This is a genomic window from Klebsiella sp. P1927, from assembly GCF_018204675.1.
GTDB lineage: Bacteria > Pseudomonadota > Gammaproteobacteria > Enterobacterales > Enterobacteriaceae > Klebsiella > Klebsiella pneumoniae.
In genome coordinates, this window is record NZ_CP073377.1 from 2,925,476 (window position 1) to 3,037,929 (window position 112,454).

121 protein-coding genes and 3 pseudogenes (1 of these 124 cut by a window edge) are annotated in these 112,454 nt (G+C 54.3%); 43 read left to right on the forward strand and 81 right to left on the reverse strand.

Annotated features, from left to right (window positions below):
- Positions 1-203 carry the 3' portion of an asparaginase gene (gene ansA, locus KB892_RS14880; RefSeq protein WP_002901285.1) on the forward strand. It extends 817 nt beyond the left edge of the window, so the window shows 203 of its 1,020 coding nt (coding positions 818-1,020); the start codon falls outside the window, past its left edge; the stop codon is at positions 201-203.
- A gap of 9 nt (positions 204-212) precedes the next feature.
- Complete coding sequence (gene pncA, locus KB892_RS14885; RefSeq protein WP_002901282.1) at positions 213-854, forward strand: bifunctional nicotinamidase/pyrazinamidase; 642 nt, start codon at positions 213-215, stop codon at positions 852-854.
- 37 nt (positions 855-891) lie between these two features.
- Here pncA and KB892_RS14890 read toward each other — a convergent pair whose 3' ends face one another.
- The 8 genes from KB892_RS14890 to KB892_RS14925 all read right to left on the reverse strand — a co-directional run bounded on the left by KB892_RS14890 (position 892) and on the right by KB892_RS14925 (position 9,638).
- Positions 892-2,250 carry an MFS transporter gene (locus KB892_RS14890; RefSeq protein ID WP_002901278.1) on the reverse strand — a complete coding sequence of 453 codons (1,359 nt, stop codon included), beginning with the start codon at positions 2,248-2,250 and terminating at the stop codon, positions 892-894.
- A 141-nt stretch (positions 2,251-2,391) separates the two neighbouring features.
- Positions 2,392-3,150, reverse strand: coding sequence for a DeoR/GlpR family DNA-binding transcription regulator (locus tag KB892_RS14895; RefSeq protein WP_002901274.1), 759 nt, complete (start codon positions 3,148-3,150; stop codon positions 2,392-2,394).
- Positions 3,151-3,287: 137 nt separating this feature from the next.
- A complete protein-coding gene (locus KB892_RS14900) occupies positions 3,288-4,271 on the reverse strand; it encodes an NADH-dependent methylglyoxal reductase (protein ID WP_002901272.1) in 984 nt (327 codons plus the stop codon).
- A gap of 9 nt (positions 4,272-4,280) precedes the next feature.
- Positions 4,281-5,228: a sugar kinase gene (locus KB892_RS14905; protein WP_002901268.1), complete on the reverse strand. Its 948-nt coding sequence runs from the start codon at positions 5,226-5,228 to the stop codon at positions 4,281-4,283.
- A 4-nt stretch (positions 5,229-5,232) separates the two neighbouring features.
- Positions 5,233-6,069 (reverse strand): ketose-bisphosphate aldolase, encoded by an 837-nt coding sequence (locus KB892_RS14910; RefSeq protein WP_002901265.1) that lies wholly within the window; start codon positions 6,067-6,069, stop codon positions 5,233-5,235.
- Positions 6,070-6,093: 24 nt separating this feature from the next.
- Positions 6,094-7,137, reverse strand: coding sequence for an NAD(P)-dependent alcohol dehydrogenase (locus KB892_RS14915; RefSeq protein WP_002901263.1), 1,044 nt, complete (start codon positions 7,135-7,137; stop codon positions 6,094-6,096).
- Between the two features lie 17 nt (positions 7,138-7,154).
- Positions 7,155-8,534 carry an MFS transporter gene (locus tag KB892_RS14920; protein WP_002901260.1) on the reverse strand — a complete coding sequence of 460 codons (1,380 nt, stop codon included), beginning with the start codon at positions 8,532-8,534 and terminating at the stop codon, positions 7,155-7,157.
- Positions 8,535-8,561: 27 nt separating this feature from the next.
- Positions 8,562-9,638 carry a zinc-binding dehydrogenase gene (locus KB892_RS14925; RefSeq protein ID WP_002901258.1) on the reverse strand — a complete coding sequence of 359 codons (1,077 nt, stop codon included), beginning with the start codon at positions 9,636-9,638 and terminating at the stop codon, positions 8,562-8,564.
- A 325-nt stretch (positions 9,639-9,963) separates the two neighbouring features.
- Here KB892_RS14925 and KB892_RS14930 point away from each other — a divergent pair, with 325 nt between their 5' ends.
- Together KB892_RS14930 and yajD are read left to right on the forward strand one after the other, a co-directional pair.
- Complete coding sequence (locus tag KB892_RS14930; RefSeq protein WP_002901255.1) at positions 9,964-11,217, forward strand: chitinase ChiD; 1,254 nt, start codon at positions 9,964-9,966, stop codon at positions 11,215-11,217.
- Positions 11,218-11,377: 160 nt separating this feature from the next.
- Complete coding sequence (gene yajD, locus KB892_RS14935; RefSeq protein ID WP_002901254.1) at positions 11,378-11,722, forward strand: HNH nuclease YajD; 345 nt, start codon at positions 11,378-11,380, stop codon at positions 11,720-11,722.
- A gap of 94 nt (positions 11,723-11,816) precedes the next feature.
- Here yajD and KB892_RS14940 read toward each other — a convergent pair whose 3' ends face one another.
- Together KB892_RS14940 and msrB are read right to left on the reverse strand one after the other, a co-directional pair.
- Positions 11,817-12,095: a YeaC family protein gene (locus tag KB892_RS14940; RefSeq protein WP_002901249.1), complete on the reverse strand. Its 279-nt coding sequence runs from the start codon at positions 12,093-12,095 to the stop codon at positions 11,817-11,819.
- A gap of 43 nt (positions 12,096-12,138) precedes the next feature.
- The gene (gene msrB, locus KB892_RS14945; protein ID WP_002901246.1) at positions 12,139-12,552 is read right to left on the reverse strand and encodes a peptide-methionine (R)-S-oxide reductase MsrB; all 414 of its coding nucleotides are present in this window, start codon (positions 12,550-12,552) and stop codon (positions 12,139-12,141) included.
- A gap of 338 nt (positions 12,553-12,890) precedes the next feature.
- Between msrB and gapA the strand changes: the two genes are divergently transcribed.
- Both gapA and KB892_RS14955 read left to right on the forward strand, forming a co-directional pair.
- Positions 12,891-13,886: a glyceraldehyde-3-phosphate dehydrogenase gene (gapA, locus tag KB892_RS14950; RefSeq protein ID WP_002901243.1), complete on the forward strand. Its 996-nt coding sequence runs from the start codon at positions 12,891-12,893 to the stop codon at positions 13,884-13,886.
- Positions 13,887-13,960: 74 nt separating this feature from the next.
- Positions 13,961-14,845 (forward strand): D-hexose-6-phosphate mutarotase, encoded by an 885-nt coding sequence (locus KB892_RS14955; protein WP_002901240.1) that lies wholly within the window; start codon positions 13,961-13,963, stop codon positions 14,843-14,845.
- A gap of 56 nt (positions 14,846-14,901) precedes the next feature.
- On the opposite strand, the pseudogene KB892_RS14960 reads toward KB892_RS14955, so the two are convergent.
- Positions 14,902-15,756 (reverse strand): annotated as a pseudogene (locus KB892_RS14960) (aldo/keto reductase).
- A 91-nt stretch (positions 15,757-15,847) separates the two neighbouring features.
- Positions 15,848-16,594: a MipA/OmpV family protein gene (locus KB892_RS14965; protein WP_002901236.1), complete on the reverse strand. Its 747-nt coding sequence runs from the start codon at positions 16,592-16,594 to the stop codon at positions 15,848-15,850.
- 416 nt (positions 16,595-17,010) lie between these two features.
- Between KB892_RS14965 and yeaG the strand changes: the two genes are divergently transcribed.
- Entirely contained in the window at positions 17,011-18,945 is a 1,935-nt protein-coding gene (gene yeaG / locus KB892_RS14970; RefSeq protein WP_002901234.1) for a protein kinase YeaG, read from the forward strand.
- Between the two features lie 85 nt (positions 18,946-19,030).
- Entirely contained in the window at positions 19,031-20,314 is a 1,284-nt protein-coding gene (locus tag KB892_RS14975; RefSeq protein ID WP_004152363.1) for a YeaH/YhbH family protein, read from the forward strand.
- 45 nt (positions 20,315-20,359) lie between these two features.
- Here the strand turns inward: KB892_RS14975 and KB892_RS14980 are convergent, their stop codons facing one another.
- Positions 20,360-20,923, reverse strand: coding sequence for a hypothetical protein (locus KB892_RS14980; protein WP_002901231.1), 564 nt, complete (start codon positions 20,921-20,923; stop codon positions 20,360-20,362).
- Between the two features lie 158 nt (positions 20,924-21,081).
- On the opposite strand from KB892_RS14980, the gene KB892_RS14985 reads away from it, so the two are divergent.
- Entirely contained in the window at positions 21,082-21,564 is a 483-nt protein-coding gene (locus KB892_RS14985; RefSeq protein WP_002901230.1) for a glutathione peroxidase, read from the forward strand.
- 121 nt (positions 21,565-21,685) lie between these two features.
- Here KB892_RS14985 and KB892_RS14990 read toward each other — a convergent pair whose 3' ends face one another.
- Positions 21,686-21,997, reverse strand: coding sequence for a hypothetical protein (locus KB892_RS14990; RefSeq protein ID WP_002901229.1), 312 nt, complete (start codon positions 21,995-21,997; stop codon positions 21,686-21,688).
- A 67-nt stretch (positions 21,998-22,064) separates the two neighbouring features.
- Here KB892_RS14990 and KB892_RS14995 point away from each other — a divergent pair, with 67 nt between their 5' ends.
- A complete protein-coding gene (locus tag KB892_RS14995) occupies positions 22,065-22,184 on the forward strand; it encodes a hypothetical protein (protein ID WP_004220356.1) in 120 nt (39 codons plus the stop codon).
- Between the two features lie 70 nt (positions 22,185-22,254).
- Here the strand turns inward: KB892_RS14995 and KB892_RS15000 are convergent, their stop codons facing one another.
- Positions 22,255-23,136 carry a LysR family transcriptional regulator gene (locus KB892_RS15000; RefSeq protein ID WP_004152362.1) on the reverse strand — a complete coding sequence of 294 codons (882 nt, stop codon included), beginning with the start codon at positions 23,134-23,136 and terminating at the stop codon, positions 22,255-22,257.
- Positions 23,137-23,311: 175 nt separating this feature from the next.
- Here KB892_RS15000 and KB892_RS15005 point away from each other — a divergent pair, with 175 nt between their 5' ends.
- The gene (locus tag KB892_RS15005) at positions 23,312-24,529 is read left to right on the forward strand and encodes an MFS transporter (RefSeq protein ID WP_004152361.1); all 1,218 of its coding nucleotides are present in this window, start codon (positions 23,312-23,314) and stop codon (positions 24,527-24,529) included.
- Here the strand turns inward: KB892_RS15005 and KB892_RS15010 are convergent.
- On the reverse strand, positions 24,526-25,275 hold the full coding sequence (locus KB892_RS15010; protein ID WP_002901225.1) for an SDR family oxidoreductase: 750 nt from the start codon (positions 25,273-25,275) through the stop codon (positions 24,526-24,528). The genes KB892_RS15005 and KB892_RS15010 overlap by 4 nt on opposite strands.
- A gap of 166 nt (positions 25,276-25,441) precedes the next feature.
- On the opposite strand from KB892_RS15010, the gene KB892_RS15015 reads away from it, so the two are divergent.
- Entirely contained in the window at positions 25,442-26,347 is a 906-nt protein-coding gene (locus tag KB892_RS15015; RefSeq protein WP_004140447.1) for a LysR family transcriptional regulator, read from the forward strand.
- A gap of 6 nt (positions 26,348-26,353) precedes the next feature.
- Here KB892_RS15015 and KB892_RS15020 read toward each other — a convergent pair whose 3' ends face one another.
- The 3 genes from KB892_RS15020 to ltrA (KB892_RS15030) form a co-directional block, all read right to left on the reverse strand.
- A complete protein-coding gene (locus KB892_RS15020; RefSeq protein ID WP_004152360.1) occupies positions 26,354-27,619 on the reverse strand; it encodes a Y-family DNA polymerase in 1,266 nt (421 codons plus the stop codon).
- Positions 27,620-27,621: 2 nt separating this feature from the next.
- Entirely contained in the window at positions 27,622-28,041 is a 420-nt protein-coding gene (locus KB892_RS15025) for a translesion error-prone DNA polymerase V autoproteolytic subunit (RefSeq protein WP_002901192.1), read from the reverse strand.
- 78 nt (positions 28,042-28,119) lie between these two features.
- Positions 28,120-29,607 (reverse strand): group II intron reverse transcriptase/maturase, encoded by a 1,488-nt coding sequence (ltrA, locus tag KB892_RS15030; RefSeq protein WP_004178082.1) that lies wholly within the window; start codon positions 29,605-29,607, stop codon positions 28,120-28,122.
- Positions 29,608-30,221: 614 nt separating this feature from the next.
- Here ltrA (KB892_RS15030) and KB892_RS15035 point away from each other — a divergent pair.
- Positions 30,222-30,464, forward strand: a complete 243-nt coding sequence (locus KB892_RS15035; protein WP_002901096.1) for a DinI family protein — start codon at positions 30,222-30,224, stop codon at positions 30,462-30,464.
- A 170-nt stretch (positions 30,465-30,634) separates the two neighbouring features.
- Here KB892_RS15035 and KB892_RS15040 read toward each other — a convergent pair whose 3' ends face one another.
- Positions 30,635-31,771: a glycosyltransferase family 9 protein gene (locus tag KB892_RS15040; protein WP_004198512.1), complete on the reverse strand. Its 1,137-nt coding sequence runs from the start codon at positions 31,769-31,771 to the stop codon at positions 30,635-30,637.
- Between KB892_RS15040 and KB892_RS31170 the strand changes: the two are divergent.
- From KB892_RS31170 to KB892_RS15050, 3 genes and pseudogenes are all read left to right on the forward strand, one after another.
- A pseudogene (locus KB892_RS31170) lies at positions 31,766-31,922 on the forward strand (hypothetical protein). The gene KB892_RS15040 and the pseudogene KB892_RS31170 overlap by 6 nt on opposite strands.
- Positions 31,923-32,017: 95 nt before the next feature.
- Positions 32,018-32,518 carry a YbaK/prolyl-tRNA synthetase associated domain-containing protein gene (locus KB892_RS15045; protein ID WP_002901088.1) on the forward strand — a complete coding sequence of 167 codons (501 nt, stop codon included), beginning with the start codon at positions 32,018-32,020 and terminating at the stop codon, positions 32,516-32,518.
- Positions 32,519-32,634: 116 nt separating this feature from the next.
- Positions 32,635-33,081: a DUF441 domain-containing protein gene (locus tag KB892_RS15050; RefSeq protein WP_002901080.1), complete on the forward strand. Its 447-nt coding sequence runs from the start codon at positions 32,635-32,637 to the stop codon at positions 33,079-33,081.
- On the opposite strand, the gene KB892_RS15055 is transcribed toward KB892_RS15050, so the two are convergent.
- Positions 33,065-33,859: an AraC family transcriptional regulator gene (locus KB892_RS15055; RefSeq protein ID WP_004140469.1), complete on the reverse strand. Its 795-nt coding sequence runs from the start codon at positions 33,857-33,859 to the stop codon at positions 33,065-33,067. The genes KB892_RS15050 and KB892_RS15055 overlap by 17 nt on opposite strands.
- Positions 33,860-33,966: 107 nt before the next feature.
- Between KB892_RS15055 and KB892_RS15060 the strand changes: the two genes are divergently transcribed.
- Positions 33,967-35,142, forward strand: coding sequence for a CynX/NimT family MFS transporter (locus KB892_RS15060; RefSeq protein ID WP_014343001.1), 1,176 nt, complete (start codon positions 33,967-33,969; stop codon positions 35,140-35,142).
- A 31-nt stretch (positions 35,143-35,173) separates the two neighbouring features.
- Here KB892_RS15060 and KB892_RS15065 read toward each other — a convergent pair whose 3' ends face one another.
- Complete coding sequence (locus KB892_RS15065) at positions 35,174-35,866, reverse strand: CTP synthase C-terminal region-related (seleno)protein (RefSeq protein WP_004140471.1); 693 nt, start codon at positions 35,864-35,866, stop codon at positions 35,174-35,176.
- A gap of 145 nt (positions 35,867-36,011) precedes the next feature.
- Here KB892_RS15065 and KB892_RS15070 point away from each other — a divergent pair, with 145 nt between their 5' ends.
- Positions 36,012-36,521 carry a 2-thiouracil desulfurase family protein gene (locus tag KB892_RS15070; protein ID WP_004150778.1) on the forward strand — a complete coding sequence of 170 codons (510 nt, stop codon included), beginning with the start codon at positions 36,012-36,014 and terminating at the stop codon, positions 36,519-36,521.
- A 4-nt stretch (positions 36,522-36,525) separates the two neighbouring features.
- Positions 36,526-36,864, forward strand: coding sequence for a DUF488 domain-containing protein (locus KB892_RS15075; protein ID WP_014343000.1), 339 nt, complete (start codon positions 36,526-36,528; stop codon positions 36,862-36,864).
- On the opposite strand, the gene KB892_RS15080 is transcribed toward KB892_RS15075, so the two are convergent.
- Positions 36,854-37,093, reverse strand: coding sequence for a putative hemolysin (locus tag KB892_RS15080; RefSeq protein WP_004150780.1), 240 nt, complete (start codon positions 37,091-37,093; stop codon positions 36,854-36,856). The genes KB892_RS15075 and KB892_RS15080 overlap by 11 nt on opposite strands.
- A 300-nt stretch (positions 37,094-37,393) precedes the next feature.
- On the opposite strand from KB892_RS15080, the gene KB892_RS15085 reads away from it, so the two are divergent.
- The 4 genes from KB892_RS15085 (at position 37,394) to KB892_RS15100 (ending at position 38,883) form a co-directional block, all read left to right on the forward strand.
- Positions 37,394-38,407: a sensor domain-containing diguanylate cyclase gene (locus KB892_RS15085; RefSeq protein WP_004150781.1), complete on the forward strand. Its 1,014-nt coding sequence runs from the start codon at positions 37,394-37,396 to the stop codon at positions 38,405-38,407.
- 57 nt (positions 38,408-38,464) lie between these two features.
- Entirely contained in the window at positions 38,465-38,566 is a 102-nt protein-coding gene (locus tag KB892_RS15090) for a YoaK family small membrane protein (protein ID WP_004150782.1), read from the forward strand.
- A 20-nt stretch (positions 38,567-38,586) separates the two neighbouring features.
- Positions 38,587-38,640: a hypothetical protein gene (locus KB892_RS31680; RefSeq protein WP_151382667.1), complete on the forward strand. Its 54-nt coding sequence runs from the start codon at positions 38,587-38,589 to the stop codon at positions 38,638-38,640.
- Between the two features lie 117 nt (positions 38,641-38,757).
- On the forward strand, positions 38,758-38,883 hold the full coding sequence (locus KB892_RS15100) for a hypothetical protein (protein WP_004140488.1): 126 nt from the start codon (positions 38,758-38,760) through the stop codon (positions 38,881-38,883).
- Positions 38,884-38,942: 59 nt separating this feature from the next.
- Here the strand turns inward: KB892_RS15100 and KB892_RS15105 are convergent, their stop codons facing one another.
- From KB892_RS15105 to fraE, 4 genes are all read right to left on the reverse strand, one after another.
- Complete coding sequence (locus tag KB892_RS15105; RefSeq protein ID WP_004140489.1) at positions 38,943-39,206, reverse strand: DUF2534 family protein; 264 nt, start codon at positions 39,204-39,206, stop codon at positions 38,943-38,945.
- A gap of 130 nt (positions 39,207-39,336) precedes the next feature.
- Entirely contained in the window at positions 39,337-39,975 is a 639-nt protein-coding gene (leuE, locus tag KB892_RS15110; protein ID WP_004150783.1) for a leucine efflux protein LeuE, read from the reverse strand.
- Between the two features lie 89 nt (positions 39,976-40,064).
- The gene (gene lpxP, locus KB892_RS15115; RefSeq protein WP_004148038.1) at positions 40,065-40,979 is read right to left on the reverse strand and encodes a kdo(2)-lipid IV(A) palmitoleoyltransferase; all 915 of its coding nucleotides are present in this window, start codon (positions 40,977-40,979) and stop codon (positions 40,065-40,067) included.
- 661 nt (positions 40,980-41,640) lie between these two features.
- Positions 41,641-42,684 (reverse strand): fructose-asparagine asparaginase, encoded by a 1,044-nt coding sequence (fraE, locus tag KB892_RS15120; RefSeq protein ID WP_004150784.1) that lies wholly within the window; start codon positions 42,682-42,684, stop codon positions 41,641-41,643.
- A 302-nt stretch (positions 42,685-42,986) separates the two neighbouring features.
- Between fraE and KB892_RS15125 the strand changes: the two genes are divergently transcribed.
- Both KB892_RS15125 and KB892_RS15130 read left to right on the forward strand, forming a co-directional pair.
- Entirely contained in the window at positions 42,987-44,195 is a 1,209-nt protein-coding gene (locus KB892_RS15125) for an HD-GYP domain-containing protein (protein ID WP_004150785.1), read from the forward strand.
- A gap of 73 nt (positions 44,196-44,268) precedes the next feature.
- Positions 44,269-46,053, forward strand: coding sequence for a sensor domain-containing diguanylate cyclase (locus tag KB892_RS15130; protein ID WP_004150787.1), 1,785 nt, complete (start codon positions 44,269-44,271; stop codon positions 46,051-46,053).
- A gap of 6 nt (positions 46,054-46,059) precedes the next feature.
- Here KB892_RS15130 and KB892_RS15135 read toward each other — a convergent pair whose 3' ends face one another.
- A complete protein-coding gene (locus KB892_RS15135) occupies positions 46,060-46,950 on the reverse strand; it encodes a LysR substrate-binding domain-containing protein (protein ID WP_004150788.1) in 891 nt (296 codons plus the stop codon).
- A gap of 120 nt (positions 46,951-47,070) precedes the next feature.
- On the opposite strand from KB892_RS15135, the gene KB892_RS15140 reads away from it, so the two are divergent.
- Entirely contained in the window at positions 47,071-48,579 is a 1,509-nt protein-coding gene (locus KB892_RS15140; RefSeq protein ID WP_004140497.1) for a UbiD family decarboxylase, read from the forward strand.
- A 33-nt stretch (positions 48,580-48,612) separates the two neighbouring features.
- Positions 48,613-48,777, forward strand: coding sequence for a hypothetical protein (locus tag KB892_RS15145; protein WP_004150789.1), 165 nt, complete (start codon positions 48,613-48,615; stop codon positions 48,775-48,777).
- 112 nt (positions 48,778-48,889) lie between these two features.
- Here KB892_RS15145 and KB892_RS15150 read toward each other — a convergent pair whose 3' ends face one another.
- The 3 genes from KB892_RS15150 to KB892_RS15160 all read right to left on the reverse strand — a co-directional run bounded on the left by KB892_RS15150 (position 48,890) and on the right by KB892_RS15160 (position 50,825).
- Positions 48,890-49,576, reverse strand: coding sequence for a KPN_01159 family EAL domain c-di-GMP phosphodiesterase (locus KB892_RS15150; RefSeq protein ID WP_004150790.1), 687 nt, complete (start codon positions 49,574-49,576; stop codon positions 48,890-48,892).
- A 397-nt stretch (positions 49,577-49,973) separates the two neighbouring features.
- A complete protein-coding gene (locus KB892_RS15155; RefSeq protein WP_004140501.1) occupies positions 49,974-50,153 on the reverse strand; it encodes a hypothetical protein in 180 nt (59 codons plus the stop codon).
- Positions 50,154-50,192: 39 nt separating this feature from the next.
- Positions 50,193-50,825 carry an ECs1377 family protein gene (locus KB892_RS15160; RefSeq protein ID WP_004150791.1) on the reverse strand — a complete coding sequence of 211 codons (633 nt, stop codon included), beginning with the start codon at positions 50,823-50,825 and terminating at the stop codon, positions 50,193-50,195.
- Positions 50,826-51,391: 566 nt separating this feature from the next.
- Here KB892_RS15160 and KB892_RS15165 point away from each other — a divergent pair.
- Positions 51,392-51,589 carry a hypothetical protein gene (locus KB892_RS15165; protein ID WP_004140506.1) on the forward strand — a complete coding sequence of 66 codons (198 nt, stop codon included), beginning with the start codon at positions 51,392-51,394 and terminating at the stop codon, positions 51,587-51,589.
- Positions 51,590-51,704: 115 nt separating this feature from the next.
- On the opposite strand, the gene cydB is transcribed toward KB892_RS15165, so the two are convergent.
- The 6 genes from cydB to KB892_RS15195 form a co-directional block, all read right to left on the reverse strand.
- The gene (gene cydB, locus KB892_RS15170) at positions 51,705-52,715 is read right to left on the reverse strand and encodes a cytochrome d ubiquinol oxidase subunit II (protein ID WP_004140509.1); all 1,011 of its coding nucleotides are present in this window, start codon (positions 52,713-52,715) and stop codon (positions 51,705-51,707) included.
- A complete protein-coding gene (locus KB892_RS15175; protein ID WP_004150793.1) occupies positions 52,712-54,118 on the reverse strand; it encodes a cytochrome ubiquinol oxidase subunit I in 1,407 nt (468 codons plus the stop codon). Before KB892_RS15175 ends, cydB begins: the two co-directional genes overlap by 4 nt.
- 55 nt (positions 54,119-54,173) lie before the next feature.
- The gene (locus tag KB892_RS15180) at positions 54,174-55,061 is read right to left on the reverse strand and encodes a manganese catalase family protein (RefSeq protein ID WP_004140512.1); all 888 of its coding nucleotides are present in this window, start codon (positions 55,059-55,061) and stop codon (positions 54,174-54,176) included.
- A gap of 16 nt (positions 55,062-55,077) precedes the next feature.
- A complete protein-coding gene (locus KB892_RS15185) occupies positions 55,078-55,584 on the reverse strand; it encodes a ferritin-like domain-containing protein (protein ID WP_004140514.1) in 507 nt (168 codons plus the stop codon).
- Positions 55,585-55,610: 26 nt separating this feature from the next.
- On the reverse strand, positions 55,611-56,105 hold the full coding sequence (locus KB892_RS15190; RefSeq protein ID WP_004150794.1) for a YciE/YciF ferroxidase family protein: 495 nt from the start codon (positions 56,103-56,105) through the stop codon (positions 55,611-55,613).
- A 90-nt stretch (positions 56,106-56,195) separates the two neighbouring features.
- Positions 56,196-56,381, reverse strand: coding sequence for a con-10 family general stress protein (locus KB892_RS15195; RefSeq protein ID WP_004150795.1), 186 nt, complete (start codon positions 56,379-56,381; stop codon positions 56,196-56,198).
- 621 nt (positions 56,382-57,002) lie between these two features.
- On the opposite strand from KB892_RS15195, the gene KB892_RS15200 reads away from it, so the two are divergent.
- The 6 genes from KB892_RS15200 (at position 57,003) to KB892_RS15225 (ending at position 60,391) form a co-directional block, all read left to right on the forward strand.
- Positions 57,003-58,196 (forward strand): zinc-dependent alcohol dehydrogenase, encoded by a 1,194-nt coding sequence (locus KB892_RS15200; protein ID WP_004140529.1) that lies wholly within the window; start codon positions 57,003-57,005, stop codon positions 58,194-58,196.
- A 112-nt stretch (positions 58,197-58,308) separates the two neighbouring features.
- Entirely contained in the window at positions 58,309-58,536 is a 228-nt protein-coding gene (locus KB892_RS15205) for a DUF1272 domain-containing protein (protein ID WP_004140530.1), read from the forward strand.
- A gap of 141 nt (positions 58,537-58,677) precedes the next feature.
- Positions 58,678-58,854, forward strand: a complete 177-nt coding sequence (locus KB892_RS15210; RefSeq protein WP_004225560.1) for a hypothetical protein — start codon at positions 58,678-58,680, stop codon at positions 58,852-58,854.
- Between the two features lie 118 nt (positions 58,855-58,972).
- Positions 58,973-59,296, forward strand: coding sequence for an antibiotic biosynthesis monooxygenase family protein (locus tag KB892_RS15215; protein ID WP_004150797.1), 324 nt, complete (start codon positions 58,973-58,975; stop codon positions 59,294-59,296).
- Positions 59,289-59,681 (forward strand): amino acid-binding protein, encoded by a 393-nt coding sequence (locus KB892_RS15220; protein ID WP_004150798.1) that lies wholly within the window; start codon positions 59,289-59,291, stop codon positions 59,679-59,681. Before KB892_RS15215 ends, KB892_RS15220 begins: the two co-directional genes overlap by 8 nt.
- Positions 59,678-60,391 (forward strand): ArsR/SmtB family transcription factor, encoded by a 714-nt coding sequence (locus KB892_RS15225; protein ID WP_004150799.1) that lies wholly within the window; start codon positions 59,678-59,680, stop codon positions 60,389-60,391. The genes KB892_RS15220 and KB892_RS15225 overlap by 4 nt, the downstream gene beginning before the upstream one ends.
- A gap of 272 nt (positions 60,392-60,663) precedes the next feature.
- Here the strand turns inward: KB892_RS15225 and KB892_RS15230 are convergent.
- The 26 genes and pseudogenes from KB892_RS15230 to KB892_RS15355 form a co-directional block, all read right to left on the reverse strand.
- Positions 60,664-60,834: pseudogene (locus KB892_RS15230) on the reverse strand (isocitrate/isopropylmalate family dehydrogenase); the annotation flags it as partial.
- A gap of 136 nt (positions 60,835-60,970) precedes the next feature.
- Positions 60,971-62,467: a tail fiber domain-containing protein gene (locus KB892_RS15235; protein ID WP_023328083.1), complete on the reverse strand. Its 1,497-nt coding sequence runs from the start codon at positions 62,465-62,467 to the stop codon at positions 60,971-60,973.
- 68 nt (positions 62,468-62,535) lie between these two features.
- The gene (locus tag KB892_RS15240; protein WP_062955111.1) at positions 62,536-75,240 is read right to left on the reverse strand and encodes a TipJ family phage tail tip protein; all 12,705 of its coding nucleotides are present in this window, start codon (positions 75,238-75,240) and stop codon (positions 62,536-62,538) included.
- A 62-nt stretch (positions 75,241-75,302) separates the two neighbouring features.
- Positions 75,303-75,896, reverse strand: coding sequence for a tail assembly protein (locus KB892_RS15245; protein ID WP_023328085.1), 594 nt, complete (start codon positions 75,894-75,896; stop codon positions 75,303-75,305).
- Between the two features lie 26 nt (positions 75,897-75,922).
- Positions 75,923-76,345, reverse strand: coding sequence for a hypothetical protein (locus KB892_RS15250; RefSeq protein ID WP_047666390.1), 423 nt, complete (start codon positions 76,343-76,345; stop codon positions 75,923-75,925).
- Positions 76,346-76,386: 41 nt separating this feature from the next.
- Positions 76,387-77,097, reverse strand: a complete 711-nt coding sequence (locus tag KB892_RS15255; protein WP_047666389.1) for a C40 family peptidase — start codon at positions 77,095-77,097, stop codon at positions 76,387-76,389.
- A gap of 1 nt (position 77,098) precedes the next feature.
- Positions 77,099-77,854, reverse strand: coding sequence for a phage minor tail protein L (locus tag KB892_RS15260; RefSeq protein WP_023328087.1), 756 nt, complete (start codon positions 77,852-77,854; stop codon positions 77,099-77,101).
- The gene (locus KB892_RS15265) at positions 77,851-78,189 is read right to left on the reverse strand and encodes a phage tail protein (protein WP_023328088.1); all 339 of its coding nucleotides are present in this window, start codon (positions 78,187-78,189) and stop codon (positions 77,851-77,853) included. Before KB892_RS15265 ends, KB892_RS15260 begins: the two co-directional genes overlap by 4 nt.
- Positions 78,189-81,524, reverse strand: coding sequence for a phage tail tape measure protein (locus KB892_RS15270; protein ID WP_023328089.1), 3,336 nt, complete (start codon positions 81,522-81,524; stop codon positions 78,189-78,191). Before KB892_RS15270 ends, KB892_RS15265 begins: the two co-directional genes overlap by 1 nt.
- A 232-nt stretch (positions 81,525-81,756) precedes the next feature.
- Positions 81,757-82,122 (reverse strand): phage tail protein, encoded by a 366-nt coding sequence (locus KB892_RS15275; RefSeq protein WP_014228914.1) that lies wholly within the window; start codon positions 82,120-82,122, stop codon positions 81,757-81,759.
- 57 nt (positions 82,123-82,179) lie between these two features.
- Positions 82,180-82,641, reverse strand: coding sequence for a hypothetical protein (locus KB892_RS15280; RefSeq protein ID WP_023328090.1), 462 nt, complete (start codon positions 82,639-82,641; stop codon positions 82,180-82,182).
- Positions 82,642-82,672: 31 nt separating this feature from the next.
- Positions 82,673-83,065 carry an HK97-gp10 family putative phage morphogenesis protein gene (locus KB892_RS15285; protein ID WP_168895379.1) on the reverse strand — a complete coding sequence of 131 codons (393 nt, stop codon included), beginning with the start codon at positions 83,063-83,065 and terminating at the stop codon, positions 82,673-82,675.
- Between the two features lie 5 nt (positions 83,066-83,070).
- Positions 83,071-83,460 carry a hypothetical protein gene (locus KB892_RS15290; RefSeq protein ID WP_017880258.1) on the reverse strand — a complete coding sequence of 130 codons (390 nt, stop codon included), beginning with the start codon at positions 83,458-83,460 and terminating at the stop codon, positions 83,071-83,073.
- Positions 83,441-83,779, reverse strand: coding sequence for a phage head completion protein (locus KB892_RS15295; protein ID WP_023328092.1), 339 nt, complete (start codon positions 83,777-83,779; stop codon positions 83,441-83,443). The genes KB892_RS15290 and KB892_RS15295 overlap by 20 nt, the downstream gene beginning before the upstream one ends.
- Positions 83,776-84,093, reverse strand: coding sequence for a head-tail connector protein (locus KB892_RS15300; protein WP_020317538.1), 318 nt, complete (start codon positions 84,091-84,093; stop codon positions 83,776-83,778). The genes KB892_RS15295 and KB892_RS15300 overlap by 4 nt, the downstream gene beginning before the upstream one ends.
- Positions 84,074-84,334 carry a hypothetical protein gene (locus KB892_RS15305; protein WP_049010370.1) on the reverse strand — a complete coding sequence of 87 codons (261 nt, stop codon included), beginning with the start codon at positions 84,332-84,334 and terminating at the stop codon, positions 84,074-84,076. Before KB892_RS15305 ends, KB892_RS15300 begins: the two co-directional genes overlap by 20 nt.
- Before the next feature lie 58 nt (positions 84,335-84,392).
- Positions 84,393-85,679 carry a phage major capsid protein gene (locus KB892_RS15310; RefSeq protein WP_023328094.1) on the reverse strand — a complete coding sequence of 429 codons (1,287 nt, stop codon included), beginning with the start codon at positions 85,677-85,679 and terminating at the stop codon, positions 84,393-84,395.
- A 77-nt stretch (positions 85,680-85,756) separates the two neighbouring features.
- Positions 85,757-86,677, reverse strand: coding sequence for a S49 family peptidase (locus KB892_RS15315; RefSeq protein ID WP_014907815.1), 921 nt, complete (start codon positions 86,675-86,677; stop codon positions 85,757-85,759).
- Between the two features lie 36 nt (positions 86,678-86,713).
- Positions 86,714-87,973: a phage portal protein gene (locus KB892_RS15320; RefSeq protein ID WP_023279520.1), complete on the reverse strand. Its 1,260-nt coding sequence runs from the start codon at positions 87,971-87,973 to the stop codon at positions 86,714-86,716.
- Positions 87,973-88,152, reverse strand: a complete 180-nt coding sequence (locus KB892_RS15325; RefSeq protein WP_017898992.1) for a hypothetical protein — start codon at positions 88,150-88,152, stop codon at positions 87,973-87,975. Before KB892_RS15325 ends, KB892_RS15320 begins: the two co-directional genes overlap by 1 nt.
- The gene (locus tag KB892_RS15330; RefSeq protein ID WP_021462603.1) at positions 88,146-89,867 is read right to left on the reverse strand and encodes a terminase large subunit; all 1,722 of its coding nucleotides are present in this window, start codon (positions 89,865-89,867) and stop codon (positions 88,146-88,148) included. Before KB892_RS15330 ends, KB892_RS15325 begins: the two co-directional genes overlap by 7 nt.
- Entirely contained in the window at positions 89,867-90,301 is a 435-nt protein-coding gene (locus KB892_RS15335; RefSeq protein WP_012542168.1) for a phage terminase small subunit P27 family, read from the reverse strand. The genes KB892_RS15330 and KB892_RS15335 overlap by 1 nt, the downstream gene beginning before the upstream one ends.
- A 248-nt stretch (positions 90,302-90,549) precedes the next feature.
- On the reverse strand, positions 90,550-90,981 hold the full coding sequence (locus KB892_RS15340; protein WP_014907818.1) for a hypothetical protein: 432 nt from the start codon (positions 90,979-90,981) through the stop codon (positions 90,550-90,552).
- Positions 90,978-91,301 (reverse strand): hypothetical protein, encoded by a 324-nt coding sequence (locus tag KB892_RS15345; RefSeq protein ID WP_023297386.1) that lies wholly within the window; start codon positions 91,299-91,301, stop codon positions 90,978-90,980. Before KB892_RS15345 ends, KB892_RS15340 begins: the two co-directional genes overlap by 4 nt.
- The gene (locus KB892_RS15350) at positions 91,253-91,615 is read right to left on the reverse strand and encodes an HNH endonuclease (RefSeq protein ID WP_032428746.1); all 363 of its coding nucleotides are present in this window, start codon (positions 91,613-91,615) and stop codon (positions 91,253-91,255) included. The genes KB892_RS15345 and KB892_RS15350 overlap by 49 nt, the downstream gene beginning before the upstream one ends.
- Positions 91,599-91,763 (reverse strand): hypothetical protein, encoded by a 165-nt coding sequence (locus KB892_RS15355; RefSeq protein ID WP_162838183.1) that lies wholly within the window; start codon positions 91,761-91,763, stop codon positions 91,599-91,601. The genes KB892_RS15350 and KB892_RS15355 overlap by 17 nt, the downstream gene beginning before the upstream one ends.
- A 178-nt stretch (positions 91,764-91,941) precedes the next feature.
- On the opposite strand from KB892_RS15355, the gene KB892_RS15360 reads away from it, so the two are divergent.
- Positions 91,942-92,166, forward strand: coding sequence for a hypothetical protein (locus KB892_RS15360; RefSeq protein WP_032749552.1), 225 nt, complete (start codon positions 91,942-91,944; stop codon positions 92,164-92,166).
- A gap of 38 nt (positions 92,167-92,204) precedes the next feature.
- On the opposite strand, the gene KB892_RS15365 is transcribed toward KB892_RS15360, so the two are convergent.
- From KB892_RS15365 to KB892_RS15380, 4 genes are all read right to left on the reverse strand, one after another.
- Positions 92,205-92,642, reverse strand: coding sequence for a hypothetical protein (locus tag KB892_RS15365; protein WP_049115059.1), 438 nt, complete (start codon positions 92,640-92,642; stop codon positions 92,205-92,207).
- A gap of 949 nt (positions 92,643-93,591) precedes the next feature.
- The gene (locus tag KB892_RS15370) at positions 93,592-93,942 is read right to left on the reverse strand and encodes a hypothetical protein (protein WP_016160650.1); all 351 of its coding nucleotides are present in this window, start codon (positions 93,940-93,942) and stop codon (positions 93,592-93,594) included.
- Positions 93,939-94,436 (reverse strand): lysozyme, encoded by a 498-nt coding sequence (locus KB892_RS15375; protein ID WP_032432826.1) that lies wholly within the window; start codon positions 94,434-94,436, stop codon positions 93,939-93,941. The genes KB892_RS15370 and KB892_RS15375 overlap by 4 nt, the downstream gene beginning before the upstream one ends.
- Positions 94,436-94,651: a class II holin family protein gene (locus KB892_RS15380; protein ID WP_016160648.1), complete on the reverse strand. Its 216-nt coding sequence runs from the start codon at positions 94,649-94,651 to the stop codon at positions 94,436-94,438. Before KB892_RS15380 ends, KB892_RS15375 begins: the two co-directional genes overlap by 1 nt.
- 192 nt (positions 94,652-94,843) lie before the next feature.
- Here KB892_RS15380 and KB892_RS31175 point away from each other — a divergent pair, with 192 nt between their 5' ends.
- The 3 genes from KB892_RS31175 to KB892_RS15390 all read left to right on the forward strand — a co-directional run bounded on the left by KB892_RS31175 (position 94,844) and on the right by KB892_RS15390 (position 96,659).
- Complete coding sequence (locus KB892_RS31175) at positions 94,844-95,014, forward strand: YnfU family zinc-binding protein (RefSeq protein WP_004148000.1); 171 nt, start codon at positions 94,844-94,846, stop codon at positions 95,012-95,014.
- Positions 95,015-95,568: 554 nt separating this feature from the next.
- On the forward strand, positions 95,569-95,718 hold the full coding sequence (locus tag KB892_RS15385; RefSeq protein ID WP_004147999.1) for a small membrane protein: 150 nt from the start codon (positions 95,569-95,571) through the stop codon (positions 95,716-95,718).
- Between the two features lie 737 nt (positions 95,719-96,455).
- Positions 96,456-96,659, forward strand: coding sequence for a hypothetical protein (locus tag KB892_RS15390; protein WP_004147997.1), 204 nt, complete (start codon positions 96,456-96,458; stop codon positions 96,657-96,659).
- A 243-nt stretch (positions 96,660-96,902) separates the two neighbouring features.
- Here the strand turns inward: KB892_RS15390 and KB892_RS15395 are convergent, their stop codons facing one another.
- The 8 genes from KB892_RS15395 to KB892_RS15430 all read right to left on the reverse strand — a co-directional run bounded on the left by KB892_RS15395 (position 96,903) and on the right by KB892_RS15430 (position 104,373).
- Complete coding sequence (locus KB892_RS15395) at positions 96,903-97,505, reverse strand: hypothetical protein (protein WP_025861432.1); 603 nt, start codon at positions 97,503-97,505, stop codon at positions 96,903-96,905.
- Positions 97,506-97,521: 16 nt separating this feature from the next.
- Positions 97,522-98,553: a DUF968 domain-containing protein gene (locus KB892_RS15400; protein WP_062955112.1), complete on the reverse strand. Its 1,032-nt coding sequence runs from the start codon at positions 98,551-98,553 to the stop codon at positions 97,522-97,524.
- A 199-nt stretch (positions 98,554-98,752) separates the two neighbouring features.
- Entirely contained in the window at positions 98,753-99,145 is a 393-nt protein-coding gene (locus KB892_RS15405; protein ID WP_025861428.1) for a LexA family protein, read from the reverse strand.
- Positions 99,146-99,185: 40 nt separating this feature from the next.
- Positions 99,186-99,425, reverse strand: a complete 240-nt coding sequence (locus KB892_RS15410; RefSeq protein ID WP_071531363.1) for a hypothetical protein — start codon at positions 99,423-99,425, stop codon at positions 99,186-99,188.
- Between the two features lie 62 nt (positions 99,426-99,487).
- Positions 99,488-99,721, reverse strand: coding sequence for a DinI family protein (locus KB892_RS15415; RefSeq protein WP_025368263.1), 234 nt, complete (start codon positions 99,719-99,721; stop codon positions 99,488-99,490).
- Positions 99,722-99,799: 78 nt separating this feature from the next.
- Positions 99,800-101,287, reverse strand: coding sequence for a group II intron reverse transcriptase/maturase (gene ltrA / locus KB892_RS15420; RefSeq protein WP_004178082.1), 1,488 nt, complete (start codon positions 101,285-101,287; stop codon positions 99,800-99,802).
- Positions 101,288-102,124: 837 nt separating this feature from the next.
- Positions 102,125-103,486 carry an anti-phage deoxyguanosine triphosphatase gene (locus tag KB892_RS15425; RefSeq protein WP_062954975.1) on the reverse strand — a complete coding sequence of 454 codons (1,362 nt, stop codon included), beginning with the start codon at positions 103,484-103,486 and terminating at the stop codon, positions 102,125-102,127.
- Between the two features lie 173 nt (positions 103,487-103,659).
- Positions 103,660-104,373 (reverse strand): hypothetical protein, encoded by a 714-nt coding sequence (locus tag KB892_RS15430; RefSeq protein WP_062954976.1) that lies wholly within the window; start codon positions 104,371-104,373, stop codon positions 103,660-103,662.
- Between the two features lie 249 nt (positions 104,374-104,622).
- Between KB892_RS15430 and KB892_RS15435 the strand changes: the two genes are divergently transcribed.
- Both KB892_RS15435 and KB892_RS15440 read left to right on the forward strand, forming a co-directional pair.
- Positions 104,623-105,594, forward strand: coding sequence for a bacteriophage abortive infection AbiH family protein (locus KB892_RS15435; RefSeq protein ID WP_223178619.1), 972 nt, complete (start codon positions 104,623-104,625; stop codon positions 105,592-105,594).
- Positions 105,595-105,682: 88 nt separating this feature from the next.
- Entirely contained in the window at positions 105,683-107,074 is a 1,392-nt protein-coding gene (locus KB892_RS15440) for a hypothetical protein (RefSeq protein ID WP_062954977.1), read from the forward strand.
- A 348-nt stretch (positions 107,075-107,422) separates the two neighbouring features.
- On the opposite strand, the gene KB892_RS15445 is transcribed toward KB892_RS15440, so the two are convergent.
- The 5 genes from KB892_RS15445 to KB892_RS15460 are packed head-to-tail and all read right to left on the reverse strand — an operon-like array spanning position 107,423 to position 110,179.
- A complete protein-coding gene (locus KB892_RS15445; protein ID WP_032443841.1) occupies positions 107,423-107,863 on the reverse strand; it encodes a hypothetical protein in 441 nt (146 codons plus the stop codon).
- Positions 107,864-107,876: 13 nt separating this feature from the next.
- Positions 107,877-108,422 carry a replication protein P gene (locus KB892_RS15450; RefSeq protein WP_223172883.1) on the reverse strand — a complete coding sequence of 182 codons (546 nt, stop codon included), beginning with the start codon at positions 108,420-108,422 and terminating at the stop codon, positions 107,877-107,879.
- Positions 108,334-109,353: a DnaT-like ssDNA-binding domain-containing protein gene (locus tag KB892_RS31180; RefSeq protein ID WP_072353967.1), complete on the reverse strand. Its 1,020-nt coding sequence runs from the start codon at positions 109,351-109,353 to the stop codon at positions 108,334-108,336. The genes KB892_RS15450 and KB892_RS31180 overlap by 89 nt, the downstream gene beginning before the upstream one ends.
- Before the next feature lie 44 nt (positions 109,354-109,397).
- Positions 109,398-109,952, reverse strand: coding sequence for a toxin YdaT family protein (locus KB892_RS15455; RefSeq protein WP_046622349.1), 555 nt, complete (start codon positions 109,950-109,952; stop codon positions 109,398-109,400).
- Between the two features lie 2 nt (positions 109,953-109,954).
- Positions 109,955-110,179, reverse strand: coding sequence for a transcriptional regulator (locus tag KB892_RS15460; protein WP_071561166.1), 225 nt, complete (start codon positions 110,177-110,179; stop codon positions 109,955-109,957).
- Positions 110,180-110,267: 88 nt separating this feature from the next.
- On the opposite strand from KB892_RS15460, the gene KB892_RS15465 reads away from it, so the two are divergent.
- Positions 110,268-110,705: a helix-turn-helix domain-containing protein gene (locus tag KB892_RS15465; RefSeq protein ID WP_077257742.1), complete on the forward strand. Its 438-nt coding sequence runs from the start codon at positions 110,268-110,270 to the stop codon at positions 110,703-110,705.
- Positions 110,706-111,026: 321 nt separating this feature from the next.
- Here the strand turns inward: KB892_RS15465 and KB892_RS15470 are convergent, their stop codons facing one another.
- Entirely contained in the window at positions 111,027-111,485 is a 459-nt protein-coding gene (locus KB892_RS15470) for a hypothetical protein (protein ID WP_223178620.1), read from the reverse strand.
- A gap of 246 nt (positions 111,486-111,731) precedes the next feature.
- Between KB892_RS15470 and KB892_RS15475 the strand changes: the two genes are divergently transcribed.
- Together KB892_RS15475 and KB892_RS15480 are read left to right on the forward strand one after the other, a co-directional pair.
- Complete coding sequence (locus tag KB892_RS15475; RefSeq protein WP_023279538.1) at positions 111,732-111,926, forward strand: DUF1482 family protein; 195 nt, start codon at positions 111,732-111,734, stop codon at positions 111,924-111,926.
- 42 nt (positions 111,927-111,968) lie between these two features.
- Positions 111,969-112,313, forward strand: a complete 345-nt coding sequence (locus KB892_RS15480) for an Rrf2 family transcriptional regulator (protein WP_014228879.1) — start codon at positions 111,969-111,971, stop codon at positions 112,311-112,313.
- Positions 112,314-112,454 lie beyond the last annotated feature (141 nt).

A 112,454-nucleotide genomic window follows, 5' to 3' on the forward strand; every position in this document is an offset into this window, starting at 1 on the left:
GCATGTCCGGAAAGGTGAACATGGGCGGCTATGCCACCGGCAACGCCCTCGCCCAGGCGGGGGTCATCAGTGGTTTCGATATGACGGTGGAAGCGACGCTGACCAAGCTACACTATCTGCTTAGCCAGCAGCTGGACGTTGACGCCATTCGCGCGGCGATGCAGCAAAATCTGCGTGGCGAACTCACCCCCGACGAGGCTTAAGGAGGACGTATGGCACATCGAGCGCTGTTACTGGTTGATTTGCAGAACGACTTTTGCGCCGGCGGCGCGCTGGCGGTTCCTGAAGGCGACAGTACCGTCGACGTAGCCAATGCGCTTATCGACTGGAGCCTGGCGCGCGGCGAGCCCATCGTCGCCAGCCAGGACTGGCATCCGGCGGATCACGGCAGTTTCGCCAGCCAGCACCAGGTGGAACCCTACACCGAGGGCGAGCTGGACGGCCTGGCGCAAACTTTCTGGCCGGATCACTGCGTGCAGCACAGCGAAGGCGCGGCGCTGCATCCTCTGCTCAAGCAGCAGGCGATCGCCGCTGTGTTCCACAAAGGGCAAAACCGGAGCATCGACAGCTATAGCGCTTTCTTTGACAACGGTCACCGGCAGAAAACCGAACTGGACGGCTGGCTGCGTGGTCAGGGGATCGTGGAGCTGACCGTTCTCGGCCTCGCCACCGATTACTGCGTTAAGTTCACCGTGCTGGATGCCCTGGCGCTGGGCTACGCGGTCAACGTCATCACCGACGGCTGTCGCGGCGTAAATCTGCAGCCGCAGGACAGCAGCCAGGCGTTTATGGAGATGGCCGCCGCGGGCGCCACGCTCTATACCCTCGACGACTGGCGGGAAACCCACGCGTAACCTGTGCCGACAGGCATTCTTCCTGTCGGCGCTTTTCTCAGGCCAGCGTTGAAATCTCCTCCAACGAGATCTTGCGCGTTTCGATGCCAAAGCAGAACAGGATTAGCGCGCAGAGCACCAGCATTACCCCGAGCACCATAAAAACCGTAATCGCCCCGGAGCGGGTCAACAGGACCGCGACACCGTAGGGGGTAAAGACGGCAACAATCCGCCCTACCGCGTTGACAAAGCCTGAACCGCGCAACCGGAGATGCGTTGGCCACAACTCAGGCACGTACACCGCCGAGGCAAAGCAGACGTACATGTACAGGAAAAAAATCATCACCAGGCCATAGCTTAAGATGGCCCACTCTGCGGTTTGAATCGAATAGAAGTAGCCGAGAAGCGCAATAATAATCAGCAACGATGAGCCAAACAATCGCCGCGGAAAACGGTCGATAATCAGCGCGGCTATAAATATACCCACCGGCGCGCCAATCATAATAATCGCGGTCATCAAGATTGACTTTGTCACGTCGATCCCCGAATTAACAAAAATTGTCGGGATCCACACCGTAATAGTATAGAGCGAAATGTTCATCGCGATGAGCACCGTAATTGCCACCAGCGTTCGCCGCAGCATGTGGCCTTTAAACAACAACCAGAAAGAGCCGCTTTCCACACCCACCTCCGCCCTATGTTCCGCGCTTTGCCAGGCCGGTAAGATAATGTTTTTCTCTTTCTCGATTTGCGACTCTACCTGCTGGAGGTGCTTTTCAGCCGCGCTTCGCTGCCCTTTACCCGCCAGCCAGCGCGGAGACTCAATAAAATATCTTCCCGACAGATACCAGGCAAGCAGCATAGCCGCGCCGCCGAGCAGAAACATTATCCGCCAGCTTAAAAAAGCAATCACCACTATGCCAATAGCCGCCGATAGCATGGGCGACCAGTTACCGACAAAAGAGAGCCGGGCGGACCATTTTCCGCGCACTGCGGGTGGAATAAACTCGGTAAATGAAGCATAACCTATCATTATTAACGCCCCCATTCCGCAGCCCATCAGACAGCGGCAAAAGATAAGCCAGTACATGTTAGGCACAAAGGTTGCCACACAAGCCGAAATCCCGACGATCAGCAAATTCAGGCGAAATGCCTTACGTCGCCCGAGATAATCGCCTATAAAACCGCCGGTTAGCGAACCTATAAAATAGCCAAACATCAGCGCTGAGGTAAATGCCGCATTGAGGTAATTATTTGACCAGCCGTTGCTGACTAACTTTGCCAGCACCACGTTGCCAGAATAGCTGAGAAAACCGGTGATTAATAAACTAAAACTGATGATACCAAAAATACGAAAATGAAATCGCGATAAAGGTAAGCGGTCTAATCTTGCGCCGATAGGGTCACATTGTTCCATCAGGATGCCTCAATTTCAGCTAAAATATAAAATATGGCGACAGCGGCAGAGTCACTTTTGCCGCGCCATCCATCATCATTAAATTTTTATGGCATTACCCAAGCGCAAACTAAAATAATATTAATCGGAATAGCAATAAAGCTAATAAACGAGTTGAATATTATTCTCTTTACAAAATGCTATCCATTCCGCACCTGGTGCCTTATTGGTTATAAGGTAATTAATATGGCTAAAATCTACCAACTGGACAAAAGCTTTACGATCGAACTTAGAGTGATCGACCAACAGCGCCACTTCCGTCGCCTGGCGAATCATCGTTTTCTTGATTTCCGCTTCTGCTTCGTTGGAGTCAAGCGCTCCGTTCTTCATATCCAGCCCTTTACAGCTCATTACCATAATATCAACGTGATAACGACTGATAATTTCCTTAGTGATTCTTCCCTGCAGCGACAGCGTATTTTTATTCAGTTCACCGCCGGTAGAAACAACGTTAATTTCCGACTGCGCCAGTTCGTGAAAAGCTTCCGCCGAGTTGGTTAACAGCGTGAGATCGTTTCTTTCCTTCAGCAGTTTTAATAACTCCATCGCCGTACTGCTGGAATCAGCAGCCATAGTGGTTTTATTCTTAATAAATGGTAATGCATTACGGGCAATGGTCTGTTTCTCTTCAAAGAAAGACTTTGCGCGTTTATAAAAATGAATGTTATCGGATAATGCGGTGGTGTTTAATACCGCACCGCCATACGTACGGGTCAGAAAACCCTCATCTTCGAGCTTTTCAAGATCGCGGCGAATAGTTTCCTCCGTGACCTGAAAAATTGAGCTTAAATGAGAAACCACCACTTTCTTATCATTAGCCACCATTTGCTTGATGGCCTGAATCCTGTCTTTTGCCGCCACGATAACACCTCTGTTTCCTGCAACGTAATAATAAGACCGTAGTATCTCACAGGCTATGTTTATTTTCAAAAGAACCTGTCTGAATCACAGATTTTAATACTCTATTACACAGAAACAGAGGCCAGGCCGTTCTCCCGTTACTTCGTATCCAGCGCTACTGCCATTTCACGCATTAATAGTGAATCCTCATCAGTCAAGGCGATAGTTAATGCATCAGTATTCTCGCGAACTTGCTCTGGTGACGTTGCGCCACTCAGCAAGGTGATTAAGTCGCTCTGTTTTAAAATCCACGCCAGCGCCAGCGCGGGGATCGTGCAGTGGTATTTTGCACACAGCGGCCGCCACTCCTCGAGCATATCCATTACCCGCAGCATATTTTCCCGCTGGAACCAGACTTTGTTAGCCCGCGCGCCGCCGGGAACATAATCCCGGCCGATAGTCCCGGTCAACAGCCCCTGCTCAAGCGGTGAATAGACCTGCACAATGATGCCATTCTGCCGGCATAACGGCAGCAGTTCACCTTCCAGCGCCCGGTCAAGGATGCTGTACTTGGCCTGGATGATATCCAGCTCACCGTGTTTGAGATACTCCCTGATATGCCCGGCATCGACGTTCGCCGCACCGATAGAACGAATTTTCCCCTCTTTTTTCAGTGCGTTCAGCGTATCTACAGTTTCCGCAATCGGCGTAAAACAGGGCTCTACGGACTGCCAGTGGGTCATATAGATATCAATGGTGTCGATACCCAGCCTTTGCAGGCTGGCTTCCACCTCTTCGCGAATCGACTCAGGCGTGAGATTTTTGTACAGCTGACGATCGCCAACTTTGTTAAACAGGCTGCCCGTCCGCTCCCAGACGATGCCACATTTGGTTTCGACAACGATATCGTTACGCGGCAGCTTTTTCAGCGCCTGCCCGACAATCACTTCACTGTTGCCAAAATTGTATCCCGGCGCGGTATCAATCAGATTAATGCCGCAGCGATGCGCCTCGACAATGGTATCGATGCAAACCTGCAAATCGAGATCGCCGTTCCATGCCGGACCGCCGCCAATAGCCCATGTCCCTAATCCCATGCGGGAAAGTTTAATATCCGTACTGCCTAAAGGAATCATTTTCATCTGCCGCTATTACCCTTCGTATTCGTCGAGAAGTTGTTCAACCAGCTTTCTGTTTTTCACGCCCGTTGTGGCACCCACGCTCAGTACCGATATTGCGGCCGTTGCGTTAGCAAACAACGCGCACTCGCGCAGCGGCTTGCCTTCAAGCAGCGCGGAGATAAATCCCGAGGCAAAATTATCCCCCGCGCCGATGGTGTCGATGGCGGTAATTCCCGACACCGCAGGGACCTCCATTTTCATATCGGCACGCTTGATAAAGCAGCCTCTCTTGCCGGTCTTGATCACTACCGTTTTCACGCCGCAGTCGAGGAAGCTGTCGGCAATTTCATCCAGCGTCTCTTTCCCGGTGAGAAGTCTCGCCTCTTCAAAGTTGGGAAACAGATAATCCACGTAGCTCAGCGCATGGCGAATATCTTCCAGCGTTTCGTTAAGGCGGGGCTTAATCATATCGGCGCAAATAATTAACCGATACGCTTTCGCCTGCGTAAAAATCTCCGTTAACGCTTTACCATCGAGCAGCGGGCTATTAAAAATACTCGCCAGCGACAGCACCTTTGCCTGCGAGAAGCGGTCTAAATCAACATCGTTAATATTTAGTTTCCACAGGCTGCCGTTGCGATTGGTGACAAAAGTACGTTCACCATCGGCGGTGACTAAACCCACATTAATGGAAGTATCAATATCGGCATCCTGCTTCAGGCTCTGAATATCAATATTCTCCCGCCGACAGTGATCGACAATAAAATGTCCTGGCGCGTCATCGCCCACGCGGCTAATTAACGCCGTGCGATGACCGAGACGAGAAATAATTGTCGCTTCATTAATCGCATCCCCTCCCGTGGTCATGGCAATGCGTTCTAATGGGTAAGAGTCAACATCAAAGATATTTTTACTCACCGGTTGAAGGGGAATATCAACAATAGCTGCCCCGATACAAATAACCTCGATATTCTCCATATTGTCATTCCGCTTTACCGTCAGAGCCAAACAGTTTGATTTTCTCCATAGCGCGCACTTTAACCGCTTTGCGGACCTCGCGCTCAACGTGCAGGAAAGGCTGATTCTGATTCTCCTGCACCGCCGCCATTGCCGCCTGACACAGTTCGGTATGGATATTGATTTTCGAAATGCCTAATGAAATAGCTTTTTTGATATCCGCATCGCTAATACCGGACGCGCCGTGCAGCACCAGCGGAACGGATACCGCCTCGCGTACGCGTTTAACCACCTCAAAATTCAGTTTGGGTTCTGAGGTATAAACCCCATGCTGGTTACCAATTGCCACCGCCAAAGAGTCGCAGCCGGTACGTTCGACGAACTCCGCCGCCTGGCTCGGGTCAGTATAGTGGTAGCCCGCCAACGCTTCTTCATAAACCGTTTCATTCCCCACGTGGCCTAACTCCGCTTCAACCGGAATGCCCAGAGGGTGGAAGAAGTCCACCGCCTCTTTAGTCAGGCGAATATTTTCTTCGAAATCAAAGGCGGAGGCATCGCGCATCAGCGAATTCATACCATGGACCCAGGCGTTGTGGATAATCTCCATGCTACGCCCGTGATCCCAATGGGTAATAACCGGCACCGAGGCTTTTTTAGCCATCGATACCATCATATGCGAAAAATCTTCAAACGAGGTATTACCCACAAAACCGGTACCGAAAGAGATAATTACCGGCGATTTAGACTCTTCTGCCGCATCAATGACCCCCATTAACATTTCCGCATTCCAAACATTAAAGTGGGCAATCGCGTAATGTTTATTCTGGGCATCGCTTTCCCAATATTTAATATCGGCCAGCATGGTTGCTTCTCCCTTTTCAATAAATTAATGGTTAACTTTAATAACGCCTTTGATAATTTCGCGTTTGTTGTTAACGGACTCGTCAAACGCGCGCTGAACATCTTCATAATCATAAATATGCGTCACCATCGACTTGACATCGAAACGCCCGGAGGAAATGGCTTCAATGGTGACCGGATAGCGGTTGGCATAGCGGAAAACGGTCTGAATTGAGACTTCACGGTTAATTTTGAGAAAATTAATCGCCGAATCTCCGGGAACCGTACCAACGATCATGATTTTCCCGCCGCGCATCACCAGATACGGAGCCTGCTTCACGGTGATCGCCGAGCCGGCCGTTTCAAAAACAATGTCTGCCCCGATATCGCCGGAGAATTGCTGACAGCGGGCGACGGTGTCCTCTTTCGCACCGTTGATGACGGTCGTCGCCCCAAGCTTCCCGGCCATGGCCAGACGCTTTTCCAGAACATCGACAACGGCGATGTCGGTTGCCCCTAAACACTTACAGGCTTGCAGGGTCATTAAGCCAATACAGCCGGCCCCCAGGATGACGATTTTCTTGCCAGGCTTCACGTCAGCCAGCATTGCGGCATGCATCCCTACCGCCGCAGGCTCTACCAGCGCGCCTTCCATGGTGCCCATGTTATCGGGTAGCTTGTAAGTGAAGCTTTCCGGATGGCATAGATAGTGGGTTAGCGCGCCGCGATAGTTAGGCTGCGTGGCCATAAAGTCGACATCAGGGCAGATGTTGTATTTCCCCTCCAGACAGTAGCGGCAGTGGCCGCACGGCACGCCGGGTTCAATGTTCACCCGGTCGCCCGGTTTAAATTTACTGACGCGACTTCCCACCGCCACCACCGTACCGGCACATTCATGCCCGAGACCAATTTCCTGGTTTGGGTCTTTCGGCGGAATAAAAGGGCCCGATTCAAACCCGTGAACATCTGAACCGCAAATACCAACGTATTCAACTTTGATCAGCACTTCATGCTCTTTGGGTACCGGGATATCGGCGGCAATAATTTTCATCGTACCCGGGGTTTTTAATATCGCTTTTGAATTTTTCATTTTATTTCCCGTCAATATTATTTGCTGGTAACTGCATCAATACCGAGACTTTCGACAGAGACGCCTTTGGTTTCAATTCCGATGGTCGCAATGGCAATGGCGACAATAATGGAGACGGTTCCCAGCAGAACAAATACCCCCGTCACGCCATAACCGTTAAGCAATACCGCGACCGCATAAGGAGCGGCGATACCGCTGATACGCCCAACCGCATTCGCCAGACCGGAACCGCGAAGCTTCGCTTCTGTCGGCCATATTTCCGGAACATAGACTGCCGAGGCGTAGCAAACGTACATATACACAAACGTAATCAGAAAGAAGCCAATTAACGTAATTAATAGCATGCTGGTTTGCAGAGAATAGATATATCCCAGCCCGGCAATTAATACCAACAGCCCCACCCCCATAGTTTTTCTGGGTATTTTATCCATGACCAGCATGGCGATAAAAATCCCAAACGGCGCGCCAAACATACTCATCGTGTTTAAGACAATCGAGTCTTTAAGATTAATGCCCTGGGTCATAAATATCGTCGGCAGCCAGTTAATTAAGGTATACTGGACAACGTTCATGGCGATCAGGACAAAGGAACCTAAAATAACGCGTTTCAGCAACACACCTGTTAATAAGGCCGAATAAGGAACTGCGCGCGGGGCTTTGCCGTCATCTTCAATTACCACAGGCGGTAGCGGCTTGCCGGTCTGCAGAACAACCCCTTCTTCAATGGCACGCATTACCTTTTCAGCTTCGGCGTAGCGCCCGCGGGACTCAAGCCAACGAGGCGACTCCGGGAAACGACGCCAGGCAATAATAGTCGCCATTAGCGACAGTACGGCCGGGATCAATAACTGTACTCGCCAGTTCCATTCTGCGCTAATTAACGGCGTCAATCCCATGGCGATGAGCGAACAGAGCGGATAAGACCAGTTGCCGATAAACGAGACCCGGCTTGACCAGGTGCCGCGATTTCTGCCAGGCATATATTCGGTGAACCCGGCAAACAGGGTCACCAGGAGCGCCCCTAATCCAACCCCCATGACAAAACGGCAGGCGATCAGGAAGGTCATATTCGGTGAAAACGCCCCAACGACCATGGCAATAATATGAATCGCTTCATACAGAATAAATGCGTTTTTACGCCCGATTTTATCGCCAATGATCCCACCACCGAGCGCGCCGAGAAACATTCCCGCAGTCGTAATGGCGGAAAACGTAGCGGTGGTGGAATTATCGGTCCAGCCAAGTTCTTTTAACTGCGCGAGAATTAATCCGCCTACGGCATTACTCCAGCAGACCAGTAATCCGAAGGCGACTATGGCAAACATTGACGAATGCCAGCGACAATCTGGCAGTCGATCCAGCCTCGCGCCACAATGCGGTTTTGCTATATGTTCCATCCGGGAACCTTCCTTTAATAAATGGGCTTATTCATCAAAGTCGTAGGTCATGATGACCTTAATCGCGGTTTTATCGACCATAGCGTCAAACCCTTCGCGCCATTGCGACAGGCCGATACGGTGAGTGATCATCGGTTTGACTTTGATCGCACCGCTGGCCAGCAAGCGGATAGCATTACGCCAGGAGGTGGAGTCGTAGGCCATATGACCAATGATGCTTTTGTTCCACGCGGTAATGTCGTTGATGGAGAAATCGAGAGGTTTGAAACCCATGCCCACGCGAACCACTTCCCCGTTGGGGCGCAGCATTTCGATAGATTGTTTGAGGGCAATATTAGCGCCGGAGCATTCGATAACCAGGCCCAGGTTGTCTTTACCGCAGATTTCCTGGCAACGCGTGACCACATCTTCGGTCGAACCGTTGACGACCGCTGTCGCCCCCAGCTCTTTGGCAATAGGGAAGCGTACCGCGACATCCTCTTCCAGTCCGACCATGACAATGTTCACTGCCCCCATGATGCGCGCCATTTGCACGGAAAAGAGCCCTAATGGACCGGTACCAAAAACCACGACGTCCTGGCCAGGTAGAAATTTGGATTGTTGAGCAATAGATTTGTAAGCGTTACAGATAGGATCCAGCACCGCGGCTTCTTCATAATCAACGCCCTGCGGGATCTCCCACAGTGCATGGCGGTGAATTTTGAGAATCTCACCTGGCACCAGGCAATATTTCGAAAATCCGCCCCCCCAGGTGTTGTTATCAAGTCCTAAATTAACTTTTTCTGTACAACACAGAAAATCACCTTGTTCGCAGGCCGGACATACACCGCACACGTGCCCACTGTTGTCAGAAACCACCCGCTGACCGACTTTCCAGTCCTTGACTTTGTCGCCGATGCGGACAATTTGTCCGGCAAATTCATGGCCGCGGATGGAGTTAAATTGATCCGATCCGCTATCAACATTGTAATGCTTCATGTCAGCGCCGCAGATAGCCGCCGCTTTGATTTCAATCACGATGTCATCCGGGCCGCAAATCGGCTCCGGTACATCAATCATCTTATAGCCGCCAAAGGCCTTACCAAATCTTGCCAGTGCTTTCATTGCGTCTTCCTTTGTTGATTTGTGGTTTTGCTTCAATGGTCGTCATACTTAACCACACAATCTTCAAGGTCAACATTAAATCTTTAAAACGCAGATATAGATCTGCATTTCACAACTCAGATCACAAATACAGCAAATTTCATTATGAGAAAATGAAGGAATGACAATGACTGACCACTAAAGGATGCCTTCTGCCGCCTCGCTATCGTCCATAAATTGAACTCTCTCGCAGTTTCAACAGGTTATTGCTGCTAGTCTGGCAAGGCTGTTTTTTCGCCACGCCCTTTCCGTGGCGTGGTTATTTTTATGTCAAAGAGGAACCACTATGAAACGTTTGCCCTTGCTGGCAGCTTTGCCCTTGCTTTGCGCTTCCGCGCTCTCTGCCCAACCGCTGATGTCCGTCGGCTATTTTAACGGCGGCGGCGATGTCACCGCCGGGCCGGGCGGTGATATCGATAAGCTGGACGTCCGGCAGATCACCCATCTCAACTACTCGTTTGGCCTTATCTATAACGATGAAAAAGACGAGACCAATGCGGCCCTGAAGGATCCTGCTCATCTGCACGAGATCTGGCTGTCGCCGAAGGTGCAGGCGGATCTGCAAAAGCTCCCCGCCCTGCGTAAACAGAATCCGGACCTCAAAGTCCTGCTGTCGGTCGGCGGCTGGGGCGCGCGTGGTTTCTCCGGCGCGGCGGCGACCGCAGAAAGTCGCGCCGTCTTTATTCGTTCCGCGCAGAAAATCATCCAGCAATATGGTCTGGACGGCATTGACCTCGACTGGGAGTTTCCGGTCAACGGCGCCTGGGGACTGGTGGCCAGCCAGCCGGCTGACCGCGACAACTTCACTGCCCTGCTGAAATCGCTGCGTGAGGCAGTCGGTGAGCAAAAGCTGGTGACTATCGCCGTAGGCGCCAATGCCGAGAGCCCGAAAAGCTGGGTGGACGTCAAAGCGGTGGCCCCGGTGCTGAACTACATCAACCTGATGACCTACGACATGGCCTACGGCACGCAGTACTTCAACTCGAATCTGTATGACTCCAGCCACTGGCCGACGGTCGCCGCAGCGGATAAATACAGCGCCGATTTTGTGGTCAACAATTACCTGGCCGCCGGGCTTAAACCCAGCCAGATGAACCTCGGGATTGGTTTTTATGGCCGGGTACCGAAACGGGCGGTCGAGCCGGGGATTGACTGGACGAAAGCGGATGCGCAAAACAATCCGGTCACCCAGCCCTATTTTGGGCCGCAACAGATCGCGCTGTTTGCCTCGCTGGGCTATGACCTGAGCAAAGACACCTACGTGAAATACAATGATATCGTGGGCAAACTGCTCAACGATCCGCAAAAGCGTTTTACCGAGCACTGGGACGATGAGGCGAAGGTTCCGTGGCTGTCGGTGCAGTCCGCGGAGGGCAAGCCGCTGTTCGCCCTCTCCTATGAGAACCCGCGCTCGGTAGCCATTAAGGCGGACTATATCAAGGCGAAGGGCCTCGCCGGGGCCATGTTCTGGGAATATGGCGCCGATGACCAGAATCAGCTGGCCCGTCAGCTGGCGGAATCGCTGGGGATCAAACACTAATCATGGCTGTTCCGCCGCATCGTCGGCACCGAGAGGCGTGACGCAGGCAGCATCGCCTGCAATGCAGGTATATCGCGCCGCCCGGGATAGGTTATGATGCCTGTTATCCGCTGCGCCAGGGGTTGGCGCAGCTTAACCGTTTGACAGGAGGCAGGGGGCCATGGCCTATATCCCCAAAAATTACGCACGTCTGGAAGTGGGTTACCGCGAAAAGGCGCTCAAGCTTTTTCCCTGGGTGTGCGGACGCTGCTCACGGGAGTTTGTCTACTCCAATCTGCGCGAGCTGACGGTGCACCACATCGATCACGACCACTCCAATAACCCGGAAGATGGCAGCAACTGGGAGATGTTGTGCCTGTACTGTCACGATCACGAACATTCCAAGTACACCGAAGCCGATCAGTATGGCTCCACGGTGGTGGCAGGGGAAGATGCGCAAAAGAGCGTCGGCGAGGCCACCTACAACCCGTTTGCCGATCTGAAAGCGATGATGAACAAAAAGTAAGCGAAGCGGCTGACCGCCGGACGCGGTCATTCGACATGACGCCATCCGGCGCGCGGTTACCCGACGCCGGAACGTCTCACCGCCGGCCGGCGGTTTATTGCAGTTTAACGGTGGCGATCGGCTTCGGCACGATGCCAAAATCCTCTTTCAGCTGCTGTTTGCTCTTCATTACCATCTGCCCGCTGGTGTCGATGGTCATGTGCTGGGCGTCGGTGTTATACCGGGCCTGCCAGAGCATCACCAGCTGCAGGCTATTTTCCTTCTGCTCCGGCGTCAGCGCGACGCCATCCGGCCATTTTCCCAGCTCTACCGCCGTCGCCAGACGCTGATACACTTCCGGCGTCATACTGTCGATAATTTGCTCAATATCCATCTTCCGCTCACCTCCGCCTGGAATAATTTGCTGAATCGTTTCTTCAACCCTTGATTTGCTCGCCATTTTGCTCATCGGTGAAGCTCAGCGATGCCGAGTTGACACAATAGCGCTCGCCGGTCGGCTGCGGACCATCCGGAAACACGTGGCCGAGATGGGCATCACAGTTTCCGCAACGGATCTCAATGCGCTGCATGCCGTGCGAATTGTCGGTCAGATAGCGAATGGCCTCCGCGCTTACCGGCTCGTAGAAGCTCGGCCAGCCGCAGCCGGAGTCGTATTTAGTCTGGGAGTTAAACAGCGGCGCATCGCACACCAGGCAGTGGTACACGCCATTTTTCTTGTTGTGCAACAGCCGTCCGGTGAAAGGCGGTTCGGTGCCATGATGCTGCGTCACGTAAAACTGCATTTCGCTCAAGCCATTTTTCAGCTCTTCCGGGGTGGGTTTATTCGCCATGGGCTTACATCTCGCTTTGCAATGGACTACTTTCGCTCCAATTCTAACAAAACATTAACAATGAAGCGTACACTTTTGTTCTAAACTTATCCGGTGCCCACAGGCAGCCAGATAATTGTGACTTAAATCACGTTTTTATCTTAAATGCCCTTTAAAATTCCGCGCGCAGCCCCCATATGGAATTGGGCTCAAAGGGAAAGTGAGGCAAATCAATCGCGCAAAGGTCTGCTCAGGATTGATTTGTCGCAATGATTGACACGATTCCGCTTGACGCTGCGTAAGGTTTTTGTAATTTTACAGGCAACCTTTTATTCACTAACAAATAGCTGGTGGAATATATGACTATCAAAGTAGGTATCAACGGTTTTGGCCGTATCGGTCGCATTGTTTTCCGTGCTGCTCAGAAACGTTCTGACATCGAGATCGTTGCAATCAACGACCTGTTAGACGCAGAGTACATGGCTTACATGCTGAAGTATGATTCCACTCACGGTCGTTTCGACGGTACCGTTGAAGTGAAAGACGGTCATCTGGTCGTTAACGGTAAAAAAATCCGTGTTACCGCTGAACGTGACCCGGCTAACCTGAAGTGGGACGAAGTTGGTGTTGACGTTGTTGCTGAAGCAACCGGTATCTTCCTGACCGACGAAACCGCTCGTAAACACATCACCGCTGGCGCGAAAAAAGTCGTTCTGACTGGCCCGTCCAAAGACAACACTCCGATGTTCGTTCGCGGCGCTAACTTCGACGCTTACGCTGGCCAGGACATCGTTTCCAACGCTTCCTGCACCACTAACTGCCTGGCGCCGCTGGCTAAAGTTATCAACGACAACTTCGGTATCGTTGAAGGCCTGATGACCACCGTCCACGCTACCACCGCTACTCAGAAAACCGTTGATGGCCCGTCTCACAAAGACTGGCGCGGCGGCCGCGGCGCAGCTCAGAACATCATCCCGTCCTCTACCGGCGCTGCTAAAGCAGTAGGTAAAGTACTGCCAGAACTGAACGGCAAACTGACCGGTATGGCGTTCCGCGTTCCAACTCCGAACGTATCTGTTGTTGACCTGACCGTTCGTCTGGAAAAAGCAGCGTCCTACGAAGAAATCAAGAAAGCCATCAAAGCCGCTTCTGAAGGCGCTATGAAAGGCGTTCTGGGTTACACCGAAGACGACGTTGTTTCTACCGACTTCAACGGCGAAGTTTGCACTTCCGTGTTCGATGCTAAAGCGGGTATCGCACTGAACGACAACTTCGTGAAACTGGTTTCCTGGTACGACAACGAAACCGGCTACTCCAACAAAGTTCTGGATCTGATTGCCCACATCTCCAAATAAGTTGAGATGAAAAAGTAATCTGTAAGAGCGACTTCGGTCGCTCTTTTTTTTGTCTGCAGAGATAGGATTGCACAATGATAAATAAAATTTTTGCTCTCCCGGTGAATGAAACCATTTCTCCCGTGATCTCCCGTCGCCAGCTGGATGACCTGGAGCTGATTGTCATCGACCATCCGCAGGTGAAAGCCTCTGTGGCGCTGCAGGGGGCGCACCTGCTCTCCTGGAAACCCGCCGGTGAAGAAGAAGTTCTGTGGCTGAGCAACAACACCCCGTTTAAACAGGGCGTCGCCCTGCGCGGCGGCGTGCCGATTTGCTGGCCCTGGTTTGGTCCTTCTGCGCAGCAAGGTCTGCCGTCGCACGGCTTTGCCCGCAATCTGCCATGGACCCTGGAAGGTCATGACGAAGACGACAGCGGCGTAATGTTGACCTTTGCGCTCCAGCACAGCGCTGAAACCATGAAGCTCTGGCCGCACGAGTTCACCCTCTATGCCCGCTTTAAGCTGGGCAAGACCTGTGAAATCGAGCTGGAAGCCCACGGTGAATTCGAGACCACCTCTGCCCTGCACAGCTATTTCAACGTCGGCGATATCGCGGCGGTGAAGGTGAGCGGTCTTGGCGAGCGCTATATCGATAAAGTGAACAATGCCGAAGAAGGCGTTCTGAGCAACGGCGTGCAGACCTTCCCTGACCGCACCGATCGCGTCTATCTCAACGCCGACAGCTGCAGCGTGATCCATGACGACGCGCTAAACCGCACTATCGACGTGGTGCATCATCATCAGCACAATGTGGTGGCCTGGAACCCGGGCCCGGCGCTGTCCGTCAGCATGGGCGATATGCCGGACGATGGCTACAAAACCTTCGTTTGCGTCGAAACCTGCTGCGTAACCCAGCCGCAGAAAGCCAGCGAAGAGACGCCCTCTCGCCTGGCGCAAACCATCAGCGTGAAAAAACGCTAATAGCAAAAGCCCCGTTGGTAACGGGGCTTTTGTTTTTCTTTGCCGTGAACGATGGGTTAAACCATATCCAGCCGGGTTTTTCGCTGCGGCGGCGGATAGAGGCGGTCCAGCTGCGCGAGTTCTTCCCCACTGAGGACGACGTCGAGCGCTGCGGCATTCTGCACCACATGCTCAATACTGGCCGCTTTCGGGATCGCCAGCACTCCCGGATGACGAATCACCCAGGCGAGCAGCAGTTACGCTACCGTAATCCCCCGCGCGTTAGCCATATTAATGATATCGCTATGCTGAAAAAGTCCATCGCGTAAGCGCCCCGCCTGCGCCAGCGGGCAGTAGGCCATCACCGGCAGACTGTGCTGCTGGCACCAGGGCAGGAGATCGTATTCAATGCCCCGCGATGCGAGATGGTAGAGCACCTGGTTGGTTGCACAGTGCTCGCCATCCGCCGTCCGCCACAGCGCCTGCATATCCTCGGTGTCCAGATTAGAGACGCCCCAGCGGCGGATCTTGCCCTCAGCCACCAGCTTCTCCATCGCCTCAACCGTCTCCTGCAGCGGGATATCCCCGCGCCAGTGCAGGAGATACATATCGAGATAGTCGGTCTGCAGCCGGCGCAGGCTGTTTTCACAGGCGCGGTGCATCGCCGCTTTGCCGGCATGCCAGGGATAGACTTTGGAGACCAGCACTACCCGGTCGCGCAGACCGCGGATCGCCTGGCCCACCACTTCCTCCGCCCCGCCGTCGGCGTACATTTCCGCCGTATCGATCACCGTCAGTCCATGGTCGATGCCCGCACGCAGTGCAGCCACTTCCTGCTGACGCTGCGCCGCATGTTCGCCCATATACCAGGTGCCCAGCCCGATGGCCGGCACTGCCGCCTGCTCGCCGAAGCGTACTGTTTTTTTCACCATGTTCTCCTCCTTAACCGTATGCACCACCATAAAGCAAAACAGGGCGCAAGGCCCTGTTTTGATGCATGAAGCGCACTGTAAGAATGCACAATCAGAAGGTGTAGGTGATCCCGGTGGAGATCAGACCGCTCCAGGATTTATCCACCATCGGACTGTCGGTAATTTCATCCGACAGACGCGTGTAGCGCGCCACGCCGTAAACGCTCCAGTCACCGAGGAAGCGATAGTTAGCCGACAGTTCCAGATACGGGTTCCAGCTACTGTCCGGGTCATAGCTGCGCATGCCGCTGCGGCGCGACTCGTGCCGGGAGACACCATAGTAATATTCGTTCTGATTGTCGCTGTTCCACTCCACGCCAATACCCGGCGTCAGCGTCAGGTTACCGTTGGTGTAACGGTACAGCCAGGCGAGATCCCAGTTAATACCGTTGCTGTTATCCAGCGTATCGCCGGCAATCGTCGTGCGCAGGAAGCCATAGGGCGTGTTGTGGACATAAGAAAGACCGGCCATCACGGTCGATTTACGTTTATCCAGTCGACGCATCTGCTCGCTGTCGCTGTCGCCCGGCTTGAAGTACATTGGCGACCAGTAGGCCGTAATCGACAGTTTATCGTTGGTGTCATTCCACAGGTAGTAACCCCCGCCCAGACCGTGGAACCAGAAGTTTTCGCTCTCATAACTAATGACCGGCACCGGATAGACATCCGCATCATATTGCTTATACGGATGCTCAACGACCCCTACGCCAGCCCCAAGAGTGAACTTCCCGTCGGCATGCGCCGCGCTGGCGGACGTCGCTATCAGCACGCCGAGTGCCAGAAGTTTGATTTTAGTCACAATCCATATTCCCGTTGTCAAATAATCAGCCCGTGCAGTGTACCGTCGTAGGTCTCATGCCTCAAATTCTTTACCCGATATGACACAAATCGTTCACTTTGCCACCCTTCTCTTACCATCCGGTGACAGCCCGATGACAACTTTACGTCCCAACGAATCAAAAAGCGTCATGTTCAGGATGAGTTATTGATATGTCATTGAAATTGATTTTCTGCGCCATGCAAGATTTCTAAATGCATCTACGCTTAAATTTAGAAGGTGTAATTGCCGGGCACATTCACGCTACCCCACCCGCAACCTGGCATAAGGGTTGCTGGATACCAGGAGAGCGATGTTCAGCTTATGTCTTCCGGGGGCCCCCACTATTCATATGAACGGCTCTCAACCTGTGCTAAAAAACGAAAGGACGGCATGCCATGAATATATTCGATCACTATCGCCAGCGCTACGAAGCTGCCAAGGACGAAGAGTTCACACTGCAGGAGTTTCTTACCATCTGCCGGCAAGATCGCAGTGCCTATGCCAATGCGGCAGAACGTCTGTTGATGGCCATTGGTGAACCCGTCATGGTTGATACGGCTCTCGAGCCGCGGCTATCCCGTCTCTTTTCAAACCGGGTTATCGCACGCTATCCGGCATTTGAAGAGTTTTACGGTATGGAAGACGCCATTGAGCAGATCGTTTCCTACCTCAAGCATGCCGCCCAGGGGCTGGAAGAGAAGAAACAGATCCTCTATCTGCTGGGGCCGGTGGGCGGTGGTAAATCGTCGCTGGCTGAACGGCTGAAAGCGCTGATGCAGCGCGTGCCCATCTATGTGCTGAGCGCCAACGGCGAACGCAGTCCGGTCAACGATCACCCGCTGTGCCTGTTCAATCCACAGGAAGATGCGCAGATCCTCCAGAAAGAGTACGGCATCCCGACCCGCTATCTCGGCACCATTATGTCGCCGTGGGCGGCCAAGCGCCTGCACGAGTTTGGCGGCGATATCACGAAATTCCGCGTGGTTAAAGTCTGGCCATCGATTCTCGAGCAGGTTGCCATCGCCAAAACCGAACCGGGTGATGAAAACAACCAGGATATTTCAGCGCTGGTCGGTAAGGTGGATATCCGTAAGCTGGAACACTATGCGCAGAACGACCCGGACGCCTACGGCTACTCCGGTGCGCTGTGCCGCGCCAACCAGGGGATTATGGAGTTCGTCGAGATGTTTAAAGCGCCGATTAAGGTGCTGCATCCGCTGCTGACCGCCACCCAGGAAGGTAACTATAACGGCACCGAAGGGATCTCCGCCCTGCCGTTTAACGGGATCATCCTTGCTCACTCCAACGAATCGGAATGGGTGACCTTCCGTAATAACAAGAACAATGAGGCCTTCCTCGACCGCGTCTATATCGTCAAGGTGCCTTATTGCCTGCGTATCTCCGAAGAGATCCGCATCTATGAAAAACTGCTCAACAACAGTGAGCTGACCCATGCGCCCTGCGCCCCGGGCACCCTGGAAACCCTGGCGCGCTTTTCGATTCTGTCGCGCCTGAAAGAGCCGGAGAACTCGAGCATCTACTCGAAGATGCGGGTCTATGACGGCGAAAGTCTGAAAGATACCGACCCGAAAGCGAAGTCCTATCAGGAGTATCGCGATTACGCCGGGGTTGATGAAGGGATGAACGGGCTCTCCACCCGCTTTGCCTTTAAGATCCTGTCTCGGGTATTTAACTTCGACCACGTCGAGGTGGCCGCTAACCCGGTGCATCTGTTCTATGTGCTGGAGCAGCAGATTGAGCGCGAACAGTTCCCACAGGAGCAGGCCGAGCGCTATCTGGAATTCCTCAAAGGCTATCTGATCCCGAAATACGCCGAGTTTATCGGCAAAGAGATCCAGACCGCTTATCTGGAATCCTACTCCGAGTATGGACAGAACATTTTCGATCGCTATGTCACCTACGCTGACTTCTGGATCCAGGATCAGGAATACCGCGATCCGGACACCGGGCAGCTGTTTGACCGTGAATCGTTGAATGCCGAGCTGGAGAAAATTGAGAAGCCAGCCGGGATTAGCAACCCGAAAGACTTCCGTAACGAAATCGTCAACTTTGTGCTGCGTGCCAGAGCCAACAACAGCGGACGTAATCCGAACTGGACCAGCTATGAGAAACTGCGCACGGTTATTGAGAAGAAAATGTTCTCCAATACCGAAGAGCTGTTGCCGGTCATTTCGTTTAATGCCAAAACCTCAACCGATGAGCAGAAAAAACATGACGACTTTGTCGACCGCATGATGGAGAAAGGCTACACCCGCAAACAGGTTCGCCTGCTGTGCGAGTGGTACCTGCGGGTTCGTAAATCGTCCTGATGCGTCCAACCCGGCGGCACGCCGCCGGGTCAACTGCAGCTGAATGATGATAAGTAAAGTTGGCTAATGCAGTACAGGAGGGCATATGACCTGGTTCATAGACCGACGCCTGAACGGGAAAAACAAAAGCGCCGTCAACCGCCAGCGCTTTTTGCGCCGTTATAAGGCGCAGATTAAACAGTCGATCTCCGAGGCCATCAACAAGCGCTCGGTGACCGATATTGAGAGCGGAGAATCCGTCTCGATCCCGACGGACGATATCAACGAGCCGATGTTTCATCAGGGTCGCGGCGGCCTGCGCAACCGCGTCCACCCGGGCAACGACCATTTTGTGCAAAACGACCGCATTGAGCGCCCGCAAGGCGGTGGTGGCGGCGGCGGTAGCGGTCAGGGGCAAGCCAGCGCCGATGGTGAAGGAAAGGATGAGTTTGTCTTCCAGATCTCGAAAGATGAATACCTGGATCTGTTATTTGAAGATCTGGCCCTGCCGAACCTGAAGAAAAACCAGCACCGGCAGCTGAATGAGTTTAAAACCCATCGCGCGGGTTTTACCTCCAATGGGGTGCCAGCCAACATCAGCGTGGTACGTTCACTGCAGAACTCGCTGGCCCGCCGTACGGCGATGACCGCCGGCAAGCGTCGTGAACTGCGCGCCCTGGAGGAGGATCTGGAAGCCATCAGCCGCAGCGAACCGGTGCAACTGCTGGAGGAGGAGCGCCTGCGCAAAGAGATTGCCGAACTGCGGGCTAAAATAGAGCGGGTGCCGTTTATCGACACCTTTGATTTACGCTACAAAAATTACGAAAAACGGCCGGAGCCTTCCAGCCAGGCGGTGATGTTCTGTCTGATGGACGTCTCAGGCTCGATGGACCAGGCCACCAAAGACATGGCCAAGCGCTTTTATATCCTGCTGTATCTGTTCCTCAGCCGGACTTATAAAAATGTCGACGTGGTCTATATCCGCCACCATACCCAGGCAAAAGAGGTGGATGAGCACGAATTCTTCTATTCTCAGGAAACCGGCGGCACCATTGTCTCCAGCGCCCTGAAGCTGATGGATGAAGTAGTGCAGGCCCGCTATGACCCGGCGCAGTGGAACATCTACGCCGCCCAGGCGTCGGATGGCGACAACTGGGCCGATGACTCCCCGCTGTGCCACGAACTGCTGGCGAAGAAAATTCTGCCGGTGGTGCGTTATTACAGCTATATCGAAATTACCCGCCGGGCGCATCAGACCCTGTGGCGCGAGTATGAACACCTGCAGGCGACCTTTGATAATTTCGCCATGCAGCATATTCGCGACCAGGAGGATATCTACCCGGTATTCCGCGAACTGTTTCATAAGCAGTCATCTAAAAGTGAAGCTTAATTAAATACTCAGCCAGTGAGTCGAGTGACTTGCTGGCTGTTTTCCTCAGACACAAGGCCCGGTGGCACATCCATACATCATGTAAAACGGAAACAACGGGGCCAGGGCAACGGCGCCAAGCGAGCTAATCGTTTTGGTCTTATCATTGATTGATACCACAACGGGGTGCGCTAACTGGTAGGCGGCGGCCAGATCTGACGCGTCCGATGCAGTCCAAAATCCTGTCGCTTTAAACAACACCCCGAGGCGATCGTTATCAATTTGCACCGCATGATACTGATTCACCAGCTCGCTATGCTGCCCGGCATCCAGTTTGCGCTGATCCATCACCACCAGATATTCCGCCGTCACCTCATGTTGTTCCACGACAAAGTTAACCCGCACGCCGGAAGCCTGTTGGTGAAAGCGTTCATAAAAGGTCTTATAACGCTGATATTCCTGAGGCACACCGTCACGGACAAAGCGGTAACTGTATTTCGCTGAGCTGGCGACAATACCGGACTCTGTGGGTTTCATCGCCACAATGGTATCCCGAGGCGGCAAGTTTGGCGTGCTGGTACATCCTGCGAGTATCGCCACCACCACCAGCGATAAGACATATTTCATCATTTTCAGCCGTTCCTGTTCGCGATTTTCTCTATGACATCTGGCGTTTTTTTAACACTCCAGGTACAAATCCCTAACCCTGTGTATCATAACTGCCTAATCTGCTTCAAACATTCGCGCGATCGTCAGCGTTGAACTGTTTCTACTCTCAGGAGCCTGCTATGACCCCTTTTTATCAATTGACGGCTACCCGCCTGCGCGGCCAGCCCCTCTCCATGGCTGACTATGCTGGCAAGGTGGTTCTGGTGGTGAATACGGCCAGCCATTGTGGCTTCACACCGCAATACGCTGGCCTGGAAGCGCTCTACAAAAAGTACGCGGCTCAGGGGCTGGTAGTGCTTGGTTTCCCGTGCAACCAGTTTGGTAAGCAGGAACCCGGCGGTGCGGATGAAATCGAGCAGACTTGTCACGTTAACTACGGCGTGAGCTTCCCGATGTTTGAGAAAGTGGACGTCAACGGCCCCGCCGCACACCCGCTGTTTCGTTATCTGAAACAAGCGTTGCCCGGCGTGCTCGGCGGACGGATCAAGTGGAATTTCACCAAGTTCCTCATCGGTCGCGACGGCACACCCCTCACGCGTTTTGCGCCGTTCACGACGCCGGAGAAAATGGAAGCCTCCATTGTCGCGGCCCTCACGCGCTGAGTGTTCCCGTCATGCCACGTTCACCCAGCGGCGGCTGGCTGTCCATACAAGGTAGACGTCGCTCTCGCGCAGCCAGCAACCGCCTGCTGCTGGCCAATCTTCCACCTGCCCGGTCATCAGCCTACAGCGGCGACACGGCCTCGACTTCATGCTGAAACACATAGGGGTCGGAGAGGAGTTCGAATGCGTCGTCGTCCGGATAGGTGACCGCGACGTGATAGTCTTCGCCAGCGAAGGCTTTGACCGCCGCGAGATCCTGCCAGTAAGTGGCAAGAAAGAAATGCGCCCATTCGCCCTGGTTTTCCTGACGCACCAGCGCCCCCCGGTTGCCGGCGATGCTCTGAGCGTGTTCCACGCCGGTCCGCTCGAGGTGGCGGGCAAACCCCTCAGCATGTTGCAATGGCACACAGCCGTGCCAGGTCCTGACAATCATTTGCATTCTCCTGTGGTGATAAACGTCTCACCCTAACATCGACAGGCATTTCTGGGGGAGCGCAACAATGCCGCGCTGGCAACAACACAAAATTATTTTGCCGGACGGGGATATCCTCTCACTCTGCAGTATTTCCGACTGCGGGGCAGCATTGGGCCGAATATTGCGCGGCGAGTATCACTGTTAGCTGGCGCGGAAAAAATCGTGGCTCGTCAGCCTCGGGCAGTCTTATCGATACACGCCCAAGCCGCGCCCCTTCAGGGCATCGCCAGCCGATCTTGATGGTCCGCAAAGAGAGCGATGAGATGGTCGGCGAGAACCCGCACGCGTCTGGATCCGGCCAGGTCAGAATGCATCACCAGCCAGAGGGTCTGATCCGCGCCGATCTCCGGCTGCAGGCACTGCAGGCCGCTGGCCCGCGCCATAAAGTGCGGCAGGACGCCCAATCCGAGGCCCGCGGATATTGCGGAAACCTGGGCCACGAGCGTATTGGCTTCGACTTTACACGGCCGGCCGCGCAGGGTGCGCGTGATCCATTGGGCGGCCGGCAGGTGCTGGTGAGTTTCCGGCCAACCCACAAAGTCCGCCTCGCTCAGCGACAGGCCGTCCGCGCCGACCAGACAGTCGGCGGCGCCATAGACGCCAAACCCCACCGTCCCCAGCCGCTTTAACGTCAGATGCCCGGCCTCAGGCTTGACCATGCGGATCGCCAGATCGGCATCCCGACGGTGCAGGTTCACCGGCTGCACACCGCTCAGCACCTCCACCCGCAGCTCGGGATAATGGTCCAGGAGCCCTTTCAGGGAGGGCAGAATAAAATGCGTGGCCAGGTTATCCGAGGTGGCCAGACGGACAACCCCGGCGACATGCCCCTGCAGTTGCGCCGCTTCGCCGAACGCCAGGCCAGCGTATTCCAGCGCCTCCGCCCGCGCGAGCAGGGCTTCGCCATCGTCGGTCAGGCGGTAGCCGCTCTGATGGCGGCTGAAGAGCGGAACGTTCAACGCCTGCTCCAGCCGATCCAGCCGGCGGGACACGGTGGCAATTCCCATGTTCATCTTGTCGGCGGCGCCGCTCAGCGTTCCCGCCCGGGCGATGGCGAGGAAGATGCGCGCATCATCCCAATGAAATTCTGCTGTCATCTCTTTTCCATTTATGGAAAACGGCTCTCCGTTTTCTGCTCTTTTTTATCAATTTTGCAGGGATGATACTGCACGCCACTCGCGGAGACAACCAGGCCATCCGATCGCCTGCTCTCTCCTCACCTGAACGTCCGTGCACCGCGCGGAACGCTCCTTTCCTAAGGATACGCCTGATATGAAAGAGATTGCTTTACCCCTCCACCCGGCGCCGGCGCGCGTCTGGATTGCCGTCGTTGCGCTCGGGATCTGCGCCTTTTCGATCGTCACCAGCGAACTGGCGCCGGTGGGCATGCTCAGCGCCCTGGCGGCGGATTTTCACCAGACGGAATCCGGCGTGGGCCTCGCCGTCACCGCCTATGGCTGGGTAGGCGCCCTGGCGGCTCTGCTTTCCGGCGCAATGCCGGCGCGTATTTCCCGCAAGGCGCTGCTGGTCGGGCTGATGCTGATCCTCGCGTTTTCCTGCCTCGCCGCAACCCGGTCTTATTCGATGTTCGCCCTGATGAGCGCCCGCATGATTGGCGCCCTGGCGCATGGCGCCTTCTGGGCCTTAATTGGCATTGTCGCCGCGCAGCTGGTGCCGCCGCACCGGCTGGGGCTGGCCACGGCGATCATTTTTGGCGGCGTGTCAGCGGCAAGCGTAGTGGGGGTGCCGCTGGCGAGCTTTATCGCCACCCTGGCGGGCTGGCGACTCGCGTTTATGTCGATGGCCTTGCTGTCACTAGCCGCCGCTGCGGTGCTGTGCTCGACGCTGCCCCCGCTGGCCGCCCCAGCCCCCGTCAGGCTGCGTGTTTATCGCGATATCTTCCGCAATCCGCTGCTCGGTGGCCTGTATGGCGCCACGGCCTGCATCATTACCGCTCACTTTGCCGCCTTCACCTACATTGAATCGCTGCTGATAAATCTGCAGGGAGTCCCGGCGACCGCCCTCTCCGGCCTGCTGCTGCTGTCAGGGGTTTCCGGGCTGCTGGGTAACGTTATCGCGGGTAAGCTTATCGATCGTCATCTGAAGGGGCTGATTTTCGCTGCGCTGCTGCTGAGCGGGGGCGCGCTGGCGCTCCTTGGCGCCGCCCGTCTTGCGCCACTGCCGTTCTGTTTTAGCGGGCTACTGTTAGCCCTGTGGGGCGCCGGCATCGCGATTGTGTTCGTAGGCTTACAGACCTGGCTGCTGCGCAGCGCGGGCGCGGTCGCCCAGCCGGCGTCAGCCATTTATGTGGCCATTTTTAATGCCGCCATCGGCACCGGGGCGTTTGTCGGCGGCCAGTTGATCGCCTCAGCTGGCCTGTCGGGAATGGTGTGGCTGGCGGCGGGGATCATGGTGGGCAGTACGCTGCTGATCGCCCTGCTGAAAGCGCCTCTGCCCGGTCAGATCGGTGCGGCGACGGCAGGCGCTTAGATTTGCGCCAGCCCGCCGTCGACATAGATCTCCGCGGCGTTAATAAAGCTCGACTCATCCGACGCTAAAAATACCACCGTCCGGCCAATCTCCTCCGGCTCGCCCAGCCGCCCGAGCGGTACGCCGGCCGCCAGAGCATCGAACAAGCCCTGGCGGTCCGCCTCCGCCACCAGCCCTCCCAGACCCGGGGTACGTACCGGCCCCGGGCTGACCACATTGATGCGGATCCCGCGGTCGCTAACCTCCAGCGCCCAGGAGCGCGCCAGGCTGCGTACCGCGGCCTTACTGGCGCTATAGATGCTGAAGTTAGCCGTCCCTTTTACCGCCGCCGTAGAGCCGGTCAAAATCACCGAGGCGCCATCGGCGAGCAGCGGCAGCGCTTTTTGCACGGTGAACACCACCCCGCGCACGTTGGTGGCGAAAATCCGGTCGACGTGCGCTTCGGTGATGGCGCTCAGCGGCAGCATGTCTCCGCCGCCGGCATTGGCGAACAGCACATCCAGCCGGCCGGACTCTTCGGCAATGGTCGCAAATACCGCGTCAAGGTCGCTTAATACGGCGGCGTCGGCGCGGATCCCGCGGGCGGCGGGCCCGATGAATCTTACCGCCGCATCCAGCTCCTCCTGACGGCGGCCGGTGATGTACACCTTCGCGCCCTGCTCCGCCAGTGCTTTCGCCGACGCCAGGCCAATCCCGGCGCTGCCGCCGGTGACTAACGCCACTTTATCCGCAAGTTTTTTGCTCATGGTGCATTTCCTTGGTTAGAGTATAAACAGGCCAGGCTCGCGAACGCGCCCCGCCGGGTATGGAAAGCACTGTAATCGTCCCGGCGAGGCGGAAAAATGGCCTAATCTGAAAAACACTCTTCCCCTCGGTGGATAATGACCTCCAGTAACCAGGATAAAGCGAATAATGGACCGGTTTTCAGCTCTCAAAGCCTTCACTCGCGTTGTCGAAGCCGGCAGCTTTACCCGCGCCGCGGACTCGCTGAATATGCCCAACGCCACCCTCAGCAAAACCATTCAGCAACTGGAAGCGCATCTTGGGGTTTCCCTCCTGCAGCGCACCACGCGGCGTATTACCGTGACGCCGGAAGGACGGGAGTACTATGAAAAAGCCCGCTGTCTGCTGGAAGACCTGGAAGAGATCGACGCGTCTTTCAATACCGCCCGCAATAAGCCGAAGGGCCATCTACGGATCGCCATCGGCGGGTCGACCGCGTGCGATGTGCTGATCCCGCTGCTGGCGGACTTTATGACCTCCTGGCCGGATATCCGTATCGATTTGCAGGTGGCCGATAAGCCCGCGGACCTCATCAGCGGCAATATTGACTGCGCCATCCGCGGCGGTCCGATGGAAGACTCGACGCTGATCGCCCGTAAAATCGGCGAGGCGACGCTGGTCACCTGCGCCACCCCGGGCTATCTTCAGCGCTACGGCACCCCCGCCTCGCCGGATGAACTACATCATGGCCACCGGCTCATCAGCTATCTGTCGCCGGCCAGCGGCAGAGCGTTTCCGTTTCGCTTTACGCGTCACGGCGTCAGCACCGAGCTGAAGACAGAGCCCCATCTCGGCATCAATGAGAGCAACGCGCATATTGCCGCCGGCGAGGCGGGCTTAGGCATTGTGCAGACCTTTACCTATTCGCTGAAACCGGCGCTGGCGAGCGGCGAACTGGTGGAGATCCTCAGCGCCTGGCGCCCGGCCCCCTATCCTTTTCACGTTGTCTATGCCCGGCACCGGCACGTCCCGCCCCGGCTCCGCGTCTTTATTGACTGGCTGGCGGCGGTTTTTCCGGCCGCGGTGCAGGGATAGCGCGCGTTATCTGACGCGGAGCAGGTCGCCGTATCGCGTGGTGTAGCGCGGCGAGAGCATCTCTCGCTTCATCTGCCACTGCTGCTGGATCCCCTGGCCGGCAAAATAGAGCGCCCCCCTGCCGTTTTTCGCATTCAGCTGATCGAGAACCTGCATCAGTCTGGCGCTGTTGTGCCGCGGAGCAAGCTCGTCGAACAGATTCAGCTGGGCGACGCCCTGGCTGTAGAAATCGCCGAGCATCACGCCGGCCTTCTGATAGCGATGCCCCGCTTTCCAGATGGCATCCAGACAGCTCGTCGCCGCGGCGATAATATCCCGGGAGTCCTGGGTCGGCGTCAGCAGCTTTAGCGAGGCGCTGTTGCCGTAATAGGGTTCATTCAGCGCGAAGGGGCTGGTTTTGACAAAGGCGGAGACGAACCGGCAGTACTGATGCTCACCGCGCAGCTTTTCTGCTGCCCGCGCGGCATAGCTGCAGATCGCCTGGCGCATATCCTCATAGGCCGTAATCCGATCCCCGAACGAGCGGCTGCAGATAATTTCCTGCTTAGCGGGGGCAAACTCCTCCAGCGCCAGGCAAGGCTCGCCGCGCAGCTCCCGTACCGTTCGTTCGAGCACCACCGTGAAGTGCTTGCGGATAAAGCGGATATCGCTCTCCGCCAGCTGGAGTACCGTGCCGATCCCCATCGCTTCAAGCTTTTTGCCGATCCGCCGCCCGATGCCCCAGACCTCGCTCACCGGCAGCAGCGCCATCAGCTTTCGCTGCCGCTGCGGGCAGGACAAGTCCACTACCCCGCCCGTCTGCCGCGGCCACTGCTTCGCCGCGTGGTTGGCCAGCTTCGCCAGGGTTTTGGTCTGGGCGATGCCAACGCCCAGCGTCAGATGGGTACGCTGCAGTACCGTGGCGCGGATTTCGCGGCCAAAATCGGTCAGATCTCTGCAATGACGCACACCGCTGACATCGCAAAAGGCCTCATCGATACTGTAAATTTCGCAGCGCGGGGTGAGCTCTTCCAGGGTGGCCATCACCCGGCTGGACATGTCGGCATACAGCTCATAATTACTGCTAAACGCCACGACGCCGTGGCGAAGAAACGCAGCCTTCTGCTTAAAGTAGGGTTCGCCCATTTTCACAAACGGCTTCGCCTCCGCCGAGCGGGCGATCACGCAGCCGTCGTTATTCGACAGCACCACCACCGGCCGCCCCTTCAGGTCTGGCCGGAAGGCGGTCTGACAGCTGGCATAGAAGGCGTTCACATCACAATGCGCGAACATGATCAGCCCGCCGCCTTGATGATGTAGGTTACGACGCCGAAAATATCGAGCGTCTCCTCGCGGCCGACCACGATGGGCGAATAGGCCGGGTTCATCGGGTTAAGCTGCACCCGCGGCAGAAGCTGCAGCTTCTTTACCGTAAACTCGCCGCCGACGGCGGCAATCACGATATCGCCATGCTCCGCTTTACGCGCGCTGTCCACCACCAGCAAATCGCCTTCGTCAATGCCGGCATCGATCATGCTGTCGCCAGCGGCTTTGACAAAATAGGTCGCGCTGGGATGCTGCACCAGCAGCTCGTTGAGGTCGATTCGCTTCTCAACATAGTCCTGAGCCGGGCTGGGAAAGCCGCACTGCACCAGGTCGGCAAAAAAGGGAAAGGAGACAATCTGACGTAGCTCAACCGGCGTGTAAACGTTCATTTTTCAACCCACCACACAATGTCGCGGTAGGGATACCCGTTACCGGATACCCCCCGCACAGATCCCGGCGTGCGCGATTTACGCACCGGGCTCCTGCCTCGGGTGTCTGGCGGTGAACCGCTCCACAGGCCATGGATGAAGAACCCGAACCCTTGGTAGCCATGCGGCTGCCAGTTTGTTTGCTTTCGTCCAGGTCGTATCATCCTTCTGGCTCCTGCGCCTGAGCGCCCGGCGCCAGAGGTTTGTTACGTGTGTCCTGAACTTCTGCATGGTGGGGAAGTTGCCCGGTACCGAGTGATAGTTCAGGTATCCCTGAACCACTCTCCTGAGCCATTTTCCCTGTTCGGGGATTGAGTAATGCCAGCGCCTTCGCAGACCGTCTTTGATGGCTTTCAGAGTTGCCGTCATCCGATCCCGGCGGGTCTTTCGTATCAGCATGAACCTGCCGTTGCGATCTTTCCCGCTGATGTGCGTGAACCCGAGGAAGTTGAACGTTTCTGGTTTGCCTTTTCCCCTGATGGCACGGTTTTCGGCAGCGAAGCGGCCGAACTCCATCAGACGGGTTTTCTCCGGGTGAACCGTGAGTCCGAACTCCCTCAGTCTGCGCTGCATGGCTATACGGAAGCGCCGGGCATCGTATCGTTTGTCGAACCCGATGACGATGTCATCGGCGTATCTGACCATTACCACATTGCCTGTGGCATAGCGACGTCGCCACTGATGCGCCCACAGATCGAAGACGTAGTGGAGGTATATGTTTGCCAGCAGCGGTGAGATGACCGCACCCTGTGGGGTGCCTTCCTCCGTTGCTCGCCATTGACCCTCCTCCGACGTCCCGGCTGTGAGCCACTTACGTATGAGCCTGATTACCCTCCGGTCGCCGATCCGATGCTCTGTGAACCTGATCAGCCATTCGTGGCTCACCCTGTCGAAGAACTGACTGATGTCGGCATCCAGTACCCAGTTTACGTTAGTGCGTACCAGCCCTGTGGCCAGTGCGTCCAGTGCATCGTGCTGGCTTCGCCCGGGTCTGAACCCGTATGAGAACCCCATAAAGTCGTTTTCATAGACTGCGTTCAGGATTTTCACCAGCGCATACTGGACGATCTTGTCCTCCAGCGAGGCGATGCCGAGCGGGCGTTGTTTTCCATCCGCTTTTGGGATGTAGTGACGCCTGCCGGGCTGCGCCCTGTAGCTGCCCTGATGTAGCCTCCGGTGCAGATCTGTTATGTTGTTCTTCATGTTTCCGGCGTAGTCCATCCACCTGATGCCATCCACTCCGGCGGCCGCTTTCCTGCTCAGGGAGAGGAATGCGGCTTCCAGTGCTTCGACTGTCAGCAGGTGGAACAATGCTGTAAACCGTTCTTTCTTCCGCTGCTTCGCAGCTTCCCGCACGCGTGACAGCCTCTGTGACATGCTTTCCCGGCTCTGTGTCCGGCGCATGTGTGGCTGTTCCGCGTTCCCCTTGGCCCCGCTCCTTCGCTCCACTGACTCCGCTCCTTTCGGGTTGTTCGCCTGCTTCGCCGCTACTATGAGCGAGTCCGACTTCTCCTCTCCGTACATCACCGGCTATGACTCCTCGTCTTCCCGGTGCGGGCCATCTCCGACACTGGCAGATGGTCAGAGGGGAGATCTCCCGGTTCCCGCGTAGAGATCGTATTGACATGCCAGGGTCTCAGACCCCGCCGGGTCCATGTGGCACTCGCAGTATCGCACCCTATGATGTTGCCTTCCGTTAACAGTACAACGTCGGCACCCGGTAATTTAATATACATTTCGTGGCTCAATGGCTGGCCTGTCAACACCCCTGTCAACGCTTCGCCCCATACCTCGCGGTATGCAACGCATGACTCGGGGACCTTGTGGATTGCTGGTCCTTCAATGGTCGGGGACTTTCACCCCTTGATCTCTAACCGGTCTCCCGGCGCACACTGAATATATATACAGTAGTTTTGCCAATTTTACCGGTCAATATCGGCTCCAGCTATCAATCGCCAGCACTGAAATAACTCCTTGATGTCAATAGGGGTCTTCTTCAGCGCCAGCGAACCGTTTGCTGCTTTTGCGCGCAGTCCGCCCGCCGCGCGAGGTGGTAGATGCGCAGCGCCGCGGCATTCGCTTGACACTGTACATTAATACAGTAAAACTATCGCCCGCGATCAGCATACAGAGGACAGAAGATGTTTGTGGAACTGATTTATGACAAGCGCAATTTTGCCGGGCTGCCGGGCGCCAGAGAGGCCATTCTTAACGAGCTGACCAAACGCATGCAGCGCATTTTCCCGGAGGCGGAAGTGCGGGTGAAGCCGATGATGACGCTGCCGGCGATCAACACCGACGCCAGCAAGCATGAAAAAGAGCTGATCAGCCGCACGGTGCAGGAGATGTTTGAAGAGGCGGATATGTGGCTCACTGAAGAGTGATCCCGCCCGTCAGTCGCGGCGACCACCTCTTTAAGAGCTTTCCCGGATGTGGCAGAGCCGCGGGCAACAGTACAATAGCGGCGGTTGCAGACTGGCAATGCAACCTTCGCTCACCTGCTGGCTCTTGCATACGGCCAGCAGGTGAGCCCTACCTGTCTCCCCTCATCGCCTCACAGCGTCTCCGGTAGCGCCGCTATAATTCTATCCACTAGCCCGCGATGCTGATGGACCTTCCCGCATTTAACAATGATCTGCCTGGCGTTGTCATAGCCCGGGGCCCACAGCCGGTTATTAAGCAGAACGTCCTTATAGACCGCGATCAGCGGTTTGTTCCACGCCGCCGCCATGTGCACCACCGAGGTGTCCGGGGAGATAATCAGCTCCGCCTGGGCGATCAGCGCCATCGCATGGTGTAACGTGTTAAATGGGTTAATCACCACCTCCGGCGGCAGCGGGATGCGGATCTCGCGCCGGTGATCGAGCAGAATAGCCGCGCTCCCCGGATGGCGGGCCAGCAGTTTGTCGAGCAGTTCCGCCAGCTGCGTCTGCGAGAGACTGCGGTCGGCATGGCCGGCAAAAATATTAATCACCACCGCTTTTCCGCTTAGCGACGCCAGATACTGCGCCACCTCCTGCATAATCGGCCCGGGCACCGCCAGGTCGTAAGCGTCCAGCCCGCGGGTGTCCAGTTGGAGATAATCGGCGATCAGCTCGAACGTTTTCGTCACGTGCCAGCGCTGGCAGTCAAAATCAAAAGAGTGGGAGTAGTGCTTAATCGATGGCCATTTATTAAACCCGAGCACTGATTTGGCTTTTATTTGTCGGAAAAGCCGCAGGCGATGCACGGGAATATCGAACAGCGAAGGGTCAATAATAATATCGTACTTATTATTAGCCAGTTCATTAATAACGTCGCGAGGAACGTTATGATTAAATTTACGCAAAAAATCGGCGGACGTGACCGGGTCAGCTTCATAAATATGGCGGATCCGCGGGTTATAACGCATCACCTGGCTGTTAGAGGTCGTCAGCAAAAAATCAACGATATAGCCTGACTGATGCAGGCATTTCACCAGCGCGGAATCCACCACTACATCGCCGACCGCCCCCTCATTGCGCATCAACAGGACGGTTTTCGCAGACGACAAATCTACCGGCTGACGGCGTCGGCGATCCCAGAGCGCTTTCGCCACCCCCACCCGCAGGGCATTACGTACTTTCTTAGTAAAGTAATTCCGCCGTCTGTTGAGCTCCCTTATTTTATTAAATTTCTTGCGTGGGGAACCCTGCATGGTTGCATCGTGCATCATCCTAACCTCATTACGGCAATTATTAATATTCTGTGTCGTCCGATAGAGACTGAGCGAAATAAAAAAAGTTCGATTGAAAATGAAAATCATTCTTTTTTTTATTTACAAAACTCATCTGCGCCTGCGGGATTGCACCACAGCACTGTGAAGTAATAATGAGCGAATGGTGAATTTCCCGGCCCACCGTTGGCAGGCCGGCGCAACAGCGCTAAGCTGGCTGCTTTATGATGTCAGGAGGACGCTATGCTTGAAGCAGTAGAAGGTAATATCCACCAACGGCTGTGCGCGCTGCTCGACGAGCACCGGGCCCGCTACCGGGTGATGGCGCACGAGGCGGTCGGTCAGTGCGAAGCCGTCTCGGCAATCCGCGGCACCGCGCTTGGCCAGGGCGCGAAAGCGTTAGTCTGTAAAGTGAAAGGAAACGGCGTCAACCAGCATGTGCTGGCGATCCTCGCCGCCGATCGGCAGGCCGACCTCGCCAGCCTGGCCCGGCATATCGGCGGCAGCAAAGCCTCGCTGGCCAGCCCGGCGGAGGTGGAGGCCCTCACCGCCTGCGTGTTCGGCGCCATTCCCCCCTTCAGTTTCCATCCGGCGCTGCGGCTGGTGGCGGACCCGCTGCTGTTTGAACGCTTTCCACAAATCGCCTTTAACGCCGGGCGCCTGGACCGGTCGATCATTCTCGACACCGAAGACTATTTACATATCGCCCGACCAGAGATCGCGACCTTTCGCCGTCTTAGCTAACCGGGCATCCGCCCAGATTTCCGCCGCATGGCGTAAAAATCCTGTTTATTCACGCCACGATGCGTAGAGTAAGCGGGATATTTTTGGCATTCTTATTTTGGCAAGGACCTCTGTACATGTTTGATACCACCCTGTTGATCCTGCTGGGTCTGGCGGCGCTCGGCTTTATCAGTCATAACACCACCGTGGCGATCTCCATCCTCGTGCTGATTATCGTGCGCGTCACGCCGCTGAACGCCTTCTTTCCCTGGGTTGAGAAACAGGGACTGACCGTCGGGATCATTATTCTGACCATCGGCGTGATGGCGCCTATCGCCAGCGGCACGCTGCCGCCCTCGACGCTGATCCACTCCTTTATGAACTGGAAATCGCTGCTGGCGATTGCGGTCGGGGTGTTTGTTTCGTGGCTCGGCGGGCGCGGCGTCTCCCTGATGGGCTCCCAGCCGCATCTGGTGGCCGGGCTGCTGGTCGGTACAGTACTCGGCGTCGCCCTGTTTCGCGGCGTCCCGGTCGGGCCGCTGATTGCCGCCGGGATCATCTCATTGTTTATTGGGAAGTCGTAGCCAGGCTACCGTGATAGCGGCCCGGTGTCTGCCCGAGCCCTTTTTTAAACATGGTGATGAAGGCGGTGGTGGAATCGTAGCCCAGCGCCTGAGCCGTCTGCTGCACCGTCTGCCCGCGGATCAGCAGCTGCAGCGCGAGGATCAGCTGCAGCTGATGGCGCCAGCGGCGAAAGCTCAGCCCCGTTTCGCGCACGACCAGGCGGGCCAGATTCCGCTCGCTCATCGCAAACACCGCCGCCCACTGGCTCAGGGTCTGCCAGCGCGCCGGATCCTCAGCCATCATCGTCACCATTTGACGAATTTTCGGGTGGTTTGATACCGGCAGCTGCAGGTGCTCCTGCGGCTGGCGGGGCAGCTCATCAAACAGAACCTGCACCAGCCGGGCCGTGGCGGGGGCGGCCAGGGACTCTCCGCCGCGCTCCGCCAGAGTAAGGATCAGCTCTCGCACCAGCGGGGAAATCTTTAGCGTACAGCAGCGATCCGGCATCGGCGCGGCGCCCGGCTCGATGAACAGGAAGCATACCTGGGCGCCGGGGGTAGCGCGGTTACTGTGGGACAGCTGCCCCGGAACCCACACCGCATACTGCGGCGGCACCATCCACATTGCGTTCTCCACCTCGCAGGTCAAGGCGCCGTGCAGGGCAAGGATCAGCTGCCCCTTACGGTGGGAATGCGCCGGAATATACTGCTCCGCCTCCACCACCCGGATACGAAAGGCAATGGCCGATTCGTGGCCACTGTCCGGTTCATAGCCATCCAGCCCCAGTCCAATCATCATATTGTCCGATATTAGCGATAATCTGTCATTTTAGCTTGATTTAAACGAGGGACAAAGCCGCTATCGTAACCCCCCTCGTTAGTTACCTTGAGAATGATATGTCTTCTGTGATCTCCTCTACCGGCCGCCGCCCCGCGCTGCTGATTGCCGGTATCCTGCTCATCGCCACCACCCTGCGCGTGGTCTTTACCGGCGCGGCGCCGCTGCTGGACGCGATTCGTAGCGACTATGGCCTGACCACCGCGCAGACCGGGCTGCTCACTACCCTGCCGCTGCTGGCCTTTGGCCTTGTCTCGCCGCTGGCGGCAGGGGTTGCCCGCCGGTTCGGCATGGAACGCAGCCTGCTGCTGGCGATGCTGCTGATCTGCGCCGGCATTGCCCTGCGCTCCCTGCCCTCCGCTGCGCTGCTGTTTATCGGCACGGCGGTGATCGGCTGCGGCATTGCGCTGGGTAACGTGCTGCTGCCCGGGCTGATTAAACGGGATTTCTCGCAGCATGTCGCGCGGATGACCGGCGCCTATTCCCTGACGATGGGCGGCGCGGCGGCGCTTGGTTCGGCGCTGGTGGTCCCCGTGGCGATGGCCGGATTCGGCTGGCGCGGGGCGCTGCTGCTGCTGATGGTCTTCCCGCTACTGGCGCTCCTCAGCTGGCTGCCGCAGTCCCGGTGCCGGGCGGAGACGCCATTGACCGGCTCAGGCGCTATGCATAACCGGGGGATCTGGCGGTCGGCGCTGGCCTGGCAGGTGACGCTGTTCCTCGGCATCAACTCGCTGGTCTATTACGTGATTATCGGCTGGCTGCCGTCGATTCTGCAGAGTATGGGCTATAGCGAAGCGCAGGCCGGCTCGCTGCATGGCCTGCTGCAGCTGGCGACCGCCGCGCCCGGCCTGGCGATACCGCTGATCCTGCATCGGCTGCGCGACCAGCGCGGGATCGCGGTGCTGGTCGCCCTGATGTGCGCCATCAGCGCCGCCGGGCTGTGGCTGTTGCCTGAGCTGGCGATCGGCTGGACGCTGCTGTTCGGCTTTGGCTCCGGAGCCACTATGATCCTCGGCCTGACGTTTATCGGCCTGCGCGCCAGCTCGGCGCATCAGGCCGCGGCGCTGTCAGGGATGGCGCAGAGCGTCGGCTATCTGCTGGCCGCCTGCGGGCCGCCGCTGATGGGCAGGATCCATGATGCCAATGGCGACTGGCATATTCCGCTGCTGGCGGTGGCGCTGATTTCGCTGGTGATGGCGGTCTGCGGCGCGCTCGCCGGACGTGACCGGGAAATTCACCCCTGAAGATGACCGGCAGCGCCCGCTGCCGGTGGAATTATTGTGCCGCGGCGCGGAGAAACGCCTGCACCAGCGGCGCGGGACGCCCGTCCAGCGCGTGACGCTCATGCTGGAACAAGGTGGCGACAAAAAACGGGTGCGTCACCAGCTCGACGGCGCGGATCTCACCCTCTTCATCCCAGCCGGTGACGCGCAGATCGCCCTGCTCCAGCTCCGCCGCAAACGCGCTGCTCACGCCGTACCGGCAGTGGTAGCCCTCTTCAATGCTCTCCCGGCCATAGGCGCGGGCAATCAGCGTATTCGCCCGCAGCTCGACGACGGCAGAGGTCTCCACCAGCGAGCAGCTGAGGGGAGCAATCACCATCCGCCCTTCGCTGTCGGTTTCCGCATGTCCGGCGTCCTGCCAGCCGAGCACGTTGCGGGCGTATTCAATCACCGCGTGCTGAAAGCCGCCGCAGGTGCCGAGGAAAGGAATGCTGTTTTCCCGGGCATAGCGGATCGCGGTAAACGCGCCTTCCGGGTGACGATACGGGCTGCCGGGAACGACCCAGATGGCATCGTACTCCGCCAGCGCCTCGCCGGAGGCGATCGACGGGGTGGCGAGCCAGTCATATTTCACCGGCTGCTCCAGCACGGCGGCGGCATCGTCTATCGCCAGGGGAATGGCCTGATGGGCAACAATATCGGGGTGATAATCGCCGACAAGGGCGAGGCGTAAAGGAGTTTTCATAGCAGGTTCCTTATGTCTGGACGAGACGGACAGCACAAGGCACGTCAGAATAGCGATCCCGCCTGTGGAACACAATCCTTATTTTCACCCCACCGCCGTGGCCGACGGGTGAGGTATACTGGAAAAAGCGCGTAAGGGAGAGAGAATGAAAAATAAGCTTTTGGTCAGCGCCTGCCTGATGGGATTCCAGGTGCGGTATAACGGTAGCGAGAAGGCACAGCTGGCGGCGACGCTGTCCCGCTGGCAGCAGGCGGGGCGGCTGGTGATCCACTGCCCGGAGCTGGCGGCCGGTCTGCCTACGCCCCGACTGCCGGCGGAGATCCTCGGCGGTACCGGCGGCGATGTGCTTGCCGGACGGGCGCGGATCGTGGAAAGCGACGGCCGCGACGTCACCGAACATTATCAGCTGGCCGCCTGGCTGGCGCTCAGCGCCGCCCGGGAAGCGGGCTGTCAGGCAGCGTTACTCACCGACGGCAGCCCTACCTGCGGCAGCCAGTTTGTCTATGACGGTTCCTTTCGCGGACGGCGCAAAGCGGGCGCCGGCGTGGCCGCCGACCTACTCCGCGCCCACGGCATCACGGTATTTTCCGACGGGCAAATCCCGCAGTTGCTCGCCTGGATGGCACAGAAGGAGCAGGATGATGATTCAGTGTAAACGGGTGTATGACCCGCAGGAAAGCAGCGACGGCTATCGGGTGCTGGTCGACCGTCTCTGGCCGCGGGGGATTAAAAAAGAGGCGCTGGCCTGTGATGAGTGGTGTAAGGAGTTAACGCCTTCCGCTGAGCTGCGCAAAGCCTTTCACGGCGAGGCGATCGATTTCGCCCACTTCAGCCAGCGCTATCGTCAGGAGCTCGACGCCCATCGCGAAACGGGCCTGCGGCTGGCGGCGCTGGCGCAACGCCAGCCGCTGACGCTGCTGTACGCTGCGAAGAACACCGAGCAGAATCATGCCCGGGTGTTGGCCGCCTGGCTGGCGGCCCTGCCGGTTACGATTTAGCCGGATGATCCCGGCGCCACAGCGCCCACTCGTCGAGGGTTTCGCCGCTGGGTAGTTTGCACTGAGTGCTGACGCCCTGCGGCGTTTGCACCGGCACCCGGGTGCCGCCGGATTGCTGACAGTATACCGCCGCGGGGTTGGGCATGCCGATGGTTTTCGTCGGCGCAGTGGGCTGCGGCTGGGTACAGCCGGCCAGCGCCAGGGGCAAAATAGCCAGTAGCTTTTTCATTGTTCCTCCCTTTCCTGAATGCCCGGGGATTTTAGCCTGAATCTCCACGTTTTCTCCATCTTGCCTGCACTTTTCCCCCGTAGAGTAGCCCTGTTCTCGAACTGACCAGAGAACAGATCATTCCATAATCAATGAGTTTTTCCCCGTCGCCCCCGACGGGGCTTTTTTTCCCACCGCGTGGACAAGTATTCCCCAGACAGATGTGATAAATTTAAAAATATCACTGTTTATTTGACGCTGATGTCCGTTTGCAGCCCAATATGCTGGGGTGACGTTTGGCGTGCTGGAGCTGTATTATTCATGTCAGATTTTATTCTTGCCCGGGTGTCGCAAACCCTCGCTGCGGAACAATCCCTGGAAACCCTGGTGCGCCAGCTGCTGGAGATGCTGGAGGCGGTGACGCGAATGGAGTCCACCTACCTCACCCGCATTGATACCAACGCCCAGCGGCAGCAGATCATGTTCGCCCACAACAGCAGCGAAATGCAGATCCCGGAAGGATTTTCCGTCCCCTGGGATGAATCCCTGTGCAAACGCGCCCTTGAGGATCAGTGTACGTTTAGCAATGACGTTGCCAACCGCTGGCACTCCTGCATCGCCGCCCAGGAGCTGGGAATCGCTACTTTTTTAAGCATTCCCGTCCGCCTGGCCGACGGCTCTCTGTTCGGCACCCTCTGCGCCACCAGCCGGCAACAACAGCCTTATAACCTCGAAGGCGAACAGGTCATGGGCCTGTTTGCGAAGCTCATTTCCCACTACGTGGAAAAAGACACCCTGGTGCAACAGCTGCAGGCGGCAAACGTCGCGCTGGAGCTGCACTCGTCTACCGATGAGCTCACCCAGCTTCCCAATCGCCGCGCGCTGTTTAAGCAGCTGGCGTTACGCTTTGCCTCCGCCCGCGCCCAGCAGCAGCAGGTCTCGCTTATTTTTATCGATCTCGATGGTTTCAAAGCCATTAACGATCGGTTCGGCCATCCGTGCGGCGACAGCTTTCTGGTGCAGGTCGGCAAACGACTCACCGCTGTCGCGCGCCGGGAAGATATCGTTGGCCGCCTTGGCGGCGATGAGTTTTTGATCGTCGGTAGCGCCCAGCAGCCTGCCGCACAGCAGGCGTATGTCACGTCTCTGCGTCAGGCTCTGTGCGGCGTCTACTTCCTCGGCGAACAGCGTATCGACTATGAGGGCGCTAGCTTCGGGGTGGTCACCTGCGATCCGCAGAGTATCGATGTTGAAGCGGCCTTACGCACTGCCGATGAGGCGATGTACCAGGATAAGAAGTCCCGCCGCCAGGAGAATTTCATTCATATTGACTAAAGTACCGCGATATCCAGTATCATGCAGGGCATCATTCGTGGGCACAGGGACACAATCATGAAATTGGGTATTCTTTTCCCGGTGGCGATCTTTATCATCGCCGTCGTCTTTCTCGGCTGGTTTTTTGTCGGCGGCTATGCGGCGCCGGGTGGGGCATAATGAAAAAAAGCACCATTATCATGCTGGTTGTCGCCATCGTGGCGGTGGCCGGCACCCAGTTAGGCTGGTGGTGATCGCCGCGGCGATATTGCGGATTTATCCTATCCCATCAATAAGTTAACCCTTTACACTCACGTTATCCGCCGCGGCATTCTCGGCCCCGGGGAATAAGAATAGCGGGAGAAGTAAGGATGAAAAAACCGATCGTGTTACCGTTGATTATTGCGCTGTGCACGCTGTTATCGGGATGCATTATTGACGATGGATATCACCCCCATCGCCACCACCACCATCATCACTATCATGACGACGACTAATGCTTCACGCTGTTGATAAGCCGATAAGACCGGGCGAACCGCGGTTCGCCCGTTGACGCTTAATCCTGACGATCGGCGCCGAGGAAAATAAAGCCGAGGGGGATAGCGAAGAGCGCGGTAAAGACAATGCTGTAAACCGTCACCATCGCCCCCTGCAGGAAGAACATGGACGTCGTCCACTCTGAGTACGGCATATTGTACTCGCTCACCACGCCCCCGAAGGTCGCCCGCCCCACTACCGCCAGCGCGATAGCAAACACCACCGCGAGCGACAGACAGTATTTTTTGCAGTTTTTATTGCTGAGGAGTTTTTGCAGAATCATCGGGGCTTCCTTTTTGCTGAGCGATAAACGGCTGTATATGTAACACCAATGCAATAAAAAATGAAGGGTTTTTGTTACAGGGCAGAATAAGAGACGGCGGGCCGGTCAGCGGGTAACCGGCCCGTGGGGATCAGGACTGCAGGGTAGCCAGGCGCGCGGCGAACCCGACGAAAACCAGACCAATCAGGCTGTTGCCAAGTTTAGCCAGCTTCTTGCGGGTTTTGACGTAGCGGGTGACAAACGAGCCGGAGAGGATCAAAAAGCTCATATAGCAGAAGCTAATCACCTCGAGGGTCAGCGCCAGGATAAAGAACGCCACGCCGGGGGTTTTGGCGTTGACATCGATAAACTGCACGAAAAACGACACATAGAACAGAATCGCTTTCGGATTGGTCAGGCTCAGGGTCAGAGAGCGCTTGAGGATCGCGCTCGCCGGCTCCGCGCTGGCGTCGGACTGGCCGTCGCGCTGGGTCAGCACCGCATAGAGCATTTTGCCCCCGAGCCACAGCAGGTAAATTGCCCCGAGGTAGCGCACGACGTTAAACAACACCGGCGTGGTTTTAATCAGCGTCGCCACCCCGGCGAATGCCAGAAACATCAGCACTGCGTCGCCAATAAAGACGCCCGCCGCCGCCAGATAGCCTTTCTTCACCCCGTGGGCAATGCCCGTTTTCAGCACGAAAAACGTATTAGGGCCAGGAACGAGGATGATAAACACCGCCCCGACCAGATAGGTTAAATAATTCAGAACACCAAACTCAGCGAACACTCTGCACTCCTTCGCGCACGACTAAAACATGATCCGGCTCACGTTACCCCAACTGTCGGGATTTTGAAAGCGCAGCCTGTGCGGGAAGGTTAATAGACGGAAGGTTCGCCCAGCGGGCGGGTTTTAAAACGACGGTGTACCCACAGATACTGCTCGGGAGCGCGCAGGATCTCGCGCTCAATAACCTTGTTGATATAGCCGGCGGCGATCTGCTTATCCTCACCCGGATAGTCATTCATCACCTCGCTGATATGCAGGCTATAGCCCCGGCGATCCAGCTTACGTACCATGCTGATGCTCAACATTTTCGCGCCCGATAAGCGGGACAGGACATAGGTGCCGTTGGTGGTCGCCGCCTGCGGGACGGAGAAAAAAGGTGCAAAGACGCTGCCCTTGGGACCGTAATCCTGATCGGGCGCGAACCACACCGCTTCACCGGATTTTAAGGCATGCACCAGACCGGTCAGGTTGTTGCGATCGATCATCGCTTTGTTCGAACGCAGGCGACCGCGGGTTTGCACCCACTCCATCAGCGGGCTGTTGTGCGGCCGGTAGGTGGCCATCATTGGCCGACACAGCCCCATCGCGCGGCCGCCCAGCTCCAGCGACATAAAGTGCACGCCGACGACCATTACCCCTTTCCCACCGCTAAGCGCGTGATTAAGGTTGGCGAACCCCTCGACATCAAACCATTTTTTGACCCGCTCGTCGCTCCAGAACCAGGCCATGCCGGTTTCGATAAGCCCCATTCCCAGCGACATAAAGTTTTGATCGATCAGCGTCTCGCGCGCCGCTGGCGACATGTCCGGGAAGCAGAGTTCGATATTACGCCGGGCGATATGTTCGCGGCGTTTAAGAAAGCGACGGGAAAGGCGACCAGCGCTGGTGCCGATAAAATGCAGCAGCGGATAAGGCAGTTGCACGATTAACCAGAGGATGCCGAGCCCGAACCAGGTCAGCCAGTTACGCGGGTGTAAAAGTTGTTTATTAAATACGCAGGCCATGATTTTTCCTGTAAACATTAATTATGTGGTAACGCTTAAGGAAAACAGAATCCATTTATCATCATTAGGCGGTACGTACAGCAAGTTCGACAATACTAATCCGCTGAAATTCCCTCCGGCAAGTAAAAAACAGCAAGCTGACAAAAAAACATAATTGCGGCACATATGTTACTAAATGTAAACTTAAATCTTGAACCACGCTTAATATATTCATCATGCATATCATTTTCACGCTAATCATCAGCTTTACTAACGAAAACAACCGAAAGCTGCCGCAGTGCGGCCCTGGCCGCCGGTGGCAGGCGTCCGCTGAGCCGCGCGATCGGCGGCCTGACCGCGTTGGGATGCATCGTAGTCTGTCAAAGCGAGTATTAAACGCGTCCCACTGCGAAATGCATCTTTTTTAATCCGTCAGCATAAGAAAGATTAAAACGACTTTAAGACAACAATTAAGAATAGACTTATTTAAACCTGCTTTTAAAATAAGCGCGGTGCATTGAAATACTGTGCCCGCCGGACAATAAAAAATATTTCTTTACGCCTCGTGGGAAACACAGGTGGAGTGAATGATGGGTAATCATTCGCCATCGATTTGCATGGAAGCCAGGTCATTGAGAAGAAAGCACGGCGAGGGTGTGAACAACGCCCTCGCCGCAGAGGATCAGTAGGTATGGAAATATTGCTGAATCAGCTGCGGATCTTTAGTCTGCGTCAGCGCGGTCATCAGCAGTATACGCGCTTTTGCCGGGTTGAGGGAGTCGGCCACCAGCCCGGGCTGGCTGTCATCCGGCGGTACGACGCCGCTGCCGGTACGGGAGGCTCGCACCACCACGATGCCCGCCTGCTGCGCTTTTTTGATACCGGCGGCGCTACGTACCGACACCGACCCCGCCCCGGTTCCGGCGTAGATAATACCGTCGGCATGATGGGCGATCGCCGCATCGTACATATACTCCGGATCGTCCTGGTAACCATAAATAATCACCACCTTCGGCAGAACCTTCAGCTGACGCACATCGAACACCGAGCGCAGCGTGTGAATTTTATCCACCCGCGTCTCGAACTGGGGTTTTCCGCCCACCACGACACCAAGATAGCCCTCCTCGGGCGCCCGGAAGGTATCCAGCGAAGTGGCATTAGTTTTGGTGACAAAGCGCGCCGCGCCGATGCGGTCGTTAAGCACCACCATTACCCCGCGTCCCCGGGCATCAGGATCGGCAGCGACCGTGACCGCTTCCAGCAGGTTCATCGGCCCGTCGGCGCTGATCGCCGTCGCCGGGCGCATCGCCGCGGTAAAGACCACCGGCTTGTTGCTTTTCACCGTCAGATTGAGGAAATACGGGGTTTCATCCAGCGTGTCCGTACCATGGGTGATCACCACGCCATCGACATCGTCCCGGGCCAATAGCGCATTTACCCGCTTCGAGAGCTGGAGAATAATATCGCTGGTCATATTCTCACTGCCAATATTGGCCACCTGCTCGCCCTCGACGTGAGCGATTTTACTCATTTCCGGCACGGCGTTAATCAGCGTCTGCACCCCAATCGCCCCGGCTTTATAGCCGGTTGTTTGGGTATTGCTGGCCGCCGAACCAGCAATCGTTCCGCCGGTGGCTAAAATAACAATATGCGGAAGACGCGTCTCGCTAAACGCCAGGCTGCTCATCGTCAATAACGCAATGGCAAGTAATGCTCTAAAATTCATACAGGTCACTCCCTTCATAGACATTAATCAAACTTACGCTTGCTTAATGCAAAGGGCTTGCCAGAATTCATTTCTTTTCTGGGGGGGAAATGGTTAACTATCAGACAATAATAAGGTTCTTAGGACGATATCGCCCAACTCTGGTGCACCACTGGATCTGAAACGGGCAGAGCTATGAACCAAAACATTCTGAGGATTTACCTGTTCAGCAACACACAACACGCATTGCGATCAGATTATCGACACTTCCGTCACCGGCGAGAGCATTTTTGCCCGCCAGGTCACGCGAACGGAGAACAGAGATGCGTATTGCCCTGAAGTCGGCCCTGATGCTGACCACCAGAGTCATCCAGATCATTAACCCTGAAGTGCACCGGCATATGCAACGAACGGCCTTAATCGCCCTGACGCTGGCGCAAAGGCTGGAACTGCCTGACGAACGGCAGCAGACCATTTTTTGCGCCGCGCTGCTGCACGATATCGGCGTGCTGGGGGATAAACGCACCATTCATTCGCTGGATGCTATCGATAATATCCACGACCCGCATCAGCGCCAGGGTGTGGCGATGCTGGAGGGATTAGCGACCTTCCAGCCCATCGTTCCCTTTATTCGCGATCACCATTTTAGCCCGAACCACCGGGGCTCCCGCGAACAGCACATTGTCTATTTCGCTGATGCCTTTGAACGGCTGCTGCCGGCCGATAGCCACGTTGCCGCCTGGCCCACGCGGGCGGTGGTGGAACAGTTCGTCGCTTTGCATCGGGAGATCGATCCGCCGCTCTGCGATATCCTGTGCGAGGTCGCTGAAAATGCGAACTTCTGGCAGCACCTTCACCCCGGCCATATTCAGCGGCTGCTGGAGATTATTGGCCCCATCAACACGCGCTATCTGGATATTCACGGTCTGAAGGATGTCTGCCTGCTGATTGCCAAAATCGTCGACACCTACAGCAGCTTTACCGCCACCCATAGCATCATGGTGGGGGAAATCGCCCGCCAGCTTGCCCGCTGGATGCAGCTGCCGGAGCCCACCTGCCAGCAAATACAGATAGCCGGCTATCTACACGATATTGGCAAGGTCTATATCCCACTCTCCATTCTCGAAAAAGAGGGCGAGCTGGATGATGAGGAGCTGAGTCAGGTGCGGGAGCACAGCTACATGACCGGCGAACTTCTCAGCGACTATAGCGAGCTCGGCGACATCATTAACTGGGCCTCGAATCATCATGAAAAAATGGACGGCAGCGGCTACCCTCTGCATCTCGAAAAGGAGCACCTGACCCTCGCCGACCGGATTATCTCCATCGCCGATATTTTCACCGCGCTGACCGAAGATCGCCCTTATCGTAAAGGGATGGCCTGGCAGGAAGCCTTACAGATTATGGAAGCGGATGTTATAAATGGCGCTCTGGATAGCGATGTCTTCCTCGTTTTGCGCCACCATGCGGAAACGCTACACGCCATCATTCTTCAGACCCTTGCCCCTCTGCATAGCGAGCGCCGCCTCTGAAGCGGGCCGCCGTCGTGGCGGGGGCGGAGTTCTATAATCAAAACAGCTTCATCTGCATGCAAGGAAATTCACGGTGAGAATCGCCACCATCACTAACTGGGCTTACGGGATCACCGTTGGCCTGACGCTGGCTTCCGGGAGCGCTATGCTCATGGCCTCCAGCGCCGACCGCGTCGAACGCCAGGCGGTACAGCAGCGCCAGGTCTTTGATACCCTCTCCGACGAGGTGGAAAACGACGCCTGGGCGCTGTCTGACCTCGCCCGGCTGTACGTGATAAAGCCTTCACCGGAGACGCTTACGCAATATCAGCAGCTGCAGCAGACCGACAAGAGCATAGAGCAGCGGCTGGGCGGCCTGAAAGATAACGGCGCCAGCCGCGAGGAGCTGGCGCTGCTCCAGGATGGCCTGCGGATCGCCGATGAGCTACAGGATGAACAGCAGGCGGCCCTGGCGCATGTCGCTCGCGGCGATGCGCCAGCGGCCATCGCGGTGCTGTACGGCACCGCGTACGAGACTGAACTGGAGCGCATGCAGACGCAGATCGATCGCTTCCGCCAGATGCTTGAGCATCGCGCCGCCGTCGCTATCGACCAGGCCACCGAGCGCTCGCGGATCTGGCGTACGCTGTCGGAAATCATGGTCGGCCTGACCGCCCTGATGTTTTTGTTCGTCCTCGGCTTCATTCTCAAACGCCGGGTGCTCTACCCGGTGGTTCGCCTGAGCGACGTGGTCCAGCGTCTCGCCTCCCAGGATTATGCGGTGGAGACGCCGCACTTTACCCAGGTGGATGAGATTGGTGACATGGCTCAGGCGATCCGCATTTTTCGCGAGAACGGCCTGGCCCGTCAGCGGCTGGAGCAGCAGCGCGACGCCGACTGGGCGATCCGCGAGCTGCTGGCGCGTATGACTCAGCGGCTGCAGGGCTGTGAAACCATTGAGGATGTGATTAAGGTGGCGGAGCGGTTTGCGCCGAATATCGCCCCGACGATCCCCGGTAAACTGTATGTTCTGGATACCGACCCCTGGCAGATGCGCTGCGTAGCGCAGTGGCTGTCGCCCGCCGGTGAGACGACGCCCTTTTCTCCCGACGACTGCTGGGCGATACGGCGGGGACTCAGCCATCCGCCGGTGCAGGGCGAGCCCGATATCACCTGCTATCATTTGCCGGAGACGCACGCCGGCCAGTCGCTCTGCGTACCGCTCATCGCCCAGGGCGAAGCCATTGGCCTGCTGACTTTCCAGAACGTCACCGCCAGTGACGCTCCTTCCCGGGCCTATCTCGAGCTGATGGCGGAAGCGTTGGGCCTGGCGCTGGCCAATCAGCGTTTGCGCAGCGCCCTGCTGGAAAAAGCGCTGTTCGATTCCCTGACCGGCCTGCGTAACCGCCATCATCTTGACGAAGCGCTGCATTCGCAGATGGCGCTGGCGGTCCATACCCATACTCCGCTGAGCTGTCTGATGATCGACATCGATCATTTTAAAACCATCAATGATCGCTATGGCCATGAGGCTGGGGATCTGGTGATTAAGAGCGTTGCGACCATTGTGCAGCGCGCGGTGCGCGATATCGGCATGGCTTTCCGCTACGGGGGCGAGGAGTTTTTAGTGCTGCTCCCCGGGATTGACGAAGCCGGGGCGCACCAGTGCGCCAGCGAGATCTACACCCAGGTGCGCAATATGACGCTGCGCGATGGTCTGACCGAGATAGGCCAGGTGGATGTGTCGATTGGCATCGCCAGCTACCCGCAGCACACCCAAAGCGATAGTCTGCTGCGCGCGGCGGATGCCGCGCTGTACCGGGCGAAAGAGCTGGGCCGCTCAAGGATTGTCAGCTTTGGCCGCCTGAAGACCAGCTAACCGGGACTATCGCTCAGCGGTATTAAGCAGCGAGATAACTTTCCTTACCACCGCCGAACGAATATGGCGGTGGTAAACCATGCTCAGCTCACTCTCCGCCAGCCGATCCTGGAGATCGATATACACCACGTTATCAAGGCGTAAGGCCCGCGCCGAGAGCGGAACCAACGCCACTCCCACCCCGGCGGAGACCAGGCTAATCATCGAGGTAACGTCGTTAATCCGCTGCGCCACCTGCGGCGTAAAGCCCGCGACGCGACAGGCATCCATAAAAACCTGCTCCAGTCCGGTGCCCTGCGGATCGTCAAGCGAGATCCAGTTGTCAGTGCGCAATGAGGCCAGATTAAGCGCGCCCACGCCGGCCAGCGGATGCTGTTGATAGAGCGCCAGGCAGAGCTTTTCACGTACAAACGGCCTGACCACCAGCGCGTCCGGCGGCGAGGCCAGCGGCGCGCGGATGATGGCGATATCCAGACGCAGATCCAACAGCGCTTCGTAGAGCATTTGCACATCCCCCTGCACCAGCGACAGCTCAATCCCCGGCCAGTCGGCGCGCAGCCGGCGCAGGAGCCCCGGCAGTTTACTGTCGTACATCGCGCTGGAGACATACCCCAAATGCAGCCTCCCCTGCTCGCCCCGCGCGGTGCGCTGGGCGTCCAGCACCGCCTGATCGGCCATTTCCAGCGCCAGCCGCGTCTTGTGTAAAAAGGCCTCGCCCGCGGCGGTCAGAGTCAGACGGCGGTTAGCGCGGGAAAAGAGCACCACGCCCAGGCGCTGCTCAAGCTGCTTAATCTGCTGACTGAGGGCGGGCTGGGCGATATGTAACCGCTCCGCCGCCCGGTGCATATGCAACTCTTCGGCAACGACCACAAAATGGCGTAACGCTCGCAAGGACATGGTCGGACTCCTCCCTACAAATTGATAAGAAAAAGCTTATCAATAAAGCATAAATGATGCAATTGATAACCATTAGCCTGCGAAGCATACTGTGCGCATCGATACGCTAAGGAGAACATCATGACCGCACCGATTCAGGATCTGCGCGACGCCATCGCGCTGCTGCAACAGCATGACAATCAGTATCTCGAAACCGATCATCCGGTTGACCCTAACGCCGAGCTGGCCGGTGTTTATCGCCATATCGGCGCGGGCGGCACCGTGAAGCGCCCCACTCGCATCGGGCCGGCGATGATGTTTAACAATATTAAGGGTTATCCACACTCGCGCATTCTGGTGGGTATGCACGCCAGCCGCCAGCGGGCCGCGCTGCTGCTGGGCTGCGAAGCCTCGCAGCTGGCCCTTGAAGTGGGTAAGGCGGTGAAAAAACCGGTCGCGCCGGTGGTCGTCCCGGCCAGCAGCGCCCCCTGCCAGGAACAGATCTTTCTGGCCGACGATCCGGATTTTGATTTGCGCACCCTGCTTCCGGCGCCCACCAACACCCCTATCGACGCCGGCCCCTTCTTCTGCCTGGGCCTGGCGCTGGCCAGCGATCCCGACGACGCCTCGCTGACCGACGTCACCATCCACCGCTTGTGCGTTCAGGGCCGGGATGAGCTGTCGATGTTTCTTGCCGCCGGCCGCCATATCGAAGTGTTTCGCCAGAAGGCCGAGGCCGCCGGCAAACCACTGCCGATAACCATCAATATGGGTCTCGATCCGGCCATCTATATTGGCGCCTGCTTCGAAGCCCCTACCACGCCGTTCGGCTATAACGAGCTGGGCGTCGCCGGCGCGCTGCGTCAACGTCCGGTGGAGCTGGTTCAGGGCGTCAGCGTCCCGGAGAAAGCCATCGCCCGCGCCGAGATCGTTATCGAAGGTGAGCTGTTGCCTGGCGTGCGCGTCAGAGAGGATCAGCACACCAATAGCGGCCACGCGATGCCGGAATTTCCTGGCTACTGCGGCGGCGCTAATCCGTCGCTGCCGGTAATCAAAGTCAAAGCAGTGACCATGCGAAACAATGCGATTCTGCAGACCCTGGTGGGACCGGGGGAAGAGCATACCACCCTCGCCGGCCTGCCAACGGAAGCCAGTATCTGGAATGCCGTCGAGGCCGCCATTCCGGGCTTTTTACAAAATGTCTACGCCCACACCGCGGGTGGCGGTAAGTTCCTCGGGATCCTGCAGGTGAAAAAACGTCAACCCGCCGATGAAGGCCGGCAGGGGCAGGCCGCGCTGCTGGCGCTGGCGACCTATTCCGAGCTAAAAAATATTATTCTGGTTGATGAAGATGTCGACATCTTTGACAGCGACGATATCCTGTGGGCGATGACCACCCGCATGCAGGGGGACGTCAGCATTACGACAATCCCCGGCATTCGCGGTCACCAGCTGGATCCGTCCCAGACGCCGGAATACAGCCCGTCGATCCGTGGAAATGGCATCAGCTGCAAGACCATTTTTGACTGCACGGTCCCCTGGGCGCTGAAATCGCACTTTGAGCGCGCGCCGTTTGCCGACGTCGATCCGCGCCCGTTTGCACCGGAGTATTTCGCCCGGCTGGAAAAAAACCAGGGTAGCGCAAAATAAGCAATAGCCGCCGGTAAACGGCGGCATTTTTCCATGCCGCGCGATCCTGAGCGGATGGCGCAGGCAGGATTAATTGATCGCAGCGGCGAGATCTTTTTTCACCAGCTCGCGCAGCTCAGAGGTCAGCTCCTGGCTTACGTCGAAATGGCGATCGGGGCGTTACGCATGGGGGTATTTACAGGGAATGATCCTTCATAAAAAAGAGAGGCGCTTATCACTGCGCTAATAAAGACTATCTGTAGCAAAGGGGGTATTTAAAACTGGATAATAAAAGAATAGCAGGTAACCGAAACCAGCCCCCGGTCGACCCTCAACCGCAAAGAAAAATATATTCTTCCTTCCAGTAGCGGCCCTGACCTATGATGTCCCCGGCAGAAGTGATTAACCGTTTTTGCTTTTCGGTTTCGATACCCTCAACGATCACATGGCCGGTCAGGGTATGAATAGACTGCAACAGACCGGGCAAAGCGGGGTCGTTTTCTTTATCCCAGAAGTAATCCTTATCCACTTTGACGCAATCGAAGCGGAATCTCTCCAGCAGCGGGAAGGAGGTTCGCCCGCGACCAAAATCATCCAGCCAGACCGGACAAAGCGCCGCCAGCGTGCTTAGCGCCGTCAGCTCGCGGCCGGCGATAAACTCATGAAAATTCTCATTTATCTCCAAAGCAATATGCTTACACGAGCGCAGAAAATCGCAGAGATAGCGGTCCGTCAGAATAAAATGGCTTAATAAATCATCGATATTGAGCGAGATCGGCTTATTATCGACCAGGGAAAAATCAAATACGGAAAGCAACTCGATTTGTCGGGTAAATAGTGCAAGCTTATCGCTTTCGGTAAGCGTGGAGAAAGAAAACGCGGGCGCTGAGGCGTTATTTCGTGCGGGTGCTATAATATCTTTAGTGAGCAATTCCCACGAGTGGCAGCTGCCATCATCGCTAATAGCGGGCTCCAGTACGAAGCGATAGGAGGTATTTTTCGCGTTTTCTTCAACCATTTAAAAAATACCAAAAATAAGAAAGGGTTAAAGCATGTCATATATTTCCCGCCAACAAAAATAGTTTAAAATGATCGATAAGAAACATTCGATAGCTAAAAACTATCAACATATAATTTATTGATCGGTAAAGTGAATTAATATAAATTAGCCACCGCTGTCGCATGCGTTTAGACAACAATTAAAATATTGTTTCAAACCAGCCAGTTACATGACGAGCCGCATCCAGTCGTAGCCACATTACGCTTTTCCCCGGCGGCAAAAAAAAGCGTGGTGTAATAAAAATCAAAAATACAAGCCGCCAGTTTTCGTCCTCTCGTATGCCAAAAGATGAATAATCTCTGGCCCAACGCAACCGCTTGCCGATAATAAAAACGCTGCCCCGGTCAACGAAACGTCATACTTTACCGCTACCTTGCTGGCAGAACAGGCGCAGCGGATAAAGGGCAGTGAAAAGAAAATACATGGTTCCACTGGCGCTAATGCTCCTCATGCTCATCGCCAGCGCATGGCTGGAACCGGCCCCGCGGCCTGTCGCCAGAGGGCTGTGCGTCTGGTTCGACGGGGCAATGGTCAACTGTCTGCAGAGGCAACGGCTGGGCGAAAGGTTGCCGACTCACTCGCTGGCCAGGCGGTAAACGGGCACTCGTCGGGTGGTATTGAACAAATTGTCGCTGACCTCCACCTCCGTCGTGACAATCGCCATACCGGACCGGCGCAACTGCGCGATGTCCGCCGCCACTCGCTGACTGCCGAACCAGAACAGGGCGTCGAGAGCGGTGACCGGCAGGCCGGCGTTCAGCGCCTGGCGGAGCCGCTCCCGGGCCGGCTTTATCTCCCGGGCAATCTGCTGGTACGGGGCCGCCGTCAGCCCCGTTGCATCGACGCGACGAATGCGGTTTGCCAGGCGGTAATGAAAGGCTTCCGGGACAGCCTGTAAATCCTGTTTCAAACTATAGACGCAGCCGTAACGTTTGCCGTTGAAAACGGCGGCTTTACGGCTAAGCTGCAACGTCTCGCGAACATCGGCGATTAGCTGCGGCGCGCGCACCAGCAGCAGGCGAAAAGGCAGCTCGAAGCTGGTGACATAGTCGACGTTCAGTAACGCAATGCGCAGGCGCTCCTCTGCCCCGGCCCGCAGCTGACGACACTCCAGGTATACTTCGCGCCACTGCTCCCGGAGCCGTGGCGTCTCACCGGCTTCGGTAAACTGGTATTTTTCAATATCGTAATCAATTCTCCCGGCCACCGCGCATTCCTTTCTGAATCAGTCCGCGGGTTATATTATCATCCTCCGACGCCGTCCCCTATGCCCAACGCCGCTGTCGTTGTCGATTATTTACGATAAAGATAACGGGTGATGATCACATCAAGAACAAACAGCAGGAAGATAACGCTGCTTAACCATAATAAGCCTGCGAATAAATCAAGTAATTGCATCGTTGTTCCCTCGCCGTTGGCCCTAAAAAAGACGCTCCATCACCATAAAGTAGTTAACAACCACCTTAACAGCCACAGAATAAAATTATTTAGCACGATGCCATCCCGAGCCCGGACAGATTCATTTTATTGTCATTAATTTGTCATCAAAAAATGTCTATCATCAACCGGCGCCGCAGGGTCGTCTCTGCCGTCATGGTATGGCGGACAACGCGTCGCCACGCGGTTTAACAACACGGAATAACCTCGCCCTACCTCATTCTTACTGTCATTGCATAATTTTATATCAGGCACGTTTGTCATCCTGCTGAATAATCCGTAAAAGCGCCGTAAGCAATAAAACCCCTGCAGATTGGTTTACCATGGAGAAATAAGATGCCTAGCGAAAAAGCCCGCAGCCTTGACCATTTCTATGAATTACTGGCGACAGGACAACACCCGAAGATTGAGCTCGATTTTGATGTCGCCGCGGACGATTTTTTTAAAATCGCCACCGAGTTTGGCGATATTGGCGCGAGGATCACCCGGGTTAACGAACGATTTATTATTAAGATCAAGCCACCGAAGGCATAAACACCCGGCCCGAGTCGTTGCAGCAGATCACCGGTTTGTGCGCATCCCTCTCGGTCATCCCTGACCGGACGGCGCGACGCGCCGGCAAATCCTCACCTGCCGGCGCGAATCAGGCTCAGTGATAGCCCTCGCTGCCGGAGACTTTGCCGCGAAAGACGTAGTAGCTCCAGGCGGTATACATCAGGATCACCGGGATAATGAGCAGCGCGCCCGGCAGCATAAATACCTGGCTGGACGGCGGCGCAGCGGCATCCCACAGAGAGATATGCGGTGGGATAATGTTCGGCCAGACGCTGATCCCCAGCCCGCTGAAGCCGAGGAAAATCAGGCCCAGCGTCAGGATAAATGGGCGGGCATGGCTGGCGGGGCGCGCGCTCAGGCGCCAGATCCACAGGCTCAGAGCCAACACCAGAATCGGCACCGGCACGAACCAGAAGAAATTGGGCAGCGTAAACCAGCGTTCCGCCACGTAGCGCCAGCCCAACGGCGTCCAGACGCTGACCACCGCGATCACCGCCATCAGCGCCAGCAGTACCTTGCGGGTCAGCTCGCGCATCCGCTGCTGCAGCGCGCCTTCGCTTTTCATAATCAACCACGTGGTGCCCAGCAGCAGATAGGCCACCACCAGCCCCAGACCGCAGAACAGATTGAAAGGGGTAAGCCAGTCCAGCGTCGAACCGGCGAAGCGGCGGTCAGCCACCGCAAAGCCGTTGATAAACGCGCCGACGACAATCCCCTGGCTGAAGGTCGCCAACAGCGAGCCGCCGGCAAAGGCATAGTCCCAGAAGATGCGATGCGAGGGAACCGCTTTAAAACGAAATTCAAAGGCCACGCCGCGAAAAATCAGGCCGATGAGCATCGCCGTCAGCGGGATAACCAGCGCATCGGTGATCACCGCATAGGCCAGCGGAAAGGCGCCGAACAGCCCTGCCCCGCCGAGCACCAGCCAGGTTTCGTTACCATCCCAGACGGGGGCGACGCTGTTGACCATCACATCGCGCTCTTCGCCATCATGCACCACGCTGAACAGCATCCCAATACCTAAATCGAAACCATCCATCACGATATACATCAGCGTGGCGAAGACAATGATGACAAACCAAATCACCGAGATATCGATGCTCATGATGCGTTCTCCTCATCACGCACCGGCTCAGCCGCTGAGAGCGGACGCGCCGGGGTGCCTGCGGTTTGCGAGGTCAGCTCCGTCACCGGCTGCGGCCCTTTTTTGATAAGCCGGAAAATGTAGTAATACCCCACGCCAAACACGGCGCAGTAAACCACGATAAATACCAGCAGGCTGATGGCCATCTGCAGGGTGCTGTGCAACGACACCGCATCCCGCGTGCGCAACAACCCGTATATCACCCACGGCTGGCGGCCCATCTCGGTGGTCACCCACCCGGCGACCAGGGCAATAAGACCGGCGGGCCCCATACAGAGCGCAAACCACTGGAAGGGACGCGAGTGGTACAGCCGCCGCCGATAGCGCAGCCAGGCGCTGCAGATCCCTAAGGCGATCATCAACACGCCCATCCCGACCATGATGCGAAACGACCAGAAGACGGCGGGCGAATAGGGTCGGTCCTCTTTCGGGAAGTCTTTCAGGGCCGGCACCTGCTTATGCAGGCTGTGGGTAAGGATCAGGCTACCGAGAGCGGGGATCTCCAGACCATAGCGGGTCCGCTCCTGCTCCATGTCCGGCAGGCCAAACAGCAGCAGCGGCGTGGCCTCGCCGGGGCGATTTTCCCAGTGCCCTTCGATGGCCGCGATCTTCGCCGGCTGATGCTCAAGGGTGTTAAGACCATGCATATCCCCCACCACCGCCTGGATCGGCGCCACCAGCAGCGCCATCCACATCGCCATCGACAGCATTTTGCGGATGGCCGGCGAGTCGTTGCCGCGCAGAAGATGCCACGCGGCAGAGGCCCCGACGAACATGGCGCTGCTGAGAAACGCGGCTATCGCCATATGGAACAAGCGATACGGAAAAGAGGGGTTAAAGATAATCGCCAGCCAGTCCTGCGGGATGAGATGGCCATTTTCGATGATAAAACCCTGCGGCGTCTGCATCCAGCTATTGGAGGCAAGGATCCAGAAGGTAGAAACCAACGTGCCAAGCGCCACCATGCAGGTGGTAATAAAATGCAGCGCTGGCGGCACTTTATTCCAGCCAAACAGCATCACCCCGAGGAATCCCGCTTCAAGGAAGAAGGCGGTCAGCACTTCGTACAGCAGCAGCGGGCCGGTAATACTGCCAGCGAACTGGGAAAATCCGCTCCAGTTGGTGCCGAACTGATAGGACATGACTAATCCGGAGACTACGCCCATGCCAAAATTGACGGCAAAGATTTTCAGCCAGAAATTGTAGAGTGAACGCCAGACATTATCCCGGGTTCGCAGCCACATCCCCTCAAGCACCACAAGGTAGCTGGCAAGGCCGATGGTGATGGCCGGAAAGAGGATATGGAAGGATACGGTAAAGGCGAATTGCAATCGGGCCAGATGAAACGCGTCGAATTCAAACATATTCCACACCCATCATTGTGAATCGCCCCGGCCGCAGCCGGGGCTCATGCGAACATCACTTAGCTGATGATGAAGTGTTTTGCTTCCCGGCGCCGAGTTCGGCGCCGGTCAAAGGATCGCCCTGCGGGTCAGACTGCGTTCGCTTCAGCATCGCTTTGCACAGCGCTTCCTGCTCTGGCGTCAGGCCGACAGAAGCACTGCCATCTCCGCCATCTACGGCCGGCTGTGGATCCTTGACATAATCGAAGTGTTTGTCACTGTTCCAGCTGCCGCGTACTTCTCCACCTTCAGACATATTGTAGTAGGTGTTAGCGTACTCGCTAATGGGCGGCAGTTTGCCCGGTGGATAGTTGTTGCGAATCGACTGCAGGGCCTTCTCAAAAGAGAGCTGATGCGCCGCTTCGCGGGTCATCAGGAAGGCCAGCGCGTCTTTCACGCCAGGATCGTCGGTCACGTTGATCAGGCGTTCATAGACGATCTTCGCCCTCGCCTCCGCCGCGACATTCGACCGCAGGTCGGCGGTGGGTTCGCCGATAGTATCAATGTAGGCCGCCGTCCACGGCACGCCCGCCGAGTTGGTCAGCGGGGTACCGCCGCCGTACAGCAGGGATGTAATATGGCTGTCATTGCCGTTGGCGGTGAGCGAACGATAGAGTTCCGCCTCGCTCTCGGTGCCCTCCGCCAGGGCTCCTTTGGCGCCTTTATTCAGCATGCCGACCAAAGTGCCAATGATCTCCAGATGGCTCAACTCCTCTGTCGCGATATCCATCAGCATATCTTTGCGGCCGGGATCGTCATCGCTTAATCCCTGGGTGAAATAACGACACGCGGCGGCCAGCTCGCCCTGAGGGCCGCCAAACTGTTCGAGCAGTAAATTCGCGAGCCCCGGATTCGGTTCAGCAACGCGTACGGTATACTGCAGTTGTTTCACATGACGAAACATAGGCCTGCCTCCTGGGTTATTTTTTCGCTTCTACGCCGTCAGCATCTGAACGCAGGAGAAACTGCTCCGTGGTCTGAGGAATATGTTTAATCAGCCAGTCGGCCATTTCCCGCTCTTCCGCCAGGATGGCTTCAATGGCTGGGATGGAGGCGGTATCGCCCGCTTTTTCAGCGGCCGCCAGCAGAGAGGTATAGCAGGCGATTTCAAACTGCTCGAAAACGTACCCGCTGATCGAGCCTTTGACGATTTCATCGGAAGGAAACATCCCGCCGATGGACTGGCCGAGAGCCGCCATTTTACTCATCGAATCTTTAATCACCGAGCGCGAAATCTCATTGCGGTCGAGGATCTCTTCCAGCACGGTAATTTGCCGTTTGGTCTCGTTAACATGCTGTTCGATTCTGGCACGGAGATCCGGATAATTATCGATACGGCCAGCCATTGATTCCAGCATGGACTCTGCCTGTTTTTCCATGGCATGCGCATCTCGTAGCCAGTCATGGTAATGTTCAACGTGATTCATCGTGATTTCCTCGTGTCAGGGAGAGTTTATTTTTCCGCTTTCATATTAATATTACCTACCGCCAGATCGGTTAATTTCACATCGGTTTGTTTTTCTTCTTCCAGGGTTTCGGCAAGCAGTTTGGCTGCTTTTTTATAGCCCAACTGCTCTGCCAGGGTGACCAGAGTACCGTAACTGGCAATTTCGTAATGCTCGACCTTTTGCGCAGCGGCAATTAATGCAGCATCACGTACCTCATTTTTTTCCGTGCTCTCAACGACTTCATTAGCTTCTTCGATTAATCCTTCCATGGCCACGCATTTCATGCGTTTGATTTTCAGGTTGGATTCCTGTTCAATAATCTGGTCGATACGTTCGATCTGGCCCTGGGTTTCTTCAAGATGAGCATTGAACGCCGCGCTGAGTTTTTCACTGGACGCCGCTCTGGCTAGTTTAGCCAGCCCGCGGGTTAATTGTTTCTCTGCGCTGTAGGTATCTGAGAGCAGGTGAATAAATACATCTTCAATGCTTTTCATATTCATAGAAATACCTTCTGGAGTCAGAAAATAACTGCGAGTCTGTGACAGACTCGCAGGAGATACTTTCACTTCAGGGTGCAAGGAAAAGGATAATCAGGAATTATCGGACTTGCGGCCACCGCCGTGGCTATTCTGTCCGCCTTTTTTACCCGCTTCGGACGCACGCTGCGGATCATTTTTAAAGTTCCCGCCGCTGTGCTGACCACCTTTACGACCTGCTTCAGAAGCTTTTTCACGGTCTTCAGCAAAATTACCGGAACCACCACGATGCTCTGCCATATTTCACCTCATGTATATCGGTTATGTCAGTACGATACGAAAATATTCCGTATCACTCGTCGTTCGATATTTAAATCTAGCGGATAATGCTGGTTAGTCAAATTATTATTCCGTTTTTTCGACACCTTTTAGCAGTAATTCGGAATAATTCTACAAGACACCTCAAAAATAACCAGACGGCACCTTGCCGCTAACTCACTGTGTTCAGGGAAATAATGTATGCAGATCACCTCTGCGGCAAATAATTATCTATACCGGAGGATTACTACCGTTGGGTTATATAACGAAGCGGCAGCATTGCCCTTTGCCAGACGGAAATTCAGAATTTTTCCTGGTTTTACGGATAAAAAAAGCCGCTGGGGAAGCGGCTAGCAAACAAAATGGAGCGAATATCATGCCCGATTAATACTGGCACACATAAGGGCAATAGGCAAATAACTCGAACAGACCAGCCGGGAAATAAGCGAAGCGTGGAATATATTCAGCTCCTGGAATATCACGCAGTTCCATTATTAGTACTCTACGCTTTATTTTTTACGATGATTTATCGGTGACGATAGCAGCCGTTCACCAGGCCGAAGAACCGCATGCTGTCAACCTTTCTCTCGAGGAGAATATTCTATGAAAGCACTCACTTATCACGGCCCGCATCATGTCAGCGTCGACACCATGCCTGACCCGGCTCTTGAGGCAGCGGACGATATTATTCTGCGCGTCACCGCGACAGCGATTTGCGGTTCCGATCTGCATCTGTACCGCGGAAAGATCCCCGGCACGCACCATGGTGATATTTTCGGCCATGAATTTATGGGGGAAGTGGTGGAAGCCGGTTCCGAGGTCACCGCGGTCCGCAAAGGCGACCGGGTGGTTATCCCGTTTGTCATCGCCTGCGGAGACTGCTTCTTTTGTCGCTTGCAGCAGTATGCCGCCTGCGAAAGCACCAATAGCGGCCAGGGCGCGACGCTCAATCGAAAAGGCATTTCGCCACCGGCGGCGCTGTTTGGCTATAGCGATTTGTACGGCGGGATCCCGGGCGGCCAGGCGGAATATGTACGGGTCCCCAAAGCCAATACCGGACCGTTTAAAGTGCCAGACACCTTACCCGATGAAAAGGTGCTGTTTCTGTCAGATATTCTGCCCACCGCCTGGCAGGCGGTTAAAAACGCCGAGGTCAAACCCGGCAGTAGCGTGGCTATTTTTGGCGCCGGCCCGGTAGGCCTGCTCTGCGCCTCCTGCGCCAGGCTCAATGGCGCAGAACAGATATTTATCATCGATCATAACGATTACCGACTCGATTTCGCGCAACAACGCTATGGCGCGATCCCGATAAACTTTGACCACCATGACGATCCTGCGCAGTGGATTATCGATAACACGCCGGGCCATCGCGGCGTCGACGCGGTGATCGACGCCGTGGGCTTCGAGGCGAAAGGTAGCCTTACGGAAACCGTCCTCAGCACCCTGAAAATCGAGGGGAGCAGCGGAAAAGCCCTGCGCCAGTGCATCGCCGCCGTGCGCCGCGGCGGCATCGTCAGCGTACCCGGGGTTTACGCCGGTTTCATCCACGGCTTTATGTTTGGCGATGCCTTTGATAAAGGACTGACCTTCAGGATGGGACAAACCCACGTCCACGCCTGGTTGCCGGATCTGCTGGCGCTTATTGAGCAAGGGCTGCTTACCCCGGAGGAGATTGTCACTCACCATATGCCGCTGGAGGAGGCCGCGCGCGGCTATCAGATCTTTGAGAAACGTGAAGAGGCGTGCCGCAAAGTGATCCTCGTACCGGGAATGCAGCCCGGGAAAGCGACCCTCTGAGAAGGCGATTACCGCGCAAGGAAATTCTCGGCGGACCGATCGCGGCATGATATAAACATAGCGTGCTTTGGCCCGCCGTCGCTGATATAGCCGTTCACCAGAGGAGAAGTTGATGCTCGAGTTACGTCCGAATTGCGAATGCTGTGATAAAGATCTGCCGCCAGACTCACCCGAGGCGTTTATCTGTTCGTTCGAGTGCACCTTTTGCCGGGACTGCATGACGACGCGACTGAACGGACATTGCCCGAACTGCGGCGGCGAACTGGTGCGGCGCCCTGTGCGTCCCGAAGAGGCGCTGCGGCGCCACCCCGCCTCCACCCTGCGCCGCCATGCACAGTAGGCGAGACGCAGGTCTCCCGGCTAAGGCCCGAGGAGAGCACGGAGCCTGAAGGCGTGACCGGTGGCAGACAACGTGCTCTTTCGATTATCGCCCGGCGGCGCTTCGCTAGTCCGGGCGAGCGTTTCCGGGTTCATATTCTGCATGTCAGTAAAACGACTTTCCCGCCCGTACTGCCCGTCGGCGATCGCTTTCATCGATAGCCGCAGCCCTCAGGGTTTATCCCCCCACATCGCGATTTCACTAAAACTCAGCCAGCCCTGTGCGCTCAGGCTGCCGTATCGCATGGCTGGCGTTCTTTTTTATTCACCATCGCAATAACGCTGGAAGCATTTCCGTTGCAATCGTTGATCTCCTGCCAGGCATATTTCGCTGCACACCGAAGCTTCCTGCTCTGGCCGTCAGTAGACTGCCGGGAAATTCACCATGGAGCAGACTTATGATTGCGGTACTTTTTGAGGCCGACGCCTTACCACAAGCACAGGAAAGATATCTTCAGCTGGCGGCCGGGCTGACGCCTTTGCTTTCAGACACGCCGGGGTTTATTGCCATTGAGCGCTTTCAGAGCCTGAGTACGCCCGGCAAAATCCTCTCGCTATCCTGGTGGGAAGATGAAGCCTCGGTGGCCAACTGGCAGCAAAATGAGCGGCATCTGGCTGCCCAGCGCGAAGGCAAAGCATCGATTTTTTCATATTACAGAATACGCGTAGCCCGCGTGTTCCGGGATTACGCATCGGATCGGGGAGCACAGTCAGATGTATGACATTCACGTGATTCTCAGCAACTCGCCGGGCTCGCTTGGCGCAATGGGTATGGCGCTGGGTAACAACGGCGTGGGGCTCGAAGGCGGCGGCGTATTCACCACGCCTGATGCCGGACATGCGCATTTTCTGGTGGAAGACGGTGAGACAGCCCGCAGGGTGCTGACCGAGGCCGGCTTTACGGTCAGCAATGTATGCCGTCCTCTGATACGAAAGTTACCTCAGGAACGTCCTGGGGAACTGGGAGACATCGCAGACACCCTGGCCCATAATGGTATTAATATTCTGGTACAGTACAGCGACCACCGTAACCGGCTCATTCTCCTTACCGATGATGACGCCCGGGCAGCGGAAGTGACCAAAAAATGGGCCATACTTTCTGAATGAATCTCCTGAAACCGCAGCAAGACAGTGAGCCAGAGGAGGCGCTGGAAACCGCTATGGCGATGGTGGCCTCAGCCCTCTCTGACTCGTCAAGGGTCAGTATTCTCTGCGCGCTGATGGACGGGCGCGCATGGACGGCAACCGAACTCAGTACGGTCGCCGAGGTGTCCGCCTCCACCACCAGCGGCCATCTTGCCCGGCTGCTCAGCAACGGACTGGTGGTGTGTCTCGCGCAGGGGCGCCACCGCTATTACCGCCTGGCGGGCTCGCATATTGCCGGGCTGCTGGAAAACCTGATGGGCGTCTCTATGCAAGCGCATAAGACGCTTCTCCCCAGCACGCCGGTTAATCTTCGCTACGCCCGGACCTGCTACGATCATCTGGCGGGCGAGCTGGCGGTCAATATTTATGAATTTATGCTGAGGGAAAAATGGCTGGCGGCAGATGGCCTGGCCCTGACGTCAGCCGGTAAAACCCAGCTTGAACGCCTTGGCGCAGTGTTTAACGCCCGCCCACGGCGTAAGCCTTGCTGCCCCTGTCTCGACTGGAGCGAAAGACGTTTTCATCTGGGCGGCGACGCCGGCTCGGCGCTAATGACGCTGTTCCTGCAAAAAGGATGGATAACGCGCGCGCCGGGATATCGGGAAGTACAAGTGACGGATAGCGGCAGAGCGGCGCTGTCCCGGCTGTTTAATCTGAAAGTGCGCGGATAGCCTGAGTTTAGGCTACAGCACATTTTCGCCGAACGGCCCCGGTTTAAGCCGGTCGGGCCATCAGTATGACGCCTGGCGTGCAATCCGTTTTCATGCGAGCTCTTACGGCAAATGGATCTCTCCCTGTCATGAGGTATATAGCTTTGTTGAACGTTGCGCTGCGGGACATTCGCCATCGCCTAATGCTTCAAGCGTCCGGCAGAATAATTGCCTGAAGGCGAAAAAAAACGAGAGCCCATCGGCTCCCGCTTTTACTTAATCCACTAACGGGATTACATATTCGCGATAATCGCGTCGCCAAACTCGCTACATTTCAGCAGTTTAGCGCCTTCCATCAGACGTTCGAAGTCATAGGTCACGGTCTTGGCGGCGATAGCGCCTTCCATGCCTTTGACGATCAGGTCTGCGGCTTCGAACCACTGCATGTGGCGCAGCAGTAGTTCTCTGCATTGCTCTTAATACTTTGATTTTTAAAAAAAATATGTTTCTGAACACTTATCTAGAACCATTTTTATGTTAATTCTAACATGCTGATTACATGATAAATTATCCGAGTTTTGATAACCTATTTTCTCTCAATCAGTACTCTTTTGTTTGAACCTGCTTGTTCAAATCACGCACTTGTTTTGTTAACTCCTGCACCGTAAGAACAAGATCCGCGATGATGGCCGTATGGTCTACGTTAAGGATATTGATCTTCTCGCCATCAATTTCTACATCGCCGCTTTGAAAGGTGTAAATCGGGTCAACTTTTTCAGCTTGTTGAGCAATAAATCCACGCCTACGGCGTGTTTCGCCTTTCATGTTGAACTCACATACCCCCAGCGCGTTAATACGCCTGGAGGCCCCTTCCTGGGATTCCGTAAAATCCTTTTTCAGCCGCACGTCTGAGCCAGTGGTCATAACATCGCCTTTAGGGGTGGAGATTGTCCCTCCGGTGTAAAAGAGCCAAGCATCTTTTTGGCCGAAACCGTCCATATACAGTACCACTCGGTGGTTGTACCCAACGTATTCTTCAAGGTAGAAACCACCCCACGCTCCAGCCGTGTCGCCGTTTCCTCCACGCCCTGACATGCGGGACCGGACTTTGCCACCGGAAATCAACGCGCCAATGGCAGGGGAACCGAAGTCGGTCTGCTGGGACACACAGTCATAGCGACACTGCATCCAGCTGCCGATGTCGGCCGCTTGCCCCACCCGCAGGTCTCTGTCTACCCGTAGATGGCTTCCCTGAACACTAAGTTGATCTGCGGCTGTAGTGATGAGGCGTGCGGTGTAGTCGTTAGCACTTTTGTTATGGTGAAAGTCAATGTATGGCGTGTTCATCGACAGCTCAATCGCCTGGGTATACAGCAACCCCTTCGTCGTGTTGTCGATGTCGCCGCCGGCAATCAGCGCGCCAGGTAGTGTCGTTCGGTTGTTGGCATCAATAACGAGGATGTCATCAAAGGTGTCTGCCGGTGATACAGTGGTCGCTCTTGAACGCTGAACCCTAAACGGTGTTCCCGAGCCAACGGCAATTGTCCCGCCTTGCCCCTGTTTTTTGAGCAGAGCCAGATCTGAGTTCTTACCGAGTATAAAACCGGCATTATCGCTGGTTATAACCTGCGAGCCGTCGAGTTTGTTTCCTCCGGTGAGTTTTGCCAGCGCGTTAAGATCCGAGGCCTTCGCCATCCCGGCTATCGCCGGCACGGTCACCTGCTTTCCTGTGATCGGGTCAGTCAGGGTGATATTGCCGCTGCCGGTCAGGGCCATCGACCAGCCCTCCACTACACTACGCCAGAATGCAAACGCGCTGGCCAGCTGGTTAGCAAACGACGAGGTGCTGGCGGTTTCAGCGGTAATAATGCCGTAACTGGCACCGGAAAATGCGGTGGTGATATTCCGGGTCAGCGTCAGTTGCGTGTCGCTGTCCACGGATTTGATCGCATACAGGTCAGCACTACCGCTGCGGTAGACCACTAGAATCGACCCGGGCAGTATCCCCAGCGCCTCCTGTGACCATTTTGTTGTCGCACCTGTCACCCGTGCCTGCGACGCGGCACCCGTGACGGTACCGACTTCATACATCGCCATAATAAAGTTCCTCCTGGATGGTTTTCCCTGGAAAAAGAAAAGGCCCCTTGCGGGGCCATATATTGTTATCAGGTTGATGAACCGCGAATTACGTTGTTATTGCGCGCGGCGAAGGCGTCGAATCTTGAGAGGATGGTTAATACCATCTGTCCGTTACGGTCCAGGTAACAGCCATATCGCAGAACAGCGTCGCCAGTACCGGCAGGGACGACAAATGACATGTTGTCTACGTTCATTGACTCTTGCGCCGTTAACAGGCGTGTTGCTCCACCTGTTTCATACATAAGCTCAATGCCTAGCTCCATACTGCCGCCACCAGACGTAGCGCCTGTGCCACGAAGAAGCATTGCATACGACAGATAGCCAGGATTCAGTCCGCCGTCAGCCCCTGGCGCGTAGGACATCCCCGCTCTGAGTTTCGCGCCGCCGTCGATAGTGATGCTATCCGTCTGGAGGAGTCCACCGCGAATATTGATCACCTGGTCGAAATTCTGCCGCCGGAACCGGGCCAGCTCAAACCACTGCCATGTAGCCTTCGGCACCTTGCGCGTGCGGTGCTGAGCGATGTTGATCGCAAATGACCCGATGTCGCCCTCGATGTGGTTCGCATATACCGTACCCTGGAACCAGCCGTCAGTCGCATAAACCGCACCGCGAACGATCACGTTGTTGAACTGCGAAGAGCCATCCTTGGCGATACGCCAGCCGCGTGACCCGTCAACAAAGTCATTCGAGCGGATCTCGTTGCCGATCTTCGCGTTCGTGATGGAACCGTCCGCGATTTTGGTTGAGGTCAGGGAACTGTTTTTGATACGTGCCGTATCGATATACAGCTCATTGCCTTCGGCAACCATCACCGGAACAGCCGTCGCATTATTACGGTTAAACAGCGAGAAGCGGTCAGCGTAGAGGATCATGTCGCTCGTTTCACCATTGCTGCCCAGCGTAATCCCCGCGCCAACATTCTTCCCGTTAACCGTCTCAACCTTCATCGACCACAGCGAACTCACCGTACCATTCACATCCGCCACGGTTTTGGCGGTGTTCTGAACGGAAGCGCTGAGATCCCCGACACTGGATGTCAGGGTCGTCTGCTGCGTTGCCAGCGCCTCCAGTGCCGTTGCATGCGTCTGCTGGGTACTGGTGATACTGGCCACCGATTTAATCGTGTTGTCCAGCGTCGTCTGGTTTTTGATGTTGGCGGCCGCCTGCGCGTCAATCTGCGACTGAAGCGAGGTATTCAGGCTGGCCTGTGTGCTCTGGCTGTCGCTTAGCGTCTTCGCCATGTTATCGACGCGGGAGTTGGCATTATCCACTTTCGTGGCCAGTGCCGTCTGCTGCTGCGCCTGGGCGGTGATTTTCCCTTCAGCATCCGTTACGCGAGCCGTCAGACCGCTCACGGCACTCGCCGTCGCGTCAGAGGCATCCTGTGCAGCTTTCGCATCGGTAACATCCGTGATAACCAGATCGTCGATATACAGCGAATAACCGGGGGTGCCGCTGCCGGAGGCGCCACGGGTAGAGATCCAGACCACTGCGCGTGTTCTCCCACCCCCGTTGTTACTGGCAATACCCGTAAATTTCACCCACTTATCACGCGCACCAAGAGCGGCTTCGCTGACAGTGACCGCCGACTGCCAGGAGTTTTGACCGGCAGCATTCAGTGAGTTAATGCCGACCAGCGTTGTCCACCCGGAGGATGGCGCCTGATCCGCCGGCATCATAGCCCAGAACTCAAACCGGAACTTCGCATCCTCACGGACTGACTGCCAGCTCCCAAGCTGTTTATCGCTGTTGCCGTTATTGTTCGCTCCTCGACTCACCTGCAGGCTCTTATTGCCGGTGAATTTCTGAGACGCCACCACAACGGCTGTGCCGTTCCCGCCCAGCACCTGGCCATCGCTGTAGCTTTCAAACGTACCGTCAACCCACGGATTAGCTCCCTGAGTGCGGATGGTATTGATGGTGCTGGTCAGCGACGTGATGCTCTGCGACTGGCTGGTGATGGTGTTTTCCACCTGGCTTACGCGACCGGTCAGTGAACTCACCGCGGACGTGTCAGCCTTTTTACCCAGCTCAGTATTCATCGTGGTCAGGCTGTTCTGCAGACTGGTGAGCTGCTGCGACTGCGAATCCAGTTTACCCTCGGCAGACGTCATCCGGGTGGTCAACCCGGTGACAGCGCTTTGCTCGGCCTTCTTACTGACCGCCGCATTCGTGACGGCCAGATCGCCGCTGAGTTTCGTCAGCTGCTGCGCCTGGGTGGTGATAGCCCCTTCAGCAGCGGTGACGCGGGTATTCATCTGAGAAATGGCCCCGGCATTAGCTGCGATATCCTTTTCATCCGTAACATCGAGGACATGGAAATCATCGAAATACATTGCCCCCGCGCTGAGGAAGGTCGTCAGCTGGAAACTGGCCGTCGTGGTCTTCGTGGCTTTCCAGTCAAACGTTACCAGTTGCCAGCCAGAACTAAACGGTCCGTAGTTTGAGCCGACCAGCAGGCCAGTGCTGTCGGCCACACGAAACTTCGTGTTACCCGCATCTTTAATCGTGGTTCCCGGGTCCTGCTTCGCCCATACCCCCATGCGGTAGGTACGACCCTGCGTGATACTGATTTCCTGCCCGACCAGGTTCGACTGGCCGGCGGACATTTTCAGCGCCTTGTTACCCGAATGCGGAACCTGTAAATCGGCCACCGTCGCGGTACTGCTCCAGCCGGTAAAGCCCGCCGCGCCGCGCTCAAAACTGCCGTTGACAATGAGGTTGCCCGGCATTTTCCCGCTGGCGTCAATATCCGCTGCCGTCTGGCTCAGGCTGTTACTAAGTTGCGTTAGAGAATCCCCTTGCGCACTGAGTGTTTTGCCCTGCTCAGTGACCTGGTTCTGCAGGGTGTTCATCGCGCTTGCGTCCGCTTTTTTGTTCACATTCGCATTCGTCGTGGCCAGATCGCTGCTGAGTTTTGTCAGCGCGCTGTTGGCTGCCGCGATGTCATTCCCCTGCTGCGTCACCGTGCCCTGCAGCTGCGTCACCGCTGTCGTGTCAGCCTTTTTACTCACCGTATCGTTTGTCGACCGGAGGCTGTTCTCCAGCGAGGTGGTCCGCGTGCCGATGCTGCTGAGCGTATCGCCCTGCTGGCTAACCGTGGTGGTCAGTGAATCCACCGCTTTTGCGGTCGCATCTGCGGTTTTCTGCGCACTGTTCGCCGCCGTCACGTTACGCATATGCCAGTCGGCAGCGTACCAGACAGTGCCGAACGGGCTGCTCTGATTAACCTGCAGGAACGGTCGCAGGAAGTTCGTGTCTGCCGGCACAGTAAAGCGCCAGGTGGCTCGTTTCCACGCGGTGGTGGTCTTGGTGTTTCCCCCGGACGCTCTCGCCCCAATACCACCAGTAGCAGTGGTGGCCCGACCGATGTAGAAATTAAAGTCAGCGCTGCCGGTACCACACGCTACCAGAGCAGACATTTCGTAAACGTCGCCCGGCGTCACAGCGATGTTGTTGATTTTTGGCACATGGTCTCGCCCGGCCAGCCGGACGGCATACCTGAACGGGCAGTCAGCCGGCACACCTGCAGCAGTGGTCTCCACCACGTCATAACCCATGCGGTCATACGCCGGATCAAATGACGGGTTTGGGATGTAATCATCCCCGGCAGCATTCCCGGCGTTCACCGCCGCCGTCAGGCTGACGATGTTGCTGTTGGCTGCCGTGAGGCCTGCCTCGGTTTTCTCCACCCGGCCAGTCAGCGCGTTAAGCGCCGTCTGATCCGCTTTGGTGTTGACCTTATCGGTGGTGCTGCTCAAATCGCCCTGCAGCTTCGTGATAGCCTGCCCCTGGGAGGTGATTTTGCCTTCCGCACTGGTGACCCGGCTGGTGAGATCACTCACCGACTGCGCGCTGGCCTTTTGTGCCACGTTGTTGTTGGTGGTGTTCAGGCTGTTCTGCAGATTCGTGATGCTCTGAGACTGCGCGGTCAGTTGCCCCTCGGCATTCGTCACCCGACTGGTGAGGCTGTTAATGGCCGATGTGTTCGCGGTAATACCGCTGGCCGCATCATCCGGACTCGGTGACCAGTCAGTCATCACGGTCCCGGTTTCCAGCTGAGGGCGACAGAGCCAGACTTCTTTGTCGGCAGACGTCGCGCTTTCCAGACGCGCGGCAATCAGCCGTTTGGTGCCACTGGTGGCAGGAATAACCCATTTCACCCAGTAACGCGCCCATGCGGTGGTCAGTTTCGTGACCGCCTTGCCGTCACCGGCCCCGCCTTTAACCCCCTGGCTGGTTTCCGTGGTGGTAGTGTTCGACGGGTTATAAAAATAACTCGCCATTTCCTGTCCGTTATAGGCACCTTTCGCATAGAAGCTGAATACAAATTCAGTACGCCCGGTAACATCCAGCGTCTGTTCATCCAGCTGGATATAACCGGATGCACCTTTCGCCAGCCGGGTGTAGGCCACGCGGTCGCCCAGATACGTCTCTGTGGCGTGGCGGCTGCTCCATCCCTCCAGTGTGTCCGCATTGCGGATAAGGTTGGTCCCGCCAACGGCCAGGGAGGAAAAGTTGTTTTCCAGGTTCGTCAGCGCGCTGCTTTGCGTGGTCAGATCCCTGCCATGCTGTTCAACGGTGTTCTGCAGGCTCTGCAGCGCCGTTGCATCAGCCTTCTTCGCCACATTGCTGTTAGTCGTGTTCAGGCTGTTCTGCAGGTTGGTCAGGCTGTCTCCCTGCGATTTCAGGCTGCCTTCGGTAGCCGTCACGCGGGTCGTCAGATTCGTCAGCGCGCTGGCATCGGCCTTGCCGCTGATATCCTTACCAAGTTGCGTCACATCCGACTGCAGCTTCGTGATCGCGCTGCCCTGAGACGTAATATTCTTCCCGTTCTGCGTGACTGACGCGGACAGACTGGAAAGCGCCTGCGCATTCGCATCGGCGGCATCGAGCGCCGCTTTCGCATCGGTCACGTCAGTGATGATCAGATCATCAATCAGGAAGGCGTCACCCAGGCGAACTTTTGGTGTATTCGGGATGGAGATCCTCACCATTGCCTGTTTCAGTGCGGTTCGGTTGTTGGTCAGATAGCCACTGACCTTTGTCCAGTTGTCCACCGACAACTCGGAGACTTTCACGTTCAGGCCAGGCCACGACCAGCCATTGGCAGAATCCTGGAAGGAAAATCCTAGCACCATATAAACGGTCGGATCGGCGGTCGAGCCAGCCGGCAACTTAACCCACGCCTCCACGTAATAGACCGCATTATCGCGAACCTGCATACCAGAAAAGATATGGGTATCGTTATTATCCGTCGCGTTCGGGTTGTACTCCGTACTGCGCGTAACACGCAGGCTTTTGGTCCCGCTGTGCGCAGCTTCACTGGTGATAACAGCGCGGGCATTACTGAGAACATCGCCGACGGCATAGGATTCAAAACTGCCGTCCGGCAGTACATTGGCTCCCCGTGTTGCCTGTTGCTTCAGCGATGTATTCAGCCTGGTCAGGCTGTCGGCCTGGCTACGGATATCCTTTTCAGTCTGGGTAACCCGGTTGGTCAGTGAACTGACCGCCGACGCATCAGCCTTCTTCGCCACATCGCCTTTGACCCCTTCCAGCGCGTTATTCAGCGCCGTGATGGATTGCCCCTGTGATGTCAGGGTGTTCCCCTGGTTCGTCACCGTCCCGGTCAGAGACGAAACAGCATCGCTGGTCGCCTTGATGTTGGTTTCATCGGTGATATCAAAAACCCGGACGGAATCGAGCCAGATTTCACCGTTTGTCGGATGAGAATAAAGTTTGAAGTTCTGCCCGTCCGCGCCGGCAGCCGTCAATCCGGTTTCCCAGGTGATGGTTTGCCAGTCAGTGGTCAGCGTGACCGTTTTATCCTCATACGTACTGTCCGTCTGGCCGATTTTGTTCTGGCGACGGATCAGCAGACTCATCGCGCCGGAAACACCTTTGGCCTTCACCACCACGCGGTACTTGCGCTGGCCATTCAGCGGCACCGGCTTGTTGTTGTTGGAGAAGATCCCCGGACTGGTGTTAGTCGTCCGGTTCAGCCGGACCCCCGCTTTCCCGTCCCCGAAATCGCCAAAAGTCACACCGGCTGGATACTGAATATCCCAGGCAGTGCTGCCCTGTAGAAAATCAAAGTTCGGGATCAGGTTGTCGCCAGCGTTGCGGGTGGCCGTCAGCACATTCGCCAGATTTGTCAGCTGCTGGCTCTGTGTGGTCAGTTTCCCTTCCGCCTCTGTCACCCGGTTATCGACCGAAGTCAGTGCCGTTGCATCGGCCTTCTTCGACACATTGCTGTTGGTCGTGTTCAGGCTGTTCTGCAGGTTCGTCAGCTGCTGGCTTTGCGAGGTGATAGCCCCTTCCGCTGTGCTGACCCGGCTCGTCAGTCCGGTAACGGCGCCGGCGGTGGCATCGATGTCCACCCGGTCGGTAACGTCAGTGACGTAAAAATCATCGAAGTAGCGGCTGCCATTAATCAGATAGTTGCTCAGCGTCACCGGCAGGCTGGCTGTCTCCGTCGCTTTCCAGCGACCGGAAACCAGGGTCCAGTTTGTCCCCACCGTGCCGCTGTTGTACGGACGCTCAAAGACCGGCTGGCCGGCAGAGTTACCGATCCGCAACTTGTTGTTCCCCGCGCCATTATCCGTCGTCGCTCCGGGTTCCTTGACCCACACCCCGATTTCATAGGTTCGCCCCTGAACAAACGGGATGTATTGCCCCGGAGACACGCTCCCCGGATCAACCTTCAGCGCCCGCGTCCCGCTGTGAGGAGCGGAAACCTCCACCACACTGGTCGCGGTTGACCGCCCGGTATAACCATCCAGCCCGCGTTCAAATGAGGGATTCACGACCAGGTTACCCGGTATCTGACCGCTGGCATCGATATCTGCCGCAACTTGCGAGAGACTGTTCGACAGATTCGTCAGCGAATTGCTCTGGCTCTCCAGCGTTTTACCCTGCTGCGTCACTTTCGTGTCGAGCGTGGCCAGCGCAGTCGCATCGGCTTTCTGCGCCAGCGCTTTATCGGTATTCGCCAGATTTCCGGTCAGTTTCGTGATGGCGCTGTTCGCAGCAGTCAGATCGTTGCCCAGCTGTGTGACGGTATTGGTCAAATCCTGCACCGCTGTCGCATCAGCCTTTTTGGCCACTGCGGCATTGGTGGTGGCCAGCCCGTTTTCCAGCTGGGTTGTCCGGTTGCCGGTCGAGGTCAGCAGATTACCCTGTTGCGTCACGGTGGTGGTCAGCGAGTCAACCGCCGCCGCCGTGGCATCCGCAGTATCCTGAACCTTTTGCGCCGCTGTCACATTTCGCATATGCCAGTCCGTAACGAACCATACGGTGCCATACGGGCTGTTCTGCGAGATCTGCAGGAACGGGCGGATATAACCCCTGTCTACCATCGCCTGCGTGACCTTGAAGCGCCAGGTGGTTCTCTGCCAGGTCGCGGAAGGTGATTTTCCGCCCCCCGCCATGAGTGGCGCACCGGTGCTCGTATCTGGCCGAACGGCGGTGCCAACATACAGATTAAAATTCGCCGTGCCGGCGCCGCAGGCAACCAGTGCGCTGATCTCAATCACATCGTTAAGCGTGGCCGGGAACGCGGCAAAGTTAGGATGGTGATCCCGGCTGGCAATTCTGGCCGCATAACCATACGGGCAGCCAGGAGGGACCTCCTCAGCCGTCGTGGATACGACGCTAAACCCCATCTGGTCGTAAGCCGGGTCAAATGTCGGGTTGGGAATTAAATCTCCGCCTGATGCGTTTCCGGCCCGTACAGCGGATTTCAGCGAGGTAATGTTGGCGTTAGCAGCCGTCAGCCCGGATTCCGTCTTCTCCACTCGTCCGGTTAGCGAGTTCATCGCCGTCTGATCCGCTTTGCTGGCCACGTTCGCGTCTGTCTGCGTCAGCGCATTCCGGAGTTGGGTGATGCTCTGCGAATTGCTGACCACCTCGTTGCCAATCTGGCTGACATTCGAGCTGAGCACGCCGGCTGCGTTTGCCAGCGCGGAAACCCCGAGACCGGAGTACATCTCGGCAACCTTGTCTGACAGCTTCAGGCCCAGGTTGATATACGCCTGGCCGGTCCACTGATTCACCAGAAACTCAACGGTGTTCCAGCCGGCTTTCAGTTCAAAACTGACGGTATTCCAGCTGGCGTTACCCCAGGCGACCTGAACCCCATTCACAAATATGGCGCCGGTATCATCAAAAACCCTGGCGCCGGGCGCCAGTGTGATGGTGGTATCTGCGGCCACTTTCACCTGGCAGGAATACAGCGCGATCAGATAGCTGCCGGCGGACGTAAAGTCCAGTTTGGCCGCGTCGGCCACCTCATCCACTACCGTTGGTGCCACAGCGCGAACATCGCTGAATGACGGGACTGTCCCGGCGTTAGCCAGCTGCACCGGATAGAGTCGACGGGACCAGCGATTCGGCTGGCCATTGACCAGTTGATTCGACAGGCTGGTGATGCTGTCAGTATTGCTGCGAATATCCCGTCCGTTTTGCTCTACCTGCTGCGTTAAGGCAGTGACCGCAGCCGCTTCGGCTTTCTTCGCCAGCGCGGCATTTGTCATGCCCAAATCGCTCGTCAGTTTCGTGATGGACTGACCCTGGCTGGTTATCCTGTCGCCATGCTGGGTAACAACAGACTGCAGCCCGCTCAGCGCCTCATTAGTACCAGCCAGGCCCGTTTCCGTCTGGCCAACCCGGTTAGTGAGCGATGTTAACGCGGCGCCCTGCGATGTCAGCGTGGCGCCCTGTTGCTCAACTTTCTGCGTCAGGGACGTCAGCGCGGCTGCATCGGCTTTTTTCCCGAGGCTGGTTTCCAGGCCACCGATACGGCTCGCCTGCGCGCTCTGCTCTGTCGTCAGAGAACTCAGTTCACCAGAAACAGCAGCTTTGTTGTCGTTAAACTGCGTCTGCAGGGACTCTCTGGCCTTAACTTCCGCCGAGATGGCGGTAACGCGTGCGGTTTTTTCCTGGTACAGCAGCCCGGAGGTGACTTTCTCCAGATCGCTCCCATCATAGGAGCCACGCATCTGCGCCGCCAACGTGCTGCGTGCCTGCGCTTCGGCAGTCAGCGCGTTACTCAGCGTACTGCGCACATCCTGCAAAGCCGCCGTACTGGCGCCGGGTGCTGGCCGGCCAACGGCGATCCAGTCGAATTCGATAAAGTTGCTGGCATCCTGCTGGTTCGTCAGGTCCAGGCGAATACGATCAATGTTCCCTGTCCACGGAATATCACGCACCGTCAGGGTTGCCACCCCATCGGCATATTCCGGCTCAGCAACAATGTATCGCTTCGTGTTATTGAAGTTTTCGCCGGCAGACACCCAGCGGATCTCACCCGCCCAGACTGGTTTGCCGGTTTTACGAAAGCGCAGCATGATGAAACGGTACGCCGCACCATCGACAGCCAGCCCGCCTGGAGAGGTAATGTACGGATCGGTGGCGCTGTCCGCCGGGCGTAACCAGCCATCCTGTGACACACCCGGTACGCCGGCGCTGCCGGTCCAGCCCTCGGTCGTCTGATTGTTGAAATGCCAGATAACCTGCGAATCGAACTGGATATTAGCGCCGGCAGCGAGGCTGGACATTTCCCGCGCCAGATTTTCATCGGCGGTCTTCATCACCTGAGTCAGGCTCTCGATACTCGCCTCAATCCCCTGCGTTGCCGCCAGCAGTTCATCAGCGGCCTGTGACGCCTTCGCGTTAACATCGGCGATACGATCCGCGGTCTCCTGCTTCACCGCATTGGTCAGCGTGGTGTTGACCTGAGACAGCGACTGCTTCAGGCCATTTTCGGCAGTCTTTATCTGCGCATTCAATGCGGCATCGCCGTCGGCCAGCGTTTTGCTGACCCTGGCAATCTCCAGGTCGATGGTGGCGTTGATTTCCGCAGCCGTATCGGTGACTGACTGTCTTACCTGGGTGATGCTGTCGGTCAGCGACTTGTTCACAGTTGCGATCTGCTTGTTCGCATCTGCGACGGCGGATTTTGCCTCCTGAACGCCTTTGTTTGCCTGAGCCAGACCAGAATCGAGAGCCTCATTGACCGAGGTAATCTCATCCGTGATGGTTTTATTCACGGCGGAGATCTTCCCGTCAACATCAGCCGTGATGCTTTTCGCCGATGCATCAATATCCTGGCTGACCTGCTTCGCCTGGTCTTCGGCTTCCTTACGCAGAGCTTCAGCGGTCTGCTCCAGTTCCTGCTGCGTATTGCGGATACCTTCCTGTGTTTCGCTAATGGTGCGCTGCGTTTCCTCCCAGGCAGCCGTATCCTTGATCGCGTCGGTCAGGTTTTCGTAGTAGTCATCAAAGTTATCGCTGGCCATCCCCTGGACCCAGCCGGTCCACGGGCTTTCATTGCCAAGACGATCCACAAGGCGCACCCGATACCAGAATTCTGCACCCATACTGAGGCCCATCTGCTGATAGCTTTTCCCCGGATAGGCCACGTCTGATAACGGCATCGGCGCACTGCCGTCCTGATTTTTACTGTACTGTAGTTCCGTGCGCAGCGTATCCCCGGAGCCGGTCGGGAACTCCCAGCTAACCTGGACCCCATGAACCAGAGAACGGGTTGCCAGCGCCAGCGGTGCCAGCGGCTCGCCGACCTTGCCGGTCAGGGTTTTCTCTTCGGAATACGCCCAGCCGCTCGAGATCTCCGCCGCATTTATCGCGCGGACGCGAACCAGATAACGACCGGCATAAATGCCGCTGACCTCAAACGAGGTGGTCGAGTTGCGCGGCACATTAATCCAGTTCCCGTCGTTACGGCGCCACTGTGCCTCGTAGGCAATAGCGCCGCTGACAGCTGACCAGTTAACCTGCATCGTTTCGACGCTGATCCCCTGATTCACGACCGAGCGGGATGTGATGACAATATCGTCAGGAGGTGACTGGTTGCCCGCCGGCAATACGCTAACCGGGCGCTGGTCGATAATAGCGCCGGTATCGATGCGGGCGAATTTATCCGGGTCATGTGCCACGCCGGTGATCGTGAGGGTGGCATCGCTGTTCTCTTTTACCCCTGTAACCCGGTACTGCTGCAGGAAGAGGTCATCGGATTCAACGGCCCAGACGCATTCCCGTTCTGGTGTCTCACTGTACGCCGTTGTGACCGTAATCTGCCGGCGTCCGTTAACAGCCTGAATAGTCCGGCTCTGTGAGATCCCGGATGGCAGGTTTAGCTGGAGGCGGTCGCCAGGTTTGGCATCCACATCACGATCCAGAGTAATCACCCGGCCATTCACCGCGCTGATTCGCCCGCCGTTGACCCGTCCGGCCAGCAACTCATCCGCTAGGGCAATGATATAACCGGGTTGAGGAATGCGACCGTCCAGCCCCACATCAATTTCGACCATGCGGTCCTTATTGTTGGTCAGTATGCCCCACAGCCCCTTACGGTGGGCTTCGCTCTGGCGCGTACAGCCAATCGCCGTCATTTCGAGCTGGTTAAAACTGTAGCGGGAAACCAGTTCCGGGATAAATGCCGGCTCCATTGCATCAGCATAAGCATTATCCGGATCAGACCAGGAAACCAGGGCGTTGGTGTACCGAACCTGGCTGCTGCTGCTCGAATAACGGGGTTTGCCGATAATATTGGCGCGCGTATAGGTAAAATCGACATCACGCGGCATATCAGCCTGCACAACAATCTGCTCACCGTTCCAGCAGGTCATGCCCCGGAAAATGGCGGCAAAGTCTCGCAGCACGGTGTAAGCATCGTTGCGTTCCTGGACATAGACGTTACAGGTATAGCGCGGCTCCATGCCGTCACCACCGCGCCCGTCAGGAACCAGCTGATCGCAGTACTGTGCAATCTGGTACAACGTCCATTTCGAAATATTGGCGCTGCTCAGACGATTACCGAGACCAAAACGGTCAGCTATAACAATGTCGTAATAGATCCAGGCCGGGTTATCCGTCCAGGCCCATTTAAACCCGCCGGTCCAGACGCCGGTATATTCGCGGGTTTCCGGATTGTAGTTATCCGGCACACGAATCACGCGCCCACGCGGCTCACAGGAAATTTGCGGAATGGAGCCATTAAACTGGCTGGAGTCGAACTCGATATAAAGCAGCGCGGTGTTGGGATAACGCAGCTTCGCGTCAATCACTTCGGTATAGCTCTGCAGCGTCATCACGTCGCCAACTTTGACACTGTTTGCATCCGGAGAGATTTTACGCAGGCGTAGCGTCCAGGTACTGCCGGCCTGGGGCAGATCAATACGATGGCTCCGCTCATAACCGGAGGTGGTTTTACCCGTGACAGCGGTTTCCAGCACCGTTTGCCAGGCGCCGCCGTCGGTCTGCAGGTCAATCGCATACTTGACGGTATTGCCCACCACGTCGCCGTCATCTTCCTGTTTCATCAGGGACGGCCATTTCAGGCGGACACGAACGGCAGAAAGCTGGGTATTAGTAAAGGTATGGGTCCAGGCTGTCTTGCTGGAAACTTCCGTTCCCACACTGATTTCATTTTCAGTGCCGGGAATACCCTGAATATAAGTCTGAGCCTGCGTGCCGGGTCGAAATTCCCAGGACACGCCACTGAAGTTTTGCGAACCATCAGCATTTTCAAGCGGGGTGCCATCAAGATAAATATCTTTACCGGTTAAACCACCTGCAAATTCACCCTCACCTAATGCGAGCAGAATTTTGGCTTTCGCAACGGACTGTAAATCATCCGGCTGTTCCGTCGGTGTACGCTGCTTTGAGCCGCCACCCTTGCGCCCTTTAATTATGTTATTTGCCATATTACGCCCATAAAAAAAGCCACCGCAAGGTGGCCTGAATTGGATGGTTTACTGAATAAAACTTATTGCTGGTCTTCTACGTAAATACCGGCAGATATAATGGCTCCGCCAATTCGTCGTTTGCCATAAAGCAAAGGGACCGGGTATCCCTGAGAGGCAGTATTCGTCACGCCCCCAAAGGCGTAGGACGCTTTATTGTCAGCGGATTCTTTTCGGGCCAGGCCTGCTGGCTGTGGGGAGAGCATCTGAACAACGCCGCCGAGCATCATAGCAGCCCCCATTTTATAACCAAATGCTGACACGGGGTTGCCAGGAACAAAGTAAGAGCCGACAGCAGAGGCAACAATAATAACTGCTCCAAGAATTGTTTGAAGCAGTCCCGCCTTTTTACTACCAATTAAAACAGGAACAATTCGGATGACTTCACCACCAACAGGAAATCCTAAATCATCCTTACCGATATTTTTCTTTCCTTTGAAAACAGCAAAGGTCAATCCTTTTTCTTTGCTGTTATTCATGAAATGTTCAAATCCAGGGATGGTGGTAGCCAGCGCTATGCCTGCTTCTTGGACTGTTGAAATCAACCGATGATGAATCTTCCCGAAAGTTTTGCCAAGAATTCCAGAAAGCTCAATTCTTGTCATTATTTCCTGCATAATAGCTCCAGTTGGTGGGAAACTAGTTAATTAATAGTGGTTGGCCTTATATCCAAATCGCCATTAGCATCCGTAAAAACTCTTGCTGTTTTTTTCTCTCCAGCTTTAATATTGAAAAATCGTTCTTGCCTCTCTCGGTTTAAACTGCAAAGTCCTTTCCCTTCAAGATTAGCACCGACAGCCCACTCTCCTTCTGATAAATAAAATGTCGCTTTTTCTTTCGGATCCAGTTTCGCTACTCGCTCACCATTCAAATAAACTGTTGCATAGCATCCTGCCCCCACGAATCCTGAATCACGAACGATTGTCAGGCTACCGTTATTACCATCGTTTTCTTGATATTTAAAAACATGCTCTTTTGAGGCGGAAATAGCTTGGCTGGGAGGTACAACTCTTGTCGAACAACCTGTTACTGTGACAATTGCCAATGCTAGAGCTATTTTTTTCATTTCAGTGTCCCTTGGATTTATAGTTAAAATTCCACAAGAGATTAACACAGAGAATGGTATCGGATGATTTTCATTGTCCTTTCCATCCAGTATCCACCATACGGCACGCGCTTGCTGAGATGGCCATACAGGTGATGCAGCAGCATATTCCCTTCCAGCAGAATCCCGGCGTGGTTCCACTTATCCGCCTGCACCTGCATGATCACCATGTCACCCGGTTGCGGTGGACCATCAAACTCACGGAACCCGCATTCATACCAGCAGTCCTGATAAAAATTGTCCGGATACTCCTTTTCCCACCACGGATAATCAACGCGGTAATCGTGCAGCTCGATGCCGTGGGTTTGCCGAAAATAGCTCATCACCAGGCCCCAGCAATCGTAGTGGCCCAGCACGAATGGTCGCTCGAGGAGCGGCAACTCACCACGCGGGTGGATGGTACGGAGATCGCCTTCTGGCCAGCTGATAATATGCCAGGGAAGAAGGGTCGCGTCGCATTGTGCTTTATCCAGTTCGCTTGGCTGGGTGGTGGCATCAGGATGGCTGTGAACAATACCGGTGATCGTTCCCCATTCCTCAACCTCCGCATAATCCTCCGGCGCCAGCACAAAATTATCTTTCGACTCTGTGGCCAGGTTCCGGCAGGGGAAATAACGCTCCGCTCGCCCCCTCTGGGCGACGAGGCCGCAGGCCTCGCGCGGATATTCTGCGGCCGCATGTTCCTCGATGGCCTTAATCGTTTTCTGACGCATATCAGCTCCTGATTAATGAGGTGCCGGGGAACCCGCCAAACGGCAGTTCGCTATTCTCACCATGACGTAATTTGCAGGCCGTGAGCGTTCCGTTGCAGACATCCTGCGACGGGTCATCAACTGGCTGATTGTTCCTGTCAAAATATCGGGTGCCGGCATAGTCGCACCCGTTACCACTGCGGTACTGATTGCGGATACACCAGGTACAAATCGCATGCAGCTGGCGAGTGGGGATCATCATCCCCTGCAGGGCAAACGGGCTGGAGAGAGTAAATTCCACCTTCTCATCGTCTTCATAATGCTTTACGTCAATGAAGAAAAGGCGCCGTTTCTCCTGCGTCGGATCAGCTGAGGCATTCCCGTCCGGAAAGTTCTTCGCATCGAGATACTGTTTTTGCGTGTCGTGGATGACAACCCGCGCCAGAGCCAGATCGTCGTAATGAAGACAGAGCGCGGATATCTTTCCGTCGATGTTCCCTACCCGCAGCGTTGGCTGCGCGTCGCTGCCAGTGGTGGATGACTCGATCCCTTCGATTTCACATGGCCAGGCTTTATACTCCCGCCCCTGCCACCAGATGCTTTTCGCCGGCAGCTTATCCAGGTCGCCGCCAGCGGAGAGGATTTCGGCTGCAGTATGGGGAACGTTATAGCCGTGGAAATACAAAACCTCATCCAGGCCAAACGCCTGGCCATCGATCTCCAGGAGACGAACCTCATCGCCTGGCTCTAACTTCTGATAATTCGCGTTAAGGCTCATGGTTTAAATGCCTGAATAAAAGTGGCTGAAAGTGAGTAATTTCCGCCGCCCAGCGGCACCGGTTTATATTGTTCGCAGCGGTAAAGCCCCACCTCTTCCAGAGGCGGGGTCCACTGAAACGCGCGGGTGCCGGCATGACGGTCGAGGAACTGCTTAATCGGGCGGATATAGTCCTCCGTACCGACAAAACTCAGCTCCCAGTCCTGTGATCGGGTGTTAATACCATCACCGCATACCTGCGCATACCCGTCACCGAACTGTGCCTTCCGGACACGAAAGTTAACGGTCTGCTGGGGATTAACCCGCGGACTCCAGGTGAATATCTCAATAGCCATCAACGTTGCCCTTTAACTGCATTCCAGACCATCCCGCCAGGGCGCATATCCTGCGCCATCAGCTCCCTGTATTTTTTCTCCACAAACGAGCCGATCTGCTGGCCAAACTGCTCAAAACCAGACGGCGCCTGCGTTGAGGTGTTTCCGCCTTCAATCGTGATATAGACTTTTGGCCCTTCCGACGCGCCGGCGTTCTGACCACCACCGACAGCGCGTACACCCAGCGAACCATCGCCGGCACGCGTCAGCGGCATGATGGCCTCCGGCCCGGCCTCGCCAAATACGCCGGCCCCTTTTGCGAAAGCGAAGAACTGCGGAGAGTCGTAGACCTGGTTGCTGTATGCGCTCAGCGACGGTGAGTCGTAAACGCCGCCTTTGGCGTTGAACTGGAAGTTACTGGCGGCATTCTGGATCGCCGTCCCCGAGCCTGCGCCCGCAGCGCCCGTGACAACGCTGGTCCCGACGCCCACCACGCCCATAATGGTTTGCATGACAGAACTGGTGACCAGCGCCTGAGCGGCCATATCAACGAGGTTTTTTATGATCGACTGCGTGAGCGAGGAAAACAGGTCAGCCATGTTCTCCTTAAAGCTTCTCGTCCGCGTCAGCATGCTCGTCAGGAAGTTACTTGAGCGCTCATGGGCCGTTTCAAATAACCCGACGGCCAGGCTCTGGAATTCTCCCTGTGATCGGTATAACTCCAGTGACGTCTGATACTGCGCATCGGCGGATTCTTTCGTCGCCTTCTGCATCAGCATTTCGTACTGTTCTTTGCTGATCGCGCTGCCCTGGTAGTACGCCTGCAGCAATGCCTGCCGCTGAGCAAGCTGATTGCGCAGCGAGACCAGTGGATCAACTTCGCCGGCGATATCCAGTGCCGGCGCAGCGATTTCATCGGCATGCGCCTGCAGCAGCTCTTTCGCGGTATCTCTGGCCAGCGTTATTCGTGCGGCCTGGTACTCTTTTTCATCAAGAAGGCGGGCTTTGAAAAGCTCAGCCAGGTCCCGGCTGGCTTCCCGCTCTTTTCGCAGAGTTTCCTGGGCGGGGGAATATTGCGCAGCCAGATCCAGTCGCTGTTTCTGGTAGTTCTCTGCATTCATTAACAGCGCGCGCTGCAGGTCAGCATCACTGGCGCCATTTTTCTTCGCCGCTTCCTGCAGCTCCCTGTTGCTGTCCTTTTCCTGCAGGTTAATTCTGGCCAGGCTGGACGCATGGGCTTCTTCAATTTGCTGCCTCAGCGTTTTGAACTGGTCGACCTGGGACTTACTGCCTTTCCCCGTGCCGGTACCGCCATCGCCGCCCCAGGGATTTCCATCTCCGGTCTCTTTGGGGGGCGTGCTTAACGCTCCTTTCAGATCGTCCGTAAGGGAGGTTATTTTTCCCGACAAACCCAGCTGAGCCAGTGTTTTTGCATCACTGACACGCTTAATGTTTTCCTCGGTTTTGCGGAGTCCCTCGTTAACGCTATCGAGATCCGCCCGCGCCCGCGTCTGGTCTTTTGTCACCCCTTCCAGCTGGCCGAAGGGGTCAAACCCTTTCAGGCTGTCGATACGACTGTCGGCATCCTGAATCTCTTTTATCAGCTGGTTACGCTGCACGACCTGGTTTTCGTACTTATCCTCCAGGTCGAACTGCTTCACATTTAACTGGTTAAGCGAGAGGCGCATCAGCGCTTCACTGGTTTCCACTACGGCATCTTTTAAATCAATGGCCGATTGCCGGGCTTCTTTTGCCTGTTGATGGAAATATAGTAATGCAGATCCAGCCAGCGTCGCCGCGCCAACCGGACCACCAACAAAAGCCAGGGCGCCTCTTGCCAGGCCCACCGCAACGGAGGCCGCACGGGCTGATATCGACAATTGCCGGTTTGCCGCCGCCAGTTTCAGTTTCGCCTGGCTGGCCAGGTTCGTTTGCTCAGTTTCCTGCCGGATAAGCCGGGTAAACTCATCCTGGTAACTGATATTCATCCCGTACTGTTTAGCCGTCCGCTCCATCTGCCGGTAGTGGCCAAACTCAGCGTCGTTCTGTTTCAGGATGGCAGTTGTCGAATCCAGCGTTTTGCGGGCGATCTCCGCATCAGCCTGCGCCCGCGCTTTTACCGCCGCCTGGCTTTCCCGCCAGGCCGCGATATTCTCCCGCAGCCCTGCAGTCAGTTTCGTGGATAACACGGGGATCAGGCTGTAAAGCGCCACGCTGGAGACGGTGTTGAAATTGTCTGCCAGGCTGTTCAGTGCCTCCGTGGCAACCTGAATCCCGCTGCGGAGTGGCCCGTTACTGCTCTGGCCGATCTTAATGACCATCCCCTCAAACGCACTGCTCAGCCCCAGCAAATCGCCGTTCAGGTTGTTAACCCTGATGGATGCCTGCTCATGCGCCGTTTTGGTACCGGTCAGGGAAGCGGTCAGCTCATCAAGCTTTGAACGGTTCTGGACCAGGATAGACGCCGCATTCAGGTTCTCCACGCCAAACAGTTTTACGGCCTGGGCCGTGGAGAGATTTTTCCCGGAAAGAGTGGTCAGCGCCTGGCTGAGACCAACCACGGACGGCTTGAGGCTCTTGTCTGTGCCCTTTTCCAGGTTCAGGATGACGTTACGCAGCGCCGTGCCGGCTTCACCGCCTTTAATTTCACGCTCTGCCAGCACCTGAATCGCGGCATTCAGCTGCTCAAAACCAACGCCGGCCTGTGCGGCTGCGACGCCACCATTTTTAATGGCAGCCGCCGTATCAACAATCTCCGACGACCCGTACTTCGCGCCGGCGGCCAGCACGTTGATATAACGATCCGCTTCCTGCGCGCTCGCCCCGTACTGGTTTAAGGAGAGCGCCAGCGTTCTGGTCGCATCGGGCAGCGTTGTGCCGGCGGCCTGCGCCAGGATAAGCGCGCTGTTCGTAGCCTTCTGCAGTCCATCGGACGTTTTTAAAAGCTCCGGTTTAGCCGACGCCATCAGCTTTAACGCTTCGGCGGCCTGGCTGGCGCTGTACTCTGTCGTGCGCCCCATTTCCTGCGCAGCCAGATCCAGCGCTTTCATTTCAGCTGCAGTCGCACCGGTGATGGCCTGCAGGTCTGATAATGCCTGTCCATATTGTCTGGACGTGGTGACGATCGTGCCGATGGAAAGGCCGGCTCCTGCCAGCCCCGCCAGCCGGCTGGCCATCCCGGATATCGACAGACCGACCTTCTTATAGGCGTCCTCCGTCTTTTTCGCGTCCGCCTGGGCATTACGGTTAAACCGTCGTGACTGGTTCTCCGCATCGCCATACGCTCCCAGCAGCTGGGATTTAAAACTGGCTGCGTTCAGGTGCAGCCCGACCGCTAAAGATGCGACGTCTGCCATTACATTAACGCCCTCATGACTGCCGCGCATTCATCATCGACCCGGGATGGCGCAGGTGTGGTTTCGGTAGGTGGCGCGTTTTCATCGCCAGGACGGCGGAAAATGCCCTGTTTCAGGAAGTAGGCTCGCCAGTGGTACAGCGTGTTTGCCGGCAATGCGGCAATTTTGGATGGGTCAGGCTCGCCCCAGCGGTCGGCCAGCCAGAAGATAAGCTCCAGCCAGGGCGAGTCACTCAGTTTTTTTCCGCTTCCTCCAGCTTGCCGATTGCGTGTTGCTTCACTTTTTCCACTGCGGCCAGCAGTTCGGGGTTTTCATGGGCCTTCAGCAGTTCGGCTGCCGTGGGTTTAAACTCATCCGGAATGGCCGTTCCATCCGGCTGAACCAGTGCATCGATGACGATCTGGATGACTTGCTCCGATGCCTCGCGCGCTGCGCCAGCTTTTGCGGTTTCAGCCATTTTCTCTTCGTAGCTGATGAGGTAATCCCCGGTCAGGCGGCGGATGAATACGGTGGCGCCAAATAACTCGGTTTTAATGACGGTTGGCTCCGATTTAAGCAACGCGGATTTCAGCGTGGACAGGTAATCTTTATCTTTCACAGGTAGTCCTTAAAAATAAAAAGCCACCCGAAGGTGGCTGTTTAAAGGTTAAGTTAATCAGGCACCGCCGGAGACAGCGACGGTTCCCCAGGCGATCTTGTTCTGTTTACCCTGAACAGTGATCTGGATGACCTCATTCGCCGGAGCGGCGATTTCATTCATCTGCCACCCGGACAGCGCCAGGAGCATCGTCGCTGTTCGCTTGTTGGGTAATTCGACGTATAACTGGATGGTCTTGCGGGCCTCTGCTGCGTTCAGCAGCGCGGCAAAATCGGTATTGCCCGGATCATCAATGAAGCCCAGCGACTTTTCAGGCCCGTCAGGCAGATCGCTGATGGACTGTTTCTGCTTATCCAGTAACGTGGTGCAGTCGACAAAGCCCCCCGTCTGCCCCATTGCACCCAGCGCTTTACAGTTAATCAGCGGTTTCAGCGCTGACGTGGCAGCGCCAGGCTCTCCGTATTTCACAATGGTGCCCGCCGGCAACATCGCATATTCAGGCGAAGTTTTATCAGCCATGTTTCTCTCTCTTTTTATACGGCAGCGGATGCTACCTGTTTTCAATGCCGTTTCGGATTTCCACGGTTAACACGCGCAAAACGGTCTGGAGGTTGTAATCCAGGGCGGGTCGGATAAAGGGGTCTGCAACCTGTTTAACCGTGCCAAACTCCTGCGCCAGCGCCTTCATATGGTGCTGCTTGCTGGGGCCGACACGGAGCGTTACAACCGCGTTCCCTTTACCCTTGCGGGTGGAAGAGCGGATTTTGATTGAGTCCCGCATGTGCAGCCCGGCAGACGTTTCGTCAAAGCCGGCATGCTGCTTCATATCTTCCTCGACGACCTTTAGCGCTTCGCGCCCGGCATCCCGCAATACCTTCGTCGCCACTTTTTCGCCCAGGGCCATTAACTGCCGCTCCAGCTCATCCAGCCCTTTAACTTCCATTCGGATCACGAGGAGTCCTCCACGTAGTGAATGATGAAATCGCGGGTCAGGCGATACTGAATGCGACGATTCGTCAGCTGGTTTTTATCCTGATGGATGCCGCCTCGTTCCACATACTGAACCGGAATACCCTCCAGCTGGCCATGAACGACGGACTTCAGTTCCGTCCAGATTTTTTTATCCAGCTGCAGCAGTGAGGTGTAATCATCGAGACGGTACAGATTCACCTGGATACGGGCAGATACGATCCCCGTTCGCAACATTCCCGAGACCATTTCCGGGTCAGAGATACGCTGAAAGGTCGCTCCTTCCTGGACCGTGTCCGGCAGTAAAAGCGGATACGCATTCATGCCGGTGATGCGCTCCAGCGCACCCTTAATCGCCAGCTCTATCATGCCGCCCGTCAGCCTCCCCCGTGATAATGATCCGGTCCGTTTTGCGGTCGATATTCCGGACGGTATAAACCAGATTTTTCGTCGTGATTTTCCAGTCAATATCAACCAGCACACCCGGATAGACCGTAAACAGGCAGGTTTCCACCACCTGCTGCTGATCCAGCGTGCGGACTTTCCGCCCCGATACCAGCTCCCGTTTCGCCCACGCTTTTCCCGATTCAACCTGCTTTTCCGGTAGCGGTTCGCCCAGCGGCCCCCGATCGGACTGAACGTAGCTAATCGCAATGCGACAGTTCATATCACCCGGTTTCAGGCTCATAGCGTATGCTCCTGCAGGGGGAAAAGAAGATGCCTCACCGCAGCGGTTTCCAGCCACTGTCCGGTATGGCCATTCAGATACGCATCGCTGACCAGAAACTGAATGGCCAGCCGGATATCTTCATCCGCGATAAATCCGCGGACGGTCTCCGGGAGTGCCTGCAGCTCTTCATCACTGGTGACCAGCTTGCAGTAATAATCACGCTCGATGCTCCGCTGCGCGGCGTTCACCATTTGCGTGAGCATGGCGTCGTGCTCCGTGAAATCCAGTTCCAGGCGTAGCTGGGTTTTCACATCATCCAATGTCAGTATCAAAATCGCTGTCTCCCGGCTTCGGTTTCAGCGCACGTTCGGCATCCTCCGGCCATACCGCGATACGCCGGTTAACCAGCTCTTCGGCGCGCGTTCCTTCAAAGCACGCGATATCTCCACGGGAATAACGGTGGTGCGGCCCAAGGAACACAACGGATTTACGCTCTGCCTGTGCGACCACGGTCGCATGGTTGTCCTGTGCGACCGTTTCTTCCGGCTCCACTGCTTTATTTTTCGCAGCCATAACATTCTCCTGAAAGGGAAAAGCCCGCATATGCGGGCCGTATTTACTGAGGGATGGGTTAGAACAGGACGCCGGTACCCAGCACCAGGCCTTCCGGATGACGGAAGCCAATATCATGCTCAGTAACAACGCGGATTAGCGACTGGTTACGGGAAAACGCAGATACCAGGGTGCCATCGGCATCGATGTAAGAGGCTTCCTTCGAGAAGTCGACTTTCATATTGCCGTCTTCAGCAATAACCACATCATTGAAGTCAGCAAAGTAAATCTCAGTCTCCTTACCCCCGGTCCCCAGATTCGCAGGGATCGCGCTGGTACGCTGAACCGGATATCCTTTAAGTAATCCCTGAGCCATTTCCGGATAGACTTTGTTGCCGTTGCCGTCACGCAGCCCAAACAACTTCATATAGGTACGGTTCGACATGCCCCAGCCGCTGCTGATCATATTGCTGTTGCCGTCCATCGCCATCAAAATGATCTTGTCCAGGTACTCGTCAACCGTGTTCAGGTTGATCGCTGCATCAGCTTCCCACGGCAGCAGGCGGTTCCACTGCGTCGCGCGCGCCTTCATACCAATCGGTGTATCGCCGGTACCGTCATCGCGCATAAAGGCTTTATCCTCACGCACTGAGATGGCGGTCAGAATATCCTGCAGGACCAGCTGCTCGACGTTGAATCCGGCGCGGCCAATCAGTGCATTGGAAATAGGCACCATCGCAATCAGAGTTTTCGCCGTAAGTTTTACATCATCAAAGCGTGTTTCTGATGTCTTGGCGTCTTTGTTTTCTCCTGTGTAGCTTGCCGTTGCTCCACCGGCCACGCGTGGTAGCGTCATATTACCGTTAGGCAGCGGAACGGGACGGGCACCCAGCTTGCGGACGATGGTTCGGTCGCTCAGTAGCTCGATCACCTCACTGTGGAGGTTCTGCGGAATAAGCACCCCCCCGGACGCCGCTGCGGTGGAAATGGCCATCGATACGGACTGGTCATTCAGCTCTTCTGAAGCGAATTTTGCCGCGTCCTGCAGATTCCCTGCGCCTGCGGCGACAGACATAACCAGTCGGGTCATGCCAGCACCGGTGTACTGTTTCGGCTCCTGCTTAACAATAATGCCGGGGGCCTGCTGAGTCGCTTTCACGGGTTTTGCGACCAGCGCCGCAGCACGTTCGGCGGCTTCCAGGCGTTCAATTTTGGCGCTGATATCAGTGAACTGCTGCTGCAGGTTCGCAAACTCCGTCAGCTGCTCCGCAGTCAGCGTGCTGCCGCTGGCGTCAATGGTTGCCAGGGCCTGAACCTGTTCGTTGATACCCGCACGCTTACGACGCAATTCTTCAATATGTGGCATTTTATTTCTCTCTTTTTAGACATAAAAAAAGCAGCCTGCTGGCTGCTTAAGGTGACGCGGTTTATGGTTGCGCCGGGTTACATTTTGGTTTGCAGATCCATCGCGGCTGCCTGCATCTGAATGGAGGTTTTTTGACGGGGTTGCTGATACTTTGCCGCGATAGCATTGATCGCCGCCTGGGGGTCAGAGACTTCATCCGCCAGGCCGGCGGACACAGCGCCAGGGCCAAAATACAGCCCCGCCTGCGTATCAATGACGGCCTGCTGATTCAGGCCGCGATATTCGGCCACCGACCCCGTAAACGTCTCGTACATTTCGTCGATCATGCCCTGGAACATACCCAGCGACTCTTCACTCAGTGGTTCATGTTGGGTGCCGTTATTTTTGTTATCTCCCCGGTAAATGGTGGTGAACGTCAGCCCCATTTTTTCTTCCATCTTCGACGTATCGAGGTGCTCCATGATCACACCAATCGACCCCACGCCACTGGTCTGGCTGACGATGATTTTGCTGCAGGCCGATGCGATGAAATACGCGGCGGAATACGCGCTGTAGTTCACAATCGCCGTGATGGGTTTCGTGTCGCGAGACTGATAAATGTAATCGGCCAGCTCCTTGCACCCCACCGCTGCGCCGCCGCCGGAGTTAATATCCAGAACGATTTCGCTGATTGAGGGGTCGTTTAATGCCGCCTGCAGCTGCCCGCGGATCCGCTCGTAGCTGGTCAGCTCGGAGCACATCGCCGTAATCTGCCCCCGGCGTGGAACAAGAATGCCGTGAACGGGGATCACTGCCACCCCGCCGGTGGGCTGAACCTGCTCAGCTGCAGGTGATTTACCCGGATTCAGCGCCATCTGAATGACGGCATCTTCGGTGATCCCCTGAATACGGGGGATGAGCACCGCTTTCACGGAGTCCATTGTTTGCCGCGTCACGTAATGCGGCACGCCAAAGACCATATCTGCCAGGTGCGGCAGGTTAATTAATTTCGTTGTCATGTTGTCTTCCAGGTCATCCCGCGCGGCGGGAAATAATCAGGCTCTGGCCAGAAGGGATTCTATTTCGGCCAGCTGTTTTGCTGTCGGCGACTTATCGCCAGGAAGGATCTTCGCGCTGTCGACCATATTGAGCGGCGTCAGGTATTTGTCCCCGCCAGCAATTGGCGGTAGATTCTCCATACGCCGGATATCGTTAGTGGATAGCCATCCCCACTGGCGGCCCAGCGCATACGATTCATAGCGTGACTTCTGGTCGCCTCGCAGCAGCCCGGAAACGTTGAACTCGATGTACAAATCGCGGCGTTCGCTGGGCAGAAGCAGATCGCGCTGCATCGCACCCTCATGGCGTTTCAGCCAGGCCAGCAGCGTATACATCACGAACTGCAGGCCCTGGTGCTCGATGTTGTTGTTGGTCGCTTTCGCCAGCATCTGCACCATATGTGGCGGGATTTTATAGAGCCGGCAGACCTCTTCCACGCCCCACTGCCGCGACTGTAGCAGCTGCGCCTTTTCGTTATCCTGCGACAGTTGTTTGTAGCTCATGCCCTCCTGCAGCAGTGCCACAGAGAACATATTGTGAATACCGGAATGGCGTTCGGTCCATTTCGCCAGCAGGCGATCAATAGCATCCTGGCTTTTAATGGTCGCAGCCTCTTTCGGACGCTCTATCACCCCGCTCATCGTTGTCCCACGCCGAAATGTCGCTGCCGCATGCTCCTCAACGGCCAGATTCAGCCCCAAGACATCGGCGTTCGTCTGAATGGGGGAACTGCCGATATAGCCATCCAGAGAAAAGACCTTCACATGGTGCATCATGCGCATCGGCAGAATTTCACCGACTTCCGGGAGTTCGTAATACGGCATACCGTCCGGCCCTTTCAGCACAATGACCTTTTTCGGGTTAATGGGGATCAGCTCTTTCGGGTAGCCTTTTCCGTCCCGTTCGATGATCGAGTAGCAATTTCCCTCAAGCCCCAGCAACCCCTGCTGCTGCTCGAAATACTCGAATGAGGTGTCTTTCCTGTTGGGCTGGGAGTGAATCAGGTCATAAACCGGGTGGTCCGTCGCACGCTGGCGCCCGCCATTTTTATCCCGCCGGTAAAGTTCGCACGGCAGCTGCGCGACTGACTCCGCCAGGAGGGTGACACAGGCCCGGACCGCTGAAAGTCCAAGAGCGGTTTCCGGCGTGATTATGATGCCAGTTTTGCTCTGGCTTGAACGAACCCCGCCCAGCATGGCTTCCCAGAAGCTATTACCCGAGTATTGTCGGCCCCTGAACATCTGGGGTAGGAACATTATTTACCTCCGCCATTGCTGACGCCGGAGGAAAAGGCCCGGGTTGTCATATATGACCAGCCCAGACAAATAATCCCTCCTGTTATCAATCCCACTGATGGAGAAATAAGCCAGGCACCTGCGGATAACAATCCAGCACCAGTGAGGCCGACAATAAAACTCAGAACTGAAATTAGCATGCTATATCTTCCTCATCGTATACGGATGTCATCACTGAACTGTTAAGCATGGCGCGCCCCAGCCCCATCATTAAACCAACCGCACCATCTATCTTGTTCTGCCGCCCTTCTTTCCCGGGACGCACAATATCGTCACTTCCGGGAAGGTACTGGCCGACGATATTGGAAATACACCAGTTCATGACAGGGTGTCCGTCATGATGGAATCTCCCCGAGATGAGCGCAGCCTCAATCTCTCTCATAGGATCACTCATATGGGTAAAATTTTGTCTTATCTCGACAGGCTCAAGCCCCTCTTCCTCAAGCATGTGACGTAATGAAGTCGCGCCATAAGGATCAATGGGGCATTGGGCAATTTTTACGGTATTCCGCAGCTTCAGGATCGTTTCAAATATCAGCCTGTAATCAACTTCGCCACCATCGGTCGGGATTAACTTACCCTGCCGGACAAAGGACTGATAACGTTCTGCGGTACTTTTCAGCGCGGTCTCCTGCGAGTAAATGGTTTCTTCTGGTGCCCAAAACAGAGGAGAAACACAGTAAAAATGTGTTATTCCGTCTATTTCACGACGAAAAACTGGAACCACGGCATTGAGGTCAACTTTCGAGGCCAGATCGATACCCAGCCAGCATTCTTCCCCTTCAAAATCTGACAACTTAAGGTTTTTATCGGCTGCATCCATCCATTTTCTCAGGTCGTAATAAGCTGATTTTGCGCTTACCCAGCGATTGAAATGCTTGGTCAGAATCTTGTTTGTCTGCCCGGGCGTCGACATACCCAATAATTGTTTAGCCCGGAGAAAATCTGCTTTTACCGAAATGCCATAGTTGGGGTTTGCCTTGATTAATGCCTCAGGAGTCGTCCAGTCATCATCGTCATCAAGGCCATAAATCAGACCAAATATGGTTTCATTTTCCTCGCCATTACGGGTTCTCCGCAGGATCTCTACAACCTGAGTACGCTTTTCATAGCAAGGGGATGTAATGTCATAGCCGGCAGTGGTGATGATCAGTGTCATCGGTTGTTCACGAGCCCCCATACCGGTGGTCATGGTGGTGTAAAGCGCATCAGTAGTATGTTCGTGATATTCATCAATGATGGCGCATGATGGCGAATCACCATCCCCCGGGTCACCGATCACAGGCGCAAAAACCGAACCGTCAGGGCGCGTCATTTTTTTTGCCCAGGGTTTTATCGAGAATTTTTGCCGCAATGCCGGCAGCTTTTTCACCATTTGCAGCGCCGGAGAAAATACCTTCCATGCCTGTTTTTCAGTCGTGGCGCCGCAATAGACTTCTGCACCATGCTCGCCATCTGCACAAAACATATAATTTCCTACAGCAGCGGCAATAGCGGATTTCCCGTTCTTCCTGGGCACCTCGATATAGATTTCAGAGAAACGACGCAGGCCTGTCTTCTTGTGTACCCATCCAAACGGTACGCCAAGAGCGAACTTCTGCCAGGCTTCAAATTCAATCCGGAGTTTACGCCGGGCCCATTCCCCTGAGGTATGAGGCATTTTCTGGGCAAAACGAAGAAATCGTTCTGCTTTGTTTTTATCGAAGCGGTAGGGCCAGTGGGGATCCTTTGCTCGTTCGAGGTCGTCCAGATGTCGCTGACAGGCAAGTATCGTTAACTGACACGCCAGAATCTTCCCGCCAACGATATCCCGCGCATACTGGTTCGCTGCATTGACGTTCGGATAGGTTGCCATCAGTCAAACTCATCGAATTCATTCCCGTCATCGTCCGGATCCTTTTGTCCGCTGGTCATGCGAAGACGACTGAGCGGATCTAACCCCAACAGAGAGCCCAGTCGGGCAAGCTGGGAAACCGAGTCATTCCGGACATTAACTGCAGGGTGTTTTTTCAGCCCCCCCATTTCACTTTCTGAGGTCAGTCCGCTGGCCAGCATTTTTTCGGCTTCGAGCATCAGATGAAAAGCATTGCAGTAAGCCAGTAACAAAGGTGCGTCCTCCAGCTCAAACACCCCTCGGTCGATGAGTATTTTGCTTTGCGTCTTCCACATTCTTATTGCCGCCTCCCCCATTAACTCAGCGGGAGGCGCAATACGTGTTAATTTGCTTTTTTGCCCGGTGGGTAAAGTGGGTTTTCGGCCACCACCGGACGATCGAATTCCTCCGGCCATAAACGTTCCTTTGATAGATGAAACCTTCCGGAAAAAAGTTTCTTATTTCTGGCGTGTAAAAATAGACTTCAACGGGCAGTCCCGAAGCGCGAAAGGGGTCAGGGATTTGCTCCCCCCTACCCCTGGCTGCAGCTGCCTCTGTCGAGGTGGAGGTCGTCATTCCGGCTGCGCCGGCGGCGAATACGGTTCGCATTGCGTGGGCCGGCGTATCTCAGACGTTCAATGAACACCAGTTGTTATACCGGCGATCAGGATCCTGTCTCGGTAGCGGAGCCTCCATCGGCCTGCAGTACGCTTTCTGGTAGCCGTTCATCTAATGGCTGGTTCTCGAACACCTTCATGCCAAACTGACCGATCCAGGTGCTGACTGAGTTGATGTTCCCTGCGATGAAGTCGGTCACCTCGGCGATCAATCCTTTAACGACGACATCCGTACTCTGACGCCAGTAATTCTCAATCGCGACCAGCAACGGATCGGAACCATTACTGACAGATTGTTCACCTACGCTATACGTTTTTTTCTTCGCGCTATCGGTGATACATCGCAGCTGGCTGGTCTGGACGGCCCCAGCCTCTGCAGCGATGACCTGCATCGTCAACGTAGCCACTTTGTTCCCGTCTGCATCAGCGCTGGATGCATAGAACATGGAAAGCGTCAGATCCGTGCGTTGATACATCATTGCTTACCTCCACGACGATGACGTGAACGGCGACCACCGGGAACCATTGTCTGTTGTTCCTGCACCAACTCCCCCTCTAAAGGCTCCTGATCCAGTGCAGGTGATGAAACAGGGGCCGGAGCAATATCATGTGCAATCGTCAGTTTCAGCAGTGGGCGGCCGCCCTGGACATGCTCAAAATGGATGCCATGTACGGCTTCATTCATTCGTGACTGACCATCCGTCTCCAGAACGGTCAAAACACCATCAACGTATTCAATTTTGAAACTCTTCATCGGGTTCTCTCTGTTGCTGTTTTCTTGCTGTGGCAGGTCCAGCACAATGACTCCAGATTAAAGTCATCATCGGTACCGCCATGAGCTTTAGGAATGATGTGGTCGACACTTGAGGCTTTCGTGGCAATACCGTCTCGCCTGCAGTTCTGACAAAGGTATTTATCCCTCTTCATGATACGGGCCCGTTTAATTTCCCACGGTCGACCATAACCACGTTCCTGCCGAGTTTTTCCGGGCTGATAGTTACGCCAGCCATCACCAGCGTGTTGCTGCCTATGCATCTCACAGTATCCTCCGACATCATTGGTCACAGCCGTGCATCCTCTGTGCCGGCAAGGTCGTTTAGCTCGTGGCGGCATAAACATCCTCGAGCATGAGTTGAGGGAGAAGAGTTAAAGCGGCACTGTCGATGGGAAACTCTGAAACGGGCAGCGATGAGCATGACAATCCGTCACACTCAATCGCCACCAGCTTCTCGTCTACGTATGCAATTTTTAAGTTCTTCATCGCGTTACCTTTTGCGAATAAAAAAGCCCCGCAGATGCGAGGCTACTGGTTAAATATCAGGGTGTTACTGTGAAAGCTCAGAGTGTAAGGTTGCGGCTCAGCCTATCTGTGGTGGGACACAGTTAAATATTGTACTTGCAGAGGAATGGCTGATTAGCTCTGCTTAAGGAACTTTAAAATGGAAGAAGAAATTAAATATAACATCGAGGTGGATTGCTCAACTCTGGAGTCTGCAGCAAAAGAAATAAGAGCTCTCAAAGGTCTTCTGGCAACTATGTTTGTTTGCCTTGATCAGGATATGAAGGGTGTCGTAATACATCAACTTTCGCAGATTGATGATGAATACAACCAGAAAAACTTGGAGATGCTAAAGCAAATCCAACATATCCATAACCGACCTTAATAGCTATGGCAGACGGTTACAGGCTGTCTGCCGATCTATTATTTATTTCGATATCTTAATTGTAGTTCCGCAATCTTACAGCCCATAAAGTGTAGTAGTGCCTCAGCAGCATCTAACCGTTTGAATACCTCATCAATGTTTGGCTGCATACCTGAAGCGTATATCTTACCCTGCGTTTGAATGCTCCAAGCACTGACAGAGGTCAGGGTATTATCCGGTTTATAACACTCTGCAGAGGAAATTGCCGCTGAGACTACAAGCTCCTGCAGGTCTGGGCGATCATGTTCCACCACCAGAGATTCATCATTCGCATTGACATCATAAGATAAGGTAAACGGAGCGGTAGCCTTGCCTGATATAACCTTCTCGACCAGCACGCAACCAGACTGAATGACTTTAAATCTGACTTTGACCCCACAGACAATGCCATCATTAATCTGTTGAAGGTTTGTAATAGTGACTTTCAACGTTTTCAAGTTGCTTCTCCTCATTATCTATTAAAAGGGATATCGTTTTTTTATCCCTTAGAGGGGATAGACGTTCGCACCGATTCGTAAATCCGCTCACAGGGCATTCCTGTTTCCCCTGATTGGTTTTGTCACATATTCTCGTCCAGGATGTCCTCAAGCCATGAAACCGGCTAAAAAAAAGGCCGCATAGATATGCGACCTTTGGTTAGTACCAGTTAGAAAACTAAAATCTCTCAGGAGCCACCCAAGAGAGGCTTTTCTGCTTTTTAACTGACCACTGCCGTTTCGGTGTTGGCTGGCAGTGATAACGAGATGATAGCTTCATTTAAGTTATCGATAGCATTTAAATATCGAAAGAGCTCATTGAACCAATCATTTTCAACTTGCCGGAACATTCAACCAGAGCAACAGGCTTCTATGCTGGTCTTTTGAGAGCAATTATCAGTTCGCCCTAACGAGGCTGGTAACTAACATATTATTCGATGGTTCCTTAGACAGTGACCCATAAATCTAATTGTTTAATGTACCATTGGATGGGCACACAAATAACCACACCATCCCCAAAGTTAACAGATTTGATAACACACCCTTGTGGCGGAAAAAATTCCGCACCAGTCTGGGGCCGGATCGAGCGCTCAATGCCGTAACGATAACCGCATGGTAGTTGTGGTAGTAAGTTTACTGTCATGAGTGGCTACTTAGTTTAGAGTGGTTTGAGATCCTATAGTGCATGACATCCCCTGAATTAGATACAAACATTTCGATGCTGAAAGCTTGAATGTCTTGTTTTCAGATTTTTTGTTCACTTAAGGCCACTTATTTCATGTGCTATGCCTGTTACTTACTCATCGCCCGATAGTACGCCTGCCAGCGATACTTATCCAAACGGAGCTGGCGCAGGCATTGAGCGGTTTCTACATCAGACTGTAAATCTTCATCGCTGTCATTCCCTGCGTCACTTGCTTTGCACGGCGGACTCATCAAATCCGGGGATGGAGTTGGCAGCATCGATGGCGCGCTGACGCAACTGCACAGCAGCATCATCAAACCTACACACAGTACGATTCGGAGACTGAACATATTTCACCACGTCGCGGGTTATTGTTTTGTAGATGACCTTACCCGCTTCGTTAGCAGTCGCGGCCTTTTCCTCTACAGGCTTAATGGCATTCTCGGCCTTCTCTCTCTTCTTCGCAGCCTGAGCATTGATGTGATCAGCGTGGGAACTCCATCCCATACGCCATGAAATGGCACAGGACATTAGCAGGATTGCTATTGCGATGATAACGGCGGTTAAGCGACTCATCTTTGCTCCCATAAACACACTTCACGCTCAATTTCCCTCCGGGTAATAAGTCCTTTCCACTTCTTACCTTTGGCATAGGTCCAGCGGCGCAGCTGATCACACGCACCTTTCTGGTCACCCTGGTTGATTTTGCGAAGCAGAGTAGAGGTCTGGAAGTTCCCGGCTCCGACGTTATAGGCGAATGAGTACAGAGCCCCACGCATTGTTTCTGGGATCGGTTTTTTGATGTAAGGGTTGATCTGCCAGGCGACGGTATTCAGGTCTTTATTTAGTAGCGCCCGACACTCTGCCTCGGTATAGGTTTTGCCGAGCATGATGTCTTTACCTGCGTGGCCGTAGCAAACCGTCCAGACACCTACCACATCCTGATAAGGGGAGTATCGCACTCCCTCAAGCCCATCATTACCCATCGGGCCAGTGATGAGTGCAGAGGCAATCGCCAGGGCCCCGCCGCCCACCGCCGCAAGAACAGTTTTACGTAGTGTCGGAGACATTATTCACCTCGAGCAGCTTTTCGCCGGTCTTCTTTAATTTTGAAGTACAGATTCGTCAGGTATGTCAGCAAGCCAAATACCAGACTTCCCAGAACACCAATAGCGGCCCACTGGGATGGGGATACTTTGTCGAGCAATTGCAACATCCAGAACCCCGCGTTACCTGCGGACGTTCCGTAGGCAATACCTGTTGTTAGCTTGTCCATTCGATACATACTCCACCTCCGGGTTAACGGGGTGCTTTGTGTTTGATAAGGTTCAGGACCGGCAGGAGGAAATCTTATCAATGATGATTCCAGGTACCTGAAAATGAAAAAACCACCCTGAATAGGTGGCTAGATAATTCAACGCGAGCTATGTGCCCGGGGATAGTGTATTGTTGCGGACCATTCATTAGGAAATATCATATGCAACAACGCAAAAACTCAAAAAACAATCGCAACTACCTCATCAAATGTACCTGCCCTAGCTGCACCAACCAATCAGAACATAGTTACACCCGAGTCCAGAAAGGCTCTGCGCTGATGTGCCCTCACTGTAGTAAGATTTTCACTCAAGACAAACTTCCCACCGCTTAGGCTTTACATCATCATAATCTCTGGTAATGCATCCACTGCTGCGCTCGTATAGATTAGAGAAGTAAGCCCATTAGGCAATGCGGCCGATGAATACCTGTTAGACGGGTCTCGGCTTACTGGCAGAAAATTAACGTTCTGGCATCGGCAAGATAAAAGGCCTGCCGCAATGGAAGGCCTTTAGGGGGTTATGCAGTATGTGTGGTGCCGGGTGCCTCCCGGTAAGTCTGCCCCAGTCAACAGACCCGCGTGTGTGCTCAAAGAAAAAATTGACTGGTCGCCCCACCGCACAGGGGGATTCACCACACACCCACATTAGCTACACGATATGCGCCTGGTCAATTCAATGTAACCAGTAAAATACATCTTTCGGAAACTGTATAACCTAGCGGGCAATAATTAATCACTGCATATTTAATCATTACAAAAACAACAATAAATTTTCATATCTGTTATCAAATTAAGAAATAAATACTGTTAGGAATTTTCTCACTTAACTCGCACACTACGCCTCACGCGAACCACAATATCCATAGTCTTTCAGAGGATAAGCTCACATGACAACCATAATGATGCTAGCGTTAGCTGTTGTTCTTCTTTTAGTTGCAGTGGGTTCACTGATGTCTTACATCAAAGAAAGACGCGGATATAAAAAACTTTCAAAAAAAGATATTAACGGTTATCCACTTTTCAAGAAGCAGGGGTAGCGATACGTAAACATTCCCCCTGTTTTTTTGCTACCACCTTTGGGAACAAAGAACTGCCTTAATCTATAAGTGCTCTCGCTTGTGATGTTCAATTTACCGTTAAAGCGCTCAAGCTGTTGAGCTAAAACCGCAGTCTGGTGCGAATCTTGTGCGTATGAGATTAAACGTGAAGTACAGCACGCTGTAATCCAATTACCATGACCTGATTACTGATGTGAAAAGCCCAAGTAGTGCTTAGGCTAGATTATGAACAAAAAAAACCCGCTTAGAGAAGCGGGAAGAAAGTTGGCAACCAAGGCTGTAACGAAAGGAAGGTGCACCTAATAGTCCGAGCTACCGATTTACCAGGAAAGCCTTCTTTTTTTACCGTTACGTTCGTTAACCATAGCCTGACAGACAAAAAGAGCAAGGCTTTTGTCATTACAGTCACTATGTTAAGGCATTAGTGTGGTGCCGGGTGCCTCCCGGTGAGCATGCCCCAGTCGGCATGGCCCGCGCTGCATTTACAGGTTTCTGTAACTGACTGGTCGCCCCTCCGCATAGGGGGATTCACCACCTCGATAATTTATGATGCAAACATTCAAAGTGTCAATATCTGACCATACCGCCAGCGCCTCTGCCATAATATAAGCCAACAACGCCCACTTAAATTGTATGCATTCTAATACTTAAAGCTATTGCGAAGCCCTGACTCAATGTAGCACTCACTGATATCAGGTAAATACGAGGTAAGTAAAATGCTATCTACTGATAACCAAAGAATTTCAGAGATTTTTGAACGTTTGGCAGAAATAGCAGCTAAAACTGCTGAATTAACAAGCAACCCTAATCTATCCCCTGCTCAAAAGCAGGCAGCATGTGACAGTTACTTTAGCGAACATGATCAGTTAACAACCGAAGCCCTAGAGATCTTCAAAAAAATCACTAAAAATCCTCAGTGAATGCTGAAGCATGTGAGATTGCGTATGCAATACGACGATATGACAGGGGTATTGATGCAGCGCATCTCGCGAATACCCCTGTCGTATCGCCGGAAAGCAAAAACCCCGCACGGGCGGGGTTTTCGTTATATTCAGATTGTCGCTTTTTGTCGCTGCCGAGTGCCGCAGCTCTGCCAAGCATGAAGGAATTATCTAACTTTCTGGCCCATTTTCAATACCAAAAAGGCAACATAGCACTTTTTGCTAATCCGCATGAATCGCCTTATGGACAGAAAGGAAAGCTTTTGCTCTGAATATTTCAAGGCACCAGCGCACTCTTTTCCGGGCCTCACTGTCTGTTAACCATGGAGCCACCAGCTGTATTTCCCGTGTTATGTCTGAGATTTTTTTGCGGGTGGTGTAATAGTTAACGCCAACGAGATAAACAGGATCACCCGTTTCAAATATCGCCAGTACACATCGTTCAACAAATTCAACATCATCCTCAGTGATCGCAGCGTCAATGGCGACCGTTGCAGGCTTCGGCCACAAAATGGCATGCGCCCTGCTTAATGCCTGCCGCCCGCGATACCCTTCACTTCTTGCCTGCTCAATTGCTGCCGTAAAGCGTTCTAATGCTTTATCTGACCAGTGATCACCCTTCATGCCTCGCCAGCATGAATGTCCTGATGGTTTACGCGGGGCAGCACCTCCTCTCATCCCTTCCCCCCAAACAGTAAGCAGAGATTTTATCCAGGCGGACTGAATGCCATTAAGGGGAGTGAATCGGCCCAGCCAGCTTTTGCGCGGGGCGGCGGCCACAGTTTCTAATCCTGCACGGTGTAGACGGCGTTGACGTGGTGTCATTCTGTTCTTCTCCTTACTACGCCAGAACGCCGAGCGCGTATGCCCGGTCCAGCAATTTAATAATCAATACCGGCTGGGTGCCGTATTCACGCTCAAAAGCGGCAGGGTCATGGTGCAAAGCACGGTGGTGCTTGCGGCATAATGGGATCGTAAAAACATCGTGGGCCTTGGTGCCTACGCCGCCCTGCCCCCAGCCAATAAGATGATGGGCATCATCTGCAGGCTGCCCGCAGCACATACACGGCTGTTTTTTAACCCATGAGATAAAGTCAGCTGATAACCATCGGCTCCGCTTAGGTCTCGCGAATAGTGTCGCCGGTGCAACAGGATCGACGTTCACAGGAACCAGAGGTTTGCCCGGCGTTGTTTTTGCCGTTGACCTGATTGCTTTTTCGATACGGGGAGAAAGAATGCTGGTGGCCGGTACCGACGGAACGATCTCACTCTCCCTGTAAACCGATTTAATGCCATCGTCTTTAATACGCAGGGATCGGCGCGCCATTTCTTCTGTAATTTCATCGCCAATCCCGGCGCCTACCGCCCACCAGCATAGCTCCGCCAGTGACAGTGATCGCTGGGCGTCCAGCCCAAGCGCGATGCGGGCAGTGTCGATTACCCAGTCAGCGTTGTTAACACCTACCAGTTGATCGAGGGTTTGTCCCGTTTGGTTTTTCAGCTCATTATCACAGTGCCAGCATGCGATTATTACACCCGTCGAATGGCGAAACGGGACGAGCTCATGGTGATGGTAATCGGAATGTGTCCACTGACAGTTTTTAACCTGCCTACGCAACCATGACTCGAGGGCACTAACCCCACCAGCTGCAGTGATAACTGCCTTCTTCATGAAAAAAGGTCTGATCCCCATATCATCCCGCAACGGCTGCCGGGCATCAGGAAGACGTCCACTGGGTATCTTTTTCATGCTTGCCGGCGGTATTTCCACAAGAACCCGGCCGGCACCGAATAACGGCATTAATTCACTACCCGGCTTAAGCAGCACAATTCCAAGATGGCGTGCAATATCCACGTTAAGCAAAGCTCGCATCAGTCCCTCCACATCTTCTGTATGTAGGTCCTGTCAATCCGTGGCGGCTTCTTCGATTCCGGCAACAACACGCGGATCTCCCACGATGCAAAGTCTCTGGATAAGCTCTTCTCAACCACACAGTTATTTTTACGGTATCGCTCCACCAGCTCTGTAGCCTCAGCCTCTGAAAGCTGCTCGTGTAAAAACCAACTTTTCTTCATGGCTGATCACCGAACAGTCGCAAAAACTCAATCGCTCTTTCACGCGCGCCGGGTTCTTCAGCTATCATTTCCTGCAGCAGCTGCACGGCGAGCATAGGCTCCTTTCGCCCGACGATGGAAATTCCTCTGGAGACACGGCGAGAGAGTTTTATGAAATTTTTTCTCTCTAACGCACGCAGATGCAACAGGACAGCATTAGACGAGCTAACGCCGAGCATATCGGCCAGCTCAGATAGCGTAGGTGGGTAGCCATGCTGATTGATGTAGGCGACCAGCAGATCGAAAACTTCCTGCTGTCGAAAAGTGAGTTTCGAAGACGAGAGTAAACCGGCGCTCGTTGAAGGAGCACCAGTCTGGTGGGATTTTGATACTTCAGTTGTTTGCGTCATGGCTTCTCTCCGTGACGCAGCAGGTATAGGTTGTTCAGGCCTATGACGGGATTGTAACAGAACCAGGGGGAACCTGGTAACCAACTCCAGACTTAGCCTTTTCAATCATCTGTGAAAAAAGAGAGAGAGTCCCAACGATCTCATCTGGCTGCAAAGGCATAAACGAAACAGTGTCGCCGCGCCGGTACATCAGAGCGCGCTCACACAAAGGAAAGGATGTCAGACGAGCAACGATCACCCCATCATCGCATCTGATAATTGCATAGCCGGTGTTCGGCATTTCTTGTTTTTTACTCACAGCAAAATCCTCAAAATAAACCAGGCAAGCCACTGGACCTCAACTTAACAGAACCAGTCATCAGCACTTTCCCAGGTGTCCTGCAGGATTTCCTCAATACGTTTTTTATCTCCGTCCATTCCTCCAAGCACGGTCAACCCATCAGAGCTGGTCCGACGAATCACAAGACTGCAGTTATTAAAGTTTTGATCCAATCGCCGCAGTAGCTCCTTCTCCAGAGCAGGCACAGCGCCATCCGGCAATTTTTTTTGGCGATCAATTGTGATTTCCACTTTCATAACTAGCTCCTCACGCAAGTGTCGCGGTAGGGATACCCGTTACCGGATACCCCCCGCACAGATCCCGGCGTGCGCGATTTACGCACCGGGCTCCTGCCTCGGGTGTCTGGCGGTGAACCGCTCCACAGGCCATGGATGAAGAACCCGAACCCTTGGTAGCCATGCGGCTGCCAGTTTGTTTGCTTTCGTCCAGGTCGTATCATCCTTCTGGCTCCTGCGCCTGAGCGCCCGGCGCCAGAGGTTTGTTACGTGTGTCCTGAACTTCTGCATGGTGGGGAAGTTGCCCGGTACCGAGTGATAGTTCAGGTATCCCTGAACCACTCTCCTGAGCCATTTTCCCTGTTCGGGGATTGAGTAATGCCAGCGCCTTCGCAGACCGTCTTTGATGGCTTTCAGAGTTGCCGTCATCCGATCCCGGCGGGTCTTTCGTATCAGCATGAACCTGCCGTTGCGATCTTTCCCGCTGATGTGCGTGAACCCGAGGAAGTTGAACGTTTCTGGTTTGCCTTTTCCCCTGATGGCACGGTTTTCGGCAGCGAAGCGGCCGAACTCCATCAGACGGGTTTTCTCCGGGTGAACCGTGAGTCCGAACTCCCTCAGTCTGCGCTGCATGGCTATACGGAAGCGCCGGGCATCGTATCGTTTGTCGAACCCGATGACGATGTCATCGGCGTATCTGACCATTACCACATTGCCTGTGGCATAGCGACGTCGCCACTGATGCGCCCACAGATCGAAGACGTAGTGGAGGTATATGTTTGCCAGCAGCGGTGAGATGACCGCACCCTGTGGGGTGCCTTCCTCCGTTGCTCGCCATTGACCCTCCTCCGACGTCCCGGCTGTGAGCCACTTACGTATGAGCCTGATTACCCTCCGGTCGCCGATCCGATGCTCTGTGAACCTGATCAGCCATTCGTGGCTCACCCTGTCGAAGAACTGACTGATGTCGGCATCCAGTACCCAGTTTACGTTAGTGCGTACCAGCCCTGTGGCCAGTGCGTCCAGTGCATCGTGCTGGCTTCGCCCGGGTCTGAACCCGTATGAGAACCCCATAAAGTCGTTTTCATAGACTGCGTTCAGGATTTTCACCAGCGCATACTGGACGATCTTGTCCTCCAGCGAGGCGATGCCGAGCGGGCGTTGTTTTCCATCCGCTTTTGGGATGTAGTGACGCCTGCCGGGCTGCGCCCTGTAGCTGCCCTGATGTAGCCTCCGGTGCAGATCTGTTATGTTGTTCTTCATGTTTCCGGCGTAGTCCATCCACCTGATGCCATCCACTCCGGCGGCCGCTTTCCTGCTCAGGGAGAGGAATGCGGCTTCCAGTGCTTCGACTGTCAGCAGGTGGAACAATGCTGTAAACCGTTCTTTCTTCCGCTGCTTCGCAGCTTCCCGCACGCGTGACAGCCTCTGTGACATGCTTTCCCGGCTCTGTGTCCGGCGCATGTGTGGCTGTTCCGCGTTCCCCTTGGCCCCGCTCCTTCGCTCCACTGACTCCGCTCCTTTCGGGTTGTTCGCCTGCTTCGCCGCTACTATGAGCGAGTCCGACTTCTCCTCTCCGTACATCACCGGCTATGACTCCTCGTCTTCCCGGTGCGGGCCATCTCCGACACTGGCAGATGGTCAGAGGGGAGATCTCCCGGTTCCCGCGTAGAGATCGTATTGACATGCCAGGGTCTCAGACCCCGCCGGGTCCATGTGGCACTCGCAGTATCGCACCCTATGATGTTGCCTTCCGTTAACAGTACAACGTCGGCACCCGGTAATTTAATATACATTTCGTGGCTCAATGGCTGGCCTGTCAACACCCCTGTCAACGCTTCGCCCCATACCTCGCGGTATGCAACGCATGACTCGGGGACCTTGTGGATTGCTGGTCCTTCAATGGTCGGGGACTTTCACCCCTTGATCTCTAACCGGTCTCCCGGCGCACACTGTATAAATAAACAGTATACTCGTTAGGTGAAATGTTCAAGCGTTTAATGCCACTTTTCGCTAACCCATGCTCATGTTTAGATTGATCTTTTCTTCTCAAAGGACGAAATCCGCTATCACAGGGATACAGTCATTTTTGTGGTGATCAACACCTTTGATAAGAAACGTTGCTACCTCTGGCGCTCCAGATTCCGCTCTTGGCACAGAGCGGACAATCTGAATGAGATGAAGGTCTGCTTCGAGCGAACAGCAGAAGTTCGCGATTGTTCTCATAACGGAGTAAGACGCTGCTGATATTAAGGTGTATTAATGGACAGTGTAGATCAACGATTACTGGCGCTTAACGCTCAGATGAGAACGTTCACCGATTCTGCACGAACAAATTCAGAATGGGGGATTTGTTATCCCCCTGGTAGATGCCTTGGTTAATGTTTATAGGCCAATTGAACTCGGAGCATCATTCTTGCCACGTCAGAGATGGTCAAAAATAGACCCTTTGCGTGGGATAAGGATCTTCTCATAAAGCTTTGTTGCATAGCCATCAGTCATCCCTGAAACATAGTCGCAAATGACTCGCATACCAGCCTTCTCGTCTAAGCTAATCTGCTGCTCGTAAATTTCCCTCGTTGAGGCAGGTAGAAACCGACACGGATCGTTAGCCAGCACACCGAAAAGCTCAACAATCAACTTTTGTCCCTTGAATTCAAGCTGCTGTACATTTTCATGCTTAATTACTTTGTTTTCGACCAGTTTGAAAATTTTCAACCTTAGTGCTTCGACCGCTTCCGGAAGGACCGCATTATATTTGAGCATGCCACATTTGAATGCTGCATTCTTTGTATTAAGCTCAACACTTGTAATCATCAGGTGAACCAGCATCCCGATGCACTCTTTTCTCTTGTAACTTTTACCAAAAAGGCTATCCGCGACAGATTCACATGTTCCGGAAAATGTTTTTCCATGGCAGTCAGTAAATAAGGTTTCATGTCCACTGAAATGCTCCATCCACATTGCTCGTGTCACCATCCCGAGAGAAATAGCATCCTCCAAATCGTGCAGCGAATACGAAATTTCATCGGCAAGATCCATGATGGTTGTATCGAGAGCTTTATAAGAAGCTTTTTTATGATCGGATTTGGTTTCACCATCTTTAACGGAAGTAAAAAGCCTCCGATCATGTTCAGTAAATGGTGAGAGAGCAAATTCTACAATATCGCATTCTGAATCTAGATAGCATTTTGGAGGTTTAAAATCAGATGACTTAAAGAGCCAGTTCGGCGATCCGATAGTGGCCGGGATACTGTCTTTTTTAACCACTAGTTCCGAGTATTTAACCGGATATTTCAGTATGCCTAGCAGAAGTCTGCGTGTAGGATCGAGTCCGTGTTCTAAGGTATATTTATCTAGTTTCGAGAGAATGCGAAGCGTCTGGCCGTTTCCTTCAAAACCACCATAATCCAGCATACAATAGTTAAGAGCTACCTCACCGCCGTGACCAAATGGAGGATGTCCAATATCATGTGCGAGACATACTGCTTGCATCAGATCGTTATCTGGTAAAAATTGCGCTTCCTCTTTACCTTTATATATATTTTTTAGCTTAGCAAGAAGACCTGAACCGATTTGGGCGACTTCCATAGAATGAGTCAGTCGTGTGCGATAGAAATCACTTTCACCCAGACCAAGAACCTGTGTCTTTGATTGCAATCGTCTGAAAGGAGACGAGTGAATCAATCGAGAAAGGTCGCGCTGAGCTTCAGATCGGATCTCCTCAACTCGAGGACTGTTGGTGCCTCGTCTCACATCCCAGACGTTTATTTCACTTCGAGTCATATTATTCCTTATTTTTTATGCAGCGCGGTGTTCCAACGTAACTAAATTAGCAAAATGACGTATATATTTATGACCTAATCTTCAATAATCAATGTTGTGTGAACTTAGTAAGGTCCGCTCCTGGCACAAAGTGGACATACGGACGCGAATGAAACCAGTGTCCCCGCCTCTCATCATTTATATTGGGCGAGATTTTTAATAATACTTTTCTTCTCATTAAAGAGGCTTGCATACATTGATTCATCGAGCTTATTCTTGAGCTTAAAGCGAGATTTACGTATTGATAATTTAGATACACCATCACTTAATGATGAAGCAACTAATTTTGTATCTTCTGCGTTTTTTAGGTTCGATAGTAGCGTTAGGATCATATCATTTAGATCAAGTAACTCGCTATTTATACGTGTGGGTGATAGTTCTTTACCATCTAATTGAGAGTTAATGGAATCAATTTTATTATTAATTCTCTCTATGGACCCAACGATTCCTTTTCTGGCTTCAATACGAAGGATTTCACTCTTGTTTCTAGAGTTTGTCTGGAAAAGCATTTCTGAGGATAACATTGATGACGCACGATACATATCAGAGGCCAACTGCTTCACACTTTCTCTAAAGCTTGAGTAATTTAATATTGCAGAACCGATCAATAAAATAATTGGACCATAAGCAGTTACCTTTGCTTTAATTGAACCTTCAGTAAATTTAATTTCAATTAAAACATCATCAGATAAAAAGAATTTTATTCTTTTGTCAGCAAAATCCTCTATTTCGTTTCTAATTAGTGATAACTTTTCTTCACGAATTACAGCACTTACCTGTTTCAACCATTCTGGCTCAACATGAACATATGACTCACATAATATGTTGCTGTTTATATAATCGGCCACAATTTGGTCCTTGATACATTATCTTATCATTAGTTATTACCACGATTTTACATAAAAATCAACAAATTTAAAGTTAGAATATGGATTCCTTTTTCCTGACATAGGCTTAAGCGCTTCCCATTAACATGAAAATGCTTTCGAATATGTGATGGAAGCCAGATTAATGCCGTCCGCTTTTGGTACAAGGCGGACAATTATGTGAGGCTCAGAGGATGTGGTCTGCTTTGAGCGAACTGCGGAAGTTCGCAGATGTTTTTACATTTGATGAAGGCATTACTAAAGGGAGGAGGGGTAGTCAACGGGTATCAGGTCTGGTTAGAATCTTTTTACAATTCGATTAAGGGAAAAGCTATGAGGCTTTACATAATAGGAAACGGATTTGACATTCGACATGGACTACCGACAAGATACAAACACTTTAAGTCGTATGTAGCAAAAAATGACAAAGAACTATATGACGCGATAGAAGAATACATACCTGCTGGAGACGAGTGGAATGAGTTAGAAAGTGCTTTAGGTGAAATTGATTATGAACTTATCCTTCAAAACAGTGAGATGTTTTTAGTTACGTACAATACCGAAGATTGGAGCGATGCGTATCATCACGATTACCAGTATGAAGTAGATAAAATAACACGGATGCTGTCAGCTCGCTTGAAGGAGCAATTCGCTGATTGGGTTAAAGGGATTAACATAGCCGATGCTTACAATTCTGAACAATACATCCCCCCCATACCAAGAGAAAGTCTATATTTTTCATTTAATTATACAAATACCTTGCAACAGATCTATGCCGTTCCAGACGCGCAAATTATGCATATTCACGGCAATTGTAGTTACGATGAAGATCTCATACTAGGTCATAGTTTTAGGGTGGAAAAGTCACTAAATCCATATATAGGACCAGATCAAGATATAAGAATAGCAGAAGCATACGATAGTATAGACAAATACTTTGGTAATACATTCAAGCCCAGCGAAGACATAATTAAAGAAGAGAACGTTTTTTTCTCGTCGCTTAAAAATGTGGATGAGGTCATCGTTTTAGGCCATTCGCTTGCTGAAGTTGACGGTGAATACTTTTCTGAAATAAATAAAAGCATCCAAAAAAGTGCTCGATGGATAGTTGCTTTATATAAAGGTGAGGAAAAATCAGGCAGCTTAGAAGATTATGATGTCAGAGCCTCAAATATTTCTTACGTGCTGTATGAAGATATCTAAATGAGACTTCACATTATAACTATAATTATGTAAAAATAAGGTTGGTAGATTGTACCTTGAGAAAAACAGATAAGAGGCATGTTTAGTTATGGTAAATTATACTGAAGAATCAGCTTTTATTGAAAAGTACAAACCGTTTAGGAAATTTTGGACAGTTTTTTCACCTCATTTTGTAGCTCGACTGCATTCACTTGCCAATATGATAAGGGGGGAAAATCCAACTCAAGAACCACCTTCTAATAATGAGGATTTTCTTACAGAGTATGAAGCTTGCCTCAAAAATTGGAAAGACGCACAGAAAATTATATCGTCTGAAATTGTTTTTCGGCTGAGAGATATAAAAAAATTAGAAGTTAAAAAAAACGAGCATCATCGAAACAAGGATAAAGCAAAGAAAGAAAAGTGTATTGATGAAATAAATTTAAAAAAAATTGAAGTTCTTATTCTTCGCCGTTGTGTTGACTCACTAATTTGGAGCATTCTTGATGAAGAACACTCGAGTTTGCGGCGTTTACCTATTAATGCAGTCAATGACAATCTATCAGAAGATAACATAATTGATTCTATGGTCGCAGCTGATCTTATCAATCAGGACAAACACGCCATAGCAATTGTCTCTGATATGAGTACATTTGTTCATGTGGGGGATTTAGTCACCTTTAATCCACTGGATGGCTTCCAGCTTGTGGAAGTTAAAACAGGTAAAAAGAATAATGAGATTTATGAAGCTGCCGAATTTTCTGTTATCTCAAAGTGTCCGCACTTTGAAGAAAACTTCAAAAACAATATGTCTGGCAATGATGTTAAGCAATTTAAACGCATAAAAAGGCAAGTCGTACGTGGCATGAATGTGCTGGAGGCGATTAATACTGGCGAGGGCTTTGACAACCTCCATCAGTCTAAAGTTAAAATCGATGAAATAGATCTTCCGTCTGAATTCTATACCCACCGCTTATTTAAAATGTGGGAGGTTATTCGTGGAGGAAAAAATTGGGCAATTGATACTATTGATGAATGTTTGTTCTTAGGGATGTACCGTGATTCTGGAATGGGTTTTGTTGCCTTCAATGGATGGATGGATAGTATCGGTATAAAAAGCCCTGTTGTGAATATAAACGATTCATTCTTTGACCCTTTGTCTCGGCCATTTATGAGTTTGCATCTGCCAACTGAAATGCTCTCCGATATCATGTCGGGGAAAATAATCATCGTAATGTGTTTTGACAATGAACTTTTTTTTCACCGTGCCAACAAAATGTACCCAAGTTTATTTCTTCTTAGCAATGCGGAAAGCACAAAGCAACCGTTAGAAAATATTCTTCATGTTGGTTCGCAAGGGATAGCTTCTTACGTAAATGGGCATGCCAGCTTTTTAGGTAATGGTATTGAATCCCGAATCCTTTTTGATCAGCAACGACCCGACAATATTATTGAGTGGAGCTATGCTAGAAGCGATCTCAAAAAGCAATATAAAGCATAAGTCCTAGGATGGGATTTCCCATCCCTAGATGGACTGACCCCGCCCCGGTAGACGATCCTGCCCTATAGTGAATAGCCACGGATAATCTAGACACTTCCGGATCGTTGATAATATTGATTTTCGTATTCTGTTGGTGGAGTATCCCAGGAAGGTGCAGAGCAAAACCTTGAGAAAACCGCAAAAAATGCGTTTTTTGCACACAGCATCCCATTTTAATCTTTTATTCTGACCTTCCATAATGTCCGTTGTTGGCACTCAGCGGACATCTCAGCTTTGCCTCACCCCGGAATAATTAAACTTAGCTTTGACATCCCGTACCAGCTGCTGTTGATTCTATTTAAGGCATATTCACCACCTCGCCACATTGCGCAGGCAGCGGTTACGCATTCTGGCAAGCAACCAGAGTTCGTTTGCTGTTGTAGCCATCCCAAGCATCGAGGTGTAAACAGTCGCAGCCCGGCGCCACAGCTTTTTGTCTTCCAGCATCTTCGCCAGTGACAGTGCGTCCTGGACTTTTTTCACATCTTCTTCAGATAATTGTGTTGCAGCCTGCGGCAGGGCAACATCGGGAACCTCAACGCCTGCACCCACTCGATAGACGTACTGGCAGCCGTTATGGGTACGATGGAGTTTTCCCGCGGCATGTAGCTGCCGCAGCAAGTTACCTGCTGTACTGGCTTGCAAGTCCAGCGCATCACAGACATCCTGCAGGACGCATTCTGGCGTCCGGCTAACGATGGCAAGCACCATCTGCGCTTTGGTTACTTTGGTTTTTGATTGTTTGGTCATGGTCAAAACTCGTTTACTTGGTTAAACCTGCAGCCTTGCGGCGTTTGTACTCTCCCATCAGAATCTGCGCTGGCGTCGGCCCTGCTGGATGCCTCGGTGCTGCCAACTGCCGACGAATCGGGGGAATCGAAAACCCGTTAGCCATGTGTTTGGTCCATTTCGTGAGTAAGTTTTCTGCCAGTTTTTTCAGCTCTCCCTCCGTCAGGTTCCTCTCAACTCCAGTTCTGCGCATCTCAATGCAAATGTGATACAGAACATCCTGTTTCCATGGGTATTTGTCGCTTCCCGAATATCGGTAAGACTCGTTTCTCCAGCGTTTGTACTCCGCCATCACTGCATCGGATGTCAGACTGAACGGGTTAGCACCGCTGGCAGATACCAGCGCAACGAACTCAGCGAGATCCGGCGGCCATGTGCTGCCCGCGGCGCAACGCTCCATGCACTGCCGGCAAACCAGCGTAATCTGGGCTTCACTCATCGACCCAATCTGAGCGATCCAGAGCTCTGATGGTTCCTCTCCGTTCTTCAGGATCCATCGGTTCGAAAAGATTTCGCCCATCACTTCCCATAGGCGCCACGCCGTTTCTACGGCCGTCTGTTCCTGCAACTCGCAACCGTTGCTCACGGGCGGCTCGAATCTGTTGAACAGCTCTGGATGCTGCTGGCTCTGCTCGTACTCCCACATGATCGTTACTCCCGTTCGCTGGTTTTTTCTGGCGGACTTCCGCACGGTTAAGATGTCTTGCTAGTTTTTGCTCCCACTGGACCTGGTGAAACGCCCTGCCTTCAACCTGCCAGTACGCGATGAAGCTGCTTAACTCGGCAGCAAGATTTATCCCCGGTCTTAATGGCATTCCCCAAATCGTTGACAGTCGGGGAAAATCCTCGGAAGGTTTCCACCCGAAATACATCGCAAATTTTCCGAATGCTTGTGTTTCACCAGGAACTATTCCCGGTTGATTCGGATAGTCAGGCACAACTGGTTCGACCAGAACCCTATGTGTGGGGGTTATATCTTTTGGTTCCTCTGGTAGATTCCGGATCCCGTTTTTGGGATCGTTTGACGGAAAAAACGGGATCGTTTGGTTGTTTTGCGTACAGGAAACAGTCCCGTTTTCGGGTGCCTTTTCAGCTGTAACAACCCCGTTTTCGGGAATGTTTAAACGATCCCGTTTTTGGTAATGTTCCCGTTTTTGGGTGTGTTCAATTTCAGCAACGCTTTCTTCCACACCAAGAAGTCGGTAAACCGGGATTTGTTTAGTCTTTCCACGCCGTTCACCTGTATCTTCAATAAGCCCGATCGAGATCAGATACTGCAGGCTCGACTGGACCGTTTTCTTATCCAGCTCAGTTGCTTCTGCCAGCGCAGGAATGGATGGAAAAGCACAGAGATCAGCTCCGCACATGTCGGCCATCCAGGTCAGAACAGCTTTTGCAGAGGACTTCCCTGTCTTGACTTTTTTGGCCCATCGCATTGCGTCAATGCTCATGAAGCCCCCCTATTTTCTGTACGGTACTCATTGTCAAAACTCGATTAAAAAAACTGTGGCGCTACGGCGCTTATGCTCGCCAGTAGTGGTCCCGCCGCATCTGCAGGAAGCATGTTAAAAAGTGCAATTGCTGCCTCCCGAATTTCACGTTCTAACTTTTGCAACGGAGCGCCAAGCAATTTTGCCTGGTGCGCTTCGCTACACTCTTTGATTGCTTGAGCCACCAGCTCGCTTTCAGTCAATCCACGTTTCAATCCGTGTTTGCGCGCAATCTCAATAGGCATTGCATCAGCGATCGCTCCTGAAAGCTGCATGACGTAACTGGTGTACTTCTCTGATCCAGATTCGTTTTTCAGGTAGCGGTACAGGTTTTGTTTATTAACGCTGATGCCGCGACCGTCTTGTTTCTCCCACTGTTCGGCCACCAGCTGTGCGACGTGCTCCTGCGCGCGCCCGGGTAAGGTTGCCTCCCACTCACGAACTGCTGCAAAGATGGTCCGGCACTTAACGCTGTCCCGACGCCGTGGTGAATACTGATTTTCCGTTTTCTGTTGCATACCCAACATAGAAGTATGATTTTTGAAAGATATGGTTTGCATGTTTAGTCCTTTGGAAGTCCGTCAGTCGGGTTTGGGTAAAGATCGGGTCTAAGCTCATGAGGCGTCACTTGCCAATCCAGAACCCTGCATGCGTTGAGTACCTCAGTACTTGCAACCTGAGTTCGAAACCAAACCGATACTGTTTGAGAGTTCTTCCCCAAACGGCGAGCTAGTTCAGATTGACTGCCACAAAGGGAAATGATTTTCTTTTGAACCGTTTCTTGCATGTTTCCTCCTAAAAATTTGTCACATATTTGATAAATAATTTGTCAATGTCAAGAAACTTAATCAGTCACAAGTGCTAAGAAACTTTGTATGCTTGGTTACTGGTTTGATTTGGATGCGAATATGAACTTCGAAGAACGGCTGTTAAGAGCTCTTGATGAGGCTGGTATATCTCAATCTGAGTTAGGCCGGCGAGTGGGTGTAAACTCTCAGACAGTCAGTAACTGGTGCAATACAGGTAACTTCCCGCGAAAGGAAAAGTTAGAGTTATTCCCGCAAGCACTTGGAAAACCACTGTATTGGTTCTTTATGACGGATGAAGAAGAGTCTTCATTACAGGCTGTCACAGCCAGCAAAACAGTACTAAATCAGAAGCAATTAGAGTTATTAGAAGTATTTGATCAACTTCCTGAAGTGGAGCAGGACAGATTTATTGAACTAGCGAGAACGCGACTGGAAGAGTTAGATCGGTTTATGGCTGAGTTCCTGAGTAAGCGAAAAATCCCCCCTCCATTCGAAAAAGACTAAATCTTGCCACTGAGAAGGCCGCTTACAGCGGCTTTTTTTATACCCAAAAATCACCAAATCTCACACAAAAACAATCATATCCATTTTTTGTGTCATAAAAACATTGATAACTGACATATTTATTTGTAGTCTGATATTACAAATTCAGTCATCGAGGCAGGAAGCCCACGAAGTAGCTGCCGGCGGCATACGAAACACCGGATGAGATGACGACAAGAAGAATTCGCAGCAGGTTATAACGTTCCGCCGGCCGGCGTTACAGGCATGAGATAGGGCATCACTATGAGAATAGATATATCCAAGATAGGGAAAATTTACTTTTTACTCGTCTCCCCAATCAAACTCTCTGTCGCGCAGGATTTGGAGGCCCGATTCGGAGACCGCGTAATCATTGCAGCTTTTGGTACTGATATCACGTCCATGGGCCTGGCACCAGGTGATGAAATCGTAAGTGCTGGCTACCACCTTCACAGCCTGGATACCGCTGTTTTCGTAGCGCTCCACCATGCTATCGGTGCGGATACGCCAGTCGTGGTAGTCAAAGGGAAGGACGTAAGCATCTGAAAGGATTTTTTGGAATTCTTCATAGTGAGCGGGATTTTCGTACCAGAAGACAGGTATAGGGCTACGAGACATTTTGCTCTCTTTTATTTGGCTGTGTGAGAGCGCCAAGAATACCACCGAGCCTGAAGTGGTGAAAAGACAGGCATGACGACTAGTAGGGTTTGCAATGCGGTGAATGCGGCTATGCGCACGCGACACAGTTAAAAAAGTAAACATGGCGGTTATTCACACGTTGTGGGGAAAAAGTTGTCGGCGGTAGTTGTTAACTGGCTGCCGTCACCGGGAGGCACCCGGCGCCGCATTGCAAAACCACATCCTAATACTGAGTTAACTGGAGATAACTATGAAGGATTTTGCCCGAGTACCTACCGGGAACCAGGCGACTCGCCTGAACTGGTTCGAGGTGAGACTACGCCAGCTGTGTTACTTGCTGGCGCAGAAAGGAAACCCTGAGGCTGAAGCATGAATACCCTGTTTGCCCTTGTCATCAGCGTGTGTGCTCTCACTGGTGAATGCTCTGATGTTCTGATCGGTGTTTATCCATCAGAGGCCAGTTGCAACAGCAACGCCGATGAACAAAAAGTACAGGGCCAGTGTCTCCCCTACCGAAATGCACAAAAAATGGCTGACGACCAACGGCCTGCAGTGAGTTTTTGAATCGAGTTTTGACCAATGGCCGTTACGGCCGGAGAAGTGATTATGGAATTTGGAATGAAACGCGTTCTGGCATCTGTCCAGGCCGCCGCCACTTTGAATAAGCTCTATGACGGCTCGCCCGTTTCACTGACGGCCATCAGTAAAGAGTCAAAGCTGTCTACTTCATACCTTGAGCAGATCTTCAAAAAGCTGCGGGCGGGTAACCTGGTTATTTCACAGCGTGGCCCAGGTGGTGGTTATAGCCCCCGCGGCGATGACATCACCGTTACAGAAGTGATCACTGCAGTATCTAAACTGCCAGCCCATAAAACTTTTGAGCCTATCCTGCGAGCGCTTGACGACGTTCGCGTATCACAGCTGCTACGGGGCGATTCGCCAGCCCCATAAAGCACAAAACCCGCGCAAGGCGGGTTAAGTACCCGGTCAGCCGACCAAAGCTTTCCGGAATCGAGTTTTGACCAATGACCACCACCAGGGCGGCTGCCATCAGCTGCCGGGTATCTTACAATCCAAAGGAGCCCAAACGCA

Bases quoted from the DNA above. Each gene is read 5' to 3' on its own strand.
- KB892_RS31180 (WP_072353967.1), bottom strand. From the start codon at position 109,353: ATGAGCATTGACGCAATGCGATGGGCCAAAAAAGTCAAGACAGGGAAG.
- KB892_RS15410 (WP_071531363.1), bottom strand. From the start codon at position 99,425: ATGCCGAACACCGGCTATGCAATTATCAGATGCGATGATGGGGTGATC.
- KB892_RS15355 (WP_162838183.1), bottom strand. From the start codon at position 91,763: ATGAAGAACTTAAAAATTGCATACGTAGACGAGAAGCTGGTGGCGATT.
- KB892_RS15140 (WP_004140497.1), top strand. From the start codon at position 47,071: ATGACCGCACCGATTCAGGATCTGCGCGACGCCATCGCGCTGCTGCAA.
- KB892_RS15370 (WP_016160650.1), bottom strand. From the start codon at position 93,942: ATGAGTCGCTTAACCGCCGTTATCATCGCAATAGCAATCCTGCTAATG.
- KB892_RS15005 (WP_004152361.1), top strand. From the start codon at position 23,312: ATGAAAGAGATTGCTTTACCCCTCCACCCGGCGCCGGCGCGCGTCTGG.
- KB892_RS15225 (WP_004150799.1), top strand. From the start codon at position 59,678: ATGAATCTCCTGAAACCGCAGCAAGACAGTGAGCCAGAGGAGGCGCTG.
- KB892_RS15325 (WP_017898992.1), bottom strand. From the start codon at position 88,152: ATGCTAATTTCAGTTCTGAGTTTTATTGTCGGCCTCACTGGTGCTGGA.
- KB892_RS15390 (WP_004147997.1), top strand. From the start codon at position 96,456: ATGCTATCTACTGATAACCAAAGAATTTCAGAGATTTTTGAACGTTTG.
- msrB (WP_002901246.1), bottom strand. From the start codon at position 12,552: ATGGCGAATAAACCCACCCCGGAAGAGCTGAAAAATGGCTTGAGCGAA.
- KB892_RS15055 (WP_004140469.1), bottom strand. From the start codon at position 33,859: ATGATGATTGGACTGGGGCTGGATGGCTATGAACCGGACAGTGGCCAC.
- KB892_RS15085 (WP_004150781.1), top strand. From the start codon at position 37,394: ATGTCAGATTTTATTCTTGCCCGGGTGTCGCAAACCCTCGCTGCGGAA.
- KB892_RS15150 (WP_004150790.1), bottom strand. From the start codon at position 49,576: ATGGTTGAAGAAAACGCGAAAAATACCTCCTATCGCTTCGTACTGGAG.
- KB892_RS15175 (WP_004150793.1), bottom strand. From the start codon at position 54,118: ATGTTTGAATTCGACGCGTTTCATCTGGCCCGATTGCAATTCGCCTTT.
- KB892_RS15335 (WP_012542168.1), bottom strand. From the start codon at position 90,301: ATGGCCGGAGGAATTCGATCGTCCGGTGGTGGCCGAAAACCCACTTTA.
- KB892_RS14995 (WP_004220356.1), top strand. From the start codon at position 22,065: ATGCCGCGCTGGCAACAACACAAAATTATTTTGCCGGACGGGGATATC.
- KB892_RS15035 (WP_002901096.1), top strand. From the start codon at position 30,222: ATGTTTGTGGAACTGATTTATGACAAGCGCAATTTTGCCGGGCTGCCG.
- KB892_RS15470 (WP_223178620.1), bottom strand. From the start codon at position 111,485: ATGTTTACTTTTTTAACTGTGTCGCGTGCGCATAGCCGCATTCACCGC.
- KB892_RS15200 (WP_004140529.1), top strand. From the start codon at position 57,003: ATGAAAGCACTCACTTATCACGGCCCGCATCATGTCAGCGTCGACACC.
- KB892_RS15280 (WP_023328090.1), bottom strand. From the start codon at position 82,641: ATGGCTGATAAAACTTCGCCTGAATATGCGATGTTGCCGGCGGGCACC.
- KB892_RS15125 (WP_004150785.1), top strand. From the start codon at position 42,987: ATGCGTATTGCCCTGAAGTCGGCCCTGATGCTGACCACCAGAGTCATC.
- KB892_RS15100 (WP_004140488.1), top strand. From the start codon at position 38,758: ATGAAAAAACCGATCGTGTTACCGTTGATTATTGCGCTGTGCACGCTG.
- KB892_RS15185 (WP_004140514.1), bottom strand. From the start codon at position 55,584: ATGAATCACGTTGAACATTACCATGACTGGCTACGAGATGCGCATGCC.
- KB892_RS14920 (WP_002901260.1), bottom strand. From the start codon at position 8,534: ATGGAACATATAGCAAAACCGCATTGTGGCGCGAGGCTGGATCGACTG.
- KB892_RS14985 (WP_002901230.1), top strand. From the start codon at position 21,082: ATGACCCCTTTTTATCAATTGACGGCTACCCGCCTGCGCGGCCAGCCC.
- KB892_RS14915 (WP_002901263.1), bottom strand. From the start codon at position 7,137: ATGAAAAATTCAAAAGCGATATTAAAAACCCCGGGTACGATGAAAATT.
- KB892_RS15330 (WP_021462603.1), bottom strand. From the start codon at position 89,867: ATGGCAACCTATCCGAACGTCAATGCAGCGAACCAGTATGCGCGGGAT.
- KB892_RS15405 (WP_025861428.1), bottom strand. From the start codon at position 99,145: ATGACGCAAACAACTGAAGTATCAAAATCCCACCAGACTGGTGCTCCT.
- KB892_RS15360 (WP_032749552.1), top strand. From the start codon at position 91,942: ATGGAAGAAGAAATTAAATATAACATCGAGGTGGATTGCTCAACTCTG.
- KB892_RS14975 (WP_004152363.1), top strand. From the start codon at position 19,031: ATGACCTGGTTCATAGACCGACGCCTGAACGGGAAAAACAAAAGCGCC.
- KB892_RS15045 (WP_002901088.1), top strand. From the start codon at position 32,018: ATGCTTGAAGCAGTAGAAGGTAATATCCACCAACGGCTGTGCGCGCTG.
- KB892_RS15400 (WP_062955112.1), bottom strand. From the start codon at position 98,553: ATGCGAGCTTTGCTTAACGTGGATATTGCACGCCATCTTGGAATTGTG.
- KB892_RS15195 (WP_004150795.1), bottom strand. From the start codon at position 56,381: ATGGCAGAGCATCGTGGTGGTTCCGGTAATTTTGCTGAAGACCGTGAA.
- KB892_RS14940 (WP_002901249.1), bottom strand. From the start codon at position 12,095: ATGGATATTGAGCAAATTATCGACAGTATGACGCCGGAAGTGTATCAG.
- KB892_RS15385 (WP_004147999.1), top strand. From the start codon at position 95,569: ATGACAACCATAATGATGCTAGCGTTAGCTGTTGTTCTTCTTTTAGTT.
- KB892_RS15435 (WP_223178619.1), top strand. From the start codon at position 104,623: ATGTTTTTACATTTGATGAAGGCATTACTAAAGGGAGGAGGGGTAGTC.
- KB892_RS15315 (WP_014907815.1), bottom strand. From the start codon at position 86,677: ATGACAACGAAATTAATTAACCTGCCGCACCTGGCAGATATGGTCTTT.
- KB892_RS15025 (WP_002901192.1), bottom strand. From the start codon at position 28,041: ATGAACGTTTACACGCCGGTTGAGCTACGTCAGATTGTCTCCTTTCCC.
- yeaG (WP_002901234.1), top strand. From the start codon at position 17,011: ATGAATATATTCGATCACTATCGCCAGCGCTACGAAGCTGCCAAGGAC.
- KB892_RS15380 (WP_016160648.1), bottom strand. From the start codon at position 94,651: ATGTATCGAATGGACAAGCTAACAACAGGTATTGCCTACGGAACGTCC.
- KB892_RS15215 (WP_004150797.1), top strand. From the start codon at position 58,973: ATGATTGCGGTACTTTTTGAGGCCGACGCCTTACCACAAGCACAGGAA.
- KB892_RS15080 (WP_004150780.1), bottom strand. From the start codon at position 37,093: ATGAAAAAGCTACTGGCTATTTTGCCCCTGGCGCTGGCCGGCTGTACC.
- KB892_RS15425 (WP_062954975.1), bottom strand. From the start codon at position 103,486: ATGACTCGAAGTGAAATAAACGTCTGGGATGTGAGACGAGGCACCAAC.
- KB892_RS15065 (WP_004140471.1), bottom strand. From the start codon at position 35,866: ATGAAAACTCCTTTACGCCTCGCCCTTGTCGGCGATTATCACCCCGAT.
- KB892_RS15290 (WP_017880258.1), bottom strand. From the start codon at position 83,460: ATGATAGAGCTGGCGATTAAGGGTGCGCTGGAGCGCATCACCGGCATG.
- cydB (WP_004140509.1), bottom strand. From the start codon at position 52,715: ATGAGCATCGATATCTCGGTGATTTGGTTTGTCATCATTGTCTTCGCC.
- gapA (WP_002901243.1), top strand. From the start codon at position 12,891: ATGACTATCAAAGTAGGTATCAACGGTTTTGGCCGTATCGGTCGCATT.
- KB892_RS15090 (WP_004150782.1), top strand. From the start codon at position 38,465: ATGAAATTGGGTATTCTTTTCCCGGTGGCGATCTTTATCATCGCCGTC.
- KB892_RS15105 (WP_004140489.1), bottom strand. From the start codon at position 39,206: ATGATTCTGCAAAAACTCCTCAGCAATAAAAACTGCAAAAAATACTGT.
- KB892_RS15135 (WP_004150788.1), bottom strand. From the start codon at position 46,950: ATGTCCTTGCGAGCGTTACGCCATTTTGTGGTCGTTGCCGAAGAGTTG.
- KB892_RS15320 (WP_023279520.1), bottom strand. From the start codon at position 87,973: ATGTTCCTACCCCAGATGTTCAGGGGCCGACAATACTCGGGTAATAGC.
- yajD (WP_002901254.1), top strand. From the start codon at position 11,378: ATGGCCTATATCCCCAAAAATTACGCACGTCTGGAAGTGGGTTACCGC.
- KB892_RS15040 (WP_004198512.1), bottom strand. From the start codon at position 31,771: ATGCACGATGCAACCATGCAGGGTTCCCCACGCAAGAAATTTAATAAA.
- KB892_RS15415 (WP_025368263.1), bottom strand. From the start codon at position 99,721: ATGAAAGTGGAAATCACAATTGATCGCCAAAAAAAATTGCCGGATGGC.
- KB892_RS15180 (WP_004140512.1), bottom strand. From the start codon at position 55,061: ATGTTTCGTCATGTGAAACAACTGCAGTATACCGTACGCGTTGCTGAA.
- KB892_RS15285 (WP_168895379.1), bottom strand. From the start codon at position 83,065: ATGGAAGTTAAAGGGCTGGATGAGCTGGAGCGGCAGTTAATGGCCCTG.
- KB892_RS15455 (WP_046622349.1), bottom strand. From the start codon at position 109,952: ATGCAAACCATATCTTTCAAAAATCATACTTCTATGTTGGGTATGCAA.
- KB892_RS15240 (WP_062955111.1), bottom strand. From the start codon at position 75,240: ATGGCAAATAACATAATTAAAGGGCGCAAGGGTGGCGGCTCAAAGCAG.
- lpxP (WP_004148038.1), bottom strand. From the start codon at position 40,979: ATGGCCTGCGTATTTAATAAACAACTTTTACACCCGCGTAACTGGCTG.
- KB892_RS14905 (WP_002901268.1), bottom strand. From the start codon at position 5,228: ATGGAGAATATCGAGGTTATTTGTATCGGGGCAGCTATTGTTGATATT.
- KB892_RS15165 (WP_004140506.1), top strand. From the start codon at position 51,392: ATGCCTAGCGAAAAAGCCCGCAGCCTTGACCATTTCTATGAATTACTG.
- KB892_RS15295 (WP_023328092.1), bottom strand. From the start codon at position 83,779: ATGAGCCTGAAACCGGGTGATATGAACTGTCGCATTGCGATTAGCTAC.
- KB892_RS15050 (WP_002901080.1), top strand. From the start codon at position 32,635: ATGTTTGATACCACCCTGTTGATCCTGCTGGGTCTGGCGGCGCTCGGC.
- KB892_RS15440 (WP_062954977.1), top strand. From the start codon at position 105,683: ATGGTAAATTATACTGAAGAATCAGCTTTTATTGAAAAGTACAAACCG.
- KB892_RS15305 (WP_049010370.1), bottom strand. From the start codon at position 84,334: ATGGCTGCGAAAAATAAAGCAGTGGAGCCGGAAGAAACGGTCGCACAG.
- KB892_RS15375 (WP_032432826.1), bottom strand. From the start codon at position 94,436: ATGTCTCCGACACTACGTAAAACTGTTCTTGCGGCGGTGGGCGGCGGG.
- KB892_RS15220 (WP_004150798.1), top strand. From the start codon at position 59,289: ATGTATGACATTCACGTGATTCTCAGCAACTCGCCGGGCTCGCTTGGC.
- KB892_RS15070 (WP_004150778.1), top strand. From the start codon at position 36,012: ATGAAAAATAAGCTTTTGGTCAGCGCCTGCCTGATGGGATTCCAGGTG.
- KB892_RS15340 (WP_014907818.1), bottom strand. From the start codon at position 90,981: ATGATGTATCAACGCACGGATCTGACGCTTTCCATGTTCTATGCATCC.
- KB892_RS14910 (WP_002901265.1), bottom strand. From the start codon at position 6,069: ATGCTGGCCGATATTAAATATTGGGAAAGCGATGCCCAGAATAAACAT.
- KB892_RS15250 (WP_047666390.1), bottom strand. From the start codon at position 76,345: ATGAAAAAAATAGCTCTAGCATTGGCAATTGTCACAGTAACAGGTTGT.
- KB892_RS15015 (WP_004140447.1), top strand. From the start codon at position 25,442: ATGGACCGGTTTTCAGCTCTCAAAGCCTTCACTCGCGTTGTCGAAGCC.
- KB892_RS14900 (WP_002901272.1), bottom strand. From the start codon at position 4,271: ATGAAAATGATTCCTTTAGGCAGTACGGATATTAAACTTTCCCGCATG.
- KB892_RS15010 (WP_002901225.1), bottom strand. From the start codon at position 25,275: ATGAGCAAAAAACTTGCGGATAAAGTGGCGTTAGTCACCGGCGGCAGC.
- KB892_RS15265 (WP_023328088.1), bottom strand. From the start codon at position 78,189: ATGGCTATTGAGATATTCACCTGGAGTCCGCGGGTTAATCCCCAGCAG.
- KB892_RS15460 (WP_071561166.1), bottom strand. From the start codon at position 110,179: ATGCAAGAAACGGTTCAAAAGAAAATCATTTCCCTTTGTGGCAGTCAA.
- KB892_RS15445 (WP_032443841.1), bottom strand. From the start codon at position 107,863: ATGACCAAACAATCAAAAACCAAAGTAACCAAAGCGCAGATGGTGCTT.
- KB892_RS15255 (WP_047666389.1), bottom strand. From the start codon at position 77,097: ATGCGTCAGAAAACGATTAAGGCCATCGAGGAACATGCGGCCGCAGAA.
- KB892_RS15450 (WP_223172883.1), bottom strand. From the start codon at position 108,422: ATGGGCGAAATCTTTTCGAACCGATGGATCCTGAAGAACGGAGAGGAA.
- fraE (WP_004150784.1), bottom strand. From the start codon at position 42,684: ATGAATTTTAGAGCATTACTTGCCATTGCGTTATTGACGATGAGCAGC.
- KB892_RS15480 (WP_014228879.1), top strand. From the start codon at position 111,969: ATGGAATTTGGAATGAAACGCGTTCTGGCATCTGTCCAGGCCGCCGCC.
- KB892_RS14980 (WP_002901231.1), bottom strand. From the start codon at position 20,923: ATGATGAAATATGTCTTATCGCTGGTGGTGGTGGCGATACTCGCAGGA.
- KB892_RS15245 (WP_023328085.1), bottom strand. From the start codon at position 75,896: ATGCAGGAAATAATGACAAGAATTGAGCTTTCTGGAATTCTTGGCAAA.
- KB892_RS15020 (WP_004152360.1), bottom strand. From the start codon at position 27,619: ATGTTCGCGCATTGTGATGTGAACGCCTTCTATGCCAGCTGTCAGACC.
- KB892_RS15260 (WP_023328087.1), bottom strand. From the start codon at position 77,854: ATGAGCCTTAACGCGAATTATCAGAAGTTAGAGCCAGGCGATGAGGTT.
- KB892_RS15190 (WP_004150794.1), bottom strand. From the start codon at position 56,105: ATGAATATGAAAAGCATTGAAGATGTATTTATTCACCTGCTCTCAGAT.
- KB892_RS15235 (WP_023328083.1), bottom strand. From the start codon at position 62,467: ATGGCGATGTATGAAGTCGGTACCGTCACGGGTGCCGCGTCGCAGGCA.
- KB892_RS15270 (WP_023328089.1), bottom strand. From the start codon at position 81,524: ATGGCAGACGTCGCATCTTTAGCGGTCGGGCTGCACCTGAACGCAGCC.
- KB892_RS14890 (WP_002901278.1), bottom strand. From the start codon at position 2,250: ATGGAACAATGTGACCCTATCGGCGCAAGATTAGACCGCTTACCTTTA.
- KB892_RS31175 (WP_004148000.1), top strand. From the start codon at position 94,844: ATGCAACAACGCAAAAACTCAAAAAACAATCGCAACTACCTCATCAAA.
- pncA (WP_002901282.1), top strand. From the start codon at position 213: ATGGCACATCGAGCGCTGTTACTGGTTGATTTGCAGAACGACTTTTGC.
- KB892_RS15205 (WP_004140530.1), top strand. From the start codon at position 58,309: ATGCTCGAGTTACGTCCGAATTGCGAATGCTGTGATAAAGATCTGCCG.
- KB892_RS14925 (WP_002901258.1), bottom strand. From the start codon at position 9,638: ATGAAAGCACTGGCAAGATTTGGTAAGGCCTTTGGCGGCTATAAGATG.
- KB892_RS14990 (WP_002901229.1), bottom strand. From the start codon at position 21,997: ATGATTGTCAGGACCTGGCACGGCTGTGTGCCATTGCAACATGCTGAG.
- KB892_RS15475 (WP_023279538.1), top strand. From the start codon at position 111,732: ATGAATACCCTGTTTGCCCTTGTCATCAGCGTGTGTGCTCTCACTGGT.
- KB892_RS15395 (WP_025861432.1), bottom strand. From the start codon at position 97,505: ATGACACCACGTCAACGCCGTCTACACCGTGCAGGATTAGAAACTGTG.
- KB892_RS15465 (WP_077257742.1), top strand. From the start codon at position 110,268: ATGCTTGGTTACTGGTTTGATTTGGATGCGAATATGAACTTCGAAGAA.
- KB892_RS15145 (WP_004150789.1), top strand. From the start codon at position 48,613: ATGCCGCGCGATCCTGAGCGGATGGCGCAGGCAGGATTAATTGATCGC.
- KB892_RS14955 (WP_002901240.1), top strand. From the start codon at position 13,961: ATGATAAATAAAATTTTTGCTCTCCCGGTGAATGAAACCATTTCTCCC.
- KB892_RS15350 (WP_032428746.1), bottom strand. From the start codon at position 91,615: ATGCCGCCACGAGCTAAACGACCTTGCCGGCACAGAGGATGCACGGCT.
- KB892_RS14930 (WP_002901255.1), top strand. From the start codon at position 9,964: ATGAAACGTTTGCCCTTGCTGGCAGCTTTGCCCTTGCTTTGCGCTTCC.
- KB892_RS15310 (WP_023328094.1), bottom strand. From the start codon at position 85,679: ATGCCACATATTGAAGAATTGCGTCGTAAGCGTGCGGGTATCAACGAA.
- KB892_RS15210 (WP_004225560.1), top strand. From the start codon at position 58,678: ATGTCAGTAAAACGACTTTCCCGCCCGTACTGCCCGTCGGCGATCGCT.
- KB892_RS15000 (WP_004152362.1), bottom strand. From the start codon at position 23,136: ATGACAGCAGAATTTCATTGGGATGATGCGCGCATCTTCCTCGCCATC.